Raw genomic sequence first — 115,343 nt, forward strand, 5'->3', positions numbered from 1 at the left:
ATACTTCATTTTGAGCGCCTCTTTCGTATGTGGGTTTTGTTCTTGCCGGAACGTTTCCCAGTATACAAGAGGGGCTTTTTGCGTTCAAAGCTCAAATTACTTCATTACAGGAATGGCTCCTAAAATAAATTGGAAGTATTGTTAAATGAATAGCTGAGAGGCCTGGGCAATCGAAAAGCATGTCCGCAGACCGGCAAGCAGACGGCGGTCAAGGCATCGGAGAGTTAATTCAACCCTACCGACTTAGCCAAGTCGGCGTTCATCGCCTTCTGTTCCACCAGCACCTGCGCAAGCGTTTTATTCGAGCCTTTGACTGTCGCTCTCAGCGTCTCGACCGTGGCCGTCGCCAGCTCCGATAAGGTGAACTTGGACGCTTCGGCCGCTTTGCCCAACCCTTTCGAGCCCGCAAAGGCGATCGTCTGCTCCCATGTGAAGTCGGTGCCGTATTGGTACCCCAGCGACTGCAGCATAATCTTGTAGTACGCCTGCGCCGTTATGGCCGCATTCGGATCAAACTGGTTATCGCCGACTCCTTCCATCCCGAGCTCCGGATGGGCTTTGATGTACGCCAAGATCGGAGCGGCCCATTCGGCCGACGAGGCGTCGCTGAATGGGTTGTCGCCCTTGAAGCCGGCAGCTTCCGTTTCCAGCCCTTTCAGGCGGAGGAACATAACCGCTGATTGAATCCGTGTCGGGGTCTTGGCCAAATATTCCGCCGTAACGCCGCTCCCCTCTCCCGTCAGCATACCCAGCTTGGTTGCAATCTCTACCGCGCTGAACGCCGGCTTCGGCTCGGCCTTGACCGGCGCCGGAGGAATTTGCTCGGCGCTGAGCTTGCCGGGCGTCGATAAGGAATCTTTGCCGGATTGAAATTTACGAAGCTGAATGCTGCCATCGGTAGGATACGAATAATGAATCGCCCGGTCGTCGACCGTCGGGTCGGCCGTGCTTCCTTCGTAAGCGATCGCGCTGATTTTCGTGCCGTCTGCCTTCGTAACGAAAAGCATACGTTTTCCCGTATTATACAGCCCTATCCCCGAAGCGACGGCGACTTGTCCTGGCTCGAGATCGGGATTTTTGCTTCGGTAAAACTTGTAAAAATCGTCCAGCGTAAACGGGTTATTGGCCTGTTTAATCCATACAATCATCACGCCGTGAGGAGGAATCGTTCTTCCCGCGTCCTCTCCCCAATTCCACGGAGCATTTTCTTTATCCTTTTCGTCAAAGCCGTCTTTTACGACGATGCGAATATCCGACAGCTTGAGCGCTTGATCGCTATTGTTATACAGCTCGATCATCTCGTAGGCCTCGTCAAAGTTATCCTTAGCGCCGGTCGGCTTTACGTTTTTGGCGTTAGGGATCAGTTCCGTAATCATAACGGACGGAATGGCGTTCGTCTCGGCGGCCTTGACAGGCTCGGCAGCGATCGCAGCCCCCGTCGATAAGAAGGATAAAACCAAAGCGCATGTTACCTTTTGTCGTTGTTTCGCAGTGAGCATAAGCATCCTCCTAGAGTGGCAAATGAGTGGATATCAAGGTTGGGCGGTCTGCTGATCTAAGATGGGAGAAAAACGATGAATAAATGAAATGAGGTAAAAAAATGAAGCGTTGTTTCGATGATTGGTTCCCCGGAATTCCCCCTTTCAATACGTTAAAAGTTAAAATTATTTTACTATTATTATCTTTTATGCATAATTTTTCCTAACAAGGGCAGACAAGAGCATAGGCCGCCGGCCACCGACCGAGAACCACTGTTTTTGAGCAAGGCTGCATACGCGTGTCGTTTGGTTCATATTAGGATTAACTTCCAAAATATCCGTTTGTTACCAGTCTATTACCTATTCCAAAATAGTTAATTTTTCTTGACATTTGCTTATGCATGGACATTATTTTGTAATAATCGATCGAATTATAGCATGGCGCCTTCTTTTTTGTAAACGTTTTCTTTAACGAATGGCTGACGCTGAGGAACGTGCTTTTTCTTTAACTTTAAGGGTTCAACCCCGCTTCATACGTATGCATTCCGTTGTTATAAAACGAGTCCCCCGGCTTAACGAAAAGCAGGAGGACTCTAGTTTACATTCGTTTGGGCGTCGGCAATCCGAGCACTTGCAGCCCGTCCTGGAGCGTTTCCCGGAAACGCTCGGTCAACCACAGGCGGAACCGCATCGTCTGTTCCTCGGCCTTCAGAATCGGGCAGCTGGCATAAAAATGACTAAACAGCGTTGCCAGTTCATACACGTAGGCGCATAGGATGCCGGGCGCCAGTTCGTCGGCAGCCGCCTGCAGCGTCTCCGGCCAGTATGCTATATGGCGCATCAGGCTGTATTCCTGAGGTTCCAATTGCTCGTTCTCCTTCATTGCGGCTTGCTTCGAATCATCGGACGCTTTATCCAATATGCTGCATGCCCGGGCGTATGCGTACAGCATATAGACGCCCGTATTGCCGGATACTTCGGTCGCCTGGTTTAAATCGAACACGACTTCCGTTTGCAGATGGAATCTCAGCAGGTAGTACCGGATTGACGCTGCGGCTATCGCTCTGCTGGACAAGCCGGCTTTGCGGGAACGCTTCGCCTCGATGACTTGCTCCATACGGCTCAAAAAATCGTCGACCTTGATGCCAATGCCCTGTCGGCCAGACATCGGGTATGAATGCTTCGCCTCCGATGTGTCCACGCCAAGCCCGGCGGCCGACTCCCGGCTGAGCGATACGACGCCGTAACTGACATGGCGCAGCTGCTCCGCCTGCTCATGAAATCCAAGCGCTTGCAGCGCCTGTTTGACCATCGCCTGCGGGTATTCCTGCCGATAATCGATCACGTTGATGACCTGATCGGCATGACCGATCTTCCTGGACATGCCGTCCGGATGGGTGGACCACAGCTTGTCGGCGAATTTCTTGTAACGAAAATCGGTGCCGAGCAGGCCGAACTTCCACAAGTGGTACGCGATGTCTTTGGCCGTATAGGTCAAAATCCCGCTCGATCTCACCAGCACTTTGTCCGCTTGGTAATCCGCGCCTTCTTCCGTCTCTTGTTCCCCTTCTCCAATCGGCTGCCGAAGCACCCAACAGCCTGCAAGCTTGCCATCCGTCTCCTGCCGAAACCTCGGTGTCGCTTGCAGCATCTCAAACGCGCGCGACCAGAGCCCTTCCCGGACGATACTGCTTTCCCACACGAGTACGTCGTACTCGATGCCGAATTGCTGCATTTCCTCCAGATGCTCCCGGACGATGCGTTCTGCGACAAGCAATCCCATCCAGGCCATATTGGTATTCCCTTTTTCCAGCTCATGAAGCACGGCCGTCCGTTCGTTTTGCAGCGCCGGATTTTCTTTATACTGCCTGTTTACTTTCGCATACGTCTCCCAGCAAAAATCGCCAAAGCGCATAAAGTGTTGCTCTGTTGACGTATGCAGCATGCCGACAACCGTATCGGCCAGCTGATTCCCCAAGTCGTCGATGTAGTTATGCACCTCTACCTGGCAGCCGGTTCGCCTGAGCAGCCTTGCAAGCGTATCTCCGATGCACGAGTTCCGCAAATGCCCGATATGCGCGGACTTGTTCGGATTGATCGAAGTATGCTCGATCAGTACCTTCTTGCGGGGCTTCTCTGAAGCTTGCGCGGCCGTACGGCCGTATCCTTCCGCCCATTTCTTCCAGTCCACATACACATTAATGAACCCCGGCGGAGCGACCTCGATGCGGCCAAACAGCGCCTTCATCGCGGAATCCCGCTCCAGCCGCTCTTTCAACTCGCCGGCGATCGCAATCGGCGGCTTTTTTAACGTTTTGGCCAGCAGCATTGCGATATTGGTGCTGTAATCCCCATGGGTGCTGTGGGTCGGCTGCTCGATCCCGATCCGGAACCCTTCGGGTCGCTCGATGCCAGCGTCTTGCAACCACTCGCTTAATGCGGATTGTACCGCTGATTCCATCACATCGCTCATCTTCATCATCTTGGCAGCCCTCCAGTAAGTAGCATGGAACAGCTTCTGTCCGAAGCCTGTTCGGTGGAAATACGCTTGCGAACATCGTTAGAATGGAACAAAAAATAGCCCCCATCTCCAAATAAATAGAGACGAGAGCTATATAGATCCCGCGGTACCACTCTGCGTGTCAAGCCGCATACGGGCCCGACCACTCCATGTTGTAACGGTCCATGACCGGATTTGCCTACTGCTTCTCGGGTTCGGCAAACCATTTCCCGGGCCCGTTTCATCCTGGACAACCGTACCGGCTCACACCAACCCGGCTCGCTGCGACTGCTTGTCACGGACTACTTTTCCCGTTCACCAATGTTCTGTTATACGCATCATGTCAATATTAGAACTATTTATACAGGATGAATCGCCAAATGTCAAGCGTCTGAGTTAAAGGTGTCTGAGTCAAAGGATGTCGTTCTGATTCAAAGGGTCTCCCGCTGAAATGATCCGCTGCTGCCCATACTGCTGCTAACCTAACTACGCCGGAGATGCATTCCGTTACTTTGCGGCGGCATGGATCGCATCCCAATCCGACGCAGTTGCATTGCCCATATGCCATATGGATACGCCTTTGAGCCCGTAATATTGGGCCAGCCACAGCTTTTTGGCGATGCTCTCCGCATCCTCGTAATAGATCAAGTGGCTGCCGCGCTCATCCTGAAACGTGATTTGCTTCAAATGATACGGCAAACTCCATGATTGCCCTTCCGGCTGTGCAGCCAGCCGCCGTTCCACCGCATCGATCTCCGGTTCGTAATAAGACGTGCCGCCTTGCGAAGTAATCCACTGGTTTGCTTGCTTGGAAATGCCGAGCACAAGCTTTTCTTTCGGGATCGCGACCAGCGCTTGCCGAACCGTGTCATTCACAAGCGGCAGCGGAGCCGAAGGCAGCTTGCCCCCTTGATCGGTAAAATCGTACGCCATCAAGATGACCGTATCGGCGATATCGCCAATTTTTTTCAAATCGTACCCTTTGTAGTAATAAACAGGCGGCACGGCAACCGTTAGCGACCGGTGACCGAGCTTCGCCTTCAGCGCCGACAAGAAGGCAACATAATCGGCCGCGCCGGCTTCCTCCTTCAAGCCTTCAAAATCGATGCACACGCCGGTAAACGGATACTGCGGGTCGTCCAGCGTTTGCAGCAGCGAGTCGATAAAGGCCGCTTGCGCCGCCTTATCTTTGACGAAATCGCGCAGCGAGGCCCCACCGGAATACACCATCAACTCGCTGTGAATATTCGCTGCCTTGGCCGCCTCTACCGCCTGCTCCCAGCCATCCGGAATGCGGTATTCGGTAGCTTCCGTCTGTAAGCTCGCCTGTCCGGCCTTATCGTATTGCAGATGCGACCAGCCGAAGATGACGTTAGATAGCGAGGAGATCCGGCCGATCGCCGGATAAGACCGAATCGCATAAAAACCGGTAACGTCCAGCGCTTGCCCGGTTGCCGCTAGGTCCACGCAGCGGTATATAATCGCGGCCGCTTCTTTGCGGGGCAGTAGATCGCCTGGCCTGAAGCCTCGCTCGTCGCCCTCCAGGATGCCTTGATGAACGGCATAATACACATAAGGCGCGATCGCCTCGGCGATGGGGCGGCTATCCTTGAACGGGTTCGCTTCCTTTTCGCCGATCCAGCCGGACTGCAGCCACTGACTGCGCGACGGTTCGTCCAGCGATTCGAGCAGCATTTTTCCGATCAAGGCCGCAACCTCTTCCCTTGTGATCGGCTGCGCCGGATGAAACTGACCGGAAGCGTCAAGCATGAAGTTAATCCAATGGCGTTCAGCCGCATAAGCGATATACGGGTAAGACCATCGGTCCGCCGGTACATCCGGCAGAGACGAAGCGGAACTTTGTTGTGTCTCCTCCCGCGAAGCAGCGACGATCAGCTTCACGAAGGCTTCCCGCGAAAGAAGCCCGTCCGGATGAAATATCGCTGCGGATTCACCGTTAATCATACCCAGTGCAGCAAGCGAGTACACGTTGTCATAAAACCAGTCCGTCGGTCCCACGTCCTGAAACGGCTTCAACTGCACATCGTATGCAAAAGCCTTTCCCGTTATTGCCGCGAAAAGCAGTAACGACAGCATGGTTATTTTTCTCATTTGTTTTTTGACTCCTCTCCCATTCCGCCTATTAGACGACATGGAGAAGAAAATAGTTTCATAGGGAGCCATAACCGCCATACTTTGTCTCCTTTTGCACAAAAAAAGCAGGCACGATAGCGCATCGTACCTGCTTTTACATAAATATGAGTTCGGAGTAGCACTAAGGCGTCTTGGTCACCTTTACTTCATAATTGGCGTGGCTCGAACTAATAATATGCTCTGGCTTCGGCTTACCCCGGCTTTGCCTGTGACCCTCCAGATGGACCTCGCTCGTCTCCCATTTTTTCCAGGCTTCTTCCGATTCCCAGCGGATCATGACAATGACTTCCTCGTCGCCTCTTCTTGCTTTTTTCACCATAACGCTGAGATCGATAAAGCCTTCCTGCTGCTCAACGACACCTGGCTGACCGAATCGGTTGACAACAAGCTCGGAAGTTCCCTCTTGGACGATAATCGTTTTCATTTCGATAAACATACCATTCCACTCCTTAAACGGTTGTACTGCCCTCCCTTCATCTTATTGATAAAGATTATCATTGTCAATTGAAACTTGAGTTTGCAGCACACTACGGCGCTGCGAAGACAGCCGTCAGACGCCCCATCCCCATCGAGATTTTCTGATAACCAGGCGTTCGACGCGTCTGTGAACCTCTTCCTTACAACTTGTACTGTTCGGTAAACTCGAGCAGCCGTTTCGTCAACACGCCTTTGCCCCATCGCAGCGGGCCGGACGAACCTCTCTCTTCTTGCAGCGAAGCCAGAAAAATAATCATAACCTCTCTTCGCTCCGTAATCGATATCATCCCTTTGCGATACATCCAGTCGTCTATCGTATTGTATACACCTTTGTTCAAGCCATATCGTTCCAAGCAATGCGACACGAACCGATGATCGGGCAAGTTCGTCAAATGTTCGTCCACAAGCGCATCGAGCTCCATTAAAGAAACCATCATGCCCTCTCCCTCCTTTGTTGAAACAGCCATGATGCGTACAAAAAAGAGACCTGTCGCGAACGAGGCAGGTCTCCGGTCGATCCGGTAGATATCCTTATATTCCGATGTATTAAGTGTGTTTTTAGTATAGCAGCGATCTCTAATTGTGTCAATCGGCAGCAAATCGCCGAAATTCTTCACTCATCAAACACTCGCTCGCTTACTCACAAGTCCGACAAACACAACATGGAGCGCCTTCCGCATCGTTCTGCACAGAAAACGCTCGTATGTTTCTTTACACTTGCAGCCCGAACCGGCTCTTCAAATGCTCCGCAACGGAAGTAAATTCAAAGCTGGTCATGATGTGCTGCAGCTTCTTTTTCGTCCCGCTCACATTGTAATAGTGGATAAAATGCTCCTTGGAAGGCAAGCTCAGCTTTTGCTCCGCCGCGTCGATCTCCCTCGGGTGCAAATAGACGATTGTATTGCGGCCCTGACGATTAGCGGAACGGATGGCCTGCTTAATAAAAAATGTCGGAAAAAAGCGGAAATAGAAGCCGCCCGAATAGCCCATATTGCGCCCGCCCAGCTTCATGACCGACATCGGCACCTCAAAGAGATCCAACTCCTGGCCGTTAACCTGCGGCCTATGAATTTCGGTCGGCGCGGTCGGGATGCCGTATAGAAATGTTTTCACAGGAAAGATGCTGGCGTCGTATTTTAACCCGAGCTCCACGAGCGCTTGCAAATAGTGCAGGTTGCTCTCGACGATCGACCAGGAAGGCGCCCGGTATCCGAGTACTTTACTCCCCGTCAAGTCTTCCAAAATATCGACCGATTTTTTCACATCGGCCTTGAATTCATCATAGGTTTGCTTGTACGCAAGCTGATGCCCATAACCGTGAGAGGCGACGTCATGCCCTTCCCGCGCGATCGCTTTCACGACGTCGGGGTAGTCCTCGCCGATGCAGCCAAGGGTGAAGAACGTCGCTTTGGAGCCTGTATCGCTGCATATTTGCAGCAGCGCATCCATATGCGCCCTGAATTTGGAGCCCTTGCCTCTATAATCGTCGGGATTTATATGGTCGTAATTGGCGTGAAACCATTCCTCGATATCAAAGGTTAGCATATTGTCCGTTTGGTTTACAGCAGCCGACCTGATCAATGTTTCTTACTCCCTTTTATCGCAAACGAAGTGCAGAACGCATCGGATACGTTACCGCCTGTACGGCTGCTCGCTACGAACTTGAACGGATGATACATCTTCAAAAATTCGATATGCTCAAAGCCATGCTTCGCGAACACGTCCCTTAATTCATCCATCGCATACATTTTGTCAAACTTCTTGCTCTTCTCGAACAATTTGAGCAGCTTCCGCTGGACTGAACCCTGATGCAGCGTCTGGATCAGCAGCGTTCCGCCCGGTTTGGTAACCCGAGCCAGTTCCTGGATGACCGCCTGGTACTGCTCGATCAGCTGGATCACGCCGATGCACATGACCACGTCAAATTTGCCGCTCTCGAAGTTCATAGCCGTCAAGTCCTGCGACGATGTAACCAGACCGCGCTGCGCGGCAAATTCCAAACTTTTTACGGAAAAGTCGACGCCATATACCGTATTTTCCTTCACCAGCGGCTCGCTGAAAGCGCCGACGCCGCACCCGGCATCAAGCACTTCTTTGCCTTTCATCTCACCAAGCCACCGCAAAGTGTTGTTTCGTTGCATAAAAAAGCTTTCGTCATCGAAATAATCGGATGACTTGACAGACGCTCCATGCGTCTCAGCCTTTTGGTCAAAATACTGCTTCCAGTTATTCGGGTTACTCATTGAATTTGCATCCTCCGATGGCGAAACATGTAATAGGGTACAGCTGATGTGCGGCGCCAAGCCTTTCCGCGGAATAAGACGCTCGAATTGCTTCATGCGCGTCTTTCATTCTATTTCGTAATGTAACATCCCTAGGGCAAAATATACTTAATCAACTTCTTACCCACCGGATCGGTAATGAACCGGGGCGTCTTTTTCCACAGCTCGATAAAAAAGCTCAAGCTCTGCTTGTCCGGAGGACCGGAGCTCGTCTCTCCTCCGTCATACATCATATAATGCAGCTGAACGGGGACGGCCCCCCACTGTTCCTTGTACTTATACGTACCCGATCCTTTGGGCGACCGCCCCAAATCCAGATAACGCAATCCGCTGCGTATTCCGAACTTCACGGCTTCCCAGTACATGAAGTTGTTCAAATATTTGTTATTATATTCCGTCAGATTGGCGCCGTAAGGATAATACAGCGTCCCGTCGCTCGGACTCACAACGAGCAGCATGCCCCCGACGACGTCACCATTCTGCTTGTCCAGCACAGTCAGCAACGTCGAATGCTCCGGCAAATGCTCGAAGAAGCTTCGAAAAAAACGGATATCCGGTGATGGAGAGCCGAGCTGCTTCATCCGCCTGACGTATACATTATAGAAATCTTCCAGCCGGTCCCGGTCAAAGGAAACGTCGAACCAGCCATTCTTGTATGCTTTGCGCACATGATTGCGGTTGCTGCCGCTGGAGAGCGATAATACTTGATCCTCATCATCCGTAAGAGGCAGCATAAAAGTATAATTATGCGAATTCGCTGTCCAGTCGGAGCGCTGCAAGCTTTGCTCCTTCAGCCGCAGCTCGATATAACTCAAACCAAGCTTTGTTTTCAGTTGCATGACCGCTTCCACGGCAAAACGAAGTGCTTCATCGCTTTCTGCGCATATATTGGTATAGTTGACAAATGGAAGCGAGACCGCCGCCTTTTTCAGCCCGAGATTTCGTCCGATCACAAGCGGAATGATGCCGCACATGCGGCCTTGATCATCCAGAACGGCATGGTAGCTGCATGTATATCCGAATGAGCCGATCAATATTTGTCTGAAGGCCGTCGTATGAAACACCGTGCCCCGGGTCCTTGCCAATTGATCCCATTCGTCTTTCATTGACTCCGTATAGGCGACACACCTGAACATGAACGTTTATCCTTTCAGCCAAAAAATGACGCCGATCATAATAAAACCGGTCCCCGCCCATTTCATAACGCTAATATGCTCTTGGAAAATGAGCAGCGATACCAAGATGAGCAGCACGTACTGTATGCTGGATACAAACGTAACGTAGCTGAGATCAAACGCGGACAAGCAGTATACCCAGATGATCGCGGCCAGGGCGTAAGCCGCGAATCCGCCGACAATTAACGGCGAAGTCATGTAGCCTAGCAATATGTTAATCATGGAACCTTCGAAATTCACGTTGCGGCTGCCGAATTTGAGCAGCGTTTGCGCGGCCACGGTCATGGATACGCTAAGTAATAGCATTAAGTAATTAATTACGTCCACCTTCGTTCATTTTCTTCTCAAGCTCTTCCAGCCTGAGTTTCGTAAGTCCCAGCTCCTGCGTCAGCGCTTTGTTGTGCATCTTCAGGCTTGAAATGCTGACGCTCGTATTCAGCAGCAGCAAATAGGCGCAGGCGATCAGGATGGAAAAGAAAGCCGACGGCGCATAATCGATGCCGATCAGATTCGAAAACCAGTCCATCATACCTTTAAAAACCGACATCACGAGCGTAAACAAACCGATCAGAAACCAGACAAGCGAATATTTTTCCTTAATCATTCGGGCTCTGACCATTAAAAATACGGATATAATGATGATCAGGCTGAATGCAACGCCCATAATCTGAACGCTATACATATGTTCACCATCCATTGCCCATTCACCACCTTGTTCTTGTGTAGGAGAAGAAGATCGATAAAATGACCTTCACCATGTAGTACGGACTTTTGATCGGTGTGATGGAAGATGATCCGTGCTCGCGCTCTCTCATCTCTACGCCAACTTCGCTGATGGTGAGCCCGTGCTTTTTCAAGAGAATGATTGCATCCGGCTCGGGATAATCATCGGGATAATGACGGCATAACAGCTCGATACTCTTTTTGTTGTAGATCCGGAATCCCGATGTGCTATCGGTTACTTTCGTTTGAATGAGCAGCCGGAACAACAAATAAAACACTTTAATGCCGAGCCTGCGGGTCCACGTCGTACGGTACGACTGAATATCGAGAAACCTCGACCCGATAACCATATCACAGCCGCTCCGCGACATCGCGTCCAGCAGCTTGTCGACCTCTTTTGGAATGTGCTGGCCGTCGCCGTCGATCTGAACCATATAATCGTAATCATTTGCATAGGCGTATTTGAAACCGGTCTGCACCGCGCCGCCAATGCCCAAATTGTATGGAAGATCCACGACCTTCACGCCATCCGCCTTTCTTGCGTTGGCCGACGTTTTGTCCAGAGAGCAATCGTTGATCACGAGAATATCGAAGTCCGGTATGCTTCCTCTAATATCGCCGATGACTTTCAAAATGTTATGTTGTTCATTAAATGCCGGAACTACAATCAGTACTTTTTCTTCTCCCATAGCGGCTCAGCTTCCCCATCATTTTTTTGGCAATGATCAATACCAAACGAATCCCTCTGTCAGCTCCGTAAGCGGTTACCATGATCATAAACGGTATCGCTGGCGCGCGGTATCTGTACAGTCCATCAATAAAAAAGATAATGCAAAATACGAAAACGGCGAATATGGTCAGCCACACAACGGAAGCCTTGCGAAACTTTCCGTCGATGATCGCGGCGATGGTTCCCAGCATGAACAACGCAGTCGGAAGCGCCTGCTTTGCAAATTTAATGATACCGTTTACACTTTGCAGATCTGACTGCCACACCCATCTTCCGAGGAAGGCTATGGTTCTCTTCGCGTATATGATCAACACATGATCCCAGTTGTTAATGATAAAACTGAGAATTAGGCTGTTGAACACGTTAATGGTATAATCAGGTCTAAATTTGTAATCGTGTGGCGACGGCCTATCGTATATCCAGCCGTTGGCGTATATATTGTACAATACCTTCTTCGCGTTAAACTGCATCGATTCGATCAGCGAGTCCAGCTTGTGCGTCGCAAAGAGAATGATTAGAACAGCAACCGCGGCGGTCGCGGCACCTCCGATGGCAAGCCTGTACTTTACGATAAAAGCCATCATCGTTTTCCGGTGAATGATCGCGATATAGAGCATAATAAAAGCGACGGACATGATGCCTGCGGGCCGGAATACTAGCATGAGCAGCGATATAAGTACGAATATTACGGTATACTTCTTTTTCTTCGTGTCTATGGCCTTCAGCAGACAATAGATGCTAAGAAGCAGGAGCGTTATAAAGAAGCTGTCGGATAAAATATAAGTAGACCAAAGGGTAATATCCCAGGAATAGGCATAAAAGTAGGACGCAATGATGGCCGTTACTCTATTGAAGAGCATCCGTGCAATCTTGTAGACCAGTATAACGCTTGATCCGGCGACGATGACCTGAATGAAAATGATCGCGACAGGGTCCTTAAAAATGGCCAGCAGCAAAGTCAGCAGCAGATTGTAGCCGATATATAATATATCGTCCATATGCGAGCCGATCTCGAAACGGGTCATCAAAGCGTGTGCATAATCGAGGTACCACTGTGAGTCCGGAGACTGGGGAAAGCCTGTATCTGTCGACTTCAAATAAAAAAAATAATCTAATCTCACTTTCAGAGACAGATATAAAAATGGAATGATATATAGAAACTCTATATCCTTGATTTTCATGTAAAACGGATAACCGACATTCATGCATTTTCGGTATATTTGGTGCACGTACCTTAAGTATTCTTTATATCGTTCGTACACTTTGCTCAACAGCTCCAAACGGCTTATGTGGTTAAATGTGATGTAATAATTATGACATATTTGTCTGCTTTTGAGCAAGATATATTTAAGGATTTTAATAAAAAACAACTCGAAAATTGTCGAGGAAACAGAAGGCCGGAACGCGCCTTCACATGTGAAAAATAAATGTATAAGGATACGAATATTTATTCCGTATTTTTACACATTAATATCTTCCCTGATTCCGTGAAACTACTGGGTTCAAGGTAGAAGAATGGTTTCGCTCACATCCCAAAATCGTGAAGTAGTGGCGACATCCGAAAACAGACACAAGAAACTAGAGCCTGCTTTTTGCGGCTCTTGCTTCAAACATTTGTTTGCATCCATCAACTCGACAATACGGTATAAATACGGTGGAAGACGGGGAACCATGGGCTATGAATACCAAAGCGAAGCTTCGTTTGCCGCGCATGCTCCACCATCCGTGTAGCGAGCCACATGAGATTCTCGATCACGGTCTTCACACGCCGACGATTCACTTTCGTCTTCACCGGTGCATCGGGTTCCTGAAGCGAAATTTGTCCAATGATCTGCAACAAGTTGTAAGCAACCAGACCCGCACAAAGCACCAAGTCGTTGGTCGCAAATTTACCCGAAGGGAGTCGCTCCAAATTCAAATCCGTCTTCAACTCGCTATGAAACTGCTCGCTCGTGGCGTGATCACGGTACAACTGAATGACCTGCCAAGGTGAGCACGTCAGCGTCGTAAAGAAAACCTGTACGTCGATTTCTGGCACGAGCAATAGTTGGCCACCGGCTTCGATCGTGCGCTCGATGACCTGATATACCACGCGAATCGGGCGCTTCAGTTTTTTGTCGTTCCATGTGATGGAGCCGAGATAAACCTTCTTACCCTCTCGCTCCTCGCAGCACATGCCGTCTTGCTTGGGCGATGAGCAGCCATTCTTCGGGCGATTCCCGGCGCAGGTTGCGCTTGACAATGAAGTCGACGTTTTGCTCCAGGCACACGTTCAAATTGACTAGCGCATCATTGCCGGCATCCATCCGTACCAGTAGCGGTTTGTCGGTCGCACGCCGAGCGAGTTCCAAACTTTGGGTTAGGAATGCGTCGGCTTCTTTCTGCACATGGGTTTTGCCCTCGCGCAGATTGACATTGATCCCATAGCCTTCCTGATCCCTTTTCTTTATTTTACGCCACCAGAGTCTATTTTTCTAACATTTTATGAATGTAGTTTCACGGAATCAGGATCTTACAAAAAAGCAAGAGGAAAGTTAAACAACCCCAAATGCCATCGGGCACTGGGGTTGGTCTTTCAGGCAGTTTACAATTATAAAGTTCCGGTTCGATACTACTTAACGGTAACTTCAGTTGTAGCAGAAAGCCCGTTGGTTGATGTTGCTGATAAATCGAATTGCTTCACGTTGCTACCAATTTTTACTTTATACACATTGGCAACCTGGCTCGCTGTAGATCCCTGAGACTCACCTACTTGAACTACTTCCACAATATCTCGCTCATCGCCCATTGCAGCACCTTTGAGCACAACATGATCAGCTGTGAATTGCAAGCCAAAGATATGATTGTAGTCATTGACAACGGTTCCGTCATATGTACCGTATTGATCTGTTACTTGAAGATTCATCAACCCGTTAGATACTTCGCCTATGTAAGCATCAGCAACGTTATAGGCGCGATACTTATCGCTGGAGCCGGCTAAAACACCTTCCACTTGAATCTTCTTGTTGCGCGCAACTACATCTATAAGTTTCTTCCGTTCACTTTTTAGCGTTACCGTTGCGGTAGCAACTTTATTCTCACCTTTACGATTCTCATAATTTACTGAGATCGTGGATGAACCCGTTTTGTACCCGAAAACATACCACTTATCGTCTTTTGGATCCCGACCTACAAACGCCGAGATTTGGTCAGAACTTGTCGCACGCTTAACAAAATTTTTCGGAACAGCTACTTTATCGCCGGACGCCGTCGTAACGTTCATTTTTATTTCTTTATTAAACGGACTATAAACCGCAGAGTAAAGTGTGTCGCTTACCTTTTGCTTTTGTTGATGTCCTCCAAGCATATTATACAAGGTTGCGCTGGCAATTGTTTTGCCGTTAATATCAGGCAGAACTGGAGGATAGTACGTGCTCAAACCACTGTCACGTGTATTATGCATAGTACCGAGATCAGCAATAGCATAATTCAAATCAGCGTTTTCAGATACAATTTTCAGTGATTTTTCCACTGAAGACATCGTTTGCTGGGCTCCGCCGTTTTCACTCTTTCTAATTTCAAAGCGAAGTCTTGCTTGCGCATCAGCAGCGGCTCCCTCTGCAGCAACCACTCTCAAACCGTCGTTAATAGTTTTAAACGAATTTTCATTCCACTCATCTGCATGATTAAACTCTTTAGCAGCAGACTTGGAAACAATAGGCGTTCCTTCTTGGCTATCATCATCTTTCGTAACCGTAAAGTAATTGCTGCTGTCAGCTGTAAAGCCAACGTAAACACTATATGTTACATTTTTACCGTCTTTTGAGACAGGCAAGTTATAGTTCATAGACTTTCCATATTGGTCATATACTTGGAATTTGAAACTTGAAGAAGCATTTGGATAGTATTCCTTCGCCGGTACTTCAACTTCCTTAATACGATCCGGATAACGGGTATCGGATACCGTATACGTTCTTGTTGCAGTGCTTGTTGCATTCGGACTAGCAATAACGGCTGTCACGGCAACCGAACTCTTTGCAGGTGCAGAAACCTTTCTGATATGAACGGACCCTCTGTGTGCACCCGAGTTCGTAATCTTACCGTCCCATCCTTCATCTTTGTTGCCTGCCCCCGAGACGGAAATTTGGATACGGTCGCGGTTGGCATCGCTTGTCAAATCATCGACACTTAATTGGTTGCCTAGAGCGTCATAAGCAACGAGCGGGATATATACATCCTGATCTCCGTTCGCGATCACATCGTTGAAATCACCGAGCTCTACTTTCGTTGCAATTTTGCTTGATTGAATTTTCAGCTTAGAAGTCGCCGTTGCGGCTTGAGTCGTTACCGTAAACGTATACTCTCCGGACTTATCCACATTTTCGTTCAAGGAAAGCTTCAAGCGCGGAATGTTATTTCCGTTGTCTTCAACGGTTTTCCCAATGATTGTGGCACCGCTCGAAGTCGAACCAATGTAATCGTTCCAAATTACGTTGACGCTTTTCTCCCAATCGGTGTTCGGATCTCCGAAAATGTCTTTCATATTGGAATCATACGAAATGTTGCCGCCGTATTGATCATAAAGATTCAATTCGAGTGTGGCATAATCGCCTTTGGCGTTAATGGCTTTTTCCGTTTCGTTAGAGTATTGTACATCCCCAAGTTCGAGCTTCGTCAAAATTGGAGCTACGCCCAGTTTGAAGCTTTTAGAAACCGTCACATGCTGATCATTGTTTACTACGGTTACCGGAATGACAGTTGCACCAGGAGAAAGGCCTTCAACATCCGTTCTCATGGAGAGCAACAATGTGCCGTCGTCGTTTTTTGTGATTTTTGCATCTTGTGCGCCAGATGTGTATACGTCATAACCACCTGCCGAGAAAGAAGCTTTCTCACCGTATTGGTTCTTCGCAGCAAGCTTAAGAATGACTTTGCTTGCTTTCGCTACTGTGTCGTTGGCACTCAAGAAATCGATACTTTTCAGCACTTCATCTTCCGCTGTGAACTTCGCAACAGTCTTATCCAGATCTTTTGCATCCAAACCGCTCAGGGTTACGGAGTATTCACCTGCGGAAATCCTAACATCCGTCAACGTCAGTGTCGCAGAATTCTTGTCATCCGCCCACTTCACAGTCGTCTCGATGTCGGCCGAGCCCTTTTTCAAGGTCAACTTCGCTTTTTTCGTATCGACTTCTCGATCTAATTTTACTTGTACTGTGTATACGCCGGTTGGCTTGGCTTCAGTTACCGAAGCTTTTGCCGGCTTGTTCAAGTTTTTGTATTGATTTTGAGCCTCGTATGCGGAGGTTACCAGCATATCGCGAGTCGCTGCCGAAGTACCGCCGAACGTTCCGTCCGCACCGCTGCTCATGATTTTCAATTGAATAGCCAGCGCAACATAACCTTTCGCCCAATCGGAAACGGTTTTGTCGGCTACGCCAGGAGTCGCTTGAGCGTCCTTATCCTTTTTCAAACCGCGAATCAGGAAAGTCGCGAGCTGCTCCTTCGTCACTTCACCCGCCGGATTGAATTGACCTGGAGCATAACCGTCGGTAATGCCAGCCGCTTTAACGGCTTCGATATAAGGAAGAGCGTATCCGTTGGCCGGATCGTCAGCTTTCACATCCGTAAAGCTGGACGTTTTCAAGGAAGAATCAACTTTCAGACCGAAAATGAGCGCTGCAACCTTGGCAAATTGGGCACGATTCATTTTTTCTTTCAGGCCGAATGTGCCTTCTTTGACACCGTCGAAGACACCTGCGGAAATCAATGCATCAAATTTTGCTTTCGTGGCTGCGTCGAGATCTTTCAGGTCGCTGAAGTTCGCGGATGTTTTCGCTGCATCAGCATCCCCTTCACCTTCGGCACCAAATGCTACGGACGAAAACATCGAGAACGCCATAGCCAGGGATAAAATAGCGGGCAAACTTTTCTTCATATTCTTTTTTTCTCCTCCTCATGCGTGCTTCGAATGTTGGATTCTGGTTATGAATCGATCCATGCTAATTCATAGGTCCACTCCCATCCGTCACGTTTTTCATGACACTATGCTCAGTTTAACGAAATCAGTAGTTTTATGTTATGTACGGACTGAACGTAAATATGGTGAAAAAGAACAAAAGCATATTTTTCGGTCATACGATTGGAGACGCATTCAGAATAACCAGATACCATATTTCTTTTGAACATGTTTTTTCCATTCAGCCTAATCTATAATTCATGGTGTAAGGTCTTTCATTTATTATTGGTTTTTCAGCGCCTCCCTCCTCGGATCGCGCTTTAATATCTCTTGGTTCCCATTGCTGGGAACCTTTTTTTATTCTCTCCTACGGTATAAAAACGAAAAAAATCCCCACCGGCATTTCGCCGATCGAGATCTCTCGTATAGTCAGCTTGGCGTTTTTTGTTTCATCAGCTTCCGGAACTCGCCGGGCGACGCTTCATACTTCCGCTGAAACAGCCTGTAGAAGGAACGCCATTCCATTCCCACTTCATCGGCGACCTGCTCTACGGTCAGCTCTTCGTTGCCCAGCATATCCGCCGCCTGCTCCAGCTGTACTTTCAATATGTATTGGTAAATCGAATAGCCTGATTCTTTCTTGAATATACGGTTTAAATGCTGCGGCGTATAACCGAACACTCTCGAGAATTCATCAAGATTCAATTTACGGGCGTAATTTTTATGGATATAATCCATGACCCTTTGCGTCGTGAGCACCGGATAAGACGCTTTTTGCTGCAAGCTTTCGGATTGCAATTTAATTTCCAGCAGCAGCGAGTATACCATCTCCGACAGCTTTAACGCCGTGCCTTCTTCCGAGCGCGTTTGTCGCTGCAACCGTTCGATCAGCTCCATCACCCGGTTTGAAGAGTGCAGATCCAGCGGTTTGTGGGCCCGTAAACGAAACTGTGACAGTACGAACGGGTTGCAGTCAAAACGTACAGCCGCCGTCTCCCAACCAATGTCCTGTTGTTCGAACTCATGAGTAATACCAGGCTTTAAGATAACCGCCTGCCCCGGCTTCAGCACAAACTCCTTTTCTCCGTGAAGGCGAAGGACCCCTTTGCCTTTCATGCCGACAATGACCTGACAAACGTGAAAGCTATATGGACTCGTCACAGGGGAGTCTCTGTGGTAATCGATGGAGCATAGCCGGAGCGGAAGAGAAAGATGCTCACTACCTTGGGCAGCAAACGCTTTGTAGGGTAACAAGGGCCTTAACTCCTCTCTGTGCTTTTCAACATCTTGACGCTTCAAGGAACCAAGCGAGGGCCTATCCAATTTCGATGTAAATACAGCAGCCAAGAACATGGCATCGCTTTCATGGAAAATTATATATCTCGAGGCTGGGAACGAAAATAGACAGATCACAGGTGTTTATGGACGATCTGCAATTCTATTTTTTTCAATTTGACAACACATTCAAGCCCTCCCTGCTCAGCCGCACACGCAAAAGCGCCAGCATGCAGCTGGCGCTTCGGTTCAACAACGATTGGACGTGGCATCCGTCAGCCCGACTGGGCCTTGTTCAGTTCTGCAGAATGATTGTGAATGACTGGAGAAGGGTCTTTGGCTCCTAACCGTCTCCATACGTATTTCATAACGAGAAGCGCTGTCTGCAGCACCCGGTCTCCTCCATATCCAATCGCGATCGCAATAAAGGGGATGGCCGGCGCCTTGTATCTGTACATTCCGTCGATGAAAAAAATGATGCAAAAAATAAATACATTCACAACCATCAACCATAAGATAGACGACTTTCGAAACAGCCGGTTCCGCAATGATGCTATAAGCCCTATAAAAAATAAAAACGTAGGGAACACTTGTTCCGAAAGTTTGAAAATCCCTTTCAAGCTCGTCAAATCCAAGGTCCATACCCATCTACCGATAAAAGCAAGGGCTCTTTTCCCGTAGATCACCGCAATGTGATCCCAATTGTTGACGAAAAAGCTAATAATTAAACTGTTCATAATATTCATACGGTAATCGGGCTTATAATAATGATCATAAGGCGAGGGACCATCATAAATCCAACCGAAGGCGTAAATGTTGTACAATACTTTCTTGGCATTAAACTGCATAGACGCCATTAACGGGTCCAGCTTTCCGCTCGTCAAGAGCACTACGGAAGCAACAGCAATGGCCGCAAGAATCCCTCCGATCGCCAGCTTGTGCTTTCTCAAAAAAGCAAGCCAAGTTTCTTTGCCGACTAGGATTAAGAGATACATCGCGATAAACAATACAGTGATGATGCCCGCCGGACGAAAAACAAACAAATACAATGCCGTAGCGATAAAACATACTTTATAGCTATTCTTTTTCGTGTCCGTCCATTTCAGCAAAAAGTACACGCACAGCAGCTGAAAACTGATGAAAAAGCTGTCCGAAAGAATGTAGGAGGACCAAAGCGTAATCGGCCACGTGTGATAGCAGTATAAATAGGAAGCGATCAGTGCGGTTGTGCGATTGAACAGCATCTGTGCGATTTTATAGACGAGAACGACGCATAGGGCTGCCGTAACGGTCTGAATGAATATGACGTATACGGGATCTTTGCATATTGCCAGCAGCAGCGCAAGCAACACGTTATACCCGATATATAGGATGTCATTCATATCCTGACCGATCGTATGGTTTGCAATCAAGGATTGCGCGTAGTGGATATACCACCGGGTATCGTCCGACTGGGGGAAGCCTTGTTCCGAGGACAGCAGAAAGTAGAAATATTGCAGTCTTACTTTCAGCGAAAGGAGAACAAACGGTATTAAATACACAAAGTCTTGATACTTCTGAAACAAACGCCACACCGGTTCTTTATATTTATGAAACCATTGAAACAGCTTGCCTTTCCATCGACCTATCCGGTCATCCATTCATCAACACCCCGCATCTGCCCATAACTCGCTGCTTTTTGTCTATTTCTCATTCTGATAACGCTTTCAATTATATGAAGCATCCTTCGCAATGGAAATAGACAAATTGCAGAACTATATGGACAAATTACCGTTGGCGGGATTGAACGTATTCCGAAGGAGAAAGGCCGGTCCGCTTCTTGAACACCCGGCTGAAGTACAGCTGGTCGGCATACCCGACTTCGCTTGCTACTTGTTTCAGCAGCAAGTGAGGCTGACCGTCCATAATCCGTTTGGCTTCGTTCATGCGGTAATCCATCAAATACTCCAGCGGGGTCAGCCCGATTTCTTTTTTGAAAAGAACGCTCAAATAGTTGGGGACAAGCCCAAATTCGCGCGAAAGGCTTTGCATGGAAATCGCTTCGCGGTAGTTCGCCTTTAAATATTGCTCCACCAGTTCAACGACGCTGTACGCCGAAGCAGGCTTGTGCTCCAAGCCCGCGGACTGGAACAACCCGTTAAAAAACAGTGCGAGCTTGCCGTTCAAATCTTCGTAGCTTAACGACTGGGAGACGAGCATTTCCAGATCCAGCTGCCGGTTGAGACCATGCTGGCCAAGCCCCGCCAACACGCGGAACAACGTCTGCATAATCACATACTGCGTAGCCTGTCCCGCTTCCCAGCTCGCCGTTAGCCTCTGCCATTCTTCCGCGAGCAGCTCGTATTTTTTGTACTCCACAGCCTCCATCACTCTTGCCGTTTCTTCCGCGAACGACCGCTGAGCGCCGTCCTTATCTTTGAGCGCATGATCGTTCAAATACAACAAGGATGATTTTACGAAAATCAAGGACTGAAGCAGCTCTCTACGCAGTTGCTTACTGCTGGCCGACAGTTGATTCACCGACAGACCGGAATCGATCGCAACGGTCACAGGCACGGGACTGGACGCAGCTTGTCCGATCAATTCGTCCATTGCCTTGCGCAGAAGTGCTTCTGCGTCATCCCGATTGGCAGCAAGCACGATGAGCCGTTCGTTCGACCGCTCGCCCTGTGCGATCCAATGACGAATCGCATAGGACTCCAGCGAGCCCAGGCAGTTTGAGACCAAGCCGGACTGCCAGAACGACTCGCCCGGGCTCATGTCGACAACGCCATTGCTGTAAGGACCTGCGCATACAAGAAGCAGCGTATAGTAAGCGTAGTTTAGTACCGGTAGACAATATTCCGATGGCGCACCCTGCAGCAGCATCTCGACGGTTTCCTGCTCCTTCGAGCGCAGAAGCTGCTCATGCTTCTGCTTCAGCTTGCCCAGTAATTCTCGCAGCGCATCGGCCGTAATCGGCTTAAGCAAATAATCCGATGCGTGCATCAGCATCGCTTCCCGAATATAATCGTAATCGGAGTAGGCGCTGATGACGGCCGTCAGCAGGTCAGGCTTACGCAGCCTTGCTTCGCGCAATAGCTGCATCCCGTCCATACGCGGCATGCGCATATCCGTAAGCAATACATCGGGATCGAATTCATCGATCATATCGAGCGCCTCGGCTCCGTCGTAAGCTTCCGCTACGCAGAAGCTGTCGCCGTCCAATTTGGCGATCAGCTTTTTCATGCCGCTGCTGATTGCTACCTCGTCATCCACAAGCAATATTTTGATCAATCCAGTCTTCCTCCTCTGTCAACCTGCAGCCCAAGTAAATAAATGCCCCGCCCGCTTCATTGTTGCCGATGTCGAATTGCAGCGCGCTGCCGAACGTATGATGCAATCGGATGTACGTGTTCATGATGCCTACGCTGCCTTGATCGCTAAACAATCCGGTTCGTTTGAAATCATTCTGTTTGTCGGTAAACGTTCTCAAATATTCACTATCGAACCCGTCGCCGTCATCGCGAATATGAACGCTCCAGCCCGCATCGGTAACGGAAATGTGCAGCTCGATGCGCCATGGGTATTTTTTGCCTTCGAAGCCATGCTTCACGCAGTTTTCCAAAAACGGCTGTACGGTTAGCTTCGGCACGCATACTTTGCCAAGATCCCCTTCAATCCGAACATCAACAAACAGATGCCCGCGATAACGTGTCTCCATAATGTCAAGATAACGAAGCGTATGATCGATTTCTTCTTTTAGCGAAACGAGCTCGCGACTTTCATAAGATATGTAGCGAAGCATTTGTACCAGCTCGCTCGTAATTTTCATAATCTCTTCGTTCCCGTCCTCCATGCCGAGCATGCCGATGAGCGTTAACGTATTGTACAGAAAATGCGGGTTCATTTGAGCTTGCAGCGCCAAAAACTGAGCCTGGAGCTCGCGCGAATGCGCATCGACCGCCTGCTGCTTTGATTCCTCAAGCCGCTGCAGCATATCCTTGAAGGCGCGGTGCAAGTGTACGATTTCGTTGTGCGTCTCCCGGTCGTCCCACCGGGCGAACAACTTCTCCAGCTCTGCATTCGCGCGCGCATCCCCGGGAAGCCGGGCCATCGCCTGGCTTAGCTGCACAAGCGGCCTTGTCGTTTTTGTCGTAAAAAAATAAAACATCGCCAGCGAAATCAGCGACAGCCCCGCCGCAATGGCCGCCATCCAGTAACCGGTCTCCCTCGCGGACTTCAGCAGCAAATCAATAGGCTGCGTCACGACAAGCCTCCAGCCGGAATTGCGCAAATTTTGCTCGGCCGTCACTTCCTGGACCGACGGGGCCGGAAGCGGGGTGAGCGGGTGTATGACCTGGCGGTCTCCCCCGTATAAAATCACTTGCTTGCCGTTCGTTATGTATTTGCCTTTGGACAAGATGGCATCCAAATAGGAATACGGAATTTGAATTTCGATCAGCGTGCCCAGCGCTCCCTTGCGAACAACGGAAACGACCATTTTCCCCTTCGAATCCCAGTCGTCCCGGTGAGGTGCGAGCACAAGACGGTCGGTCCGCGTCAGATCGTCAAACCAGGTAAGGCTCGTAATTTTTTTCTTCACCTGATCCCTGTTGTAGTTGGCGCCAAACGTTAAAAAGGTGCCGGACTCTTTTATAATCGAGATGCGGTTAAATCCGTCGGGATCAATATTAAGGCCCAAAATCATTTTATTAAACACGTTGAGCACTGGTTTATTGTTCAAATCCGACGTTTCTTTCATCCAGTTTTCGATTGAGGGGTTATACAGCGCGTTAATCGCGAGCAAATCCGCCGAATCGATAATGGTGCTGAGCTGCTCGGCGAGGATCGTCGCTTCCCGCCGTAGGGATCCGTTCAGCGTCTGGTATGCCATACTTTTGTAATAATGGTAAAATATTGCGTAAGAGAGAGGAATAATCAAAAACACGATCAGCGAGTAAATCGCAAACAGCCGGGTCCGTAGACTCCATTTCTGCAGCATGGCGACGGCTCCTTTAATCAAGCGAGTGGAGAAAAGAACGATAATTCAATGTGCGGACAAGCAGATTACGTAAATTCTATCATTGACGAGCGGAAAATGTAAAATAAAAATAAAATATAAAAAAAACGCCGAGCTTGTCGTTCGCCGGCGTCGTGCCAAAATCACTATTATTATAGAAGACTCGGGTGCGAAGTGATGCGTGAACCGCGACCGATGCAGAGGAGTGGCGAGTTGAACAACCGAATCGTTTGTGCTGTGACATTTGGTTTATGTATCGTTTTCATAGCGCTGGTAAAGGTATGTACGATCCCGCCTGGCCGCATATCCGGCAATGGCAATCCCGGCTTACTCATCCTCTTGGCTGCATTGTTCCCGTATGCGGTATTGGTGGCGTCTGTCTGCATCGAATCCGTCAAGCTTCTCTCCAGAGCGGGTATGAGCAATGGAAAATTGGCGATTTCAACGATCGTCTTGTCGCTGTCGATCGCCTTTTGCGCTGACGCTCAGGTTGAGGCGTATCACCGACTGCTGCACGAGCTTGGCGGAGATGCCGCTAACCCGGACTCGAAAATATACCGTCTTTTTATTGTTAACCAATATACGAATACAATATTCTTTAACGCGAACATCGTTTGCATCGGGATAGGGAGTGCCATGCTGCTTGGCATGTTTCTCTATGCTTTGAAGAAGAAACGATAATTCAAGCCGTTTTCTCGCTGGCTCGCGGTTCAGCGCTTTGCTGGATAACATATACCTGCTTTACTCCTGTTAAGCATGTGAGAAAAATCACAGGATCCCGCGACGTCCGCGAATGGCCGCAGGGTTTTCCCTGAGCTTGTTTTAAGGGAATTCCCCGAATTACAAATGCGAATAGAACGATTACAATAAGATCAGACGATACTTACGCATTTTACACTCATGAACGGAGGCGCCTAGCATGACCGTGACCGCGCTGCAAATCACGAACGAACTGGATCGCTTATGCCACCTTACGGCAAGCGATTTCGCTTCTTTGTCGCTGGCCGGGCCGAACGGGCAGCGGCTGCAGTGGCAATATGCTTATGGCAACCGGAACGACCGCTATCGAAGAATGGTCGTAAAACCGGGGGCCGGCCTCGACGGTCTGGCGCTGCGCACAGGAAAGCCGGTCATTTGGCACGAGCAGGATAAACGAAGCGGCAACCTGCCAGGCGAATGTCCGCTGCTTTCGGCAGAGCAGCTTCAAAGCGCGGCGGTGGTTCCCCTGCTGCAGGGCCATGCGGTGATCGGCTTGCTGCTGGCAGCCAGGCGTTCGCTGACGCCGTATACAGGCGATGATCTGTCAATCATCCAACAGGGGCTGCCGGCCATGATCCTGCTGCTCAATAATGTAACCTGAATTCCGGAAAACATGGTTTCCGGAATGTTTGTTTGTCTGCTATAGTGGTTATAACAACATCATCGGCAGCGCGCCGTTTAAAGAAAGGAGTCCCTCATGATAAAGCTATTATTGGTCGACGACCATGCCGTAGTCCGGTCGGGACTGAAGATGCTGCTGAACGGTAAAGAACAAATCGAGATCGTCGGTGAGGCCGCGGATGGAGACGAGGCCATTCAAGCCGCGAGCGTACTGCATCCTAACGTCGTGCTGATGGATCTGAACATGCCTCACGGCAAGGACGGACTAACGGCGACAGCCGAAATGAAACAGCAGTTTCCCGATATTGCCGTCCTCATCCTGACCATGCACGACGATGAGGAGTATTTATTCCGCGGCATTCAGGCGGGCGCCTCAGGCTACATATTGAAAAGCGCACCGCACGAGGAGCTGTTAGCGGCGATCCGGCTTGTCGCCGCGGGCCAGGCTTATTTGTACCCGACGGCGACCAAGCGGCTGATGGGCGAATATTTGGAGAAGTTGAAGCATGGCGAAAACACCGGCACGTATGAAACGCTCTCCGAACGGGAAAAAGAAATTTTGTCGCTGATCGCCAAAGGATACAGCAACAAAGAAATTGCCGAGCAGCTGGTCATCAGCGTCAAGACGGTGGAGACCCATAAAAGCAATGTCATGGAAAAGCTCGGACTGAAGACAAGACCGGAACTGGTCAAATATGCGCTAAAGAAAGGACTGCTCCAGTTTGAATAACGAGGCGAATCAGGGGAATTCGATGCTGATTGGACAAGACGCCGATCGTTTGATCAGCCTGCTCGACACGCATATCGCCGACCCGGCGTTTCGCGAAGGCTTGAAACAATCGTTAAAGCAGCTGACCGACATCAAGTTCGCGCTGGACGAATCGTCGATCGTCGCCATGACCAATCATCGCGGCATCATCCAATATGTAAACGATAAATTTTGCCAAATTTCCAAGTATGCATACGACGAGCTGATCGGGCAAGATCACCGAATCATCAATTCGGGGTATCACGATAAAGGGTTCATGATGGAATTATGGCAAACGATTTCGTCCGGGCGCGTATGGCACGGCGATATTAAGAACAAAGCGAAGGACGGCACATTTTATTGGGTCAACACGACCATTGTTCCGTTCCTGGACGACAAAGGCCGGCCTTATCAATATCTTGCGATTCGCAACGAAGTGACGCAGTTGAAGAAAGTCGAAGCCGAGCTGAAGCATATGATGACGCACGTGATGGAGGTGCAGGAGCAGGAGCGAAGACGATTTTCCCGCGAGCTGCACGACGGTATCGGGCAAAGTCTGTTCTCGCTGCTGATCCAGATGGACATGGTCATCGCGCAGACCAAGTCGGAAGAACTCGAAGCGCTTCGCCGCAACGTCGCGGCCATTATCGAGGAAGTGCGCGGACTCGCCTGGGAATTGCGCCCTTCCGTATTGGATGACTTGGGCGTCGTGCCCGCGATCCGAACGTATATTGAAAATTATGGAAGACATTACGGAATCAACGTCCATTTCGACTGCAACTTGCGGAAACGGCTCGATCCGAACAAAGAAACGACGATGTATCGCGTCATACAGGAAGCGCTCACGAACATCGGCAAGTACGCCGACGTCTCGGAAGCCCGCGTCAGCATTCTCGAAGCCGACGATTATGTCGAAGTCCGGGTCGAAGACGAAGGCCGCGGCTTCACAAGGGAGACGGCTTCCAAAGGTGTCGGCCTGTTCAGCATGGAAGAACGAGCCCGCAGCGCAGGCGGACAGCTGTCGATCCGTTCCGAAGAGGGGCAAGGGACGCAGCTGACGCTGATCGTGCCGAAGTAACGGTTACGAGCCGTCCGCCTTACGGTCCGTTTCGGGCGAAGCTGACAACAAAGCGCATTCCCGGAAAGCAAAGTGCCGGCATCCGGCGCATTTCCTTGGATCGATGCGGCTTAAGGCATCGGTGATCGCTTCGCCCGTCCGCTCGAAATATCGCTCGCTCCCGATCCGGCTTTCCAGTCCTGTTCTTTGCAGCAGCGCCCTGGGCTGCGGCCGGATCCCGGAGATCATGACCGCTCCTCCCGCGCCTTCGATTTCCTTGACCACCTTCGACAAGCTCGATTCCCCGGATGTATCCAGCATCGGAACCCGGCCTAGGCGGAACAGCACAATATTCGGACGGTTACGCACCGCGTGCCGAACGGATTGCTCGAATTTGGCTGACGTGCCGAAGAATAACGCCCCCTCCACGGTAAAAATACTGATTTGCGGACAATCATGCTCCTCCTTCACGATGTACTCCGCCACCTTCTCATTTCTGGTTTGCGGGTCCGGCAGCACCTTGGCAACGGTCAAGCTCTCGCTCATACGCTTCATGAACCAGACGGCCGCCGCCAGCAGTCCCACTTCTACGGCAATCGTCAAATCCGTCAGAACGGTAAGCAGGAACGTAATGAGCATAACCAGGGAATCGCCGCTCCTTGTTCGCAAAATATGAACAAATTCCTTGCGTTCGCTCATATTCCACGCCACAACCATCAGAATGGGCGCCATGCTTGCAAGCGGGATGCGCGAGGCCCACGGAGCGAATGCGAGCAGGACAAGCAGCACCGTTAAGCTGTGAATCATGCCCGAGATCGGGCTCGCCGCGCCGCTGCGGATGTTCGTCGCGGTCCGGGCGATCGCTCCGGTCGCCGGAATGCCGCCGAACAACGGAGTCACGATGTTCGCAATGCCTTGGCCGATCAGCTCGCGATTGCTGTGGTGGCGCGTGCCCGACATGCCGTCGGCGACCACCGCGGACAACAGCGATTCGATCCCTCCGAGCATCGCAATGACAAACGCAGGCCCGATTAGCTGCGACATGCGTTCCAGCGTGATCGCCGGCCAATGAAAGGCAGGCAGCGTGCTTGGAATGGCCCCGTAGGCCGATCCGATCGTCGCGGTTTGACCGTCCATCCACCAGGCGGCGATAATGCTGGAGCAGACAAGCCCGACCAGCGATCCGGGGATCTTGGGAAAAAACCTCGGCGTCAGAAGCATCACCGTGAGTGAAATAACAGCGGCCGTAATGCTGTACGGATTCGCGGAAGACAGATGGATAACGATCTCTTGCATATTGGGAATAAAATATTCATGCTTTTGAATGTTAGACAGACCGAGGAAGCTCGCGATTTGACCCGTAAATATAATGACGGCAATGCCCGCGGTAAATCCGACGGTAACCGGACGGGGGATGAACTGAATGAGCGCCCCTAGCTTGAAACCCCCCATTAACACGAGCAGCACGCCGGCCATCAGTCCCGCAACCAGCAAGTTTTCATAACCGTGCTGCAGCGTGATCGCCAGCAAAACCGGGATAAATGCCCCCGTAGGTCCTCCAATCTGAAATTTGGAGCCGCCGAGCAGCGAAATCAGAAATCCCGCGATCACCGTCGTGTAAATGCCGTACTGCGGACTCACGCCGGAAGCAATGGCAAAAGCCATGCCGAGCGGAATGGCTATGATCCCGACAATCAGTCCCGATACGAGGTCTCGACGAAAATTCCCCGCATGATACCCTTCAAATCTCCCGGTCCACTTCATCGCTACGCCTTCTTCTTCTTTATATTTGATTATTTGAATATAAAGATAATAATTGTCCCAACCGTTTTTCGTCAAACCACAAAAACGACCTGCTCTCCCCGTATCGTACCGATAAACAAATAAAAACAAGGTCATCTTATGCGGCAGTAAGATTCCCTTGTTTTTTCGCAGGTTACTCGTTTCTTATGTTTTCTAGCAGCGAGATCGCATCGACCAGATGGTTGTCGAAGATTTGCTTCGCGACCTTCAGCAGCTCCCTGATCAGCGGATCGCGAAGCGTATAGATAACAGAGGTACCCTCTTTCGTCCCGATGACGACGTTCTTATTCCTCAAGATGGCCAGCTGTTGCGAGACAGCGGAGCCCTCGGTTCCTAATATAGCCTGCAGTTCATTGACGTTGCGGTCTCCCTCGCACAGCACCTCGAGGATGCGAATGCGCAGCGGATGAGCCAATGCCTTGAAAAACTCTGCCTTGAATTGTTGAATTTCACGATTCATCGATCTGATCCTCTCGAAAATTATGAATATTCATAATCATACCATAGGAACAGATCAAGTTACATTTTTTGACGAAATGCGAGTTGAACCGACGAGCATGCCGCAGAGCTTGATCAGCCGCGCTCCCGATGGCCTCCTGCAGCCAACGCCCGCTCCAGCTCGCTGACCTGGGCTGAAAGCTCCTGCACCGCTTTGATGAGCGGAGCCACGAACTCTTCGTACCGCAAGCCTTGTCTCGACGTTGCCCGGTCCTCGGTCCAGCCTGCAAAATCGCCGGCGTCCAGCGCGGTCAGCGCCGCCTTCACCTCCTGTGCGATCAGTCCGTAATGAGGACGTTGAAAACGGCGTGCCGGCATGCGTTCGCTTTCATCTTCGGTCATTTCCACATCTTTGTATTTGTACGATACCGGGCGCAGCGCCTTAATAAAAGCCAACCCCAAATCGCTGTCGCGGATTTGCTCCTTATCCCGCGCATCCGACGTGACGATCGTCGGCGTCGCCGCGTAGATGTCACTCCACCGACTGCTCATCGAGCCTAAAGAATGCGCATTGTCGCTGGCGGGAACCATCTGCTTGGCCCGTGTGACGGCACCGTTCAAGTAAAGGGTACCGGCGCGCCACTCCATTTGCGTCACGCTCATGCCGGATCGGGTGACCAGCTCATAGTTGACGGTGCCGCCATCGGCGTCATTTTGAATTTGCCGGTTCAGCGATCCGCCGTTCACGGTCCATTTCCAGTTTTTCTGGTCTGCTGCGCCATCGGTTTCCCGCATCGTAAGAAACGGCTGCTTGCTTTCGAGCTGCAGGTCTTTTTGCCATATGGAGATGCGGCTTCGGTCCACGGCTCCGTATTCGTAAGACGTCCATCCGGCGGAGAACACATGCGTCCCGATGACGCAGTCCCGTGTATTATTCTGAAAGCTGAAGCCGACGCCGGAAACGCCCTGGAATTGAATTCCGTCATAACTATGCTGCGGACAGTTATCCAAATAAATGCCATACGATAGTCCGAGTCCCGCGATGAGTCCGTCGCAGCTCATTCCTCCGCAATTCGTAAAGTGGAAGCCGTACGACGTGCCGGTAAACGGCGTGACGCTGGTATCGGCTTGCACCCGAATATTGCTGATCCACGACTTGTTCACCTGCTCCAGCTTCATGCCGTACCAGTCCCCGCCATGATCGAATCCCGACTTGTGGCGGCTGACCGCCACATTGGATATAGCTGTCCACGAGCGATTGTTCAAATGCAGCGCCACCCGCTGCGCGTTAATCAGCGTATCGTGGATACGCCCCTCCGAAAAGACGGTCGTCCCCGTCGAAACAATGCCTTCATAAGCATGCGCAATATCGACGCCCGCGATAAAGAAGAACGCGCGATCGCCAATCTCGATCCCCCGCTTCACGCCATGCGTCGTTATACCGGATATGCGAGCGGATAGGATGCCCCCGGCGGCGGCCAGCTTTAAAAACGTATGGTCGGGCTGTGCCAGCGGATCGGTATCCGTCCGGTACGTACCGACGGCGTCGATGTTGTCGATGTACGCTCCCCAGCAATCCCCGAGCCGAATGCAAGTCTCCCAGCCGTAGTCGTAGACGAATCCCGATCCTGCGCTCTGAAGCTGGTTCCCGCGAAACTCCAGGCTGCTGAAGCTGTAACGAGTCCGGTACGTATAATACAGACTGCCGACGGCAGGCGTCACGATCGCGTGCCGGCTGTGCGCTCCCCGGCACAACAGCGTCATGCGCTCGACGCCGCCTTCTTGTCCGGGAGCGGTCGCAGCCTGGAAAGCAAAACCGTCCAAGCCGGTCATCTGATCGAAGATGACGGTCGTTCTTCCGCTTCCTTCGCCGATCAACCGAATCACCGGCACGGTAAGCGTCGCCGTGATCCTGTAATTTCCAGCCGGGAAACACACTTGGCGGCCGTCCGCCGCGTTCAGCGCCGCTTGAATCGCTGCCGTATCGTCCGTCGTTCCGTCTCCCGTCGCGCCAAAGTCGCGAACATCGATCGGGCAGGCGTGCATCCATCGAGGTGACGAATACCCGGGATGTGCATCCCCGTTGTAGACCGATTCAGTCACATCGTGGGCCCGGGCGCCCTTCACCCCGCTACCGCCCAATAAGTCCCCCGCCGCCAGCGCCGCCCCGGCAAGTCCGATACCGGCCAGGAACGCTCTTCGGTCCATTCGCGAGCCATCCGGGCGCGTTCCTTCCGCCGCTTCCGTCTCGCGGCTGGCCGGTTCCACATGTTCCCGATTTTCCCTTTCCTCATTCAAGATCATTCGCCTCCCTTATTTCATGCTCGACGATGCCTTCATCGCACGAATTTCCCGGTACAAGTCCCCGAAGATGCGGTCGCGGCTGACCGCAGTCGCGCAGCGAATGAAATGCCGGCCCGGATCGAAGCTCCAGCGGTACACCGCATCGGAGCTCGTGATGACAGGACTATGTACGAGCGAGCTCGGAACGGATGCCGGGGCTACGAGCCATGCTACGGCCGACAAATCCCAAATGACGCGCGAATAAGCGAAATGATCCTTGCGGCATTGCTCGAACGTATCGCACAAGTAGTTTCCGATTGGCCCTTGATCCTTCAAAAATTGATTCGTCTCCGCTAGCGTCGTTATTAAATGCGAGGCAACGCCTGAGCAGGGGACGAGCATCAGGGGAACGCCGCTATCCAGCACGGTTCGGGAAGCATGAACGTCCTGGCGCAGGTTGAATTCTTGGCAGTTCGGCCAATGCAGCGCATGCCCGCCTAACCACACGACGACGATTTTATCAATAATCCGGGGCTCGAGCCTGATGGCCGACGCCACATTCGTAATCGCGCCGATCGCAACCACATAGAGCGGGTCCTCATCTGAAGAGGCACGCGCACGCGCGATAAGATCCGACACCGCTTCGCTTTGCACCGGCGTCGCCGCGTCCGGCATGAACTGATCGGAGCCCTTATACACAAAGCCGTCCGGCAGACGGCCGAACAGACCGCAAATCTTGACGATTTCGTGGTAGCTCTTCTCCATTCCGTCTCCAGGGCTGCTGGAGAGCGCATTGAGGAACGGCGCAGCGTAGAGCGCTTCAACCTGCAGCCGCTCCGGAGAAGCGAGCGCGTAAGCCACAGCAAACTGATCGTCGATTTCATTAAACGTATCGGTATCCAGCACCATGCGAACTTTGCCCTCCGGCGGAGCAAGTCGGCGTATCCGTTTCTCATCGGTCATTGCGGTCACTTTCATAGTTATCCCTCCGTCAATTCGTAATCATCGTCGTCTTGACCGCGCATGGCGCCGTTTCGGTAGCTCTGCAGCGACATGCCCTCGGTCTTTTTGAATACACGCAGAAACGTCGTTCGGTTGCCGATGCCGACCTTATCCGCGATTTCCCCGATCGGCAGCCGGGTAGAGGCAAGCAGCCGCTTGGCCTGATCGACGCGAACGATGTTCAAATATTGCGTAATATTCATTCCCGTTTTTTCCTTGAAGATCCGCGATACATATTTGGGGGAAACGCCCAATCGGTCCGAAATGCTTTCCAAATACAAATCGCGGTCGTACTCGTTCTCGATCATGTCCATGATGGCGGAAATATGCGCATTCGTCTTGAATGTTTGCTGCCGGGCCTCGAGTTCGTCCGCCAATCGATCATAGAACACAAATAACGACGCTTTCTTAAGCTCGACGCGAGGCGGCCATGCCTCGGAGTCGTTGAGCAGCCGGTGCCGTTCCTCATCGAGCAGCTCTCTTGGCTCCAATCCCTGCTCCATGGCAAACCGCAGCCCTGTGCGGTACACATCGGTAATAAACATCCCGACCATGGGAGAAGACAGGCCGTCCTGTTCCTGCTGCGCGATAATTTGCCTTATTTTCGCCTTCAAGGCTGGATCTCCCGCCTTTAGCAAATTCAGCAGCCTCATTTCGTCGGTAAACGTATACATGACGCTCGGCCGGACGGGAAGCCGGTCATACGGCACAATCTCGCAATCGCGGCGGCCGTCGCAGTGCTGCAAGGCCACCATCGCTTCCTTGTACGAATCGGCAACGCCTCCGATCCCCTGATGGACCTTGCCGATCCCGGCACGGACAGTACAAAACTGAAGATCGAATTGAAACGTCTGCATGAAGCTTTCCAGCGCTTGACGCAGCCCGGCTTCATCCTTGCCGGCATCGTCCGGCTCCATGACGCAAAGATACAAATGGCGCGTCATCTCCAGCACATGAAGCCGGAAATGCCGGCTCAGAAAACCCCGGATCAATTTCTTCAGCTTGCTCCAGACGATGAGCCGCTCTTCATCAGGAATATGCGCGTAGAAAGCTTCCTTGAACTCGAAATGAATGCCGATGCAGCGGTATCGGTCTTTCGTAAAGCCGAAGCGCTCACGGAACCATTGCTCCAGCTGTACGGCATCCGCCGTTTCCCGATCTTTCAGCAGAAGCAGCAGCGCCTGATCCGCATACTCGACGCGGACGCTGTCCAGCTGCCGCTCGAACGTAAGGTTATGCCGGATTAACCGGTTGATGCCGAGTCCGATTTCGTCGAAATCATTGGCAGGCGCTCCCGGCGCGTCGACCGGTTCCTTGTGATCGGACAGGACATCCTTGATCCGCTGGATCGGCGTATACAGCTTGAACGTGAAAATAAAAGAAAACAGCACACCGATCACAACCAATACGATGCAGATGACGACAATCATGCCCCATATCCCGCTCGCTTGACGGTTGAACTCGCTGACCGGCGTCAAAGCGTACAGCTTCCAACCGTACAAATCCGACTGCACATACGAAGCGATGTACGAGGTATCGCCCATCGTCAGCTCCGTGCTGCCCGGCTCGCCGGAAGGAAACGATTCGGCCAGCTTGCCGAGCAGCGCAGGCACGGCGGCGGCTTGCTGCTCCGGTCCGAAGACGAGACGGTTATACGCATCCAACGCGACGAACTGCGTGGAATCGAACGGTGCGTAGCCTTTCAGCTTACGCTGCAGGTCATTCACCGAAATGTTGGTGACCAGCACCGCGCGATATCCCCGCACCAGGCGGCTTACGACGACCGGGACGACGCGTTCCCCCGTCTGCTCAGTGTGCAGGAGCGACGGCTTCAATAATTCGATGTCGCGGCCGGATTCGCTCGACCGCTTCCAGTAGTCAACCGCGAACTCATCATACCGGGCCGCCCGCTGGAAGAAAGCGTCGAAGTCCTCGATCCCTGAAGTCGTATATACTTTGTCATGGTCAATGTACATGAACACAAGTCCGGCAAATTCGGTCAATATCGCCGAAGTGCGTTTCAAGCTTTGCAAAATATCGACCAGGCTGGCCCGGTCCTCCAGCGTGTATTCCCGATCCGGCTTCAGCAGCCGGCTGACGGCGATATCGCTGAAAAAGCTAATGCCCGCTTCTTGCACGGTTCGCAGATGCGCGTCGAGCTGGCCTGCGGAGATTTCCAAGCCTTTCGTCGCATTTTCGATAAAATCATGCTTATATTTGGCGACGAAGTTGGCATACGTCACGACGCCGATCACGGCGATCGGAATGAGGAGGGATAAGAAATAGAGCAAAATTTGATAAAAAAGCTTATTGGCAGGCATGATCCGGTTCCTTTGCATTCCTGTCTCCCTCCTTCTCCGGCGTCAGATCGTTTCGATGGGCACGCGTATAGCCGACACGCTCTCCTTGCATACCGAGTAAATCACATGCAAGCACCCGTCATGAAGCAAGGTATGCGGGTATCCGTAATCGCCGCCCTTGTACATGCCGGGAAACCGGCGCTCGCACGGCTCATCCTTCAAAATAAAGTGGCGGTCGAACCGCATCCCGTCCCGGGAAAGCGACAGCACCAACGGATTCCGCTTCCCTCGCGGCTCCCGGTCGGGCGTGCCTACATAGTAGATCGTTCCGTCCGGCAGCTTGCCGAAATGAAATTTGCTGTTGTTGTCGGTAAAGCCGGTCGGTCTCGGATTCGACCAGGTCTCTCCGTCATCCGAGCTTCTCGTCACCCACAGCCGGTTCGCGCTGCTTCGGAGCAGCATATGAAGGATGCCGTCATCCGTTTGATAGAATGATCCTTCGCATAAGCCGGCCGGCCAGCCGCGCCGCTCCTTCACGAGCCAGAACGACTCCGAGTCGTCGCAGAGCGTATCCGACATATCCGGCGGGTAAATGCCCGACGGATTCCATCCGGTCAGCCCGGCCGGATCGTCCGAGTACGGGAACATAATGTTGCCGCTGATCAGGAGTCTGCCCGATTGCGTACGCTGCGGTCCGTGATTCGAGATGATCGGCAGCCGCATGTCAGCGGGTTCGCTCCAGCGGCTTCCGTCGTCCGTAGCCATGGCAAATAGCGACGTATTCATATGCCCTTGATCGCCGGCCTTGCGCGCTCCGTTCTCAAGCTGCTCCGGCTTATATTCGTATTGGCCGTAGTAGGCGACGAGCGTATCTCCGTGCTGGTGGAAGCCTGCCGCCGTCAAGACCAGGTCGGAATGAAGTCCCCTCCTGGAGTCGACGAGCGGCTGCGGTTCCGACCAATGAAGGAAATCCTCGGAGACGGCCATAAGCACCCGCTGGCCGACGTCGTCTTCGTTTATTTTGCCGTTCGACCAGATGGCATAATATTTTCCCTTGAAAAACGCCAAATGCGGATGATGCGAATAAGCCCAGGCCGAAGGACCCGCCGGTTTATATATGGAAACGGTTTCAACAAACAGCTTCGGGCGCTTCTTCTCGTTGAACGGATTGGATATCGGTATTTCCATGCATTCGTCCCCGCTTTCCAGGTCTATTTGCCAGCCTTGAGCTCCGCAATCTTTTGATTGATTTTTTCGTCAATCGTTCTTAATGCCGTATTGGCATCCATTTGGCCCATAATGTATTTGCCGTGCTCTTCGAACAAAATCGTTTGCGCCGCCGTATGATATACGCTTAAAGGGGCATTCGGCAAGTTCTTGCTTTTAAACACAGCCTGCAAATGCTTCCCCTGCAGGAAGCCGAGCTCCGCGCCGTATTGCTCCTGCAGCTTCGGATGAACCAGCGGCGACACATAGCCGAGCGCTCTTGCCGCATACAGCTGCACTTCGTCGGAAGTGAACACTTCGATCACCTTGAAGGCGTCGCTCTTGTGCGCGCTTGTTTTGGCGATGCCGATCATAAAAGCGTCGACCACGCTCCCGATGTTCGGCCGATCCGGATAAAAGGGCGCTTGCGCCAAATCCCAGTTCACATCGGAGCTTTTCAGAGTGGAGAACCGATTGACCGAGTGATACATCGCGAGCACTTTATCCTTCGTAAACTTATTCGTCGGATTCGTGTTCACTTCCTTTGCGTTCGCCGGCCGATTCCCCGGAAGCGCGAAAATTTGCTGCGATAATTCGAATACCCGTTTGAATTGTTCATTGTTGACGCTGGCCCGGTCCGTTGCGGTATCGACCGGCATCAAGCCGAACGGGGCTGCCAGCCGGCCGACCTGATCCGTGCGAATGCCCAAATACTGAACCCCGTCCCGAGAGAAGCTTACCTTCCTCCCCAGCTCGACGGCTTCCTCCCACGTCATCCCGTCCTTCGGATACGGAACCCCGGCGGCATTAAATATATCTTTATTGTAATACAGCGCCGTAAATTGCAAATAAAAGGGCAGGCCGAACAATTCCTTGCTTCCTGCAGAGCGGCCCCGGATCGTCTGAATGACGACCGGATCGAACCGGTTCGAATCCATCTTATGCGCCTGCATATAAGGCTCGATGTTATCGGTGTAGCCCGCTTGAATATAATCGCCCAGATCGACCTCCGCCGTAATATACGCATCGATGGCGGTTCCTGAGGCGATGACTTCATTCAGTTTGCCCTTAACCTCTTGTATCGTGATATGGGGGTATTTTTTCTTCAAAGGCTCGACGAGCAGTTGTTCCCAGTTGCTGCTCACTTCCGGCCTCGTATTAAAAATATTCAGCGTGACCGGTTTTACGCTTTCCTCCGGCTGCTTCCCGCCTCCTTCGGCGCCGCTGCCGGCCGGCGGACCGGCGCTTCCGTTACTGCATCCCGCGGCGATACATCCGCATATGGCGGAAACCGCAGCAAGCCGGTGCAGCTTGTTATTGGCCTGTACCCATGTTCTCATGGTCTCAACCTTCCTTCTCATCGGGAGTCGGCGAGTGCCGTTCATTTCTTCACCCGTGCCAGAGCCGCATTGTGGATGCGTTCCAGTTCCGGTACGCCGTTATCGTTTAGCGATTTGGCGAAGGCGTCGAATTCGGACAGCGGCTTCGCCCCCATAATGAATTTGACGACGTCAGCCGTAATCGGGCTAAGCTTGGACTGGATCTCCTTGATCTTCTCGTTTTCTGCTTCCGTAAAAGCCGGTTTCAGCGAGGGCGCCCGCACCTTGGAGCCGGGATCGCTGTCAATCCGTTCGCCCCACCGCACCAAATCCGGATTCGACACCTGGATAATCGGCGTTTCGTCCACATGAGGCGCGAAGCTCAAATACCCTGCGCCAAGCTCGGACAGCATTGCGCGAGCCGGGTCGGCAGCCGCTTTATATTTATCCAGCACCGCGGAGAGCATCTTCGGCTTGCCGCCGGCCAGCTCGTAGGTTTGCCCCAGCACTCCGAAATTGGCAGCCATCGCGCCTTCGTCGCTATAAAGCCAGTCGTAAAATTTCACGACAGCGGCAGGATCCTTCACCTTCGAGCTGACGGCGTACAATTCCGAGATCCATCCGGCTTTCGGATAGGCGAATCCTCTCACTTCGCCCCGGTTGTTGCTTGGATAAGGGATCAAGTCCAGCATCGCTTCTTTATTTTGCTGCTGCAGCGCCTGATTAAAATTGACGGCAAACGTGTTGTTGTCAAAATAAAAGAACGATTTGCCGGTGCTCAGCTTCTCCGCCCACTTTTGCTGCGTATTGACGGCGAAGTCGGGGTCGAGCAGCTTTTCGCTGTACAGCTTGTTCAAATAGGCGAGCACCTCTTTGAACGCCGGCTTGTTCGTCCCGTATACGTAAGCTCCGCCCTGCACATCCGGGTCGAAATACATCCCGTACCCGCTTCCCATCCCGTACGCGACGACATCGAGAATGGAACCCATCCCGCGGGCCGTCCACGGGGTCGAATCAGGGTAAGCCTCCTTCAGCTTTTTTAACGTTTGGTACAGCTCATCGTACGATGATGGCGTTTTCAGCTGATGCTTTTTCAGCAGATCGGTCCGGATCATCGGAGCTTTTCCGGCCGAGAGCTGATTTTGCGATGTAATCGGAAATCCGTACAGCTTGCCGTCAATAAGCAGCTTATTCGTTTCCGGATGTTCCCCCAGACGCTTCCTCACATTCGGAGCCTGGTCCATATAGTCGGAAATATTCAGGAAAATACCGGTTTTGGCATATTGATTGAGATCGCTCTGATTAATAAGAATGATGTCGGGAATGTTGTTCGTGCCGATCAGCACCTTTTTTTTCTCGTTATAGTTGCTTTGCGGCACGCCCTCCACTTGAAGCTTGATCCCCGTTTGCCGGGCCACCTCCTTGAGCACAAGCGTATCCTGCTTCAGCGCCTGGGAAGGATGCTCGTAACGAATCAGCTTGAGCGTGCGGCTGTACGTGCCGGCAGCGGGTGGATCCTTCTCCTGCCCCGAGCATCCCGCCATAACGGCAATCGTCAAGACTCCCGCGGCCTTGAGCCCGGCTTGCCAATGTTTGTGCTGCATCGTACCCCTCCTTTTTCGTTCATTGTAACACTTGCCGCGCATCAAGAAACGTTCCTTCGCGCACCTTTTCAAGGACTATCCTTTCCACAGCTAGCCTTTCAAGGAGCCAATCATCACCCCCTTGATAAAATATTTCTGGATAAACGGATAAACGGCCACGATCGGAGCAACGACAACGATGATAACGGCGTATTTGATGTTCGTGGAAGTGACGGCCGCATAAGGTCCGCTCAGCTCCTGGCTCTGCTCCGACATTTGCCCCATGACCACAATATTGCGAAGCAAAATTTGCACGGGGTACTTCGCCTTCTCGTTCAAGTAAATCAAGGCCGGGAAAAAGCTGTTCCAATGGCCGACGGCGTAAAACATCGAGATCGTCGCCACGATCGGCAGCGACAAAGGCAGCGCGATTCTCCACAGCACCATCCATTCGCCCGCGCCGTCCATCCGCGCCGATTCGAACAGTTCGCCGGGGATGCCCTGGAAAAAAGTACGCATCACGAACATGTTCCAGGCGCTGATTGCTCCCGGCACAATAAGCGCCCACATCGTGTCGATCATATGCAGCTTCTGAACAAGCAGGTAGGTCGGAATAAGACCGCCGCTGAAAAACATCGTCAATACGATCATGAGCGTAAAGAAGCTTCTCCCGTAAAATTCTCGCTTGGACAACGGATACGCGCAAAGTATCGTGCAAATCAGGTTGACCGCTGTGCCGACGGCCGTATACAAAACCGTATTCCCGTAAGACCGGAGGATGGAGGTATCCTGCAGCAGCAGACGGTACGTATCCAGATTGGGACCGACCGGCCAGAAGCTCACTTCGCCCCGCAAGACGGCATGGCCGTTGCTGACGGACACGATAAATAGATGATACAGCGGGTAAAACGTAACCATCACAAGTGCGAGCATAAAGAGCAGGTTGCAAGCGTCAAATGCCCAGGACCCGATGCTTCGGCGCATGTTCATTCGCGTGTTCCTCCTCCTTTACCATAAGCTCGTTTCAGTCACTTTTCGGCTGAGCCGATTGGCGATGGTCAGCAGCGTTACGGCGACGACCGAATGAAATAAACCGACAGCCGTCGCATAGCTGAAATCATTCGAGACGAGCCCGCGCTGATACACATGCAGCGAAATGACATCGGACGCCGGATGGTTGGAGCCGTTGTGCAGCAGCAGCACTTTCTCGAACGATACCCCCATGATCGCTCCGATCTGGAACAGCAGCATTAGAATGACGGTCGGGGCGATGCCCGGCAGCGTCACGTGCAGCGTCTGCTTCCAGCGGCCGGCGCCGTCGATGACAGCAGCCTCGTACAACTGCGGATCTACAGCCGTCAAGGCAGCCAAGTAGATGATCGAGCCCCAGCCAACGCCCTGCCATATTTCCGAGCCGATATAAATCGTACGGAACCATTCCGGCATCATGAGAAAATGAGTCGGCTCTACGCCCATCAGACCGAGAAATCGGTTGACGATGCCGTCATAGGCAAGAAAGTTAACGAGGATGCCGACAACCACGACCGTAGACAAAAAATGCGGCAAGTAGCTGACTGTCTGCACGAACCGCTTGAACGCGCGATGCTTCAGCTCGTTGAGCAGCAGCGCCAGCACAATCGGCGCCGGAAACGAAAACACGATATGATACAAACCCAGCAGCAGCGTATTTTGCAGCAGCTTATAAAAATACGGATCGCCCAGAAACTGGCGAAAATACCGGGTGCCTACCCAGGGACTGTCGAGCACGCCTTGAAATACGTCGTATTGCTTAAAGGCGATGACGATGCCAAGCAGCGGGATGTAATGAAACACCGCAAAGTATACGAATGGAATCAAAAACATGGCGTAATACGGTTTGCTTCTTGCCATCAATGGTGCGGTCATGACTGCCTCCTCCTCGTCGAGCTGCCGGGCGGCGCTTCCGACACGTTCAGTATAAGCGCCTCCCTTCTTCCCTGCCTACGAGCAATCCCCGCCTCGATGCGGCAATTATCCGCTTGGACGGCATGATGCAATCTTCCGCCATGATGCAGTTTTCCGCATGATGTTCATCGCGGGCGCGGCGGAAGGCCGGCTGGCAGGCGAACGCCTCGATGCAAGCCGTCACGACGAAAAAGCCTGCAGTCGGTTTCGGTACGAAACCTGGACTGCAGGCTGCTGGCAGCTATTCGTGTTATCGGCCGTTCCTCTCTTGCAATTCTTTGAAGACGGCGGTCTAATCCAATTCGCCTTTCCCGTTCCTTAGCGATTGCCGGTACGATTGCCCGGCGGTCTCCAAATATTTTTTTGTGTTATGTCTTCGTTGAATATTATCCGCAGGCAAAAAACAGGCCTCATCGAAATGAAGACCTGTCCCCTTTTCATGACATACTATTTATCTTCCCGTAACCCACTCCGCCTCTGTTCTCTCGTTTCCATGCGGGGAGCGTTACTTTTTCTTCGCCGCCTCGATGTCTTTGGCCGCCTGTTCTTCCGCCTTGCGGAAAGCGGTGTTGACGTCGCTAACCTGCTGCGCGACTTCCCGGAGCGCCGTGACCGCATGCTTCGACGCGAGGTCGTCGTAGATGGTGCGCGGCGACACCGGAGCCGGCTTCGCCGGATAAAACGCCTTGATGTTTTTGCCCTTCAGCTGCGGCAAATCTTGACCGAACGCATCGAGCAGCTTCGTGTTTTTCACGATCGGCATGCCGGTTCCGTCTTTGGCGAATTTCACCTGCATCTCATCCGAAGTCAGGTAAGCCAATATTTCGAAGGCGACGTCTTTATGCTTGCTGTTGCTGTACACGCTGGCGAACGTCGAATACATTTGCGAGCCGACGCCCGGCATTTCTTTGAACGACGGAAGCGGTACCGCGTCGATATTCATATCTTTGGCCGCATTGACCATCGTGCTGTTAAAGTAGGCGTACATGGCCAAATTTTTCTCTTTGGTGAACAGATCCGCTTCTTTGCCGTACTTCGCCGTAGGGAGCTCCGCTCCGGGAATGTTGTAGAAGCGCGCGAAATTTTCGGCCAGCTTCTTGTACTTGTCTGTATTGATGGCCGGCTGCATCGTCTTCGTGTCGACGAACGGGAGCGACATCTGGTTCGTATTGAGCATATGGCTGATTGAGGTCATAAATCCGTAATACTGAACGCCGCCGTCAGTACGCGACAGCTTCTTCGACAGCTCGTACAAGTCATCCCACGTCATTCCATCCGTCGGGTAAGGCACGGCGAACTTGTCGAAAATATCTTTGTTGTACATCAGCACTTCCGCCGTCGTAAAAATCGGGAGCGAGTCGATTCGGCCCCCGCTGCCGAATTGCTTGATGAAGTCAAAGTTGGTCGTCTCCAGACGACTCGTATCGTAATTATACTTTTTGATCATCTCGCTCAGGTCGGTCGACAGGTTCAAATTTTGAAACTGCGGGTAGTAACCGATGGATAGAAGAATGATATCCAGATCCAGTCCGGCCGAGATTACGTCCTCCGTCTTCGTTCCGGTACCCCATGGAATAAATTTCGGCGTGACGAATGGAAACTTCTCCTTGATCGCATTGCCCATCAAATCCATGAACTGCTCTTCCGTCGTCGCGTTGTTCGGGCGGTAGAACGTGATTTCCACCGGCTCCCGCTTGACATTCCCTTGACCGTTATCCGCTGCAGCTCCCTTCGGACCGCCTCCGCCGCCGCACGCCGACATCGTAAGCAGCGCCGCAAGCGCCGATAGCAGCAATCGCTTTCTTGTATACATCTTCTGCTCCCCCTTGTACTCGTAGCTCATCGAATGCTCTCCGTATCGGGTTCGGACCATCGTCCGATGTCCGGCTGCGCACTCGACTTTTATTTATCATAAGGGCAAGCAGATAGCAGATTGCGATCCGAAAATATCACAATTCTACTCTTTTCGTGAAAGCGGTGTCACATTGGTCAGAGCATCATGCCTTCTCGCTGCGCTTCCAGCTGTTCGCGGTACCGGTGAGGCGTCAATCCATACCTTTTCTTGAATATTTGGATAAAATAGGACGGATATTTGAAGCCCGCTTCTCTGCAAATCTCTTCGACGGAATGGGTGCGCCGCTGCAGCAGCATCCTCGCCTCTTCCAGTCTTTTTTCGTTTGTGTATTCGATAATCGTTTTGCCGATTTGTTCCTTGAATAGCTTCGACAAGTAGTTGGGTGAGAAATGAAGCGCCGAAGCCATGAACGAGATCGTAAACGTCGATTTGTAATGCTCGTCGATCCATTTCAGGATCGCATTAATATGCTTCGTCGTGCGGGAAGCGGCCCAGGACGACGACGCGTTCTCGCCCGGCGTGTAAATATGGGTTTGAAAATACATGAAAAAATGAAGAAAAAACAGCATGACCGCTTCTTTGCGAAGCGTTTGCGGTCCCAGCTTGAGCTGTTCGTGCAGTTGAAGCAACTGACTCTCGACTTGCGCCCCATGCTTGCCGGACAAATGAAACACTTGCATCGTCATCGGCTGTTCCATCATTTGCGCGAATAACGCGGTGAATTGAGGGAATAAACCGGTAAATTGCTCAATGAACGAAATTTTGATCTTCAACAGACTGCGAATGTAATTCGGCGGCACGATCATGCGGATGTAATGTACTTGGAACGGCTTAATGACAATCAGCGTGCCCGGCTGCAGCGAATAGACGTGATCGTCGATAATATATTTGCCGGTCCCCTCGTGAATGTACAGCAGCTCCAGCCCTTCATGCGCGTGAAAATATTCTACGGGCTCCGTATACGTACGGCGGTAATTAAACAGGTATAAGTGGTCTTCCCATCTTTTGAACTTCATGATTTCCACACCTTGTACCTCCTGTCGCTCAGCTGACGCGTATGGCATTCTCTCTTCAGATACAATACCCCAATGCCGCTTCCTATTTCAACGCGTCGTGATCGCACCGGTCTGGCGGCGGGATCGGCGATAAAGCAGATTCGCACCTGTACGCCATATCGAACGCCATATATAATGAAATGATAGGAAGAACCAGCAACGTGAATTCATCCATATTATCGTTTGAGGAGAACTGACCATGTTAACTGAATTGAAGGATATCAAGTACGCGTTGTCCGCCCTGGAAGCGTCGTCCATCATTTCGATTACAGATGATAAAGGAATCATCACTTATGTAAATAATCATTTTTGCGGCATCTCCGGGTATGAGCAGGAAGAGCTCGTCGGATTCACCCACAAGGTCGTCAACTCGGGATATCATTCCATGGCGCATTTCCAGGCATTATGGGAAACGATTAGCCGGGGGCAAGTATGGAAGGGCGAGATGAACAATCGGGCCAAGGACGGCAGCCCGTATTGGGTTCAACTGACCGTCATTCCGTTCGTAAACGATGCCGGCGACGTATATCAATACGTATCCTTCGGAACCGATATTACGGCGCGCAAGCAGTATGAAGACCAGTTAATCCAAACGATGGAAAATTTGCGCGATATCGAGAACGCGCTGGATGCGTCCTCCATTGTGGCGATCACGGACGACAAAGGGGTCATCACCTACGTTAACGAAAAGTTTTGCGAAATTTCCAAGTACGATCGCGAAGAACTGATCGGAAAAACGCACCGGATCATCAACTCGGGATACCACCCCAAATCATTCTTCAAAACGATGTGGGAGACGATCAAGCAAGGGAACGTATGGCGGGGAGAGGTGAAGAACCGGGCCAAAGACGGCAGCGAGTACTGGATGAACACGACGATCGTGCCGTTTCTCGACAATCGGAGCATCCCTCATCAGTTCATTTCGATCCGATCGGATATTACGGACCGGGTCAAGGCGGAAGCCGCCCTCGCCGAACGGACCAAGCAGCTGGCCAAGGCGCATGACGAAGCGATCAAGGCGAACCTGATCAAAAGCCAGTTTCTTGCCAATATGAGTCACGAGCTCCGGACGCCGCTCAATGCCATCATCGGCTACAGCGAAATGCTGCTGGAAGAAGCGGAGGAACTCGGCGAAACGGTTTTCATCGAGGATTTGACCAAAATCAGCAAAGCCGGCAACCATCTGCTCGCTTTGATCAACGACATATTGGATATCTCGAAAATCGAGGCCGGCAAAATGGAGCTTCACCACGAAACATGCCGCATCGCGGATTTGGTTCAAGATGTCATGACAACGATTCGTCCGCTCGCCGAAGGAAAAGGGAATACGCTTCAAACGACATGCGAAGAAGACGGCGAGATGACCACCGATGTGACGAAGCTGCGGCAAATCCTAATTAATTTGCTGAGCAATGCCAACAAGTTCACGGAGCGCGGCTCCATCCGGTTCGAAGTGTTCCGGGAGACCAGAAACCGCCAATCCGGCTACGGCTTCCGGGTTCAAGACACGGGTATCGGCATGACGCCGGAGCAGATGGACAAGCTGTTTCAGCCTTTTACACAGGCCGACGCTTCCACCACGCGCAAATACGGCGGAACGGGTCTTGGACTGGCGATAAGCCAAAGGTTCAGCCAAATTATGGGCGGGAACATCCGGGTAGCGAGCGAGTTCGGTATCGGCACGACGTTCACCTGCTGGCTTCCCGCGTCTCCTGACGACGATCCCAAAGATGAAGAACAGCCCGCGGCGGACCTGCCCGCTCAAGCGGAGGACGATGCCGGAGAGACCAGCATTCTGCTGATCGACGATGAAGCATTGAACCAGGAATTGATGGAGCGTTATATTGCCAAGACAGGCTGGACGATGGCCTTCGCCCAGAGCGGACCGGAAGGGCTGCGGCTGGCCAAGAAACTGAAGCCCAAAGTCATCTGTCTCGACATCCTGATGCCGACCATGGATGGCTGGAGCGTACTTTCGGCGCTGAAGAGCGATCCGGAGCTCTCCGAGATCCCCGTCGTCATTTGGTCCATGACCAGCGACAAGCAGCTCGGCTACACGCTCGGCGCGGCGGAATTTCTGATGAAGCCGGTGCAGCGGGAGCAGTTGATCAAAGTGATGGACAAATATTTGGTTCAGCGCGCCGACCATACGATTCTGGTCATCGAAGACGATCAGCCCGCCAGCGAGCTGGTCACCAAGCTGCTCCGCAGCGAAGGATACGATGTAACCGAGGCCGGCAACGGCGTCAAAGCGCTGGAATGGTTGTCGCAAAACACGCCGGCGCTTATCCTGCTCGACTTGTTGATGCCGGAAATGGACGGCTTTGAGTTGATTGGGGAGCTGCGCAAGCAGGAGCTGTGGAGAACGATCCCGGTCGTCGTCATGACTGCCAAGACGATTACGGCCGAAGACCGCCTCAAATTAAACGGAGCGGTGAAAAGCATCATTCAGAAGGGAACGTTCGACCCGCAATCGCTGCTGGCCGAAATCCAGGCTTGCTTGTAGCCCGTTCAAGCCGGTTAGCTAGATCAGCTGCCCCCTCTTCCGCAAGTAGCGGAATAACAGGCCACTGAATACGGCGCAGATAGCCGCGCATAATCCGATGAAACCGTAGCCTGCCTGGAGACCTGCCAGCAGGCCGGCTCGCGTTTCCGCCCCGATCATCGTTTTGACCCCTTCCATGATGCCGCCAATCGCATAATTCCCGATGACGCTGCCCACCCCCATGAGGGTGACGGTAAACGTAATGGCCGTATCGCTGCCATGCGGATAACGCTTAGCGATAAGGGCCATAACCGTCGGATAAATCATAGCGATTCCAATGCCCGAAGCCGCGAACAAGAAGGCCAGGCCTTCTCCGCCGAGCATCGCCCCGAACGTGCAGGCGGCCGAAAGGGCCGGCGCAATCATCAGCGACCGCACGAAGCCGATTTTATCTGTTAACGGTCCGAGCAGCAGCCGCGCCAGCGTAAAGCAGAGGAAGAAGGCGGACAGCATACCGGAGGCGGTAACGGTGCTCCACGCGTACGTTTTCTCCAAATAATTGACCAGCCAGCCGCCCACCGCCAATTCCGATACGACGCCGAAGGTGAGGATGAGCACCGTGAGCCACAGCACCGGGTCCTTCATCAGCACGTTCAGCGGCACCCGATCCTCATGCGCCACATCGTCGCCGGAGAAGGAGCTGCGCCATGCGCTTACCATCGGCACAAGGCACAAGGAGAGCATGACGAGATACATTCCGCGCCAGTCGAGCGTATAGCTGAATATCGTTACGGACATAAGACCTGTCGCCACGAGCGGAGCGACCGTCGAACTGATGCCATAAAAGCCGTGCGATAAGTTCATCATCGTGCCCGTATTTTTCACGAAGACGCGCGCTCCCAGAATGGCCAGCGCAATCTCCAGCATCCCGTTGCCGATGTACATGAAGAAATACGACGAGGCGAACATCGGGTAGCTGCGGGACAAGCAGATCAGCACGCCGGAAGCAACCATCGCCCCGAAGGCGGCCATACTCACGATCTTGACCCCCAGCAGCCGTGTCAAGAAGGCGGTAAACGAGCACGCGATCAAGTATCCGAGCGCATTGAGCGCCAGCAGCGTGCCGAGCTGCGATTCGTTCAGCATGTAATCGAACTGGATCCGCGGAATGGCCGGTCCTTTGACATTCTCCGAAAAGCCGAAAACAATGAAGCCTAAAAATATGGTAGCCAGCTGCATGGCATACCTTTTGTCTGTATGCGTTAATCGTTTCTCCACTCGGTCATCCTCCAGGTTTCCGTCTCTCCGCTTTAGCTACGAAAGACGAGCTGTCATATCTCGGCATCCATGTCACGATGCCCATTATACACTTTAGACGGAGGGATCGAGTACACCTTTTTGAACGCTCTTGTAAATGAAAACAAATTCGGATACCCAAGCGACAAGGCGATTTCCGTTATCGTGGCGTCCGTCTCCCGCAGCAGCTGCCTCGCCTTGCTCATGCGGATGTTCTGCAAATATTTCAGGGGCGACATGCCGACCTGCCGGGCAAAAACGCTTGAAAAATACGAGCGGTGCACCCCTGCAAAGACCGCCACCTGCTGCACCGACACGCCCTCCGATGCGTGCAGCTCCATAAAATCGATGCAATCGCGAATCCACGCGGACGGCTCGCCCTCCCGTACCGGCACCGCGTCAGGCGTCAGCGCGGCGAACAGCCCGTACAGTTGACTCTGCAGCTCCAGAGAGACGGCCGGCTTCCAGCCCGCCGCATCGCGCATCAGCCGTTGAATGCCGCTCATCGTTCCCTCGATGCCTCGGGCATCGGATAGCTGAACGCTGGGGGATTCCGGCGTCAAGCCGGCCAGCTCCAGCAGCGTCCGGGTCCGGGGCCCGTCGATCGCGATCCAGCACAGCGCAAGCGGAGAGTCCGCGGCATCGAGCGTATAATGATACGTCACACCCGGGAATAAACAGAACAACTGGTTATCGCCCAGATGAAGCCTTCTGCCCTCAAACTCCAATCGAAGCGAACCGGCCTGAACAATATGAAGGCTGTAGCACTCGATCCGCTTCGGCCCGACGCGATAATTCGGCTTCGCTACGCTGCGTCCTCCCCGGACCGGCCACAGCTGGCTTTGCTTGTCCAGCTCCTTCGGTGTATAGTACAGAAACTCCGCGTATTCGTACTCGTATTCCTGCATCGTCTTTCCCCCTGGCGCCACATTGTCTAACAAAATGATAAATATAATATAACATGCTGCCATTGGATTTAACCCTACATTCTAATATTATCATAGAAGGAGGCGATAGTTGACTTATGTCCAAACCTAACATTTTGTTAATTACCAGCGATCAGCAGCACTGGAATACGATCGGAGCCTTTAACAGCGAGGTGCATACGCCCAATCTGGATCGTCTGGTCCGTGAAGGCACCACGTTCACGCGGGCTTATTGCCCCAACCCGACTTGTACACCCAGCAGATCCTCGATCATAACCGGTATGTATCCGAGCCAGCACGGCGCCTGGACGCTCGGTACGAAGCTGCTTGAAGACCGGCATACCGTCGGCGAAGATCTTCAGACGGCCGGATACCGTACGGCGTTGGTTGGCAAGGCGCATTTTCAGCCTTTGAAGTCGACAGACGAGTACGTATCCCTTGAAGCTTATCCGACACTGCAAGATCTGGAATTTTGGAAAACGTTCCACGGGCCGTTTTATGGCTTTGATCATGTGGAGCTGGCGCGCAACCATACGAATGAAGCGCATGTCGGGCAGCATTATGCGTTATGGATGGAAGAGAAGGGCTGCGCCAATTGGCGTGATTACTTCCTGCCGCCGACCGGAACGATGGACCCTTCGCAAACATATAAATGGCCGATTCCCGAGCCGTATCATTACAACACGTGGATTGCCGAACGCACGAATGCATTGATGAGCGAATATAAGGACGCCGATCAGCCGTTCTTCATGTGGGCGAGTTTCTTCGACCCGCATCCGGAATATTTGGCGCCGGAGCCTTGGGATACGATGTACGATCCGGATACGCTCACTATACCGGAGATGGTGCCTGGGGAACATGACCAGAATCCGCCGCATTTCGGCAAAACGCAGGAGGAGCAGCCGGATTTTAGCGATTTGGCCGAAACGGGCTACGGCATTCACGGCTATCGTTCTCACCATTATTACGAATACGGCACAAAGTTCCGGCTGACCGAGGACGACAAGAAGAAGCTGGTCGCCGTTTATTACGGCATGATCAGCATGATGGACAAATATATCGGCAAAATCCTCGACAAGCTCGAAGAGCTGGGATTGGCGGAAAATACGATCATCGTGTTTACGACGGATCACGGGCATTTTTACGGCCAGCACGGCTTGCAGGCCAAAGGCGGCTTCCACTACGAAGACTTGATCAAGCTGCCGTTCATCGTGAAATACCCCGGGCACGTGCCGGCGGGACATCAATCCGGTGCGATCCAATCGCTTGTCGACCTCGCGCCGACCTTCTTGTCGATGAGCGGCATCCCCGTTCCCCGCACCATGACCGGCGTCGATCAAAGCGACGTATGGACGGGACGCAAGCAAAGCGCCAGAGATCACGCCATCTGCGAGTTCCGTCATGAGCCGACGACAATTCATCAGAAAACGTATGTCGACGAAAGGTACAAAATTACCGTATATTACAACCGCACGTACGGCGAAATCTTCGATCTGCAGGAGGACCCGGGCGAGCTGAGCAACTTGTGGGACGACCCCGCGGCCGCGTCGCTCAAATCCGAGCTCCTGCTCAAGTACGCTTGGGCCGAGCTGGGCAAAGAACCGATGCCCATGCCGCGCATCCATCACGCCTAAGCGCGGGATACGGGAAGCGTCTGAAGCCATGACGTCTCACCGGGCAGCAATTTGACGATTGCCACAATATCCTGCCACCACTGGAACTAACGAAGGAGCTTGCCGCGCGGCAAGCTCCTTTCTATCGTACCCGGAGAGTTCAACAGGCACATATCAACGTTAAATATCGAAACTACTGCCACTACAATATTTCAATATACCCTTCTGTTCCATGCACGCGAATTCGCTGCCCGTCTTTGATCAGCTTGGTCGCATGCTCCACCCCGACAACCGCCGGTAAGCCATACTCGCGCGCGATCACCGCTCCATGCGTCATCAGTCCGCCCACTTCGGTGACTAGACCTTTTATGGATACGAACAATGGTGTCCAGCCCGGGTCCGTAAAGGAGGTGACCAATATATCCCCCTCTTCCAGATCGGCATCTTCCATATTGAAGATGACACGCGCGCGTCCTTCGATAACGCCGGAAGAAACAGGCAGGCCTACAATCGCATTCACCGGCATATGTTCCCGTTTGTACGCACCTGTAACGATTTCACCATCGGATGTGATGACACGCGGGGGAGTGAGCTTTTCGAAAAATTTGTAATCGTCTTTTCGCTTGTTGATGATCTGATCATCAAGTTGGTTCGTGCGCACGACCTCATGAAGTTCTTCAAACGTGAGATAGTATATGTCTTCTTTGTCATGAATAACGCCCGTTTGTACAAGCTGCTCGGCTTCTTTCAGCAATGCCAGCTTGTAAATGAAATAGCGGTTAACCATTCCGTATTTGGGATATTCCCGGTAGCCGATGAAATTCCGGATGAGGTCGATCATTCGTTTGGTTTCTTCGGCTTTTTGCTCGCCATCCGGTAATTGCTTCAATCGATCTATTAACTCTTGTTCTTTTTCCAAAGCTTCCCGGCGCCCTTGCTCAAATTTTCGATGACCGGCTTGAGGCTCAAAGTTTTTGATATTGCCAACAATCATGGGGACAAGCGTCATTGGTTTTTCACTCCAACGCGTTCGGGTCACATCGATTTCTCCGGCACATCGCATTCCGTATTTGCTGAGAAAATCATAAATCGCTTCTCGTGCTTCCGGTCCGCCTTCAAATTTAACGAGTTCATCCAAAAAATGATCATCGTTTACATGCTGCAAAAAGTCGATGACTTCCGGGTACGGACGAATGACATCGGCAACATCCAATAGCGCCAGACCCATTTCCGAAGTAATATTGTTCGGTACCGATTGAGAAAGCGTGTCTGCTGCGTTTTTTTCGCCCAGCCACTCGTTCATTTTTTCATTGATCCATGATGTAGCATTTATAGCTGACATAAACACAGCCGAACTTTGTGGGTCAAATAAAATCTTCTTTAATTGCTGCTGGATATCTTCGCGAATAAAATCAAACAAATCCGATCCCGATTTCGTTTGTATGTTTTGTTTTAACTCTTCTATCGATGTTTGACTGCGCTTAATCAAATCAGAAACGATCGTCGGGTCGTTTTCGATTGGAGCCGGCAGATCCGTATTGCTTCTGCTGGGACTTGGTGCTGTTTGATCATTTGGTAACGATTTTATAAAATCTCCACGCTCAATGATGTTCATAAGGGCATCTTTCATGAGCGGATCATGTTGTCCCATTGCATTTAACATATTGTTTCTACTGACAGGTGAAGCAAGCTGATGTGTAACATCCACAAACAACCTCCCTCCGGCTTTACGCATAGGTGCAGGAGTAACTAACAGGAAAAAAGACAATCCCAATGGTTTTATGGGATCTGTCATCATTTGTTGATGACCAACGGACAGATAGACGTGATTTTCTTGGTCATTCGCTTCAGGGATCGGGTATAATGTCGTGATCGGCCGACTTTGGACAATATAAAATGTATCATCAGCCAAACACCATTCGATATCTTGCGGCTGGCCAAAATAAGCTTCGATCTGTCTTCCGATGTGTGCCAGCTGTAACATTTGCTGCTCCGTAAGCGTTTGAGCCTTTTGCTGATCGGGATCGAGCTGCCGCGTTTCGGTTCCGCCTTCTTTTCGTCCATAGATAGCCAATTGTTTGGTTGCGATCCGCTTCTCGACGATTTCCCCATCGCGAACTTTATAACAATCCGCAGAGACCAAGCCGGAGACCAGCGCTTCTCCGAGTCCGAAACTGGCATCGATGGAGAGCAGCTTTCGGTTGGAAGTCATCGGATCGGCGGTAAATAAAATCCCTGAAGCCTGCGGGAAAACCATCCTTTGAACGATAACAGATAAGTATACTTGGCTGTGATCAAATCCATTTTGCATACGGTAGATTACCGCGCGATCTGTAAATAAGGATGCCCAACATTTGCTGATATGCTGCAAAATCGCATCTTTGCCGATGATATTTAAATAGGTGTCTTGTTGACCGGCAAAAGAGGCATGCGGCAAATCTTCCGCCGTCGCGCTGGAACGCACCGCATAAGCATGCTCCTCCCCAAATCGGGAGAGGTATTCGGTAACTGCCTTCACCACATCGGAAGGAATTTCTACGTCCATAAGAATTTGTCGAATCTTCCTGCTGATTTCACCAATTTGAGCACGATCTTCCGCTGTTAACATGGTTAGTTGATTGAGCAAAGCATGATACGTTTCGTTTGGTTCGATGGCTTTTTGAAATCCTACGGTTGTAACACAAAATCCCTCCGGCACTTGGATGTCTTGAATTTTTGATAATTCCCCCAGATGCAACCCTTTACCGCCAACGAGCGAAAGCTGCGTTTTTTCGATTTCCTGAAAGCCGAGAACCAAAGAACTCATTCCACATCTCTCCTAACCATTAAATTGAGAAACCATTTGACAAGAGCTTAACGGGCATGATACAATGAAATTGTAAGATGCATCAACTATGTTCTTTCGACATAAAACAGTCGTGTTCTGATTATATCATCGTATTTGCTCATGTGCAATATAGAAGAACCTGGTGAAGATTTCCAGGTTCTTTTTTGATTTTCCATTACGATGAGTCACATGAATAAACATTGTTCAAACCGTCCCCCCCGTCCTTTCAATAAACCTCACCCTCTATATCTGTCTTCCCAAACATCTTCCTAAATATAAGCAAGAGCAGAAGCGATCGTACGACTCTAACCATTAGCGCAGCCAAAGCTGCCGACTGCAATTTATAAACGATGCCCCTTAAAAAACTTCAAGTAGAGATATACCACCATCCCTCTGGAAGCAGCACTTTGGGATAAGCTCTATAATTTTTCGTGAACCAGGAATAAACCAGGACGACTGAGGCATATGTTTTTTTAAATAGCAGTACTCGCGAATCCTATGCCGATCCAGTAAAACGGCGCAGGAACGGGACAACTAGACGCATTATAAATTAATTACGGTTGTATGCGCTTACAAAAACAAGGGGATGCAAGTCAGCCGGCAGAGAGATTTGAAAAAAACGAAAAGGACGTGATCGTATGGTTGGAAGGAAAAGTGCATTGGCGTTAGCGGGTCTGATGATCGTATCGGCGCTTTCCGGATGTGCCGCTGGAAGCGGCGGTAGCTCGAGCGGAGGAAATGGCCAGGCTGTTGAGAATTCGGGCAAAGCGGAGCTGCCGAAAAGTGCGGAGCCGGTTGAACTGGTCGTCGCCGACGGACTAGGCGATTTTCCGCTCGAACGGTTTAATAAAGTATTTGCCGAGCCGGTCAAGAAAAAGTATCCGCATATTACGTTAAAATGGATTGCCGCAGGCGACATTTCCAAACGGATTACGGCTGGAGAGCCGATTGACCTGGTTATCTCTTCCAGTGGGCTTCTTCAAGCTAGGGTGGTCGATTTTGGCCTTCAATACGATGTTACTCCGCTCATCAAAAAATACAATTATGATTTGAACAAAGTGGAGCCTGCCGCACTGGACATGTTCAAGAAATTCGGCAATGGCGCTGTATGGGGCATTCCGTCCTTTATGTCGCCGTCACCTTTGTACTATAACAAGGACGTGTTCGATAAATTCGGCGTCCCGTATCCGAAAGACGGGACGACCTGGGATGACTTGAACGAGCTGTCCAAAAAATTGACACGCCTCGACGGAAACGAGCAGTACTATGGTTTGTTTCTATCGTTTGCCCATGTCATCCGCAGAAATCAATATTCGTTGAATGTCGTCGATCCGGCCACTTCCAAGGCCGCTTTCAACACGGATGCCTGGAAGTCGGTGTTCGAGCAATCCGGGCAATTTTATCGAAACCCGAATATGAATATGACAACCGCTTCAGCTGCACTAGCGTTCCAGCGCGATGCCTTTATTAAAAAACGCAGCGTCGCCATGTGGCTGCCGGTCAGTACGCTGCATACAGAAGCGGAGCTGCAAGGGATGAACTGGGATATGGCGAGCTTCCCGACCTATAAAGACAAACCGAATGTTGGGCCGCAGCCGTATCCGGTCGCATTTTTCGTTACCACCTCCAGCAAATATAAGGACGATGCCTTCCAGGTGGCCTCCTTCATGGCGACGGAAGAGTATCAGATGGAATGGGTGAAAAAAGGCGAATTTTTAACCGCGCTTAAAAACGACACGCTGCGTAAATCGTTCGGTGCCGATACCGCACTTTACAAAGGAAAAAATATTAAAGCGATGCTGCCGGACACATACGCTCCCGCCTCTGCTTTGACGAAATACAACGGCGCTGCTGAGACGATTATGAACAGCACCTTTACGAAATATATTTTGAACCAAACCGACTTGAATACAGCGCTGCGAGGTGCGGAAGAAGAGACGAACAAAAAAATAGTGGAGCTGCAGGCGGCGGAAAAGAAGTAGGTTCCGGAATTTCGAGGTATGATTTGTCCGATGATGCTCATAAAAAAAGTACTGGATCGTTAAGATCTCAGTACTTTTTTTATGTGCTGCACAGCTTCAGTTTGTGCTCGGGGTTTATTTTCGGCGCTTATTTGCCCCGGGTCATCATCGCGATATCCGCTTCCTGCAGCGGAACCGAATACAGCTTGACCTGGCGGATGACACCGTCAAAGGCATCCGTACCCGCCGCATCGCCGAACGCGTCGCTGCCGAAGCGCCCGCCATATCCTCCCGCGCCCGTATGCAGACCGACGAGGCCGAATTCGGCGCGAACGCTGTCCGCCAGCTTCCCGTCGAGGTATAAGGACACCACCCCCTCAGCAAAACTGAGCGCTGCATGGCGCCATTTGACATCGGTTGCCTCGATCCGGGTTTTGAGCGTCACCCGCTCCCCATCCGACACGACCGCCGCTTCGAGCAGCCCGTCACGAATGCGCAGCGCCATGCCGTTCTTACGGTCGCCTTCGTCATACAGCAGCTGCGTACCGGTCAAGCGGTTCGGACAAAACTGCATGACGACCGTGCGCAGGTTGAAGCCGTCGTGCAAAAATCCGGCCGGCTCTTCGGCCGCCAGACGTACGGGAGCATTCGTCGGCGTCCCGTACCGGGCCAATACCGCGTACGTATCGAGTAGACGGGCCAGCTCCGTTTCCGATACCGGGAACACTGTGTTATGTCTGGCGTGGTACGGAATGCGGAACTCGCTGCTGTCCAGCTCGCGCCACTCCTGGAAATCGGTCGTCTCCATCATGCCGAACTTGCCGTAAGACCAATAATCGTAGAACAGCAGCCAGCGGTTCGTCCCTTCCAGCTTCAAAAACTCCGGCCCTTCCGTGTAATCGGGCGTCCGGAAGCCCGGCACGAGCGTGTACGGTCCTTCCAGCCGGTCGGCGACGGCCAGTACGTTGCGGCAAGGATGCTTGACGTTCGGATCGTACACAACGCTTTCATCCTTCACTCCCATGTAATATTTGCCTTCATGCTCCGCCAGCGAAGCGTCGATCGTCTGGTAGCCGGGATCAAAGAACAGATCCGGCGCCGTCAACGTTTGCCAATCCGACGTCCATGCGGAATAATGTTTGCTGCTGCCCAAATCCGGCCCGCAGCTCGATGCCCAATAAATCAAATATTGGTTGCGCTGGCGGTCGTACGTAAATTCAGGCGCCCAGCTGTTCCTCGTGTTGTCCTTGCCTTCCATGACCGGGAGCTTCCGCTCGTCTTCCCAAGTGATCAGGTCGCTCGAACGGCAGTACCCGATATCCTCTCCCCTTGGACGGATCGTGAACACCATGTGCCAGTTGCCGTCCGCACCTTTGGCAATGAACGGGTCCCGCAGGATGCCTTCTCCCAGCGATGACGCGAACACCGGGCGATTTTCATTGAGCTCAAACCAGTGAAGCCCGTCCCGGCTGTACGCGTAGTGAAGCTTCTCGTCCGTATGCGTCTGGTTCGGCCCGGACCGGAAGTAGCCCATAACGTAAGCGGGCGCTCCTCCTGCAGTTTCCTGTTGGTGAGATTGTGACATGTGGGGAAGTCTCCTATCCTTGTTCTATTTTAGATGAATCCGTATTTTCGCGTTACTGATGACAAACGCCATGACCTTGAACGCTTCTTCCTTATGCTTGCTATTGACGGACATCAACAGGCCCGATACGTCCGGCCGATAATGTCCTTGTTGTTGTTTTACATACTGATCATACATGGCGGCACCTTGCGTTTGAATACAATTATGGGCCGCAAAAGTGAGCATTACGGACATCACATCGAACTAATTTTTACGGATGACGTTGGAGAAGGTAACGCTTTCCCCTTGCTCGTTCACCGCCTGGACTTTGTAATAATACCGCTGCCCTTCCGGCAGCCCGCTGTCGGTATACGCCGTCTCCGCAACCCCTTCGGCAATCGCTTCGAACCCGGCATCTGGCTTCGTGCTGCGGTACACGGTGTATGACTTCGTATTGGGCGCATACATGCGGGCCGTATCGAACCACGCGCCTGGGCCGCTGCTGTACAGCGCGAACTTGCCGGACGGCAGCGAGCTGTCCGTAGCGCGCAGAATCGTCCCTTCGTTGTTCAGCTTGGCGTAAATATTGTTGCCGTCCACGGTAATAAACAGATAGAGCCGCTTCGGATTGCCGCTTTCTTTTTTCGAGGCGAGCACTTGTTCTTTGCCTTCCGTAACCTTGATCAGCTTGTACTGCTTATCTGCCCGGTCGTATACGAACCGGATATGGTTGTCCCGGTCGACGTAGCGCGCAGCGACGCCCGCTTGCCCGGCTGTTCCGTCCGTCCATTCCACGAGGGCTTCCCCTTCGTACTGGCCTTGCGGCGTATCCGTCCACACGGCAAATGCGCCGCCGCCCGCTTGGGCACGGTACCCGCTGACCTTCCGGTTGCGGTCGGGATGCGGCTCCACCTTCCAACCCTCCGCGCGAAACGGCCCAGCCGTTCCGTCTTCGAAGTTATGCTCCGCCACCTCGGTGCGAGCCGGCTTCCACTGCATGGTGATGGATGGACCGCTCTCCTGCTTGATCGCCAGATCGCGGGGAGCGAGCGGCAGCAGGCGCCGCGGAACCGCATCCAGCTCGGCCGAATTCCGACTCTCTCCAAGCGCGTTATAGGCGCGCACGGCAAAATAATAGCGCGTATCGTTATCCAGTCCGCTCACCAGCCACCCGGCATTGTTGCCGGCCTCGATCGTTCCCGTGTATTGTCCCGGCGCTTTGCCGTAGGCAATCCGGTAGCCGTCCGCTCCCGCGACAGGCTGCCACTCCAGCACGACCTTGCCCGAACGTTCCGCGTAGGCATGACGCAGCACGGGGATGCCCGGTACGGACAACGCAGCGACAGTCTCATTGGAAGCCGGGCTTTCGCCGCTTCCGTTATAGGCCGCGACAGCGAAATAATATGTCCGACCTTCCGTCAGGCCGGAAACTTTATATTCCAGCGCTTGCCCGGCGTCAATCGTTTGCGTATACGTCTTGGACGCCGTACCGTACTTGATCTTGTAGCCTGTCGCGTTCGTGGTGGAATACCACCGCAGGTCAACCGTTCCGCCGCTGCCCGGCTCCGCCGCGTACAGCCAAGCTTCGCGGGGGGCATCGGGCGCGGCCCCGCTCCACTCCAGACGCGTGACGCTGTACGGAGCGACCGTCACGGGATTGGCCGTGCTTTCGCTGCGAATGGCGACCTGCTCTTTCTGCATGGCCGTATTGCGCGCCGCCGGATCGTTAGCCGTCGTGTACGTTTTCCTCATCTCCGCTTGCACCGGCTTGCCGTCCATTCGCACCGAGATTTGCTGCGATTGAGCCGACTTGTTCGTCACGACGAGGTAACGCGTCCCGTTCTCACCCTTGTAGGCAGCGGCGTAGAGCGCCGGCATGCTGCCTCCCGTCTTCGTCGATTCCGCCCCGCCCGTCACCTGCGCCGGCCATACGGCCGAGCTGTAATTCACCGCGCCGTCGACTACCCGCAAGCTGGCGGATGACGCATGGTAATAGCTGTCATACGATAAGAGGGCGGGATCGACGGTCTCTCCCCGTTGATACGCATCCTCCATGAGCAGGGAAACGTTCGTTCCGCCTCGGACCGCGTTCGTATTGAATATGCCGTTATGCAGCCGGTATCCGGCCAGGTACGTAATATTCGGCTGGGCGGACAGGCGCAGGATCGACTCCGCGACATAGATGCCGTGGTATTGCGTGCTTTCCAGAATGCCGCCCAGCGCCACCCCCTGCTCGCCCAAATAAATCGGCGTATTGCGGTTTTGGAACTTTGGAACGTAGTTCGTATCGATCAGCGGCACCAGCTTCTCCAGGGCGCTGTTGGCGCTTTTCATCGCCTCCGGGACCGTCTTGCCGTCGCCCTCGAAGCGGTGGAACGTAATGCCGTCCCAGTACGGGTCCGGGTAGGCGAATACATCCTTATCAAACGCATTGGCCATCTCCGGCTTATTGCTGTTAGCCATCGAAATGATCACCTTGGCTCCCGGATAATTGCGCTTGATCGCCTCGTAATGGCCCCGGACTTTGTCCAAATAATCCGCCGCCGTCTTGTAGTACGGCGTGCTTTTGCCGCTGCTGGACGTAAAGAACATAATTTCGTTGCCCAGCTCGAAATAAATGACCGGAACGCGGTTATCGTACAAATATTTGGCCAAATCTCCCGCCTGCTCGGCCGTCTGGCGCGTCGTATTGACCGTGATCATCGCCTTCGTATTTGTTTTGCGCAGCAGCTCGATGTAATCGGCGATATGCTCCCCGCCTTTAACTTGACCTAGCCGGAATGTCGTATGCGGTCCATGCGTCGTTCCGTCAGGCCCGAAGGCAAAAGCGCCGTAATCGATATCCGGCATGCCCGTTCGCCAGTTGAACACATCGGAGTTCGTGCCCCCCGGCCAGCGAATGAAGCCGAGACGCCCGTACCGGTTCACCTCATCAATCATTTGGCTATGATTAATGAAGGCTTCCTTATTGCTGGTCTCGTTGTTTACGCCTCTCATGCCGTAAGGGATCGACTTCTCGCGCTTCGTATCGATATCGATAACAGCATGGGCTTCGTCCGTTTGGAATGGCGCTGCTGTGATCTCCGCTTCGCCTCCTTTATTCATACTCCCGCCCCAAGTGCGCCACAGGCCGAACGACACGGCCGCCAGCACCGCTATCGATAGCATGACCGCTTTTCCTCTCAATGGATATGCGCCTTCTTCCTCATCCTATTATTGTGGTACAATACATTCATTCGTTACTCTTAACATACGGGCAAACGGCTTTTGCAGGAAATAGAACTTTCAGATGAAATGGTGAGGATAATGGACAAATACGGGCCTATTTATCATTTTCCGTCGACCGGAGACATCCCTCCCCCTATCAGCGTGCCGTTCATCGGCATTAATTACTGTTCTCCCCATTACCGCAATGTGAGAAGAATGTCCAAAATTACCGTCATCGGATGCGTCCTGTCGGGCCGCGGCAAAATTCGAGTGAATGCGCAAACATGCTCCGTTCAGCGAGGCGACGTCTTTCTCATGCGAAGCGGCTGCTATCACGAGGTCATCTCGGAAGCAGACCCGGAAGAGCCGTGGGTCTTTATATGGTATAACGTTCACAGCCAATGGGCGCTTAACGTGCTGGAAGCTTACCGGCTGCTCTCGACCGTCGTCGTCCCGGACGCCTCCTTGGAGCCGGTGTTCAAGCAGGGCATCGAATGGGCCGAGAGCAAGACGATCGAGGAAATGCAAGGCGCACTGCAGGAGCTGTTCATGCGAATCGTCATCGGCCTGTCGGAGCTTCAACGCAAACGGCAAGACCTGCTGTCGCTGCTCGTACGGCAAATCAAGCTGCATCTGGACAATCAGCTGCTGCAGCCTTTTCATACGGAACAACTGGTTGAGGAGATGGGCATGTCGGCCAAGCATTTGAACCGGGTATTCAAGAAAGAGATGGGAACGACCATATACAATTATGTGCTGACCAAAAAAATGGAATCGGCCAAGCTGATGCTAATCGAGACGCATTTGACGGTGGTCGAAATTTCCGAGCAGTTGGGCTATTCCGACGCTCATTACTTCTCCAATCTGTTCAAGCAGAAAAACGGCATGCGCCCCACGGCCTTCCGAAGTCAATTCAGCGACCAGGAGCAACATTAGCGCATGACCGCAAACGTTTACATTCGAACGAAACATGCGGCCTTTCTCGCCGCCGCAGCAAAAAGCCTCCCGTCACAATGAAGGGAGGCTTTATTCTGTTACAGTCAGTCGTTCGGCTGCAGCTCTGCTTGCTCAATCGCCGCCGGCTTCAGATTGATGCGGCGGATAATCTCTCTCGAAAACTTCAGCTTGCGGTCGTACGTATACAGACCGTTCACCTCTTGCTCCACGTCGTACAGCTGGGTATAGCACAAGCCGCTGATGTTCGGATTATCGAGGATGGCCGTCATCAGCCCTTCATACCGGACCAGGAACTCTTCCTCGCTCTTCGGCCGGTCGCCGTATCCCCAGCCTTCCTCATGCGATTGGGCAGGGTCCCACCAGATGCCCCCGTATTCCGCCACCTGATACGGCTGTCCCTCGTACTTTTGCCGCTTCGGATGCTTCACGTATACTTCGCCGCCATTCTTCATCGGCTCCAGCCGAGCTGCGAACGATTCTGGGTTCTGATCGTAGTCATGCACGCTGAATATATCCGTCTTCACGTGGTAATGACCGCTCGTATCTTTCACCGGACGGGTTGGATCGACGCTCTTGCTCACTTCATACGTAATGCGCAGCACTTCGTTGTCCTGCTTCCTGCCGTCGCGGTCCCATGTCTCGTTGAACGGGCACCAGCCGATAATGGACGGATGGTTGAAGTCGCGCTCCATCCCTTCCAGCCATTCCGGCAAAAAGCTGCGCAGCCCCATCGGCGTCGTAATGTCGAGCCCCCAGTTGGCGTGCTCCGCCCACACCAGATAGCCGAGCTTATCGGCCCAATATAAGAAGCGGGGCTCGAAAATTTTCTCATGCAGCCGCGCGCCGTTGAAGCCCAGATCCATCGCCAGCTCGATATCCCGGCGCAGCGCCTCGTCAGTCGGCGCGGTATAGATGCCGTCGGGATAAAAGCCTTGGTCGAGCACCAGGCGCTGGAAGACGGTCCGACCGTTAATCAGCACCGCCTTATCGGTCAGCGCAATCTCCCGCATGCCGAAATAACTTGTCACCGTATCGACCGCTTGACCGTCCGCTTCCAATATGAAGCGCAGATCGTACAATCTTCCGTGCCCCGGCTCCCACAGATGCACTTCATTCAGCGACACCTGTGTGTGAAGCTGGTGGCTGCTGATTTGCGCCGTTCGGCTGCCGACCGGCTTTCCGTCGTAAAACGCGTCGATCTTGAGCGCTAGCCCCTTCCGGTAGCTTCCCTTAAACCGAATCGCCAAATTCGCCTGACCGTTGGCCGGGTCCGTCACGATGCGATACGAGTCGATATGGAAATCCGATACGCATTCCAGCCATACGGTTTGCCAAATGCCGGTTGTGCGCGTGTAATAGCAGTTATACGAATGGTATTTCCCGCTCTGCTTGCCCCCCGGCTGCAGCCCGGTCCGCACATCGTCTTCCGCATACACGGTAATGACGTTTTCGCCTTCGCGAACGAGCTTCGTAATGTCGAATTGGAACGAGCTGTAGCCGCCGCGGTGCGTGCCCGCCGATACGCCGTTCACCCATACTTCCGCCTCATAATCGACGGCGCCGAAATGCAGCACAATCCGCTTGCCCGCCCAATCTTGCGGCAGCGTAAACGTCTTGCGGTACCAGACGGCAGGCATAAAATCGGTATATCCGATACCGGATAATTCGCTTTCCGGACAAAAGGGAACGATGATCGACTGCTGCAGCCCTTCCGACTGATGGAGCTCCCGTTCGCGGCCGGTCCGGCCAAAGTCCATTTCAAACTCCCAGGTTCCGTTCAAATTAATCCAGTCCTCGCGAACAAGCTGCGGACGCGGGTACTCAGGTCTTGGCAGATGATTAGTATTCATTACTGTACTTCCTTTCAACAACGTATTATTGGACCTTGAAAATCAAGCCCCTATTCCACGCGAATCCAAATACAGCTTAATAGTAAACGTTGCCCAATCGAGTAGTAAATATGGTAAACGGAACAAAACGTGAGGAATATGGACATGAGCTCGTATAAGCGAACATGCGTCTGCCTTTTCGATCAATAAAAAAACGGAACCCGCGCTACATGGGATTCCGGGACGATGCAAGATCTCGACTCACCTCTCTCGTCTCATTTCAGACCTCTCCGGCTTAATAAGATGCCGTTCTTCGCTAGGTCTACGCTATATTTTCTTTACCGTTTCCTTCAATGTCACTTTTTCCACTTGATCGTATACTCCATAAATTTCGAACGTGCCTTCTTCGAAAAATAAAGGGAATCTGCGCTTGAACCATGGCTGCATCGGATAATTCATCGCTTCCCGTATAGGGAACCATCGCAGTTCGCCCTCAGGAGGGTTTTGCAATAATTCGCCTTCGAATGAATCAGCCACATAGTTGAAGACCATATACCTGAAGTTTTGGTTCGGATCCACGAACTCGTCCAGCCCTTTGTAGACAAGGTCTTTTACTCTCAGTCCCGTTTCCTCCCACACTTCGCGAGCAGCCCCTTCCGTCAAGCTCTCGGGAAAATCCACCTTGCCGCCTGGACCGATCCATCCGGGAAAACCGAGCTTGCTGGGTCGATTGACCAGCAGCACATGATCGTCCTGCTTCACCAGGCACATCGTATACAGTGCAATCTTGATATCCTTTGCGTCTTTCGCTGTCATCGAAACCATTCTCCTATAATTATGAAATCATAACACTGCTCGGGTTACCCCTTTTTCCTTGCTTCGCGATAGGATTGGATGAAACAAGCCGGATCCTCTTTCACCATATACGGAAAGACGCCCTGATTCGTATGCAAATACAGGAATCCTTCGGATGCCCCTACATGCCGATACGACATGTCGAACACGTCTTCAAGACGAAATGTCCTCGCGAAAGTCACAACCTGATCGGGATACAAATACATGACTCTCGCATGGACAACCGCGCTTTGCCCGCCGCTATGAAGCTCCCTCTCGATCTTATAATAGGGCTGACTGATGATCCAGCTCATTGCAGCCTCCTCTGGCCGCAGCTCTCAGCCTTTCGCCGCAACGATGCAAACGGCACCCGGGCTGCGCCTCCACGACCGGTTCCTATGAACAAGTTTCATTTCCATTTTACACCATGGGATATCAAAAGAAAAAAGGAAGATCCTCTGCATCCATTGATCATGAAAAAGCCAAGCGCGAGCTCCGGGCAGGGCTTCCACGCTTGGCTTTTATTTTAGGGCAGCTTAGCCGGCCTTCTGCATCGATATCGACATCATCCTCTAGATCGACAAGCCCGCCCTCGCACCTTGCGGCATATCCGGAAGTTCATTCACGGACACAATTTGATCCGTCCTTTTCTTCGGACGCTTCCAGTATTCCTCGCTGCCTGGCAAATCGTCAAACCAGGCCGCCTCATCGGGACAATCCAATATCATGAACTTGCCGTATTGATTATCGCGGGATTGATGGTATTTCAAATAGGCTTTGCCGTTCTCGATCGCCAAAATTTCGATTTTGCCGGACGTATGACTCATCGATAAGCGGATGCGCTTGCCAAGACCGGAAGTGCGGGCCTTCGCTTCCTCTACCAGCCGGTACGCCTCAGCAAGCGGAAGTACGAATTCCCGGTTGCCCGCGACAGGGCGATTGATAAAGAAATAGTACGGCGTAACGCCTGCCCAGGAAAGCCGGTCGAGCAATTCGGCCAACACGGCGGGATCGTCATTGATCCCTTTTAACACAGGCGTCTGGTTCACAACGATGGCTCCCGCCCGATGCAGCGCCTCCAGGCCGCGCTTGGCTTCTGGCGTCATTTCGCGGGGATGGTTAATGTGGGCCATTACATAAATGCGTTTGTCAGCGGATGAATAATTGCGGATGGTTTCGAGCAAAGCCTCGTCTTCATAAATTCGCATCGGATTAAATACGGGGATTTTCGAGCCCAGCCGAATGATCTTCACGTGCTCGATCGCACGCAGCCGTTCAATAATAGTACGCAGCTTGGCTGTCGCGAGAATCAGACTGTCCCCGCCGGTCAACAGCACATTGTTAATTTCCGGATGCTCCGCAATATACTGAAGTCCAGGATTGACGTCCGCCATCGCTTCCTTGACATCGTTGCGAAACAAGCGCTTGCGGAAGCAGTACCGGCAGTAGGCACCGCAAACTTCCGATACGATGAGGAGTGCCGTCGTCCGATACTTATGCTGGCACCCCGGCACGACATAATTCGTATCTTCGTCCGATGCGTCCCACCGCCCGTATTCGGACAATTCGCCCTCGTTCGGAATCACGAGCTTCTTGATCGGATCCGCCGGATCGTTCCAATCGATCAGATTCAAGTAATAATCGTTGACCCGAAACACGAACTTCTCCGTAATTTGCTTCAGCCTGCTTCTTTCATGCTCCGGTATTTCCTTGATTTTATCGATATCGGTAATATATTTCGGTTGCGGCATTCATGATCCTCCCTGACATGACAGATTTTCAATACGGCGCTTCTCCTCCACGTCTATCTAGCCTCCTCCTGTACGCATGCATCCCTCCTTATTCTTGCTCTATACTTTTTCTTGATGATGCGCGAAATGCAGGCCTGCCATCGCGAGCATGCAGCAAGTCGATAAGAATTGTGGATGCGGACGCCAAAAAGACCCGTTTTCCCCATAACGGCTCGCGGCAGCTGCAATAGCTGCGCGGCATTATCGGTAAAATGACGGGCCTTTTTGAACGCGAAAAGACCCGATCAACGGGTCATAGAATGCAAGTATACGCATATGTGAGGCTGACCCATCCACTGCTGACGAGGTTAGCTGACGGGCTCGGGAAAGATGGTTCCCTACATAAAACTGCTATGATTCGCCCCTAAGATTGGTTCCCCCGCTTTCCGATACGAATATCGGAAATTAAGCGTACATTCACTATAAACGAAGGATGGGTCGGAGTCAATAATAAATATGCTAATTAATGGAATTATGATTACCTGATGGAATTCTGGCATCAAGTAAGGCACAAATACGGTCCTTATGATGACAACAGGCCAGAGCTGTCGACAGCCCTGGCCTGTTTGTTACGATGGATATCGTTTCATTCGGATGTTTCCATCTCTGTAGCCGACGCGATATCGCTTGCGGCCCAATGTGTGGCAGGCACATCCTTCCACAGCTTCGATACGTGAGCGCTCGCAGGAGCGCGATTCAGCAGCCGATTGATCATCTTCGCCGCCTCGGCACGTGTCACCTGCGCGTTCGGATGGAATAAGCCGTCTTCGTAGCCGCTCACGATGCCAACCTGCGCAAGCGCCATGATACTTGACTCCGCCCAGTGGCCCTTGATGTCGGTCAGGCTTGCCGCACTCCCTTTAGCCGACAGCCCCTTCCAACGAGCCGCTATCGCCGCGAATTCCGCGCGAGTCAGCGGACGGTCAGGCTCGAACATCCCCTCGCCTGTCCCCGTCATCAACTGAAGCGAACGCAAGCCCTCGATGGCAGCGGAAGCCCAGTGGCTCGCCTCTACGTCCTTGTAGCTCGAACCCGATGTCCTGACCGGTGTTGCCGCATCATGCGCGCTTTGCACCAGCCGCCACAGCATCGCCGCAGCTTCCGCACGCGTCATCGACTGTTCCGGCCGGAAGGTTCCGTCAGGATAACCGTTCATATAAGGCTGCCGTTTGGCCGCCGCATTGCCTTGCCCCTCCGTTCCCGCTTTCTCCTCTGGAGATGCAGGCTGTTGCGGTGAAGACTGCTGCGGTGAAGGCTCGGTGACCGTCGATGTCTCCGTAGACACGGGGGCACTTCCCATTTTGTATACGGAAAATGTACTGAATTTATAAATCGTCACGGATAGCCCGATGATTTTGCCGGAAGCGTCGCGCGCGATTTCGCCTTGCTTGAACTCTTTCTCTCCATCATGATGCTCAATGTAGACATAGAGCGTGTTCAAGTACGCGGCCCACAGCGTTTCATCAGCCGGCATGTTCAGCTTGGATACCGGAAAAATCAGCTTGGTCTCATAACTTTGCGTATAGTTCGTCTCAATGGTCATCGGCGTGCCGATTTCTTCCACTTGCCGGTCGGCGGCTTGCTGAAGGACCAGCGGACTGCTCACCGCCTGCTGCTTGACTTGAGCGGCTTCACTGGCATCCCGGATCGGAATAAACCGGAAAAACAAGTTGGCGCCATTCAGTTTGAGCTGCTCCAACGTCTGTTTAGAAAGAACGACGCTCGCTTCCCCGGTCTCGACCGACAGGTCCGCCTGATTCGCCATATTGGACAAAGCTGCTAGCGGCATTCGGAACAGCACTTCCGACGCCGGTTCGTTCTGCATATCCTCGATCACGACGCGAATGACGGATTGATTGGTTTGCAAGGCTTCCGTTACAGCCAGCTGCGCTTTGTCCGCATCGACGGTGACCGAATCGATGTTGGCGCCGTCGGACATGCGCGTTCTTGTAATATCCGTTTGCGTGACGTTCGTTTGGCCTTCGCCGACTCGCACCGGAACGGTCCGCGTTTGAGAAACTTCCTCCCCGACCACTTGAGTGCCGTTCTTGCGAACGATCAGCTCCCATGTTTTGACCGCTCTTTCGTTGCCGCTGATAATGACTGCCGTCAACAAGACGATCGCATCCTTAGAAGCTGGCCGGTTTACTTGCCCCGCTGCACTGACGACAGCCGGATCACTGGAGACCCATGCCACTGGAAGTCCGCCGCCAGCTGTCTGCGGCAGTTGAACGTTCTGCGTCACACTGAAAGCTGAATCATTCGGAGCATAAGTAACGACAACCGGAATCAACAGCTCTGCCAGCGGCGCGCGGAGCACCGTCAGCTTGTAAACTGTACTCGATTGGCCGTCTTGGGCTGTAACGATCAGCTTCATCGTGTTCTCCCCGACTTGAAGCGGCATCGCATAGACGCCCTTGGCCGGATCGTAGGTCGCCCCCGTCACGGATACCGAAGACTGCTTGTCATAGACGGCAGCAGCCACCGTCACATTCGCGTGTAGGTAATCCACTGCAGCGCGATAGCTTGTCTGGCTCATATCGAATGCAGGCTGCAGCTGCACATCATTCACCTTCAGCTGCGAGAGGCGTGAATCGCCGCTCAATCCCCGATGGATCGTGACCGTATACGTACGGGTCGCCTGTCCGTTCGGCGCCGTTACAATGACCTCCAGCGTATTGCGGCCATACGACAGCGGAATCGGCAAGGAACCTTGACCGCTGGCTGTCATGACGCCATTGACCTTCAGCGTGGCGCCGATCTCGTACACGCTTGCAGTGACGGTCACTTGCTGCACTTCAGAAGACACGGTAACACTGTAGCTCGTAAGAGTGGAGACGAACGCCGGATTAAGCACCCCGTTCGAGACGGCAAGCGAAGCCAGATCCGCGTTCGCGCTGATGGCCGCATTCACCGTCACGCTAACCGTCACTGTCCGGTTTTGCGTATTCGTCATGCTTCCCGGCAAACGGACCAGTTGGCCGATGACGGGGAACGTCTGCGCCGTTTTCAACGACTCGTCGTACAACGAGCCTGCTACGTCCCAGTCTACATCTACGCTCGCTGTCGTTCCGCCTTCCAGCGTCACCTGCACTTGCGACGGCAAGCCGAGCGCCGATGCGTTCTTCGCCGTCCCGTTCGCCAAGCCGGTAATGGCCGTTGGTGTCGTCACCGACGTGATGTCTTTAGGCGCCTCGGCATTCACCGTTACACTAACGGTCACCGTCCGGTTTTGCGTATTCGTCATGCTTCCCGGCAAACGGACCAGTTGGCCGATGACGGGGAACGTCTGCGCCGTTTTCAATGACTCGTCGTACAACGAGCCCGCTACGTCCCAATCTACATCCACGCTCGCTGTCGTTCCGCCTTCCAGCGTCACCTGCACTTGCGACGGCAAGCTGAGCGCCGATGCGTTCTTCGCCGTCCCGTTCGCCAAACCGGTAATGGCCGTTGGTGTCGTCACCGACGTGATGTCTTTAGGCGCCTCGGCATTCACCGTCACGCTAACGGTCACCGTCCGGTTTTGCGTATTCGTTATGCTTCCCGGCAAACGGACCGGTTGGCCAATGACAGGGAACGTCTGCGCCGTTTTCAATGACTCGTCGTACAACGAGCCTGCTACGTCCCAGTCTACATCTACGCTCGCTGTCGTTCCGCCTTCCAGCGTCACCTGCACCTGCGACGGCAAGCCGAGCGCCGATGCGTTCTTCGCCGTCCCGTTTGCCAAGCCTGTAATGGCCGTTGGTGTCGTCACCGACGTGATGTCTTTGCTCGTCGGACCCGGCTTAATATCCGTATCCTGCACGGCGATATCGGCCCATGCCAGAATCCGGTTATCGGCATCCACCTTCACGACATACAAGTGCTGCTGGGGGCCGACAGCGATATCGGTATTCGCCGCAAGCACATTGGTATAGTCGGTCGCGATGTCTCCGAAATTAGGCTTCGTTCTGCTGCCTGCCGCCCCGACGGCATATTTCAGCGTCCCGCTTGGAACGGCCGTCGCCTTCGTGGTACCTGCGGCATTGCCCGCGCTCCATGTCAAACCTGTGAGGACCTCGGCTTTATAAGCGAGAATCGTGCCGTTATCCCCCACAGCTATATATTTCCCGGCGGCAAATATCACTTTGCGCAGCGTCGCCGAAACGGAAGGTTCTTTCCATTCGGTCAGCAGACTCCCGACGCCATCCAGAACATACAATTGATCATCGGAGTCATAACTGATTGTAAATTCGACATAAGTGCCGTTATCGCCTACAGCCATATATTTCCCGTTGGCGTACGCCATGCTGTACAGACCGATATTAGACTCTCTAAACCAAGAACTACCTGTATTGTGATTAAATAGCGAAACGATTCCCGTAGTGCTTCCGAATGAAATGCCGATCGCTACGCTTTGATTCGTATCTTCCAAATACCGCCCTTGATAAAAATCGCTAATATCATTCGTTAAACCAACCCAATCGGTTCCGTTGTCAGATATGTAGGTCGCGCCAATCATACCCATCGCCATAAAGCGAGTTCCATCAAAATCAACATCATAGAACGGAGTAGAAATTAGAACTGCGGAATGATCGGTCCACGTTACCAGACTCAGCGAACCGGCGCCGCTGAATGCCGACTCTGGCAGGGAATACAGCCGTCCGTCATCATTGCCTCCGTCCCCAACGGCCACAAATACGCCATGACCATAGCTCACCGATGTTAACGTAGGCGTATCCAAAGCGATCGTGCCCGTAACCCACTGCACGCCGTTGATCGAATAAGCCACTAGGCCGTTCATACCAACAGCAACGAATTTCCCGTTGCCATAGGTAACAGCGTTAAACTGTTCCATCACGCCGCTGTTCTGCTTCATCCAGCTTGAGCCGTTCGTTGAGGTGAGTATCGTCCCCCCAGCGCCGACAGCTACGAAGAGGGACTGATCCTCCGCGTAGACGAGACCTCGCAGGTCTTCGGTAACTTGCGGATTGCCGACATTGCTCCAATGAAGCTCGGCTGAACCGGCGTGCGCATGACCGCTCCATGCGATAGGGTAACATGCGATGAGGAAGGTGAACACAATGAACCGTCTAAACCATGATGCAAATCCCATACAGCACCTCTGTCGTTGTTTTTCTCTTTTCTTGACCATCATTCGCCGTTAAATGCTCCACTTCGAAGCTGAAAGCCATAAAGCGAGCATCTATGAGCACATGTAACCCTCACAACATCTCCCCTTCAGTTCCGCTTCCCTATCCGGTCGCAATATATAGGCTGCAATTATATAGTACTATAGACCTATCATTCCGTTCTACTATTATTTTTGAAAAAAATGGCGTTCCTCCCCTCCAAATTATGGTTACATTCGTCACAAAACCATCGGCTGGATCGTTCTATACCAAAACAAAATTACCTAAGGAGTGCGATAATTCAGAATGAATACCATGATCCTATTTCGTCACGCTGCGCGGCTGTTACTCGGAATAACCTTTTTCATCGGCGCTTGCAACGGGTTTCTGTATGGATCGGGTATGCAGCCGATCATGCCCGCGAATCCTGAGATCATCGCCGTTTTTCAAGGCTCGAATGCATGGCTGCTTATGCTTAAAACCGTGGAGCTGGCTTGCTCCTTGCTGCTCTTGAGCAGCCGCTTGGTACTGCCCGCACTGATCGCGCTCGCGCCCATCGTCCTTGGCATCGCGGTCGTGCATGCCACCCTCGATCCAGGCTTCCTGCCAGCGGCAGGATTGATCTTCGGGCTCGAAAGTTATTTACTTTATATATACGGAAAACGAGGAATCGAGGAGCGACAATGGAAACGGGAAGCGCGGAAGCACAGTGGGAAGCGTGGTATTCGCAATATCGGCCCTTTTTGATCGCCTTATGTTATCAGATGCTCGGCTCACTGCACGATGCGGAGGACATCGTACAAGAAACGTTTCTGTTGGCACGCGCATATGCGGGATGCACAATCGAGCATCCGAAAGCATTATTGGCCAAAATCGCAAAGAACCGCTGCCTGGACGTTATGAAATCCGGGCGGCGGCGTAAAGAGCGGTATGCAGGAACACCGCTTCCTGAGCCGTTGCCTACTGGCGAAGGGATTGCTGCGATGGATGAGCGAATGATAAGGAACGACATGCTGTCGATCGCCTCATTCATGTTAATGGAGCGTCTGAATCCGATCGATCGCGCCGTTTATGTACTGCGGGAAGCGTTCGAATGGGGATATGAAGACATTGCGCGCGTCGTCGATCGAACGGAAGCGGCATGCCGGAAAATGTACAGCCGCGTCAGGGGCAAAATCGCCCTGGATGCCGATTCGGCATCGGTATCTCAGCCGACCGGACCATTCACCGCTTGTTTGTACAACGCGCTGACCGAAGGAAATATGGAGCCGTTTGTTCGTTTATTATCGCAAGACGTCATCTTATACACGGATCGGGGACCGGGTGTGCAAACGGCGGCCAAACCGATCGTGTCGGCCGAATTCGTCGCCGTGTACCTCCGGGGACTGCTGAACATTACTTCGAGAACGCTAGGTCCTCTGCGGTTCGAGCTTATCCGCATTAACGGAGCCCCCGCCATATTGGCGGAAGCCAAAGGAGAACTGCAAGGCGTCGTCGCGCTGGATGCGAAAGGGCCGGAGGTTTCCCGCATCTATGTATTCAGAAATCCAAGCACATTGGGAGCCGTAGCAAAGGCGTACGGATTAAGACCGTTCCGCGCTTAAGGCACACCTCCATGAAATCTCGGCACGGCTGGGCTGCCTTTCTGCAGTAAACCTTAGAGTTCTGGTAAAAACCTCGGGCATCCGTCAGTAGACATGCAGTGAGCCGCTAATCTGCTATCGATCAGCGGCTTATGATTCTGGGAAGATGAGGGATCATCGGTTAATTCGAACTCGTTTGCTCGCCCTTCGTCGCGCAAGTTGACGGCAGACACGGCATAACAGTGGCCTCTTCCCGCTCGATCGCAGCCAACATTTCCATAAGCATAACCCCGCTCAGCTGGGTGCTTAGAGGTACCGTTTCCCGAGCGGGCTCGTTCCAAGCCGGGCCAAAAAGCGGCGCTTCATTTAACAGCAACTGTTATTGACTTGATTGCAGTTATCTTTTATACTGTGCTTAGAAATGCGCAGTTAACGCATCGATCGTCAAAACGCCGGTCCGTTGATACAAGAGCGCATCATACAATTCGGAAGGATGGATGAATGATATGTCTATTCAAGTTGGGCAAGCGGCTTTATTCACCGATGTGGTTCAGGAGCGTCATTCGGTAAGAAAATACGATCCGAGCTGGACGATTTCCCGGGAAGAAATGGCAGAGCTATTGCAGGAAGCAACCCTTGCGCCTTCGGGAGCGAATTTGCAGCCTTGGCGCTTCCTTGTGATCGATGAAGCGGAACTGAAGCAGAAGCTGCTGCCGATCGCCTTCAATCAGGAGCAAGTGGTTCAAGCTTCGGCCATTGTCGCCGTTCTTGGCGATCTGAAGGCCATCGACAAAGCCGAGCAAATATACAGCGCAGCGGTGGAAGCCGGGTATATGAACGAACAGGTCAAAGCGCAAGTATTGAACAATTTGCGCCGATTTTACGCGGATCCCGCTTCGGAGGCTGTCAAGCGTTCCGTGCTCATCGACGGCGGCCTCGTCTCGATGCAGCTGATGCTTTCGGCCAAGGCCAGAGGCTACGATACGGTGCCGATGGCGGGATACGATGAACAAGCGCTTAGAAACGCGTTGCAAATTTCCGATCGCTATGCTGTCGTCATGTTGATTGCCGTGGGCAAAGCGGCCCAACAAGCCCATAAGACGGTGCGTTTGCCCGTAGAGGAAGTGATTTTCCGGAATGCCATGCCGGAAGAAGCGTAAGCCAGGACGGCGAATCGACAACGGCAGTCCGCCTTGTTGTTGAACTCCCCGAAAACCATTATAATGAGCTTACGAATGAGACGATAGGGTACGTCAAGCAATCGTAAAGCGATTTATAATAAGGAGTGACCCGAGATGGGAATGACGAATCGGGGGATACCGGCAGGGCCCCGCCGTTTCGTAATTGCTGTACACGCATTGGTGTGGCTGGCCCGCAGCGAGAAGATGCTGCCCAGCTCGGCGATCGCATGCGAGGTCAATTCGCATGCGACTTTTTTGCGAAGAGTGCTGCAGGCGCTGACGCCGTCGGGGATGGTCGAGGCAAGAGAAGGCAGAGACGGCGGCTACGCCCTCGGTAAACCGGCTTGCGATATTACGCTGGCTGACGTCTACATCGCGCTCCGGGCCGAATGCGCGGAGACCGAAGAAAGCGGTATGTGCGGCGAGGCCGGCAAGCCGCTGGATACGCTGCTCGTTGCCATCCTGTTCGATGCAGAGCAGCAGTCGATCGAACATCTTCGCCGGTTTACGATCGCCGATATGGCTTCGCGACTCCCCGTCTGCGATCTTCGTTAAGAGATCTTTCATGAACAATCCGTGTGCTGCGCGGATTGTTTTTTTATTGCGGCACAGGCGGCAGCAGGCCGCCCCGAATCCGCCGCAGCCCTTGTAGCCCTCCTCCTCCCGCGCTTCCTGCTGCAGCCTTTCCAGAACACGATCCGGGAATAACCGAGCCATTTCCCGGTCCTCGATTATCCGATTTGGACGATATTGGAAGGATTTTCTCCAACGATGTCGAATTCCGTAATGAAGAAAACGGATATGATCGACATAAGGAGAGGAATTATTTGCTGCGTTTCAATCTAGGGGGAGCCGCCGTCGGCATGCTGCTGTTGTTCGGCGCAGCCGATAGCGCACATGCGTCCGAATCGGACAAAGCGCAGAAAGCCGGCACAGTGATCGCCGCCGGCGCCGCTGCCAAGACCGTTTCCGTCGAATACGTGAGAAGCACGGTAGAGCGGCTGAACGTTCGTACTGAGCCGAAGCTGTCCGCAGCTTCCATCCAATTGATCGGTAAGGACCCTGCGTTTCAAGTGCTGGACCGACAAGACGAGTGGGTAAAGATCAAGCTGGCGAGCGGCGAAGGCTGGGTTTTTAACGAGTATATCGAATATGTGAGAACCGGATCTGCAGACGTAAAGCCGCAACAAGCCGTGTCAAAGCCGAAGCCTCTGCCCGAACCGCCAACGCGTGCCAAAACCGAGGGTAAGGCAGTACCTGGCGCTTCTGCGAATACCAGCGCCGCACCGGATCCACCGCCGGAACGGCAACCTGCCCAGTCTGCCGTCGTCTCGATCGTCGATATTACGAATCTGCGAAGCGGGCCGGGAACCGATTACGATATTGTGGGAAAAGCGAAGCCCGGCGACACGTTTCCGATCGTGATGGCCGAAGGAGACTGGTACCGCGTCACGCGTCAGGACGGGAGCCTCGCGTATGTGGCCAGTTGGGTCGTGCAGAGCGACTTGGGCGCCAAGCCACCAGGCGCGACTGTACAAGCGAGCGCAGCTTCTCAAGCGGATAGCCGCGTGTTCATTTATCATACGCATAACCGGGAGTCTTGGAAGAACGTGGCCCGCCAGACGGCCGGCTCTTCCATCGACGACCCGGAGACGAATATTTCGCTGGTCGGCAAGCAGTTAGGCCATCTTCTGCAGCAAAAAGGCGTCCCGACCTTAGCCAGCAACGACGACATCGCCCAAAAATTGCAGGAGCAAAAGCGAAGCTATTCCGAGTCGTACGCGGAATCCCGTAAATCGGTCGATGTCGCCGTGAAAGCGAACCCTTCGCTCGCCTATTTTATCGACATTCATCGTGACAGCGATGTCCCGAGAAGCACGACGACGGCCGCGGTCGGCGGCAAGTCTTACGCGCGCATATTGTTCGTGGTCGGAACCAACCACCCGGATTATATGAAAAACAAGAAGCTTGCCGAAGCGCTAAGCGCGCGGCTGGACAAAAAATACCCCGGCTTATCGCGCGGGGTACTGCTCAAAGGCGCCAAAGAAGGCAACGGCGAATACAATCAGTCCGTCTCCCCCGGCAGCCTGCTGCTGGAGGTCGGCGGCGCGAACAATACGCTGCAGGAAAGCTTGCTTGCGGCGGATGCCTTCGCAGACGTATTCGCAGATTACTTGCAATCGACCCCGTGAACGGTCCGGTGAACGGGTAACGCAAGCCCCTCCCCCGCTCTTGCCGGATTCGGCCGCAACGAAGCACGGAACCGCTGCAAGTACGCGCCATCCGGCCGGCATTCGCTTACTCGCAGCGGTACGGAGCCGCATAATTGCGCGGGTCCTTCTTGTACGAGTAGCCTGCGGGGTAAGGGAGGGGGTCTTCGCTTCGCATCATCCACACCGCCAGCTCGCTAAGCAAGTCCAGCTCGGTCTCGAGCGTCTCGGATTGGCCGGCCCGGTTGTTTAATTCAAGCGGGTCGTCGGATATGCGGTACAGCTCCCGCTTCCCTCGCATACTCATGTTTAACTTCCAGTCCTCTTTGCGGACGGTCCGCATAAACCCGCTCTGCGTTACCGTATTCAATTCATCGAACCGGACGATACGTTCTCCGTCTTTTTCGCTTGAGCTTCCGAAATGGCTTATATCCAGCCCGTCCTCATCGGTAAACTCCAGTCCGCCGAATCCGTGCTCGCCGTATACGCTGGCAAATTCTTGAGCCGGGTACTCCTTGCCCGTAAGCAGCGGCCACAAGCTTCGGCCCTGAACGCCCGCCGGGATGTCGGCGCCGATCGCTTCGCATAGCGTGGGCAGCAGATCGACGATGGAGACATGCGCGGGGTGCGGTTGTTCCTGCGATACAATGCCCGGCCCGGCAAAGAACAGCGGTATCCGCAGCAAAATGTCCGGCAGCTCCGGCCCCTTCTTAATGAGCCCGTATTCCCCGACGAAATCCCCATGATCCGACAAATAGACCAGTATCGTATTGTCCAGCCGGCCTGAGGCTTCCAGCGTATGAACCAGACGCTGAACTTCGTCGTCGATCAAGCGCAGCATGCCGAAATAATTGGCGCGCACGCGCGGTATCTCCGCCTCGTAATCCGGATTGAAATAGTCGCCCTGCTGCCGGCACCACTGCCACTTGAAGCCTTTGCGTTCCCGATCTTCGGCCGTCGCCCGGACGGGCGGCAAAGTGTCCGGAGGAAACATGGAGAAGTACGGTTCAGGCGCCTGATAAGGATTATGCGGCTCCGGGAAGCTCAGCCATAGAAAGAACGGTTCCTCGTCCAGCGATTCCACCCATTCCAACGCTGACGTTACGCCGCGTGCCGGATTTTGGCAGTCGGCGGGAAACGGCGCCGGCTCCATGCAGCATTGAGAGCGCCGGCTCAGCCACTCCGTGAACGATTTCTCCTGCTCGCTGCGGAACGGCCCCTGGTCGCCGAAATGATTCAGCGCGACAAAGCGATCGACGGAAGGGCTGTTCGCTTTGAGATATGTATGATTTTTCCCGATAAGGGCCGTGGCGTACCCTTGTTCCTTCATCACGTCGAATACGTCGTGAGTATACGATACATGCCGTATGCCGCCATTCTCCCGAACGCGGTGCGCGCCCGGGTAACGCCCTGTCAGCATGCTGCATCGGGCCGCCACGCAGATCGGCGAAGCCGTGTAAGCCTTATCGAACCATACGCCCTTCCGGGCGAGGCTGTCCAGAAAAGGAGTCGTGTCCAGCGGAAATCCTTCCCTCGCCGAGACGTCCGCCCGCTGCTGATCAGTCATGATGACAATAATATTCGGTCTGTTCGTTTGTTTCGGCATGCCGTTGCAGCCTCCTTGTCCATGTAGTCGGATCATTGTGAATCCCGATCCCGATGTTGAATCCCGCATTCCATGCGATGCCTTAAAGAGGAACCCGCTTCCCTTCCACAATCTCCCGTACTCGCTCCACCGGTACTTTCGGCACGCGCTCATATGTCAATAGACCATTTATCTCTTGCTCGACATCGGTAAGCTGCGTGTAGCAGAAGCCTTGGACGACGGGCGACGTCAGCATCGGCCCGACGACAGCCTTCAGCTTCTCCAGAAATTCCTCCTCGTTCTCGGCGCCCGAATAGCCCCAGCCGGCGCGATCGCTCTTCTTGAAGGAGATGCCTCCGAACTCACTGACCATAATGGGCTGGCCCTCATATTTCATGCCGCCGACAAACGACGGTTTATTGTGTTTGCGGATGGCGTTCACCGCCTTGTCGACCGTACTGTAGCGTGTCTCCAGCACTTCCTGCGACGGCTCGTAATCGTGAAGCGTCAGCAGATCGGTGCGCATATGCTCCCAGCCGTCGTTCGACACGACCAGGCGGGTATCGTCGAGCGACTTGGTCAAATGATACAGGGCGAGGGAATGCTGCTGCTGAACCGCATCGTCCTTGACGTCAGGAACGCCCCAGCTCTCATTAAGCGGCACCCAGGCGACGATGCAGGGATGGTTATAGTCGCGGTCGATAGCTTCCTCCCACTCCTTCATAAACCGGCGCACATACTCCTTGGAGTACAAATAAGCGTTAGCCGCTTCCCCCCACACGAGAAGCCCCAGACGATCGCACCAGTACAAATAGCGCGGATCTTCGATCTTCTGATGCTTGCGCGCGCCGTTGAAGCCCATCGCCTTCGTCAGCTCTACATCCTTCCTGATCGCTTCGTCGGAAGGCGGCGTCAGGTTGCCGTCGGGATAATAGCCTTGATCGAGCACAAGCCGCATATAGCACACGCGGTTGTTCAGCCTCACGATGCCGTCCTCGATCGTAATTTTCCGCATGCCGAAATAGCTCGAAGTCTCGTCGGCCGGCTGACCGTCCACGAGCAGCTTGAATTGAATGTCGTACAAATGCGGTGTTTCAGGCGTCCATAGATGGCAGCGCCGGAAATGCTGAAAGCCTCGTTTGCGGTAATCCTGCAGCACAACCGTGCGCGTCTCCTCCGCCTCCTTGAGCGAATAAGTATCCTCGCAGATCATGCTCCCTTTGAACGAGACGCGTACTTGCAGGCGAAGCTCGGTCTCCCGGGTGTGGCCTTTAACGAAAGCGCGAATTTCCACAGCGCCCCGGTCCACATCCGGCGTCAACTGCACCTTCTCCAGATAGGTAGGATATACCGCCTCCATCCACACCGTTTGCCAAATGCCGGTAGTCCGCGTATAGAAGATGCCATGCGACTCAGGCTGCCAATATTGCTTGCCCCGGGGCAGCGATAAATTTTCGCTGAAGTCTTCCGCCCGGACGACCAGCACGTTATCGCCCGTCGGGCTCAGCGCATCGGTAATGTCCGCATAGAACGGCGTGTGGCCGCCTTCATGTACAGCCACCTGCTCGCCATTAACCCATACCGCCGCCATGTAATCCACCGCTCCGAAGTGCAGCAGCACGCGCTTGCCATGCCATGGCTCGGGGATACTCAGACGGCGGCGGTACCAGACGCAATCGTGGAACGCGGGATCGCCGATGCCGCTTAGACTGCTCTGGAACGCAAACGGCACTTGAATGGTTCGGCTGAACGCCGCATTTCCTTGCTGCCACTTCTCCTTCAGGCCGATTCGCCGATCGTCGAATTCAAATTCCCATTCCCCATTCAAATTGAACCATGCTTCGCGAACGAATTGCGGCCGGGGATATTCGCTTCTGTACATCTCTGTCATCTGCGTTTGCCTCTTTTCCATAAAAGTCATCGGAACCGTTTCATTCTCTTTCGCCGACCTCCGTCTCTTTTTTATTGTAGAGTCTTCCTCGCAACATTTGAATATATAAATTGGCAAATAATATGTAATATAAGGACATATCACGATACAAGCTTGATCGGCTTCACTCCTCTATCCAATGATTTGCGTTTCTTCCATCTTGAATGTTTCAACGCAATAAATTTATACTTTAGAGAATGCGGCACTTCAGAGAAAGGAAAAATCCTATGCAAATTACGGACCAAATCCTGTTCAAGCATAAGCAGTTGGGCCTCGGAACGACCGGCAAACGGTACGGCGATATATATGTCCTTCCGCGGGAAGAAGAACTTCCCGTTAATGTCGTTTCGCTCGGCATCGATTACTGCCAGCCAGCGTACCGCAACGAACGGCTCAACAGCCGCGTCTCGGTACTGGCCTTCGTGTTAAGCGGTCAAGGGATACTTCGGATCGGAAGCGAATCTTTTGTATGCAAGCCCGGGGACGTCTTCATTCTCAGGAAGGGTACGCAGCATAGCGTTGTCGTCGACGACTCGGCGGATGAATTTACATACTTATGGTATAACCTTGGCGGCAGCTGCCTTGCTCTGCTGGATTCGTTCCGAATCCCCTTCCCCCCCTATATCGCTCAAGCTAACATGGAAGGCTTGTTCCGCAAAGGCATTCGCGTCATCGAGCAGGAGAAGCAGCTGGAATCCATCCAGATTACGATGATGCTCGTGTGCACCGAAATTGTTATGACATTGAGCAAGCTGCTGATTCAACGAAACTCGAAGCTGTCCGCTCAAGCGTTAAAATTTATGAATTATCTCGACATGATCGGAAACGGAACGTTCCAAGCGCAAAAAATGTCCCGGCACTTCAATATGTCCATCCGGCATATGAACCGCATCTTCAAAGCGGAGACCGGATCGACCCCTTATCAATATGTGTTACGGCGAAAAGTGGAAACGGCAAAAGTGCTGCTAAAGGATACAAGCATCTCGATACGGGACATTGCCGAGCAGCTTGGTTTCACCGACCAGTATCATCTATCCAACTTTTTCAAGCAACGGACCGGGCTCTCCCCTATGGAATTCCGGAAAAAAGAACATTGACCGCCCGCTCCGACTGTACAGCGCTTACTTCATACGGTCGCTTATGTAAGAAGACTGCTTCGCCACAATGGCTCCGCAGTCTTCGTTTGTATGGTTAGATACCGATTACCAGTGGTGGCACCGAACTACAAGCTTATCTCCCGGGTATAGAACGATGGTTTTCGTACGGCCGGGCTGGTTGCGCTGATTACGGCAGCGAATATCCAGTCTGTCATTAGGCTTTAACGTAATGCTGCGGCGACGCGATTGTGACACGTTGACGTTCTTCTTCATTCACTTCCTCACACTCCTTTGTGGAATACTTAATTGTATGAATCCGCCAGTGGGATGAACTGTTCCGTTGCCACGGGTATAATGCACATTTCCAGTGATGAAGGTCATCGCTGTTCATGAGGCGCCTTATGACGATACGCTGCCCGTAGATGCACAATGCGGCCAGGAATATGCAAGATACGGACGAGTTGCGATTTTCGTCTTGAGGACTCTTATCGAACGAATCTATAATGTATCTGCATCCCGGTAGTTCGCAGGCATCAAGATATGTAATTTTCGGACTCTACTGCACAGAGGAGCGCGGTTCATGATGAATAGGAAAACTGCTATCATCGGTTTTGCAATCGTTGTCGTGGCGGCAGCCGCAGCGTTAGCTGCGCAGCTGAGTCCGGGAACCGATCAGGGCCGGCATTTGTCTGCTTATTCCCAGCCCTCGGAAGCACAAGCCCGGCAGCCGGAGCTGCCTGTCCGTTCCGCTGGAGACGAGCTGCTGTTCAACAATCCGCTGCAAGAGAATGCGGCGGACCCCGGCGTGTTCCGGGCAAGCGATGGCCTATATTACGCCTATGTGACGGGCATGGGCTTTAAGACGTACGCTTCCCCCGATCTCGTTCACTGGAAGTCCGAGGGGCCGTCGCTGCCGGTCGCCGAAGTTTCTTCTTGGGCCAAACAAGATTTTTGGGCGCCTTATGCCTTGGAGTATAAAGGGAAATACTACCTGTTCTTCTCCGCCTCCGCCGGGAAAGGAACGCCGAAGCGGTTATCTGTCGCCGTCAGCGACAGCCCCAAGGGACCGTTCAAGCATCCGGAGAAGACGCCGGTATTCCGCTTTGGGCCGGATATCGATCCCGCCGGCGTGATCGACCCGTATGTCTTTATGGATGACGACGGCAAAATATACTTGTATTTCACCAAAGCGCTGCACAACGTAGGCGACCATAAAGAGAGTCATATTTATGCCGTTGAACTAAACGAAGATTTGCATTCGTACAAGGGGAAGCCCGTACGGTTAACGCAGCCGGAGCAGGACTGGGAAAATAAAGGGAAGACGCTTATCAACGAAGGCAGCTGGATGCTGAAACACAACGGCATCTACTACCTGATGTATTCGGCAAACTGCGCCTGCAATAAACAATATTCCGTCGGCTTCGCCACTTCGAAGAGCCCGACCGGCCCTTTCGTGAAATGGGAACATAATCCGATTCTGCAAGCCGATTATGACGGAGTATCGGGTACGGGCCATCACAGCGTAGTCCCTTCTCCCGATGGCTCGGAGCTCTGGATGGTCTACCACAGCCGGATGAATCAGCAGGATAACGAAAAAGCCGGCCAAGGCAATCCGCGCCAGCTGAACATTGACAAGATGGGCTTCCGTGAGGACGGCTCGATCTACGTGAACGGCCCGACGCTCACCAAGCAAGCCGCTCCGTCAGGCTCTACGGCGTGGCGCAATATTGCCGCAGACGCCAAACTGACGGTCAGCTCCGTCTCCGGCAAGGAAGGGTCAGAGAAACTGCTCACCGATGGCGAGATCGGCCTCTACGCCGCATTCGCGCAAAACGAATGGGCTCCATCGAACGAGGAACGCTCATGGGTCAAGCTGGAATGGAAGGAAGCGCATGAAGTATCGACCGTGCTCTTGCATGACAGCGGCGATCCGAAGAGAGCGATCCATTCCGGAAAACTGCTGCTCGATGACGGCACATCGATTCCGATCGTCTTTCCGAAGGAGCCGGGAGCCGCCGCAATAGCGGCAATCGGCGGCACGAAGATCACATCATTGACCTTCGTGCTGGACAAGGAACGACCTGACGGCACGTATGGATTATCCGAAATGACCGTGCTCGGCAAATGAACGCGTAACGACGCATTCGAATATACAAAAACACACTGTCGCAGCCACAGCCGCAAACAATGTGTTTTTTTGCTTTTTAACCGTTATTGCTTGTCGGATGGTTGTTCGTTCGGCCCGGTTCTTCGCTGCGGACCGCCCGCGGGATCCATGCTTCCCGGGAACCCGCCCGGACCGCCGAAACCCTCACCGCCCGGACCCCCTTTGCCAAATCCCCCCATCTTCGTAAGATCAATCGAAGAGGCGTCTACCCGCTTGCTTGTATCTGCTTTTTGCCCTTCGGTCGTCGAAGGGATCTCGCCCTTCAGCTGTTTATCGATGCTTTCCGCGCGAAGCGTCCCGATCTTCGTTAATTCGGCAACCGACGCCTCATACTCCTCGAAGGTGCAGAACGCGCTGGGGTCATTTTTCACATCATCCGAGATGAGATGGTTCAGGTTCGCCACCGTCTGTTCGAACTGCCCGTCAGCAAAATAACCGTCTACAATTTCTTGCAAATATTGATGATACTTTTGTTTATACTCGGGAACTTCTAACAATTTCCCAAGAAGCGGACGCTGCTCAAGGCTTACGCCGGATAGCGGCGTGTCGATCGCAAGGTTGACGATATCCGACGCTGTGCCAGACTGGAACCCGCCAAACGATAAGTTATAATCCCAAGGCAGTATACTGATCTGACCGTTATTCTCGTACAAGTAATAATTATGCCCCATGCTGGACGTGTAGCTGTCCATATTCACCACAACCGTGTGCGCGGCGAAGTATCGAAGAACCGCATCGACATCGACATAGGTTTCCAGATCGGTGCCCTCATTCAAATGCTGCAAAGCCGTAATGACTCGCTGCTCATCTTCTTCCTTGGTCTTGGTTTCGGCGTTATCGAAGATGGCCGAATAGCTGCTGACGGCATTATCGGTATACTCCAGGGAAACGCCGTTCTGGGCGCCATTCATGCCTCTGCCTCCGCCGCGATTTCCGTCCGGCGGCTGCATTCCCGTCGGTGCCGCGTTGCCGGCCGGTCTTTGCGGAGGAGCAGCGCCCTCGCCTTGCGCAGCCGGCGGATTCGCAGTCATCTCCTTGTCCTTCATCGGGTCGCCTTTCATTGCGCCCATCTCGTTCATGCCCTTGTCATCATTGTTTGGCTTATACAGCTCACCCTCGCCGTCCTTGGTTCTGTCGAGGTAACCGCTATCGATCACTTCGACTGCCAAGTAGAACCCCCACGCCTTCCCGTTAACGTCGATATTGGCAAAAGAAACCAGCGGCGCGTCCACCCCAATATAGCTCATGAGGTCGTAGCTGATATATTCCTTCAAATAACTGTTATCGGAATACATATTATTCAAGGCGAGTTTATCAAGCCCCATCCACGTTTGACCGTCTACATATTCGTCGAATTTGATTTTAAAACTATACCGGTCCGTTGTTTCGTCATTGACGATCTGCCTTAAGCTGGAATTTCCTTTGGGCCGAATCCCTACGTTTTTGATCGTCGTCCCGTTAATCGTCACATCCGCAGGGATGTACTCCTCCTCGCTGGCATGATCCAGCATGTCCTGCCATTTGGCTTCATCCGCGTTAATCGAAAAGCTCATGATTTGGGTTTTGTTCATTTCATCGGCATAACCGAGCGTCTTCTCTTTCGTATCCGCTGCTGCCGATACCGTCGATGCAGACGATGCGGACGCTGATGCGTTTGTCGGTGCCTTCTCTTGGCCGCATGCCGTCAGCATCGCTGCACAAAGCAGAACACATCCGCCCTGTTTGATCCATGGTTGTATTTTCATCCATCATCTCTCCTCGCAAGCTCTATTTTATGAACAAGTCATGGTTCAGGGACAGCGTTCAAGACCTGTCATCCTCGGCTCTGGTTCACAAAATGCTGTATTGGATGTCCTGGTTCTATCGTAGTACGCAAACCTTTAATGAAACTTAAACATCGTTAGCCATCGTAATGAAACGACGACGGCGATGCAGTCAATGCAAAAAGACTGCCTGCCGGCAGTCTCGTTGCGATGGTATATATGGCGATTCCGAAAGAGTGGAACAAGTGTCCAGTACAATCAATCGGGGGAGCTTGTCTTCGACTCCTCTTTCTCCGCGCGACGCGCAAACCAAGTGGCCAACAGGGAACCGGAGATGTTGTGCCATACGCTGAAGATCGCGCTCGGAACCGCAGCGACCGGATTGAAATGAGCCGATGCAAGCGCAGCGCCAAGACCTGAATTTTGCATCCCCGTTTCAAACAAAACCGCCTTGCGTTTGCTGTAGCTCATGCCGAACAGCTTGGAGAACCAGTACCCGAGCAAATACCCGAGGCCGTTATGCAAGATGACGACGGCAAAAATAAGCAAGCCGCTCTCAATAATTTTGGCTTTGCTGCCGGCAACGACAATCGCTACAATAATGACAATCGCGAGGGTAGATACTAGCGGAAGCGCCTGCACGCTTGCTTCAGCTTGTTTCTTAAACAGGCCCCGGACGATCACGCCGAGAATAATGGGAAAAATCACGACCATTACAATGTCCTTAATGAGCGCGCCGCCATCGATCGGCATCCAACGTCCGGCAAGCAGGCTGATTAAGGCCGGCGTAGCCAGCGGCGCGATCAGCGTGGAAACGGATGCGATGGATACCCCAAGCGCCACGTCGCCTTTGGCAAGCAGCGCCATCACATTGGAGGCCGTCCCGCTCGGACAGCAGCCGACCAGAATGACGCCAACGGCGATATCCGGCGGGAGCTTGAGCACTAGCGCCAGAACATAGGCGAGCAGCGGCATTATGATATAATGGCCGACTACACCGATGAACACTTCAAGCGGACGGCGGAACACTTCGCGGAAGTCGGCAGAGGACAGCGTAAGCCCCATGCCGAACATGACAATGCCCAGAAAAAAGGAAATATAGTTTTTTAACGGCTTGAAGACCTCAGGCCAAAAAAATCCAAGACAAGCAAAAGCGATGACCCATACAGAAAATGTTCCCCCAACAAACCGGCTTACTTTGGCAACAGGCCTCATCGATCCAAACCTCGCTTCTTCTATAATCGTGCCAGACAATCGCGAATTTTATACACAAAGAAGCGAAGATGAGCCTGTCCGGTCATCTCCGCTGATCTATTCCATTAGCGCTTCGGCGCCAACTCGATCGCTTGGCGAATCGCTTCCTTCATGCTTTGCTCGTCTGCGATGCCTTTACCGGCAATGTCAAACGCCGTTCCGTGATCCACGCTCGTCCGGATAATCGGGAGGCCGACTGTAATGTTAACGCCCGCTTCGAGTCCCAGTACTTTCACCGGTCCGTGGCCCTGGTCGTGGTACATTGCCACAACGATATCGAAATCCCCCCGTGTCGTGCGGAAAAACAAAGTGTCCGCCGGCAGCGGGCCGACCACTTGAACGCCTTCCTTCTGCGCGCGCTCGACCGCCGGGATGACCTTTTCCTCTTCTTCCCCGTAGCCGAACAAGCCGTTCTCCCCTGCATGGGGGTTAATGCCGCATACGGCGATCCGCGGCTGATCGTAGCCCGCCTTTTGCAGCGTCTCATGTGCAAGCCGAATCACCTTGTACACCCGTTCCGGATTGATCATCTTCACGGCATCGATGATGCCGACATGCGTCGTCACATGAATGACTTTCAGCTTCGGCGCGGACAGCATCATGGAGAAATCCTTCGTGCCCGTCAGCTCGGCCAAAATTTCCGTATGTCCTGGATACATGTGCCCGCCTTTATGAAGTGCTTCTTTGTTTAACGGTGCCGTACAGATCGCATCAATTTCTCCGGCGTTCGCAAGCTCGATCGCTTTTTTCAAATACATGAACGCGGCATGCCCAGCCTCCGCCGAAACTTTTCCGAAAGGCAGATCCGCAGGCAGCAGATTCAGATCCAGGCAGTCTACAACTCCATGAACATACTGCGCTTCATTCGGTGAAGAGATGCTTCGAACCGTAAGCTTGCTCTGCAGGACGCTGCCGGCTCTCTCCAATATTTTGGCGTCGCCGATCACAAACGGACGGCAGTTGTCATATACGGCTTGATCGTCCATGGCCTTCATTATAATTTCCGGGCCGACTCCTGCGCCGTCCCCCATTGTCATGCCTATGATCGGTCTACTCATCGTCATTTTCCCCTTTCAAGCTTTGCATTGCATGCCACAGTGACGATTGGCCGCCGAAAGCGCCCGCTTTCGTCACTACCATCAAATTACCCGCGCCCAGCAGCTTCCCCAGCGGAATACCGGGCTCCAGCTCGCGGATCAGCTCGACCCCGTGAACGCCCATATGCCGGCATACAGCCTTGGCCGTGTCGCCGCCGGTCAGGACTAGCCCCTGCAAGGGATGCTTCGCCGCGATGCTCGCCGCGACAGCGCCCAGCGCGTCCGCAATACGGTTCGACACGCCGGAGGAATCGAGCCCTATGCTAGCGCCCAGCTCTTTGGCGGAAGCGACCTGCTCCGGCGATGAGCCCGCGTGGAACGATACGCCCGCTCCGCGCTCCAGTGCCGCTGAAATCGCGGAGAGGCAGCGTTCCTTCTCAAGTCTTTGCCGCTCCGGAGAAGTGAGCAGCGCGATCGGATCCAATTCAATATCGACCACATCGCTCTGCGCGTTGACGTAACCGACTTGCTCCCGCGTTACCTTGGAAATGCTGCCGGCTACAAGCATGACGGGACGGTCGTCCCGATCCGTCTTCGCCGGCGGCGCGGCCGCTTGCCGTTCTACCGGCAAATGCTCGGCCAATCCGGCGGAGCCGGCCCACAGCACACGGTTAGAGAGCAAAGGCACCAACTCGGCAATTCGTCTCATATCGTCGTCCGTCTCCGCATCGAACACCAGTAATTGCAGATCTTGAGCGATTGATGCTTCTACTTCCCGGATCAAATTCGCAGCCCCGCTTCGAACGGCCGCAAGGCTCAAGTGCCCGGCTTGCAGCCGCGATTGGGAAGCGAGCAGCTTGCATACATCCGACTCCGGGACAGGCGTCTTCGGGTCTCTTGCGATTTCCGTCTCGTGGATCGGAACGCCATTCAAATAATGAATGCCTTTAACCGTCGTTCGCCCGATTCGGGGAAATGCCGGAACGACCATCGCCGTCTTAAAATTGTACGCATCCATCACCGCGTCGATTTCTTGGCCCACATTTCCGCGGAGGGTGGAGTCCATCTTTTTATATATAAAATCAAAGCCGGTATCTTTTAAAGCCTCGGTCGCGCTGCGTACGCGCCGGTACGCCTCTTCCCCAGGCACGGCTCTGCTGTCCGTATCGATTACGATCGATTGTAAAGCGCCGGCATCGGACGAAAGCCCTTGCCAGTCAAAAATCACTTGCGTATGAAGTCCTTTTCCGGCGAGCTGAACGCCGGAATCGGACGCCCCTGTCAAATCATCCGCAATAATGGCTAACCTCTTCAAAGCGATTTCCTCCCCAGGAATGAATAAAAAAAACGGGCCGCCGCACAAAAGCGGCATGTCCCGGCAGCGATCTGCCGGGACATGCTGTGCTTCCCTGCGGATCAGCGGACCGCGCCGACCCGCTTGGCCCACCATGCGGTAACGATCGGCACCAGAATGGCCGTCACAATAACGCAGGAGGCGACAAGCGCCGTCGCTGTCGGCACGACAGGCGCATAAGCGGCGTTAGCGGCCGCAACCGCTGCGGGAACCCCGGCAGCATTGCCCGCAGTGGAGGCAGCCGACAGTCCGGCAACTCCATTGCCGCCCGTCAGCTTGTCCATAAACAGCAGCGCGATGCCTGTAATCACAACGACGGAAATGCCGAGCAGCACGCCGAGCAGGCCCGCCTTCCATACATTTTGCAAATTCAGCCCTGCGCCAAGAGCAAACGCGAAGAACGGAACGAGCACTGGAACCGCTTTACTCAAAAACTCGCGCATCTCTTTATCCAAGTTACCGAGAATCATGCCCACCACCAGCGGCAAAATCGCACCGACCAATGTCTGCCACGGAAAAGCGGCCAGACCGGCCACACCAAGCGAGATCATCGTCAGGAACGGACCCGACTCCAAGCTCATAATCGAATACGCGCCGACATCTTCTTTTTTGCCGAACTGTCCCATCAGCGCCATGTACAAGCCGCCGTTCGTATCGTTCATGGCCGCTACAATCGCCACAACGGACAACCCGGCGAACAGACCGCTCTCGATCATCCCTTCACCAATAAATTGCGCGGCAATCAAACCGACAATCATCGCGATCGCTACTTTCGTAATCAGAAGCGTGCCGCCTTTTTTCAAAATGTAAGGCGTCGCTTTAAAGTCGATCGTCGAACCCATGCACACGTAAAAGACGGCCAGGATCGGCAGCGAACCCGTAAGGAGCGCTCCGGTAAACGACCCGAAGGTTTTGGAGGCGGCCGGGAATAACGTATTGACGATGGCGCCGATCAATAGCGGCACAATCATCATTCCGCCCGGAATCCTCTCGATGGACGATTTAATTTTCATAACAGTATGCCTCCCCAATATATATCGTTCATTTATGCAACAATAAACAATGAAAGCGTTGCAATACGTATTATACTCGGAGGAACCCTCTTTTAACAATGTCGTTTATGTTTCATTTTTAAACATTTTATTTGTTTTTCGCCATAAGGTTGTGCGATTCATCCCCAGTCTTTTACATGCCTTCGATTGGTTCAGCCCTTCTTCCTGAAGCACATGCCATAAGATCCGCGCTTCGATCTCTTCAAAGGTTCCGCTCAAATCAATTTGGGCATACGACTCGATCTTCGTTCGGTTGCCGTCCGGCTCTTGCAAACGTTCCAGCACCTCGGCCGCTTCACCGTATTCGGTATAATGCCCTTTGGTTAAAATTAGCATCTCCCGAACCGTATGTTCCAATTCGATTATATTGCCCGGCCACCCGTACTGAGCCAGCCGCTCCAATACTTGATCCCGAATGCCCACAATTTGCTTCCCCGATTCTGAATTGTAATCGGCGATCATGACTCTGACGATTTCTTCCAAATCTTCGGGCCGCTCCCGCAAGGACGGAACGTTCAGTTGCAGCTCTCCGAGCAGCAGCAGCAGCTCGCTGTTGTATTCCGTGCGCTGCTGCAGTTTGCTCAGCGGGACGAGCGAGGATGTGATAAGCCGGACACCGCCGCTGCGCCGAAGCGCATACAGCCATTGGGTCTGTGCATATCGCGTCAGCCGGTCGGCATTTTTCAAATACAGCGTGCCGCCGAATCCGCCGTCGAATAAACCGGGGGCATGGGCTGTGCCCGACAGCAGCAAATCCGTCTGCTCATCTGTCATTTCGTCGCAGGATACAATATAGAAGCTTTGATCCCCTCTCCTGCTTGCCGAATGGAGGGCCTGAGCGAATAACGATTTTCCGGTGCCCTTCTCCCCGCATACCCATATGCTGCGATCGGATGCGGCAAATTTTTTGGCCCGGTTCACCGCCTTTTGCAGCGCGTCGCTGGAACCGATCAGTTGATCGAAGGAGACCACTCGAGACGGAATGCGCACCGGGTTCAACTGCTCGATCCGCCATTGCTCCAGCGCCTCCAACTGCAGCAGCCACCCCGACTTCCCGTCGACGGGATGTCTCGTCATTTTTACCCGAAACTGCCTGTCTTGAATGTGCACATATTGCTCCAGCTCCGAATGCATGCCCTCCTCGGCTTGCTTAACCAAAGCCGCCAGCGGAGGCGATGACAGAATGAGGCCGCTTCCTTGCAGCTGCCCGGACATCGTCCCGAGAAACTGGCATACGGCTTCATTCGCGTAACGAATCGTTCGGGTTTCGTCCAGAACGAGGGTGCCGCGGGCGTCCGCATCCAATATTTGCTCCAAAAAGTGCATTTGCTCGCGGCCCCTGCGGTATACCTCATACACCCTTCGAACCAGGTCCAGCGCTTCCAAAACCGACTCCCGGCCTGAGGTGATCAGCATCCCATGATACCCCATCTCCTGCGCAGTCCGTACGGTGACAACGTCGCCGAGCACGATTTTTACCCCGGAACGAAACGCTCTCCGCAGCGCATCCATTACCTGAGATTCATGATCCACTGCGTATGCCGGAATATCGATATCGAGCAAGCTCGAGACGGCCGCCGCGCCATGGCATATGTTCGGAAAACCGATGATCGCCACTTTGGAGTTGGCGTTCTTCACAAGCGTCAGCAGACGCAGTATATCGTAGCCGGACACCGGGATATCGACAACCGGCAGCGTGACCAGCTTGCGGATCAACGTCGCGGTGCCTCCCCTGCTGACAATAATGTCGTAGCCTTGGCGCTCGGCTTGTTCTACTAAAGGAACCGCTTCTTGAAGATCCGCCGTTTCCACATGCAGCTCGATCGAGTCGTCATCGCCTGCAATTTCCGACAGCAAATCTTTCAGACCGGGATAAGGCGCTATGGCCAGTACGCGAATGCTCATATGTAAATCCCCCTTGTTGTTGCAAAATGAATCATACTCGGACATATTATACTACAACATGGGCTGTATCTCGAAGAAACAGGGAGATTTAGGGTGCATTTATATCCACTCCGCAGACTTTGCAATTCCGTTACCGGACGGGTTAGCCGCGGCATGAACATAAATAAGGGAAGGTCTCTCGACCTTCCCCCTTTTTTAACGAGAAGCAATTTGAATTTGTTCATACGCCCAATAAGTAGAAGGAACGTCCTTCCATATCACTGGAACGGAATGTGGGGAGTCTGTGATCCCCATCATACGATTTACGATCGTTACTGCTTCAGCTCGTGTTAATGACTGATCCGGATGGAACATACCATCGGGATAACCACTCATTAATCCTGCTGCTTGAGCCGCACCAATGGATGCTTCTGCCCAGTGATTTGTCGTGTCGCTAAAGGTAGTCTGCTTGGTTTCAAGGTGCTTGACACGGCTTGCAATACTTGCCATTTCCGCTCGGGTAATGGGTGAGTCGGGATGGAATGTACCGTCTGAATACCCTTCTATTACCTGATGCCCTGTCATTTCTTGAATTGCTTCCATCGCCCAATGGGTCGAAGCCACGTCTGGATAATCTTTTTTATGCTCTACGCCTGTCGATGGGAGAATACGGGAAAGAATGGATGCCAACTCTGCACGGGTAATCGGATGATCTGGACGGAACGTATCATCTGGATATCCATCCATATATCCTCCAGTGCTGCTAGTCTCGATAGGGTTGTTGATCATATCGAAGTTCAATTCAACGATCGTCTGTCCAACGTGAATCAATCCATTTCGGATATAACTTGTATCCCCTTGCTGTTCATCCCTCTCATCCTTACGGCTATCGTACGTTTGATATCCATCTCTCTGCGCAATCACATAGTAGTCCCCGTCGGGAAATACCATCCAGCCGTAACGTCCATCCGTTGTACTGATTTGCGGATTGTGATTTTGATTTGGAGCGAAACTCGGAAGTTCCGGCAGTGTAACAAGTGTATCCGGTGTTCTTCCTTCGCTGCGGTTCAATTCCGTATCTGCCCAGTAGAGCTGTGCATCCACATCAGGAATGGGTTGTTTCGTTACATGGTCGGTAATCACTCCATACGGATCGATCAAATCGATTTCCATTGAAGCCGCTCCATTGGAATTCACCGTTAAAGTCCCCGGCTGGCCTGCTAATTGTTGTCCATTTGGAGCAGTAACATGAATAACAACCGGATATTGCCCTGCTGCAACGTTGCTGCCAATGATGAACTGACCATCTGGACCTATCGTAAGAACACTGCCTTCCCTCCCCGCCGTCAAAACCCTAGCTGTCAAGGACACATCAGATCCTAGCATCTTTGATAGAGCAGCCGGACTGTTGGATTCCGCTGCCGCAGTTCCGGATAGAGTGTTAACAATAACTTGTCCAACGATCGGATTTGAATTTTGAGGACTGCTTCTTGAAGTGTCTTCAGATCGCTTTATTAAGGCAATCGCTTGATCTAACTGATATTGAGCATCAAGGGCCGTTCCATAGCCAGAGATTGGTTTGTTCGTTATCAATTGTTGACACACGCTATCTTGTTCTTCTTCAGTTAATGTATTATACAGATCATAATTAATATGCGGCTGCTCTTGGTCTTCATCACCGACCAGCAATGTCCACAATGCAAATGAATCAGCCGCGCTGTTCAAATTTATCATAAAAGATCTTTGCGTCATCCCAATGGCAAAAGTATCGCGTAAATCCTTAATACTGGAATACCCCGTAGTAGGTCGATTTGCAATTAACCAATGGGCTAAAAAGTCTTTATCCATCTTACTAAAGGTCGAGTAATCATCATATCCTGCAGTAACGTAAAAAAGTGTAGTCCTATACGTTTCCATGGTAGATTCCATGGCTGCTTTGTCCGTCGGGAGATTAAATTGATTTAGATTTGAATCTATTTGGTTTGCAAAAGCGGATGCAGGAAAGATCAAGATCACGATCATGGCTATGATCATGATCAATCGTTTTTGTAAATATTTAATGTTATTCACCTTCCTAAAAAAAATAAAAAGCATCACATATAAATCGTGATATGGAGTAAGTAGCCCTGTATGAAAAAACTGTATTTTTCATACAGGGTTCTAACGATTACGGTGTGTGTTGCCCAATCAAAGCATAAGTTAGCGGAAGTTTGTTCCATTCGCCGGCTTCCGAATATGCTTTTGATCCACTCCAGATCCCAGATTTTCGGATGATGGTCCCTCCACTTGGCATAAACTGATTATGCGAGGTTGGGTCGCCCAGCACGTCAACGATTTGCCCGTTCTTCTTTAATACGTAAGCAACCACGTTGTAATTGCTCGGATCATACAACATCGTATCAAGGTTATAATACCACGCATTAGCAAGATCAAAAAAATCGTAGAATATAGAATCGATTACGATGTAAGGGTTGATCCAATTCGGACCCACCGGATTAATAAGCTGAATTGGATTAGACTCAACAACCAGTGTATTCGCTTTTTTATTCCATTTGTAGACAGCCAACTCATAACCAGTCCCATTGTCCGGTTGATTGATAGCACCATTATAGTACATCTGAAGCGCTATTCTCCCATCACCACCGTCCAGATATTGGGAAAAATATAAACCTTTAGAACCTTGAGCATCCGCAATCACTTGAATGACTGCTGCTTTTCCATCTGCGCCAATTACCCACGTATAAAGAGGGGTTACGGTCAGCGGAAGTGTCTTACCTGCTAATGGCGTTGGACCTGTAAATGTAGAATCTGGTGTTCCCATATACGTTGTAAACGCGGTTTGCCCAGGGAATAGAGTAGATAAGTCGTACGATAAAGGATCTTTTACACCTTGCTTCGTACGAACTATAATCAGCCCGCCATTAACTGAAGGCGCATTACGCACCTTAAATTTATAAGGTGTAACACCACCATTTCCATCATCAGCCTGAACAGTTACCGTCGTGCTTCCTGCACTTGTTCCCGCAGATAAAGTAAGCGTAGAGCCATTCACAGAAACGCTTACGACTGAATTATCACCCGCTGCCGCACTAAATTGTAATGGATCGCCATCTGCATCACTAAACAATTGCGACAGGTCGTAAGATCGATCGTTAGTTATGCCAGAAGTTAAAACTTGTTCATATATGGCAGCATCGGCCGTTGGTGCATGATTATTCGAAATCGCCGGATTCACTGTGACCACGAAACTAGTGGATTTAGTTCCTCCACGCCCGTCGTCCGCTGTCACGTTGATGGTACTCGTTCCTATGGCAAGCGGCGTAAGCGTTAATGAATGACTTGAGACATTGACTGTTACCTTTTGCGTGTCCGAGGAAGTAGCAGAGAGCGTTAATGGATCTCCGTCTATATCCGTAAAGACAGGACTTAAATCAATGACGGGAATCGTAGCTCCCACTGTCGTTGTTTGGTTTGAAACCGGATTGGCTACTACCGGTGCATGATTCACTGGCGGTGCCGGGTTCACTGTGACCATGAAACTAGTAGGTACCGTTCCTCCACGCCCATCGTCCGCTGTCACGTTGATCGTACTCGTTCCTATGGCAAGCGGCGTAAGCGTCAATGAATTACCATAGACACTGGCCGTTACCTTTTGCGTGTCGGAGGAAGTAGCAGCGAACGTTAATGGGTCTCCGTCATTATCCGCAAAGACATTGCCTAAATCAATGGCGGGAATGACAGCTCCCACTGTCGTTGTTTGGTTTGAAACCGGATTGGCTACTACCGGTGCATGATTCACTGGCGGTGCCGGGTTCACTGTGACCATGAAACTAGTAGGTACCGTTCCTCCACGCCCATCGTCCGCTGTCACGTTGATCGTACTCGTTCCTACGGCAAGCGGCGTAAGCGTTAATGAATTACCATAGACATTAGCTGTTACCTTTTGCGTGTCCGAGGAAGTAGCAGAGAACGTTAATGGATCTCCGTCTATATCCATAAAGACAGGACTTAAATCAATGGCGGGAATCGTAGCTCCCACTGTCGTTGTTTGGTTTGAAACAGGATTGGCTACTACCGGTGCGTGATTCACTGGCGGTGCCGGGTTCACTGTGACCATGAAACTAGTAGATTTAGTTCCTCCACGCCCGTCGTCCGCTGTCACGTTGATCGTACTCGTTCCTATGGCAAGCGGTGTGAGCGTTAATGAATTACCATAGACATTGGCTGTTACCTTTTGCGTGTCCGAGGAAGTAGCAGAGAACGTTAATGGGTCTCCATCATTATCCGTAAAGATAGGACTTAAATCTATGGCGGGAATGACAGCTCCCACTATCGTTGTTTGGTTTGAAACTGGATTGGCTACTGTGGGTGCGTGATTCACTGGCGGTGCTGGGTTCACTGCGACCATGAAACTAGTAGATTCAGTTCCTCCACGTCCGTCATTCGCTGTCACGTTGATCGTACTCGTTCCTATGGCAAGCGGCGTAAGCGTTAATACATTACCTGAGACATTGGTTGTTACCTTTTGGGTGTCCGAGGAAGTAGCAGAGAATGTTAGTGGGTCTCCGTCTATATCCGTAAAGACAGGACTTAGATCAATGGCAGGAATGACAGCTCCCACTATCGTTGTTTGGTTTGAAACAGGATTGGCTACTGCGGGTGCATGATTCACTGGTGGTGCTGGGTTCGCTGTGACCATGAAACTAGTAGACTCAGTTCCTCCACGTCCGTCATTCGCTGTCACGTTGATCGTACTCGTTCCTATGGCAAGCGGTGTAAGCGTTAATACATTACCTGAGATATCAGCTGTTACCTTCTGTGTGTCCGAGGAAGTCGCAGAGAATGTTAATGGGTCTCCGTCATTATCTGTAAAGACATTGCCTAAATCAATGGCGGGAATGATAGCTCCGACTGTCGTTGTTTGGTTTGAAACTGGATTGACCACTGTAGGGGATTGATCTACTGTAACACTAAAACTAGCCGTTGCTCTCCCTGATTTACCATCATTTACTGCGATTTGTATTTTGCTCGTTCCAGGGGATAGAGGTAATATTGTCAATTGCGAGCTGCTTACGGCTACCGATACAACCCCTTTGTTCATGGATACCGCTGTAAAACTCAATTCATCTCCATCTGCATCCGAAAAGAAGCGGCTTAAATCGATTAGCTGAACGCTACTTTGACCTAAAATAACAGTTTGATCGGTGATTTTCTCCACTAAGGTTGGAGCATGATTGGCATTAGCTGCAAAAGCTGCGGGAACAACCCCATTTAATAACGCTAGAACAAAGCTACCGTACAATACTTTTTTAGATTTTTTTCGTGAATACAACGGATTCCCCCCTAGAGTTGTACAAATTCAATCCTACTAAAAGTTTCACACCGCGAATAAACCTTGTTTTTTAGGAGGGTTTGTAAAGGCGTTTATCTAAATGAAACTTTGGGTCTAGATGCAATGTATTTCCCCCACTACATTCTCCTTAACGAACATTAATAACAACATTATTCGACATCATTCTGCGAATCCCTTCATAATCCAACTTTAAGAATTAATGCATTTTGATCGTCAGCCGGCAATCCGTTGGCGGGGATCGAGATGGTGCGTCCGTACCCTAGAAAGGCAAATCCAGCGGTATAATAAATGACAGGAATTGTAAGCAGTCGTGGCGACATGGGAAAACAGAACATGAAAAAATAGAGCCTGCTTTTTGCGGCTCTTGATTTAGACATTCGTTCGCATTCATCAACTCGACAATACGGTATAACACGGCGGAATCGCTTAAACGTAAAGCTCCCGCTTCTGCTTCCGCCCTTCTTCATTCAACCGGGGACACGTATAGCAATAGCCATGGGACGTATCCGTCTGATAGGCGAGACAACAGGCTATCTTCTGACGCGTGAGTTCATTCGGATGCTGCAGGTGCTCAATCCAGCGGAACTCTACCTGGAACGGGTTGCGCGTTAATCCAAGCTGGTCCAGCTTCAGGCGATCCGTAACGATCGCGAAGTCCTCCAGAATGATGCGCTGCCTTTCTTCCGACTGTACCGTATTCAAGCAGTAATCCCGTTCATTATACAGTCTGGTAACGAACTGCGCCCAGAGTTGAGGCTCTTTTACACCGGTTGCTTGAGCTATACCGCGGAGGATCGGACTGATGGTCTTCGTGTAAAAGTCGTTCAGCGCCGCAGCGCGGGACATCTCTTCTTGTCCGAGGTTGAGGCAGGCTTGTTCCTTCTCTCGAAGAAGGAACATCACTTTCCTGCGCCCTTCGATCATCGCGATATGCAGGAACGTGCGCTCGGGGGTGAGACGAAGCACGGTGTCATACAACGATAAAGAAGCTTGAACGGCCGAGCATACCATCCCAAGCCAGCTCGACAGATGATAAGCCGCAATATCCGGCTTGCCGGCTCGAATAATGTGCATGACCGAGCGGATCAATGCCTCTGCCTTCGCTTCATCCAGCACATCGGACAGAGGGGCGGAAAGAACGGCGGACGGGTGTTCGTCAGTAAGGAGATTGTACTGGTTCATAAGAAAATTAAAGTCAACTTGGGCACTCATAAGACGAGACTCCTTTCTTCCCGCTCTTCCGAAGCATATGTAAATTCAGGTAAGGTCGGCGTATCCGCAAGCAAGGACCGCGTATACGGATGTCGGGGGTTGTGAATCAATGTATGTGCGTCCGCGGCTTCCACGATGACGCCTTGCTGGATCACGATAATTTTTTGACAAAGCGAAGCCACTACCGCAATATCGTGAGAAATAAACAAGTAGCTCATCTGCCGGTGTTGGTGAAGATCTCTGAGCAGCGTAATCATCTGAGCCTGAATGGAAACATCCAGGGCGGACAAGCATTCGTCCAGCACAAGCAGCTTAGGCTCTGGTACCAGCGACCGCGCCAGACAGACGCGTTGGCATTGCCCCGTACTCAACTCATGAGGGTAGCGATGCAAGCTGTCGACCGGCAAGCGGACAGAAGTGAGCAGCCCCTCCATCATATGCTCGTGGGCAGCAGCGCTCCTGGTCCCGTGAAACTGACGCATCGATTCCAGCAAACTCCTCTTCACGGTCCACGCCGGATTCAGACTATTGCGAGGATCCTGAAACACCATCTGAATGTCTCGCCGGGACTTGCGTCTAACCGACTTATCGTTCAAGGACTGGCCGTTCCAAAGCATCTTGCCCGCCTGCGGCTTCTCCAGTCCGACCACGCAGCGGGCCAGCGTGCTCTTCCCTGACCCTGACATCCCGATCAAACCGACAATCTCTCCGTCGCCTATCGAAAAATGGATGGAATCGAGCACTCGTTTGCCCTGATAATCTTTATGCAGCGCTTGTATTTCAAGCACCTTGTCCCCCTCCTCTTGCTTTGAAAATTACTCTGCTTTCCGGATCGATGCCGGAATCCGCAAGGGTGGAATCGCCTTCAATAGCTGTTGGGTATAACGCTCCCTCGGTCGGGTAAATATGTCCTGCACGTTCCCCTGCTCCACCACGCGGCCATCCTTCATTACGCAAATCCGGTCGGCTATGTTGGCGACAAGCCTCAAATCATGCGTAATAAAGATCATCGCAGCCTTCCGCTCCTTCTGAAGCTCGGTCAGCAAATCCATGATCCGTGCTTGCGTGCTGACATCCAGCGCTGTGGTTGGCTCATCCGCTATAATGATTTGCGGTTCATTCATGATCGCCATGGCAATGACGACACGCTGGCGCATCCCGCCGCTCAACTGATGCGGGTATTGATCGTAGGCGGTTTCCGGCAGTCCCGTTCGCTTCAGCATGTCGATCACTTTGCCCTTGGCCTCTGTCCGGTTCATAACCGCTCCCCGATTCGGATGCGCCGTCAAACATTCCCTGAGCTGCTCGCCGATCTTCAATACCGGATTTAACGAATCCATCGGATCTTGTGTAATATAAGCAATCGTACGGCCGCGCGCTTGACGCCAGTCGCTCCACCCCCACCGGCTCGTATCGGCGCCCGATAAACGGATCGTTCCGCCGTTTTGCTCAAGCGGGGAGCGCAGCAGCCCCATGACCGCGTGGGCCAGCGTGCTTTTGCCGGAGCCGCTTTCGCCGACAAGGCCAATACATTCCCCTGGCTTCAGCTCCAGATCGATCTGTTCAAGTATGACGTTCGAGTTTCTTCGATTCCCCTCGGCGGCCGTTACACACAAGCCCTCTATCGATAACACGCAAGACTCATTAACCTCTTTACGCTCGCTACTGGCTGCTTCACGTTCGCCTCGCCCATCTCTCTCGTTCCTTCTCTTGCTCCTGCCGAAAAGACGGGGCATATGAAGCGTCCGCGGTTCCAATGCATCCTTCAGCGTATCCCCTAGGTAATTGGTACCTAGTACCATAATAAAGATCATGAGCCCGGGCGCTAGGAATAACCACGGCGCCTCCTCAATATAAGCCCGGCCTTCGTTGAGCATGGCTCCCCATTCCGGCTGAGGCGGACGAATGCCGAGGCCAAGGAAGGACATCGAAGCAATGCTCAGAATAATACTGCCGATATCCAGCGTAATCAGCACAAGAATCGGGCCCGTGATTGAACCGAGAATATGCGTGCCGATGATTTTCCAGGCAGGGATACCGGACGTTTTGGCAGCCTGCACGAACCCGTCATTACGCACCGACAGCACGAAGCTGCGGAAGATCCGCGCAAAGGACGGCCACGCGACCGCCGCAACGGCGATCATCAGGCTCGTCAATCCCGGTCCCATCAAGGAAGCCAGCGCAATCGCAAGCACGAGCTGCGGGAAAGAGAAAAGCACATCCATCAACCGGGTAAGCGCCATATCCACCCATCCGCCAAAATATCCCGCCGCCAGCCCGATCACTAAGCTTAACGTAATAATGAGACTGACCGCGAGGAGCGAGGCTCCAAGAGAAGCGGCACCGCCATGCATCAGCCTGGAGAGCACATCTCTGCCGTAATTATCGGTTCCGAGCCAATGCTCGCTCGAAGGCGGAAGCAGCGCCTGCTTGTAATCGACTTTGACGGGATCGTAGCCGGACAACCATGATGCTCCGATAGACGCGAGGATGATCCCAACAATGGCGATCAATAAAACGACGGCCAGCGGATCTGTTTTGAGCGCTGCGACAAGACGCTGCCGAATTCTTTTATCCATGCTGGCCCTCCTGCTCCATTCTGACGCGCGGGTCCATCCACCGGTAAGTGATGTCGACCGCCAGATTTAATACGATATACACGACGGCCATCAGCAGCGCAAATGCCTGGATCACCGGATAATCTCTCCCTGTAATGGCATCGACCACATAGCGTCCAACTCCCGGCCAGGAAAATACCGTTTCAATAATGACCGTTCCCCCGATCAGCCCTCCCACCACAAGCCCGAATGAAGTAAGAACCGGTAACAGCGCGTTGGGCAGCGCGTGCTTGAAGAGGATCGTCCTGCGATGCAGTCCCTTGGCCTCGGCTAATATCATGTAGCGTTGAGAGAACACCTGCAGCAGACTGGTTCGAAGCAGACGCGCAGTGACTGACGAGAGACCGATGCCCAGCGTCAAAGCGGGCAAAATCAAGTGTTTTCCCCCGCCGCGTCCCATCGTTGGCAGCCATCCCAGCTTCACGGACAGGACATACATCAAGACCAGGCCAAGGAAAAAGCTGGGGACGGATACGCCGATCAGTGCGATGATCCGGGTGGTATGATCCACCGTTCTCCGGTGGTAGACCGCACCAGCGATCCCCGAAGGGATCGCGATCAGGACCATTACGAGCAGCGCAGCGCCGGCTAGCTCCAGTGTTGCCGGCAGCCGCTGCAGCAGCTCGTCGAGAATCGGCGTCTTGCTGCGGAACGATACGCCCAAATCGCCATGTGCGATTTTCCAAAGCCAGGTTGCATATTGCACGGGAAACGGCTGATCAAGTCCCAGCTGCTTATGAAGCACTTCCGCGTCTTTCTCCAAATCGCTTAAGTTCGTGCTGGGATCAAACATCGTGAGTAATATCGCTCTTGCCGGATCGCCCGGTATAAAACGAATCAAGGCAAAGATGAGCAGCGTTACGCCCAATAAAGCAGGCAAAGTAAGCATCGCCCGTTTCATTACATACCGAATCAGTTTCATTGAGAGATATACATCCCGGGGACAATTTTGGTTTGCAGGTTTTTATCAATGCCTTTCACTTTCTTGTTATAAGCTGCGCCCCAGCGAGTGTTATTGAATAAGTAAATAATCGGAACGTCCTCTTGAACGAGTGTCTGGATTTCTTTGGCCAATCCCAGCTGCTTGTTCGCATCGAACTCTGAAATCAACTGATCAATCAACCGATCCACCTTTGGGTTGCTGTAGCCGCCATAGTTGGATGCGACGCCCGTATAATAGTAGGAATACAGCTGACCGCCAATATCGCCGGTCGCCGTTCCGCAAGAGCAGTAGGTGGCCGTGTCGAAAGTGCCATCAAGCATCATTTGGTTGGAAGCGGTGGTTTCAACCGGATTCAGCTCGATCTCGATGCCTACGCCCTTGAGCTGCGATTGCAAGGCGATGGCCAAAGGCTGGAATACGGTATAGGTTAGCATCTTAAGCTTTAGCTTTTGCCCGTCTTTGGCGCGAATTCCGTCCGGTCCTTTCTTCCAGCCTGCTTCATCCAATATTTTCTCTGCCTTGGAACGGTCCGTTTCCGTGCTTGTCGTAATCGCGTAAGGAAGCCCAGCCGGAAAATGGCCGGTTGCTTTGGATGCAAATCCCCGGCTTACCCCCTCAATAAGCTCCTTGCGGTCTACAGCCAAATTGATCGCCATACGAACATTTTTATCTTGCAGTGCGGGTACTTTTTTCATATTTAACCAAAGATTCGTCGTTTGGCCGATAGGGAAATACGTTTCGAATTTGGAGTCTTTTTCATACGATACCCGTTGTTCGACCTCTACGTTCATGTCTGCATCCGCATCGCCATTCTTCAATGCCAGCAGACGTGCTTGTGCATCGGCGCCCAGTCTCGCTTCGAGCCGCTGCAGCTTCGGCTTCTCCCCCCAGTAGCCCGGGAATGCTTCGGCTATCATTAGCTCCCCCGGTGTAAACTGAACCGGCTTCATGAATCCGGTCAAATCCGCCTGCGTATTGAATTTATCCCCCAGGCGGTTCGCTTCCTCCGCATTATGTATAGCAAACCCGCTCAGCTTAAAAATAAAGTTAGGGTCCGGCTTCGGTGTTTTCATCAGAAGATGCAGACTGTCTTTTACAATGAATTCCACTCCGCCGATCTGGGACGGGCCCCGTTTATTCAGCTTCTGATGGCGCTCCAAAGCCGCTTTGACCGCAGCGGCATCCATAACTGCTCCGCTCCAGAACTTTACGTTAGGGCGCAGCTCCACTTCCCACAGCGTAGGCTCCAGATTTTTCCACGAGGCAGCAAGCCAAGGCCGGATCGAGCCGTCATCATTCAGCATGACCAGCGGCTCCGCAATACCGTCGGAAGTGATACGCTGCGCATCGATATGGACAGGGTCCAAAGAGCGCGGCATGTTCAATGTTACATATTTCAATGTTTGCTCCGCAGCGGGTGCACCGGACGAAGATGAAGCCGGTTGAGCGCTGCCGCCCGGCTTCGATGAGCAGGCCGACAGCACGAGAAGCAGAAGCGCTAACGTAAGGGCTGCGCATCCCTTTAACTTTCGATTGGCAATGTTCATGATTCAGAATCCTCCATTATACGATTTCGTTCTAGACGTGGTCATAGGACTAGCAGGTACACCGATTGACGACGAAGCCCCCCTCTCTCTCACCAGCAAATCCGCCTACAGGAAATAGAGATAAAAAAAGACATCTTTACCCATGGAAACTAAGGTAAAGATGCCCGTGTTATTATCATCGCCAGATAACGGTTCTCTTAACACTTCCCTATCTTCCGTAGGTTAAAGCAGTGTTGTCAGAACAGGCAGGTCTCCTGGCTCCGGAATTCACATCAGCAGCGGCCTTCCCGATCTTGGTTCAAGATCAGTGGCATTGTCGCTGCGACTCCTCCGTTACAGTGGCGGGACCGCGTCGGTTTTACACCGAACTTCCCTTTTAAGCTCTGGCGCCGTAAATATACGGGCAAGAGCACCTATTCCCACAATATGAAATTGTACACTGCATAATCATACACTAAATTCATAGATTTGCAATCGGTTTTTCTGCGGCCAGCACGGACAGCGTGTCGCGATTACGAGTCAATTATAACAGCAGTGTTTTTAGTACGGGTTCAAGTGCATCTGCCATCCGCAGAAAACCAAGATCCGTCGGATGCGAGCCGTCTACTGTGCATTCGAAGAAATCTTCATTACCGAGCGATCCAGAGCCGTCGAAGAAATAAATATTCAAGTCACCTTGGTCTCGCAGCTCATTAACGAGGGAGTGTTCGAAATGCTTACGTTCCATTCTGGTCTCGTACAAGTGTGGAGTCAGCTCCTCACGCGCGTAACGAATTCGCGAGACAACCAAGATTGGTGTTACCGGATGAGCTTCCCTATAGATTCTAATAAATTCCGGAAGTGTTTTACGGAACAGCTCGGTGCTCACGCAGTTGCCTTCATAATCAATGACCATACACGCAGGGTTATCGATTTGCGAAATAATCTCGGCAACTTCCGGCTCTCCCTTACCGCTTCCCGAGAAACCAAGATTAATAAATTCCAGCGGAATTCTGCGGCTCAAAATGTTCGTATAAGCCATGCCTGGCCGTGACGCGCAGCCGCCTTGCGTAATCGAGGTTCCGTAGATGATCACTTTCTTCCCGGAAGCGTAGCTGGGGGGAGCCGCAACGGCCGCCCCCTCATCCAATCCGATCCATAGCTCCTCCACCCCTTGATAGAGCGGCAAGTTTAGGACAATATTACGCATCGAGGCATTCCAATTCGTAAATAACGCACATTCATACTCAGTGGAAGTGAAGTCATATTTTGTTGTGTTGCCGTACCGCAAGGGAAGGAGGGTGTCAGGAGAACCCACGTAGCAATCAACGCCGCATTGTCCGGTTGCCGGCATATGAACCATACTGGCTTTGCCTTTCAGCTTCACCCTTACCGATAAAGAAGTAGAATCCGACTGAAACCGGATTTGTCCTCCTGCAGTATGATTGGCTAAGCGATCGACGGCTTCCGGGATGACTCCGGATGGCAAAGCCGGCAATCTGCGATACATTCTTTCCTGCGCAAACCAAGCCAATCCGGAAATATGGAAAGGCTGCACCATAGGAGAAAACCAACGAATCGAGCCGTCGAACGTTTCATTGGGACGCATTCCGGGATCGTATAACTCTATCGGATCCTTCTCTTTTTTTGCCATATTACCCATCCTTCCATATACATAAATATGTCATTTTGAACCACATGACGTTAAGGGTGCATCCACCTCAATCTATGAATGATTAATTATTTCGAGACCGCTCGGATTGAATGTATTTCTCCGATTTCTCCTGCGCCGTACGAAGAACGGTGTTCACGTCTCTTTTGTTCAAGATCATATCGAGCAGCGACTCTCTCAAAAACTTATAGTTCTCCTCATCGTACTCCGGAGATGGAATCGGAGCCTGTGCCGGCTTCACCTTGAATACGCCCGGAAGGTTCTTACCTTTATAAATATCGGTGCTGGAGGCAAACTGCTTCTTCATTTCTTCATTGTTCAGAATGGTCAGGTTGTTGCCTCTGTTCATCTCCGCTTGCGACTCGTCACTGATCATCGTCAAAATGACCCGATACGCCGCTTCCTTATTTTTGGAAGTAGGCGGCACCATAAAGGACTGGAACGTGAGCTCTCTGCCGAGCCCCGGCTTATCGTTAAATACGGGATGGCCGGCAACGTCCCAGTTAAAGCCTTTGCCCGGCTCGTTCAGCTGCGGCAGACGGCTTGTCAGAGCAGCGAGCCATGTTTGCATCATCGCAAGCTTCTGATCCTTCAGGAAATAGTCGATGCCATACTGCCATTTATTTCCCGGCCCGATATATCCCGGAATGTTATACATCTTTTCCAATAGACTGAATACTTTGCGGTAGCCGTCCGAATCCATAGCAGGCTTGCCGTTCTTGTCGATCGTGCCGAGCGAATAGCCGCGGGCAAACGTCCGCTCGGAGCCCGGATCAAGTCCGATGTACTGGTTGCCGTTATCCATGCGGGTGACTTTGGCAGCTAGGTCGACAGTCTCTTCCCACGTCATGCCGTCTTTCGGGTAAGGCACGCCGAACCGGTCAAAGATGTCCTTGTTGTAGGCCAGTACACCGTAGTTCAGCGTATAAGGAATGCCGAAGAGCTCGCCTTTTTTGCCGTACATCTTAATCGCGTTAATGGCCTGCGGCTCGAAGCGATTCAGATCGACGCCGTATTTTTTCACGAAATCATTCATGTCGCTGCCCACTTCAAGCGGTAGCAGCCCGCCCATATAAAAATGTGACGTCGCGATCAAATCCGGCACTTCGCCGGCGGAAATCATTTTGTCCAGCGTGGTGCCTTTAATAAGCTCGATCGTAATGTTCGGATGCTTTTTCTTGACGGTGCCAAACAGCGCATCCACATCAGCCGGCGTATTGATGGCCGCATAGTGAGAGTAAAGCTTGACCGTCACCGGCTCCGTAATCACAAGGTCTTCCGCTTTGCCCGGTATGGCCCCGGGATCGGCTGCTTTCGGCTGATCCGCCTTGCTGCAGCCCGCTGCCGTAATCGCAACAGCGAGCGTGGCGGTCAGGGTCATCGTGAAACGTTTCTTGTTCATCATGAAATTCTCCCCTTTTGATTAATAATGATTGCATATTAATAAATCAAATTGATTTACTAATATATTACGATAAACTTCATTCCTCTTCAATACATTTGTCATCATTTTTGCAGTATATCTGGGGAGCCTTCTACTTCCGGTTTGCTTTCAGGAGGGATTACCTTTGGGTTTCCTAAAGAGTGCGACCACATATAATATTAGCGGAAAAATCAACCCGAACGTCAAATTAAAGAACGGGAGAATTTTGACATCCAGAACTCTCAGGTAGCTTGGATTCGGTACGGCCAGCAAAGAGAAGACAACGACAAGGATCGCGATGGGAGCGGCCAGCATTCGATACTCTTTCAACTGGAGAGCTTGAGCGATGCCGTAGGCAGTACAATACAAATACAAGCATACCCGAAAAAAGCTGGTAATGAACCATGCGATTGCAACTGTGATTTCCACTCGTTCGAAAAAACGGCCGACATTAATTTTTTTCGCCAAATCATAGGTTGGAAATATGTTTGTTAAAGTGGATTCGCTGGTACCGAGAACTAAAATAATAAGAACCGTTAAGATAAATAATATCGCCCAACCAATAGCGACACCGGTTACATATGCCTTCCCTGCCTTCGCCTGCTGGTTCGTCTGTGGCAAAATCATTAAGAAGAGCAGGCCTTCCATAAACGGAAAACTGAAGAACGGGATCGCAGCTCTGAAGACGGGCTTAAACCCGTTCTCGAGCACCGGTAGTATGTTTTCATGTTTGATTTGCGGGGTGACGAAAATAAACATGACGAAGAGCATGAGAATAACAATCGGTATTAAAAGCTCGGCTGCTCGAGCAATCGGTTCCAGTCCCAATCTGACTGCGTAGAGCACAAAAGCCATAAAAACAATATGAATGACCTCAATGGGCGTCTCCGGCATAATTTGACTTGTCATAAAATCCCCGATGTTCCGCAGCGTCAAGGAAAACAAGTAGATCGGGTAAACGATCAAGCATAACAAGGACACGGCGTTCCCGATCCGCTTGCCAAACACTTCTCCTAACATCTCCACGATTGTCATCGTCGGATAACGGCTGTGCAGAGCTAAAAATAGTAGCATTAGCGGTACTGAAGCCACGAGCGCAATCAAGGCGGCTAGCCATGCATCTTGTTTTGCCTCCGCCAGAAGAATGGAAGGGATGACCAATATGGTTGTCCCCACGACATGCATAATGACCAATATGATTAATTGACCTGTAGAAATACATGTGCGCTCCATCGTTTCAGCTTCCCTTCCTGCATTTGCCCTAAGGTTACGAGGTTACTCGAGCGAATGGAATAAGACATCGCTCAACGGTTTGTACACGCGAATCATCCAATCCGATGGATTAGGCAATTTCAAATGCATAATTTGGGTAATACTTAAGACGGTAGCGAACAAAAGAAGCACGGAAAACACCCCAAGCTCTTTCTTCAACCCTCGCCGCCAGAGGGAAGGCGCATCTATCCAAACGATCATAGCGGCCGCCATGATCATACATGCGGCAAGCAGCAATTTGAATCACTCCTTATCGTATACTTTGGGATATCGAATTGCTCGACGCACCCAACTGGCGTATCTTCGCATCCACGATTATATTCGGCTCTATCTCCGCAAACGGCTGCGGCCAATTCTCCTTGAGCTTACTCCATGCCTTCGGATCTGAGCGGCGAATGACTTCCCCGAATCCGAAAATGTCCGCTTTGTACTTGCCCTGTACGGAGTCAATCGTCTTCATGAGCGATTCACGGATTTGGGAGGAGGCGGTTTTCCCAAGATCGTCAATAATTTCGGGATTTCTGAGATCGAGCGGGCAGGTCACATCCCCCGCCTTCAATTCGGTACGAACCAAGATGTCAATCTTGGGAATGCCTTGTACAACTTTCCCTTTGATCCTGGTTTTGGATCGAATCACATCAAGCGTTATTCTCCCCGATCCTCCCGGGCATTCCATTACAAACGATGCAGTATCCACACGATCCGTAATGAAACTATAACTACTGCTTTCCTTCTCGGTCAGCCAACCGATCAGCTTGTCATACTTGAATACGGATAATCCAAGGATCCGAAACTTACTAGGAGGATTGGCCATCTTCAGGTTTTCCGTTCCCTTGCCCGAATCTGGGCTTCCGACGATCCCTAATCCGGGAAGCACCAGACTTTTTCCTTCGGTCGTCAAGTCGGCCAAAAGCACGTCCATCGAAACCCTCATAATTCGAGCCAGTTGTTTATCCGATGTTTCCAGAGATTCGAACATTTGGGCCGCTGGAATCCTCTCGATAGGCGTCAATATCTTCAAGGCCTCTTCCGCCTTACGGTCTTTTATAATCACGATATCGAAATCGGTGCGCAATGCATTGTTTCGTTTAAAATAATCGAGGATTTCCTTAAGGCCTTCCCTTGCTGTCGATTCTCCAATCGCAAGGATGCGGAGGTGGCCTAAATAAATTTTTCTTGGGCTTGTTCTTGTCATATCCCTCAGCGCTTCCGCAACGGAATCCCCGCTCGCTTTATAGAGCACAACCGGTGAGCCTCCTCCTCCCCCTCCTTGTTTGGGGGATAATTCACTCGGGTCAACGGTTTGTACGGATACATCATACTTCCCACCCGTCTTATCGACAGCAACCCCCATACCGATCGCATATTCATTTAATTCGACTCGGCTCCAACAACCGGTCAACAGTATAACGGAAAGCAGAGTCACGCCGGCCCAATACGGCTTACTTTTCATGGGCAAGCTCCTCTCTTTCCGACCCTTGCTCACCCTTGTCCCGCCCATATTCCGGAGAATGCACCCGCTGCCTTATTAAATTACGCCGTGAAATCAACCGCGGCCGCGTAAGCATGGCCCAAATCGGCAAACGAACGATGACGTCTTTCTGGCCTGACCCGTTAAATGGCGCAAGCGGAGATAAATAAGGAACGCCAAAGGAGCGCAAGCTGCTCAGATGCAGCGCAAGCCCGATGACCCCCAGGATAATTCCGAACAACCCGAACGAGGCGGCTAAAAACATAAATGGAAACCGCAGCATACGAATTGGAACGGTCATATCATTCGAAGGAATAAGGAATGCCGCTAATGCCGTGATGGCGACGATGATCACCATGGCCGCGGATACGAATCCTGCTTCTACCGCCGCAGTACCGAGAACTACCGAACCAACGATGGACATCGCCGATCCGATCGGCCTTGGCATTCGTATACCCGCTTCGCGCAATATTTCGAATGTGACTTCCATTAATAGCGCTTCGATAAACGCTGGGAAAGGCACTGCTTCCCGTTGAGCAGCAAGGCTGACGAGAAGACGTGCGGGGATCATCTCCCGGTGGAACGTTGTGATCGCTACATACAAGGACGGCCCGAATAGCCCAATGGCAATTCCGATCGTACGAAGTATACGGATCAGCGTGCTAATATCCGCACGGTGGTAATAATCCTCCACAGAATGAAGAAACGAGACGAACACAGCAGGGACGACAAGAACGACCGGTGTTCCGTCCACCATAATCGCCACTTTGCCTTCAAGCAGCTCCGCTGCAATCGCATCGGGTCTTTCCGAGTTATATACCGTAGGAAACGGGGTATATACTTCGTCTTGAATCAGTTCCTCGATATAACCGCTCTCAAGAATCCCGTCGATATCGATCCTCCCAAGCCGAGCTCTTACTTCCTCCACGATTTTCTCGTCGGCGATTCCTTTCATGTACATGATCCCGACGTCGGTCTGTGTCCTTGTGCCGATGGTGGACGTTTCCAACCACAGATCCGGACTTCTTATCTTTTTTCGAACCAGCGCTGTATTGGTGCGCAAGCTTTCCGAAAAACCTTCTCTTGGCCCGCGTATGACCGTTTCAGCTTCAGGCTCGGAAATGGAGCGCTGCTTTCCCCCGCTCATTTCGATCGCGAATCCGGCGGTATAACCGTCGATCAGCAGGATGGCACTACCTGACAACAATGATCTGAACAAGAGTTTGAAATCCGTAACGTCATCCTTTACGGCCCCTGCGGTCAAAACATATTCTTTCAAGTAAGCGCCGACGTCGGAATCTATTGGAGTGATGCAAGGCACCCCATGACCTTCAACCATCAGCGATTCCATAACAAAGTTGTTCACAGCGTTGGTGTCGACGATGCCGTCAATGTAAAAAACACAAGCCTTTTTATTGTCAAGGATCCCAATTCGGATTTCCCTGACAACGAGATCTTTGCTTCCTCCCATCCGCTCCTTGACCTTGCGGATGTTTTCCTGAAGTTCGGCATATATTGAAGGCTCCCGTTTGGGACAGGCTTGTTCTGAGCAGCCTCAGCTTCGCTTTTACTGCTTATCCGTTGTTTAAAACGAAGGAATTTCAACAGCAATCCCCCTTGCTATTTCCATTCCATATCATGTGCGGGTTTCCATATTTTATACTCTCTACCCAGTATCTTATAATCAAAAAGCCCTAAGCGGAACTTGAAATGATGTCAAAAGGACTTGTTTCAGGTTCCATTTATTTACTAAATTTGTTACAATTACGTAGTTCCAAAAAACTATATATATTTCCTACTTTAACACTACTATCAACAAGGAGATGAGGATTTGAAAAAATGGCTGGTGGGTATGAGTGCAGCGCTTTTGCTGCTGCCGCAAGGCAGCATCTTTGCTGAACCATCGAAGAGCATTCCGGTTTCATTTAACAAAGTCAATATTGTCGTGAATGGACAAGCGGCAGCCAGTAATAATATTTTGTATGACGGCAGCACTTTTGTTCCGATCCGAAATATCGCGGAAATGATGGCAGATTTACCGGTAACCTTTTATCCCAAAGAAAATATAGTCAATATTGGCTTTGTCCCTGCGGGTACAGAAGAGCCGGGCGTCCCTTCGGAGCAATCGGACAACTCCAAGGATGATGTATTGGAGGAAAAAAGGGATACTGCGATCGATGCGGCTTTTGACGCGATAACCATCATGGTTAATCTCGAAAAGGTAGAGGCCAGCAACCTGTTATATAACGGACGGACCTATGTCCCGCTTCGAGCGGTTTCCAATATCCTGGGATTAAAAGTGGCTTATGATGCAGCAACGGATACAGCCTATATTGGCACGCTTCCTGAAGGCGTAACGATCCAAACTTCAGATTCCCCGAAGTCCTCTGCCTCTGCTGTGAGCGGCTTGTCCCACGTGCCCGGGCAAGGTGAGATGGCCGGCTGGATGATGCTGACGGGACATCCTTATGAGGATATAGCGGAGATTTATTACAAAGTCAACGGCAGCATGATTACCTCAACGGCTGTGGACATCCGCAACATAGACTTGAACGAAGTGATCACATGGGTTGATGACGACGGAAGGACAATTAAAAATAAAAGAGGAGACCTTCATTTCTTTTTCGGAAAATTCAGCAACGAGTATACGGGAGACTGGTTTTATTCCAAGTTTGGCGATGTTTATGCCGATTATTTTAAAGTAGCCTCCTTGCCGACAGAGCAGCTCGTTGAACAATATGTGATGGAAACAGGGCAGGTCAAGCCTCCCGAAAGCAAAGTTACCCTGAAACCGGATACGGTTGTAACCGTGGAAACTCCACAGTCAGGATACTCTAAACATCCAAATGATGCCACCTTTTACGCGTATGATCGGTCCGGTACGTATAAAGGAGAATTCATTGACCGGGATGATGGAAACTACGTCAGCTTCCTTTGGTACAACACACCGGAGCCTCCCAAGCTGTCTGACAAATGGATGTCTCTCAGCATATTGCGGAAAATTTACAATGTGAGCTACCAAGATACCCAGGTCGTCATCAAACAGGGAGACGAAGAAGTATTACGTCTGCCTCTCCCGTCCAATTGGAATCAGATTGACGTGAAGGAGACCACATCGGGCAATATCCGGATCAAGAAATTCGATACCGGGGATAACCAGATTACCGAAACCTGGATTGACGAAGATACTTTGAAGAAAAAGACCGGGGTGAAGTTCACTTTCTCTGGCAGAACGGGTGTTGATGATTATGCCTTTTACGGTCCTCCTCAAGAAAATTCCACACAAGGTCCATTGTTGCTTGAATTGAAGCTTCCGAGCTCATGGAACAAAAGCCACGCGGATGATGCCGCGGAAATTAACGGGCTGCATGTGAAAAAAGAAAACGGGATACGCTACTTTCTGGTAGAAGATTTAATAAAATTGAAACTCATCACCATCAGTAAGGAGAGCAAAGATTTCACCATCTATTTTAATGTGGATGATCTGATCGCCGCCGGACTTATCAAATAACATCTTCGTTTAAGCAAAGAGTCTCTCCCAGAGAGACTCTTTGTGCTGCCAGTATAGGTTCGCGTGCTCACCGAGCAAAATTTATTTTTTTAATTTCTCCTCAATCGCTTTGTTCGCCTTTTCCTCCGCTTCCCGTAAAGCGGTATTCACATCTTTCCCCGCCGCCAATTCTTTGGCAGCAGCATCGATGGCGGAGCGGACCAAGGCGTCATATTCCGTAAGGGGGTCGTTTATTTTGCGCGGCTTTGACTTGAATATACCGGCTATGTTCTTTCCTTTAAGGTAAGCTACATTTGCGCCATACTGCGTTTGAAAATCCCCTTTGGTCAAAACCGAAACTTTTCCGCTTTTGCTCAGTTCGGATTGTACCTCATCGGAAGTGAAGATCTTCATCACTTCAAAAACTTCATTCTTATATTTGCTTTGCTTATTCAGCAGGATCGTATGCGGGGAAATGACGCGGCCTGTACCGATAGCTTCAGCGTAGTTGGGAAGCGAGACAAAATCCCATGGCACTCTATCCGAGATCGTCGCATCAATACCCGCTACCATGTCGGGAACCCATTGGGTAAACATGGCTACGGTCCCGTCCTTAAAGAATTCATTGGTACCATAAGTAATTTTTTTATCCTCTCCCAGAAATTCTGGAACATCGATGATCTCCTTCATCGTGGTAAAAGCTTTTCTCCAATGATCGTTATTAATTGAAGCTTTGTTCGTAGCCGGATTAACGTAAGGTAAAGAAAGTCCATAACCTAACCGGGAAATCGAATCCCCACTCAATCCAATGTATCGGATCCCGTTATCTGTTCTGGTTACCTTGCGGGCTAACTGGAGGATCTCATCCCAGTTCATCCCGTCTTTCGGATACGGGACTGCAAATTTATCAAAGATCGCTTTATTATAGAGAAGAGCTGCGATGTTTTGCATGACCGGTAACTGGTACATTGCACCTTTTCCACCGCTGTACACTTTAATGGAGTCTATGGCAGCAGGATCGAAACGATTCAGGTCGAAGTTGTTGCTCTTCATCAGAGTGGTTAGATCCTCAGGTACATCAAGTTCTCGCCAAAGAGGCGTATTCGCGTCTGTCGTATAGATCAGATCCGGAACGATGCCAGCGGCCACTAAGTCCTCCGGATTGGTGCCTGTCCCTTTACGTACAATATGAAACGAAATATTAGGATATTTTTTGTGTACAGGCTGAACGATAAATTTGTCAATTTCCTCATTGCTGATCGCCGCGTGCTGGTAGAGAGTAAGGGTAATCGGTTCGTTAGTTATTGAACTTCTCGTTTGAACATTCCCGGTGTTATCCTTTGTGCCTGTTCCTTGGCTGCAACCTGCAAGCGCCGTCATCAATACAACTGAAGATACAATGCTAATCCCCTTCATCTTTTTCCCCTCCTTATGGACTCACTAACGGGTGGAAACTTACGTAAGCGGTTTCAACTGTTGTGATCCATGGTGAATGCACTGCGGCACCACCACTTGAGAAAAAGCATATATGATATTTTTTTAAAATTCATTGAGTATTTTGATCATTATTTATCCATTTCTTGATTTTTTTGCTATATCGACTTGAAATATGTGTTAAATCATTATTTAATGAAAGCATAGATGGAAGGGTGAATAATGATGCCGAATACGATGGATTGCCCTTTACAAGAAATTCAATTCGGTTATTCGAATTCTGTTATTATTAATACCAGCTATCATTATCATGACAACTATGAAATTTATTTTCTTATTTCCGGCAGCAGCGAATTTTTTGTAAAAGATCGAACGTATTCTGTTTCTAATCTCGATATCCTTTTTATTCCGAAAGGAACGTTACATAAAAATAATTATATTTCGCGAAGTTATGAGCGGACCGTAATTAACTTTACAGAAGAATACATAGGTTCACATTTCATAGCAAAAATGACAAAGCTTTTTGAACAGTGTATTTACAAACCACAAGACCCTGAGCTGATAAAAAAACTATTTAGTATGATTGGGAAGGAGATTGATAAAAATGATGATCTGTCTTCCGCTCTTATTAAAAGTTATTTCATCCAATTAATTTCCTACTTCATTAGAAATCAATCGGAATTCGTATATCACTGCAACAACAATGCAAACCCCACTATAGAACGACTCATTCGGTTCATTAACGCAAATTATCATGTACCTATAACGTTAGACTCTGCGTCTGCCATGTTTAATTTAAGCAAATCTCATCTTTCTAGGCTTTTTCTTAAAACGACAGGATTTGGCTTTAAAGAATATGTGCAGATCATCCGAATATACAACGCAAAAAATATGTTAAAAATTACAAACCATTCGATCAGGCAAATTGCTTTTGATTGCGGGTTTAATGACAGCAATTATTTTTCAAAAACTTTTAAAGAATCGACAGGGCTGTCCCCTCTGCAGTATAGGAAACATCAAAAACGAAAAGGTCCATGATATTCACGGACCTTCTCCATCCTCTCTAGCTAGTCTCCCCGCTCACGATAATCTCGTTCGTATCGAAGCCGACTATTGTTCTTTTCTTCTCGTAAAATCGGGGCGCATTCGCCATCATCCCGCTGCTGGTGTAGAAGGGACTGTTCGGCTGCAGCGGGAGTGTAACGGTTGTGCGCGTACTGGCCGACTGATATATCGCCGTAATAAGCTCCAGCGTCTTTCGACCTTCCTGCCCTGTAACCAAAACTTTTCCAGTACCGTTCTCGATGGCCGTCAGCACATCGTCAAGCTGACCTTTATGGCCGGTATACGGAAGCGGTGGAACCTGCTCGGCAAGAAGATTGATTTCTTCCTTCAACTCCGAGTTGTCCTGCGGGAACCCGTTTTCCCTGGATGTAGATGCGGTCACCCGCCATGGCATCGATATCCGCGCCTTTTCCCCTTGAAAAATAAGCTGCTGCTCCTGTCCGTGATGCACAACGGAGCTTGTAATCTGCGCCAAAGCCCGCGAATAAGTGAGAATGGCAATCGACAAATCCTCGACTTCCGCATTATCATGTGATGTGTTACGCATGACGGCCGTTACCTGTTCCGGCATGCCCATGAGCCATTGGAACATGTCGATATGATGGACGGCGTGATTCAGTGTGCAGCCACCGCCTTCTTTCTCCCAGGTGCCGCGCCACCACAGATCATAATATTCGTAGCCTCTCCACCAATGCGAATCGACCTGGGCATGCACAATGGTTCCGGCCAGTCCCGAATCAAGTACCCGCTTTAGTTTCATGATCGCATCGCCGAATCGGTTTTGACTGATGACCGAAAGTATTTTTCCCGATTTATGTGCTGCATCGTTCATCCGATCACATTCTTCGAGCGAAGAAGCCATTGGCTTCTCGACAACAACGTGCTTGCCGGATTTTAAAGCGTTTACCGCAATTTCGGCATGTGTGTAAGGCGGTGTGCATACCGATATAAGGTCGATATCGTCCTGTCCCAGAAGCTCGTGGTAATCATGATACACTGCACAATCCAACTGGTATTTCTGCTTGCACTTTTCTGCCTTTTCCACATAGAAGTCGCACACAGCAACGATCTGACAGCGGCCTTTAAACGTAAGATATGCTTCGATATGAGCCGACGAAATAGCGCCGGATCCAATGACAGCAACTCGAATCATTTTCCCCATTCCTTTCGTTGTCACTTCACCGCCGGGTTAAACGCCCGAATACGCCATAAATCCGCCATCCACCGGGACAGTGATGCCGGTTACGAAGCCCGACGTCGTCTCGTCGACCAGCCATAACAAGGTGACAAGCAGATCGTCAGGCGTACCGAATCTTCGCATCGGGGTATGGGTCATAATTTTATACGATCTTTCCGTTAGCGAACCGTCTTCACGGGTTAGCAAATTGCGGTTTTGCTCCGTCAGGAAGAAACCAGGCGCGATTGCATTGACTCGGATTCCGGAATCCGCCATGTGGACGGCAAGCCACTTTGTAAAATTTTCGATCCCTGCTTTAGCCGCACTGTAGATCGGCACCTTGGTCATCGGGCTTGGAGCGCTCATCGATGACATATTGATCACGACGGCCCCCGGGCGATTGATCATCTTCCTCGTGAACATTTGCGTCGGGATGAGCGTGCCGAGAAAATTCAAATTAAACACATATTCGACGCCTTCCGC

Annotated in this window: 81 protein-coding genes, 2 riboswitches and 1 other annotated feature (1 of these 84 running past the window's edge); of the genes, 17 read left to right on the forward strand and 64 right to left on the reverse strand. The window is 51.8% G+C overall.

Features of this window, described 5'->3' with window-relative positions:
- Positions 1-224: 224 nt before the first annotated feature.
- The 19 genes from KXG62_RS18480 to KXG62_RS18570 all read right to left on the reverse strand — a co-directional run bounded on the left by KXG62_RS18480 (position 225) and on the right by KXG62_RS18570 (position 23,716).
- Positions 225-1,499 carry a lamin tail domain-containing protein gene (locus tag KXG62_RS18480; protein ID WP_218093483.1) on the reverse strand — a complete coding sequence of 425 codons (1,275 nt, stop codon included), beginning with the start codon at positions 1,497-1,499 and terminating at the stop codon, positions 225-227.
- A 577-nt stretch (positions 1,500-2,076) separates the two neighbouring features.
- Positions 2,077-3,957, reverse strand: coding sequence for an arginine--tRNA ligase (locus tag KXG62_RS18485; RefSeq protein ID WP_425517358.1), 1,881 nt, complete (start codon positions 3,955-3,957; stop codon positions 2,077-2,079).
- Between the two features lie 118 nt (positions 3,958-4,075).
- Positions 4,076-4,306 (reverse strand) — a binding site (T-box leader).
- Between the two features lie 179 nt (positions 4,307-4,485).
- Positions 4,486-6,090, reverse strand: coding sequence for a glycosyl hydrolase family 18 protein (locus KXG62_RS18490; protein WP_218093484.1), 1,605 nt, complete (start codon positions 6,088-6,090; stop codon positions 4,486-4,488).
- A gap of 163 nt (positions 6,091-6,253) precedes the next feature.
- Positions 6,254-6,568 carry an antibiotic biosynthesis monooxygenase family protein gene (locus tag KXG62_RS18495; protein ID WP_218093485.1) on the reverse strand — a complete coding sequence of 105 codons (315 nt, stop codon included), beginning with the start codon at positions 6,566-6,568 and terminating at the stop codon, positions 6,254-6,256.
- Between the two features lie 181 nt (positions 6,569-6,749).
- Positions 6,750-7,046: an RNA-binding protein gene (locus KXG62_RS18500; RefSeq protein ID WP_218093486.1), complete on the reverse strand. Its 297-nt coding sequence runs from the start codon at positions 7,044-7,046 to the stop codon at positions 6,750-6,752.
- Positions 7,047-7,320: 274 nt separating this feature from the next.
- Entirely contained in the window at positions 7,321-8,190 is an 870-nt protein-coding gene (locus KXG62_RS18505; RefSeq protein WP_218093487.1) for a DUF3473 domain-containing protein, read from the reverse strand.
- Positions 8,187-8,852, reverse strand: coding sequence for a class I SAM-dependent methyltransferase (locus KXG62_RS18510; RefSeq protein ID WP_218093488.1), 666 nt, complete (start codon positions 8,850-8,852; stop codon positions 8,187-8,189). The genes KXG62_RS18505 and KXG62_RS18510 overlap by 4 nt, the downstream gene beginning before the upstream one ends.
- A 131-nt stretch (positions 8,853-8,983) precedes the next feature.
- On the reverse strand, positions 8,984-10,027 hold the full coding sequence (locus KXG62_RS18515; protein WP_218093489.1) for a GNAT family N-acetyltransferase: 1,044 nt from the start codon (positions 10,025-10,027) through the stop codon (positions 8,984-8,986).
- A gap of 6 nt (positions 10,028-10,033) precedes the next feature.
- The gene (locus tag KXG62_RS18520; protein WP_218093490.1) at positions 10,034-10,393 is read right to left on the reverse strand and encodes a DMT family transporter; all 360 of its coding nucleotides are present in this window, start codon (positions 10,391-10,393) and stop codon (positions 10,034-10,036) included.
- Positions 10,380-10,763 (reverse strand): DUF2304 domain-containing protein, encoded by a 384-nt coding sequence (locus KXG62_RS18525; RefSeq protein ID WP_218093491.1) that lies wholly within the window; start codon positions 10,761-10,763, stop codon positions 10,380-10,382. The genes KXG62_RS18520 and KXG62_RS18525 overlap by 14 nt, the downstream gene beginning before the upstream one ends.
- A gap of 7 nt (positions 10,764-10,770) precedes the next feature.
- On the reverse strand, positions 10,771-11,478 hold the full coding sequence (locus tag KXG62_RS18530; protein WP_218093492.1) for a glycosyltransferase family 2 protein: 708 nt from the start codon (positions 11,476-11,478) through the stop codon (positions 10,771-10,773).
- Positions 11,438-12,517, reverse strand: a complete 1,080-nt coding sequence (locus KXG62_RS18535; protein ID WP_218093493.1) for a glycosyltransferase family 39 protein — start codon at positions 12,515-12,517, stop codon at positions 11,438-11,440. Before KXG62_RS18535 ends, KXG62_RS18530 begins: the two co-directional genes overlap by 41 nt.
- A gap of 629 nt (positions 12,518-13,146) precedes the next feature.
- Complete coding sequence (locus KXG62_RS18540) at positions 13,147-13,695, reverse strand: transposase (protein WP_218093494.1); 549 nt, start codon at positions 13,693-13,695, stop codon at positions 13,147-13,149.
- Positions 13,670-13,906 carry a hypothetical protein gene (locus tag KXG62_RS18545; RefSeq protein ID WP_218093495.1) on the reverse strand — a complete coding sequence of 79 codons (237 nt, stop codon included), beginning with the start codon at positions 13,904-13,906 and terminating at the stop codon, positions 13,670-13,672. The genes KXG62_RS18540 and KXG62_RS18545 overlap by 26 nt, the downstream gene beginning before the upstream one ends.
- Positions 13,907-14,130: 224 nt before the next feature.
- The gene (locus KXG62_RS18550; protein ID WP_218093496.1) at positions 14,131-17,436 is read right to left on the reverse strand and encodes an S-layer homology domain-containing protein; all 3,306 of its coding nucleotides are present in this window, start codon (positions 17,434-17,436) and stop codon (positions 14,131-14,133) included.
- Between the two features lie 450 nt (positions 17,437-17,886).
- On the reverse strand, positions 17,887-18,618 hold the full coding sequence (locus tag KXG62_RS18555) for an AraC family transcriptional regulator (protein WP_218093497.1): 732 nt from the start codon (positions 18,616-18,618) through the stop codon (positions 17,887-17,889).
- Between the two features lie 389 nt (positions 18,619-19,007).
- A complete protein-coding gene (locus tag KXG62_RS18560; protein WP_218093498.1) occupies positions 19,008-20,372 on the reverse strand; it encodes a glycosyltransferase family 39 protein in 1,365 nt (454 codons plus the stop codon).
- Positions 20,373-20,499: 127 nt separating this feature from the next.
- Complete coding sequence (locus KXG62_RS18565) at positions 20,500-22,008, reverse strand: response regulator transcription factor (RefSeq protein WP_218093499.1); 1,509 nt, start codon at positions 22,006-22,008, stop codon at positions 20,500-20,502.
- On the reverse strand, positions 21,983-23,716 hold the full coding sequence (locus tag KXG62_RS18570; protein WP_218093500.1) for a sensor histidine kinase: 1,734 nt from the start codon (positions 23,714-23,716) through the stop codon (positions 21,983-21,985). The genes KXG62_RS18565 and KXG62_RS18570 overlap by 26 nt, the downstream gene beginning before the upstream one ends.
- 231 nt (positions 23,717-23,947) lie before the next feature.
- On the opposite strand from KXG62_RS18570, the gene KXG62_RS18575 reads away from it, so the two are divergent.
- The 4 genes from KXG62_RS18575 to KXG62_RS18590 all read left to right on the forward strand — a co-directional run bounded on the left by KXG62_RS18575 (position 23,948) and on the right by KXG62_RS18590 (position 26,940).
- Positions 23,948-24,415: a hypothetical protein gene (locus KXG62_RS18575; protein WP_218093501.1), complete on the forward strand. Its 468-nt coding sequence runs from the start codon at positions 23,948-23,950 to the stop codon at positions 24,413-24,415.
- 238 nt (positions 24,416-24,653) lie between these two features.
- Positions 24,654-25,094 (forward strand): GAF domain-containing protein, encoded by a 441-nt coding sequence (locus KXG62_RS18580; RefSeq protein WP_218093502.1) that lies wholly within the window; start codon positions 24,654-24,656, stop codon positions 25,092-25,094.
- A gap of 96 nt (positions 25,095-25,190) precedes the next feature.
- Positions 25,191-25,844 (forward strand): response regulator, encoded by a 654-nt coding sequence (locus KXG62_RS18585; RefSeq protein ID WP_218093503.1) that lies wholly within the window; start codon positions 25,191-25,193, stop codon positions 25,842-25,844.
- Positions 25,837-26,940 (forward strand): PAS domain-containing sensor histidine kinase, encoded by a 1,104-nt coding sequence (locus tag KXG62_RS18590; protein ID WP_425517357.1) that lies wholly within the window; start codon positions 25,837-25,839, stop codon positions 26,938-26,940. Before KXG62_RS18585 ends, KXG62_RS18590 begins: the two co-directional genes overlap by 8 nt.
- A 3-nt stretch (positions 26,941-26,943) precedes the next feature.
- On the opposite strand, the gene KXG62_RS18595 is transcribed toward KXG62_RS18590, so the two are convergent.
- From KXG62_RS18595 to KXG62_RS18650, 12 genes are all read right to left on the reverse strand, one after another.
- Positions 26,944-28,683 carry a SulP family inorganic anion transporter gene (locus KXG62_RS18595; RefSeq protein WP_218093564.1) on the reverse strand — a complete coding sequence of 580 codons (1,740 nt, stop codon included), beginning with the start codon at positions 28,681-28,683 and terminating at the stop codon, positions 26,944-26,946.
- A gap of 172 nt (positions 28,684-28,855) precedes the next feature.
- Positions 28,856-29,182, reverse strand: a complete 327-nt coding sequence (locus KXG62_RS18600; protein WP_218093505.1) for an ArsR/SmtB family transcription factor — start codon at positions 29,180-29,182, stop codon at positions 28,856-28,858.
- 113 nt (positions 29,183-29,295) lie between these two features.
- The gene (locus tag KXG62_RS18605; RefSeq protein WP_218093506.1) at positions 29,296-31,458 is read right to left on the reverse strand and encodes a tail fiber domain-containing protein; all 2,163 of its coding nucleotides are present in this window, start codon (positions 31,456-31,458) and stop codon (positions 29,296-29,298) included.
- Between the two features lie 15 nt (positions 31,459-31,473).
- Positions 31,474-32,421, reverse strand: a complete 948-nt coding sequence (locus tag KXG62_RS18610) for a nucleoside hydrolase (protein WP_218093507.1) — start codon at positions 32,419-32,421, stop codon at positions 31,474-31,476.
- A 2-nt stretch (positions 32,422-32,423) separates the two neighbouring features.
- Entirely contained in the window at positions 32,424-34,784 is a 2,361-nt protein-coding gene (locus KXG62_RS18615; RefSeq protein ID WP_218093508.1) for a helix-turn-helix domain-containing protein, read from the reverse strand.
- A gap of 24 nt (positions 34,785-34,808) precedes the next feature.
- Entirely contained in the window at positions 34,809-35,933 is a 1,125-nt protein-coding gene (locus KXG62_RS18620) for an exo-alpha-sialidase (RefSeq protein WP_218093509.1), read from the reverse strand.
- Between the two features lie 23 nt (positions 35,934-35,956).
- A complete protein-coding gene (locus KXG62_RS18625) occupies positions 35,957-37,291 on the reverse strand; it encodes an ABC transporter substrate-binding protein (protein WP_218093510.1) in 1,335 nt (444 codons plus the stop codon).
- Between the two features lie 41 nt (positions 37,292-37,332).
- Complete coding sequence (locus KXG62_RS18630; RefSeq protein WP_218093511.1) at positions 37,333-38,874, reverse strand: extracellular solute-binding protein; 1,542 nt, start codon at positions 38,872-38,874, stop codon at positions 37,333-37,335.
- A gap of 90 nt (positions 38,875-38,964) precedes the next feature.
- Complete coding sequence (locus KXG62_RS18635; protein WP_246627518.1) at positions 38,965-39,843, reverse strand: carbohydrate ABC transporter permease; 879 nt, start codon at positions 39,841-39,843, stop codon at positions 38,965-38,967.
- An 18-nt stretch (positions 39,844-39,861) separates the two neighbouring features.
- The gene (locus KXG62_RS18640; RefSeq protein ID WP_218093512.1) at positions 39,862-40,758 is read right to left on the reverse strand and encodes an ABC transporter permease; all 897 of its coding nucleotides are present in this window, start codon (positions 40,756-40,758) and stop codon (positions 39,862-39,864) included.
- Between the two features lie 544 nt (positions 40,759-41,302).
- Positions 41,303-42,640, reverse strand: a complete 1,338-nt coding sequence (locus KXG62_RS18645; protein WP_218093513.1) for an extracellular solute-binding protein — start codon at positions 42,638-42,640, stop codon at positions 41,303-41,305.
- A 146-nt stretch (positions 42,641-42,786) separates the two neighbouring features.
- Positions 42,787-43,668 carry a helix-turn-helix domain-containing protein gene (locus tag KXG62_RS18650; RefSeq protein WP_246627522.1) on the reverse strand — a complete coding sequence of 294 codons (882 nt, stop codon included), beginning with the start codon at positions 43,666-43,668 and terminating at the stop codon, positions 42,787-42,789.
- Positions 43,669-43,906: 238 nt separating this feature from the next.
- Between KXG62_RS18650 and KXG62_RS18655 the strand changes: the two genes are divergently transcribed.
- A complete protein-coding gene (locus tag KXG62_RS18655) occupies positions 43,907-46,213 on the forward strand; it encodes a PAS domain-containing hybrid sensor histidine kinase/response regulator (protein WP_218093515.1) in 2,307 nt (768 codons plus the stop codon).
- Positions 46,214-46,231: 18 nt separating this feature from the next.
- Here KXG62_RS18655 and KXG62_RS18660 read toward each other — a convergent pair whose 3' ends face one another.
- The gene (locus KXG62_RS18660; RefSeq protein WP_218093566.1) at positions 46,232-47,431 is read right to left on the reverse strand and encodes an MFS transporter; all 1,200 of its coding nucleotides are present in this window, start codon (positions 47,429-47,431) and stop codon (positions 46,232-46,234) included.
- Positions 47,432-47,523: 92 nt separating this feature from the next.
- Positions 47,524-48,396 carry an AraC family transcriptional regulator gene (locus KXG62_RS18665; protein WP_218093516.1) on the reverse strand — a complete coding sequence of 291 codons (873 nt, stop codon included), beginning with the start codon at positions 48,394-48,396 and terminating at the stop codon, positions 47,524-47,526.
- Positions 48,397-48,512: 116 nt separating this feature from the next.
- On the opposite strand from KXG62_RS18665, the gene KXG62_RS18670 reads away from it, so the two are divergent.
- Positions 48,513-50,048 (forward strand): sulfatase family protein, encoded by a 1,536-nt coding sequence (locus tag KXG62_RS18670; protein WP_218093517.1) that lies wholly within the window; start codon positions 48,513-48,515, stop codon positions 50,046-50,048.
- Between the two features lie 181 nt (positions 50,049-50,229).
- Here KXG62_RS18670 and ppsA read toward each other — a convergent pair whose 3' ends face one another.
- A complete protein-coding gene (ppsA, locus tag KXG62_RS18675; protein WP_218093518.1) occupies positions 50,230-52,833 on the reverse strand; it encodes a phosphoenolpyruvate synthase in 2,604 nt (867 codons plus the stop codon).
- 659 nt (positions 52,834-53,492) lie between these two features.
- Between ppsA and KXG62_RS18680 the strand changes: the two genes are divergently transcribed.
- Complete coding sequence (locus KXG62_RS18680) at positions 53,493-54,836, forward strand: ABC transporter substrate-binding protein (protein ID WP_218093519.1); 1,344 nt, start codon at positions 53,493-53,495, stop codon at positions 54,834-54,836.
- A gap of 127 nt (positions 54,837-54,963) precedes the next feature.
- Here the strand turns inward: KXG62_RS18680 and KXG62_RS18685 are convergent, their stop codons facing one another.
- Together KXG62_RS18685 and KXG62_RS18690 are read right to left on the reverse strand one after the other, a co-directional pair.
- Positions 54,964-56,400, reverse strand: a complete 1,437-nt coding sequence (locus KXG62_RS18685) for a LamG-like jellyroll fold domain-containing protein (RefSeq protein ID WP_218093520.1) — start codon at positions 56,398-56,400, stop codon at positions 54,964-54,966.
- Positions 56,401-56,643: 243 nt separating this feature from the next.
- Entirely contained in the window at positions 56,644-59,547 is a 2,904-nt protein-coding gene (locus KXG62_RS18690) for a fibronectin type III domain-containing protein (protein ID WP_218093521.1), read from the reverse strand.
- 138 nt (positions 59,548-59,685) lie between these two features.
- On the opposite strand from KXG62_RS18690, the gene KXG62_RS18695 reads away from it, so the two are divergent.
- Entirely contained in the window at positions 59,686-60,522 is an 837-nt protein-coding gene (locus KXG62_RS18695; protein ID WP_218093522.1) for an AraC family transcriptional regulator, read from the forward strand.
- Between the two features lie 104 nt (positions 60,523-60,626).
- Here the strand turns inward: KXG62_RS18695 and KXG62_RS18700 are convergent, their stop codons facing one another.
- From KXG62_RS18700 to KXG62_RS18720, 5 genes are all read right to left on the reverse strand, one after another.
- Positions 60,627-62,393, reverse strand: coding sequence for a glycoside hydrolase family 2 protein (locus tag KXG62_RS18700; RefSeq protein ID WP_218093523.1), 1,767 nt, complete (start codon positions 62,391-62,393; stop codon positions 60,627-60,629).
- A 306-nt stretch (positions 62,394-62,699) separates the two neighbouring features.
- A complete protein-coding gene (locus KXG62_RS18705) occupies positions 62,700-63,188 on the reverse strand; it encodes an 8-oxo-dGTP diphosphatase (RefSeq protein WP_218093524.1) in 489 nt (162 codons plus the stop codon).
- A 44-nt stretch (positions 63,189-63,232) separates the two neighbouring features.
- A complete protein-coding gene (locus tag KXG62_RS18710; RefSeq protein ID WP_218093525.1) occupies positions 63,233-63,520 on the reverse strand; it encodes a M14 family metallopeptidase in 288 nt (95 codons plus the stop codon).
- A gap of 258 nt (positions 63,521-63,778) precedes the next feature.
- Entirely contained in the window at positions 63,779-64,957 is a 1,179-nt protein-coding gene (locus KXG62_RS18715) for a KamA family radical SAM protein (RefSeq protein ID WP_218093526.1), read from the reverse strand.
- A gap of 321 nt (positions 64,958-65,278) precedes the next feature.
- Positions 65,279-65,418, reverse strand: a riboswitch (cyclic di-AMP (ydaO/yuaA leader).
- Positions 65,419-65,582: 164 nt separating this feature from the next.
- The gene (locus KXG62_RS18720) at positions 65,583-70,091 is read right to left on the reverse strand and encodes an S-layer homology domain-containing protein (RefSeq protein ID WP_218093527.1); all 4,509 of its coding nucleotides are present in this window, start codon (positions 70,089-70,091) and stop codon (positions 65,583-65,585) included.
- A gap of 322 nt (positions 70,092-70,413) precedes the next feature.
- On the opposite strand from KXG62_RS18720, the gene KXG62_RS18725 reads away from it, so the two are divergent.
- The 5 genes from KXG62_RS18725 (at position 70,414) to spoIIP (ending at position 75,063) form a co-directional block, all read left to right on the forward strand.
- Positions 70,414-70,854, forward strand: coding sequence for a hypothetical protein (locus tag KXG62_RS18725; protein WP_218093528.1), 441 nt, complete (start codon positions 70,414-70,416; stop codon positions 70,852-70,854).
- Complete coding sequence (locus tag KXG62_RS18730) at positions 70,791-71,711, forward strand: sigma-70 family RNA polymerase sigma factor (protein ID WP_218093529.1); 921 nt, start codon at positions 70,791-70,793, stop codon at positions 71,709-71,711. The genes KXG62_RS18725 and KXG62_RS18730 overlap by 64 nt, the downstream gene beginning before the upstream one ends.
- A 485-nt stretch (positions 71,712-72,196) precedes the next feature.
- A complete protein-coding gene (locus tag KXG62_RS18735; RefSeq protein WP_218093530.1) occupies positions 72,197-72,850 on the forward strand; it encodes a nitroreductase family protein in 654 nt (217 codons plus the stop codon).
- A gap of 135 nt (positions 72,851-72,985) precedes the next feature.
- Complete coding sequence (locus tag KXG62_RS18740; RefSeq protein ID WP_218093531.1) at positions 72,986-73,426, forward strand: RrF2 family transcriptional regulator; 441 nt, start codon at positions 72,986-72,988, stop codon at positions 73,424-73,426.
- Positions 73,427-73,698: 272 nt separating this feature from the next.
- Positions 73,699-75,063, forward strand: coding sequence for a stage II sporulation protein P (gene spoIIP, locus KXG62_RS18745; protein ID WP_218093532.1), 1,365 nt, complete (start codon positions 73,699-73,701; stop codon positions 75,061-75,063).
- Positions 75,064-75,169: 106 nt separating this feature from the next.
- Here spoIIP and KXG62_RS18750 read toward each other — a convergent pair whose 3' ends face one another.
- Both KXG62_RS18750 and KXG62_RS18755 read right to left on the reverse strand, forming a co-directional pair.
- The gene (locus KXG62_RS18750; protein WP_218093533.1) at positions 75,170-76,687 is read right to left on the reverse strand and encodes a sulfatase family protein; all 1,518 of its coding nucleotides are present in this window, start codon (positions 76,685-76,687) and stop codon (positions 75,170-75,172) included.
- 82 nt (positions 76,688-76,769) lie between these two features.
- On the reverse strand, positions 76,770-78,557 hold the full coding sequence (locus KXG62_RS18755) for a glycoside hydrolase family 2 protein (RefSeq protein WP_246627519.1): 1,788 nt from the start codon (positions 78,555-78,557) through the stop codon (positions 76,770-76,772).
- Positions 78,558-78,823: 266 nt separating this feature from the next.
- On the opposite strand from KXG62_RS18755, the gene KXG62_RS18760 reads away from it, so the two are divergent.
- Positions 78,824-79,693 carry an AraC family transcriptional regulator gene (locus KXG62_RS18760; protein WP_218093534.1) on the forward strand — a complete coding sequence of 290 codons (870 nt, stop codon included), beginning with the start codon at positions 78,824-78,826 and terminating at the stop codon, positions 79,691-79,693.
- Between the two features lie 580 nt (positions 79,694-80,273).
- Positions 80,274-81,821, forward strand: a complete 1,548-nt coding sequence (locus KXG62_RS18765; protein ID WP_218093535.1) for a glycoside hydrolase family 43 protein — start codon at positions 80,274-80,276, stop codon at positions 81,819-81,821.
- An 83-nt stretch (positions 81,822-81,904) separates the two neighbouring features.
- Here KXG62_RS18765 and KXG62_RS18770 read toward each other — a convergent pair whose 3' ends face one another.
- The 18 genes from KXG62_RS18770 to KXG62_RS18855 form a co-directional block, all read right to left on the reverse strand.
- Positions 81,905-83,605, reverse strand: a complete 1,701-nt coding sequence (locus tag KXG62_RS18770; RefSeq protein WP_218093536.1) for a CotH kinase family protein — start codon at positions 83,603-83,605, stop codon at positions 81,905-81,907.
- 276 nt (positions 83,606-83,881) lie between these two features.
- Positions 83,882-84,838, reverse strand: coding sequence for a bile acid:sodium symporter family protein (locus tag KXG62_RS18775; protein ID WP_218093537.1), 957 nt, complete (start codon positions 84,836-84,838; stop codon positions 83,882-83,884).
- Between the two features lie 104 nt (positions 84,839-84,942).
- The gene (gene pdxA / locus KXG62_RS18780) at positions 84,943-85,941 is read right to left on the reverse strand and encodes a 4-hydroxythreonine-4-phosphate dehydrogenase PdxA (protein ID WP_218093538.1); all 999 of its coding nucleotides are present in this window, start codon (positions 85,939-85,941) and stop codon (positions 84,943-84,945) included.
- Entirely contained in the window at positions 85,928-87,229 is a 1,302-nt protein-coding gene (locus KXG62_RS18785) for a four-carbon acid sugar kinase family protein (protein ID WP_246627520.1), read from the reverse strand. The genes pdxA and KXG62_RS18785 overlap by 14 nt, the downstream gene beginning before the upstream one ends.
- 101 nt (positions 87,230-87,330) lie before the next feature.
- A complete protein-coding gene (locus tag KXG62_RS18790; protein WP_218093539.1) occupies positions 87,331-88,281 on the reverse strand; it encodes a 2-keto-3-deoxygluconate permease in 951 nt (316 codons plus the stop codon).
- A gap of 105 nt (positions 88,282-88,386) precedes the next feature.
- A complete protein-coding gene (locus KXG62_RS18795; protein WP_218093540.1) occupies positions 88,387-90,225 on the reverse strand; it encodes a sigma-54-dependent Fis family transcriptional regulator in 1,839 nt (612 codons plus the stop codon).
- Between the two features lie 195 nt (positions 90,226-90,420).
- Positions 90,421-92,274: an S-layer homology domain-containing protein gene (locus tag KXG62_RS18800; RefSeq protein ID WP_218093541.1), complete on the reverse strand. Its 1,854-nt coding sequence runs from the start codon at positions 92,272-92,274 to the stop codon at positions 90,421-90,423.
- A 97-nt stretch (positions 92,275-92,371) separates the two neighbouring features.
- Positions 92,372-95,536, reverse strand: coding sequence for an Ig-like domain-containing protein (locus KXG62_RS18805; RefSeq protein ID WP_218093542.1), 3,165 nt, complete (start codon positions 95,534-95,536; stop codon positions 92,372-92,374).
- Positions 95,537-95,983: 447 nt separating this feature from the next.
- Positions 95,984-96,769: a (2Fe-2S)-binding protein gene (locus KXG62_RS18810; protein WP_218093543.1), complete on the reverse strand. Its 786-nt coding sequence runs from the start codon at positions 96,767-96,769 to the stop codon at positions 95,984-95,986.
- Positions 96,766-97,557 carry an ABC transporter ATP-binding protein gene (locus KXG62_RS18815; RefSeq protein ID WP_218093544.1) on the reverse strand — a complete coding sequence of 264 codons (792 nt, stop codon included), beginning with the start codon at positions 97,555-97,557 and terminating at the stop codon, positions 96,766-96,768. Before KXG62_RS18815 ends, KXG62_RS18810 begins: the two co-directional genes overlap by 4 nt.
- Positions 97,558-97,584: 27 nt before the next feature.
- Positions 97,585-99,348 carry a nickel transporter permease gene (nikC, locus tag KXG62_RS18820; protein ID WP_218093545.1) on the reverse strand — a complete coding sequence of 588 codons (1,764 nt, stop codon included), beginning with the start codon at positions 99,346-99,348 and terminating at the stop codon, positions 97,585-97,587.
- Entirely contained in the window at positions 99,341-100,309 is a 969-nt protein-coding gene (nikB, locus tag KXG62_RS18825) for a nickel ABC transporter permease (protein WP_218093546.1), read from the reverse strand. The genes nikC and nikB overlap by 8 nt, the downstream gene beginning before the upstream one ends.
- Positions 100,306-101,877, reverse strand: coding sequence for an ABC transporter substrate-binding protein (locus KXG62_RS18830; protein WP_218093547.1), 1,572 nt, complete (start codon positions 101,875-101,877; stop codon positions 100,306-100,308). Before KXG62_RS18830 ends, nikB begins: the two co-directional genes overlap by 4 nt.
- 227 nt (positions 101,878-102,104) lie before the next feature.
- A riboswitch (cobalamin riboswitch) is annotated at positions 102,105-102,309 on the reverse strand.
- Between the two features lie 91 nt (positions 102,310-102,400).
- Positions 102,401-103,510, reverse strand: a complete 1,110-nt coding sequence (locus KXG62_RS18835; protein WP_218093548.1) for an SGNH/GDSL hydrolase family protein — start codon at positions 103,508-103,510, stop codon at positions 102,401-102,403.
- A gap of 82 nt (positions 103,511-103,592) precedes the next feature.
- A complete protein-coding gene (locus KXG62_RS18840; protein ID WP_218093549.1) occupies positions 103,593-104,933 on the reverse strand; it encodes an ABC transporter substrate-binding protein in 1,341 nt (446 codons plus the stop codon).
- 147 nt (positions 104,934-105,080) lie between these two features.
- Complete coding sequence (locus KXG62_RS18845) at positions 105,081-106,184, reverse strand: GerAB/ArcD/ProY family transporter (RefSeq protein ID WP_218093550.1); 1,104 nt, start codon at positions 106,182-106,184, stop codon at positions 105,081-105,083.
- Positions 106,185-106,473: 289 nt separating this feature from the next.
- A complete protein-coding gene (locus tag KXG62_RS18850) occupies positions 106,474-107,676 on the reverse strand; it encodes a Ger(x)C family spore germination protein (RefSeq protein WP_218093551.1) in 1,203 nt (400 codons plus the stop codon).
- Positions 107,666-109,165: a spore germination protein gene (locus tag KXG62_RS18855; RefSeq protein ID WP_218093552.1), complete on the reverse strand. Its 1,500-nt coding sequence runs from the start codon at positions 109,163-109,165 to the stop codon at positions 107,666-107,668. The genes KXG62_RS18850 and KXG62_RS18855 overlap by 11 nt, the downstream gene beginning before the upstream one ends.
- A gap of 360 nt (positions 109,166-109,525) precedes the next feature.
- On the opposite strand from KXG62_RS18855, the gene KXG62_RS18860 reads away from it, so the two are divergent.
- Positions 109,526-111,205: a stalk domain-containing protein gene (locus KXG62_RS18860; RefSeq protein ID WP_218093553.1), complete on the forward strand. Its 1,680-nt coding sequence runs from the start codon at positions 109,526-109,528 to the stop codon at positions 111,203-111,205.
- Between the two features lie 81 nt (positions 111,206-111,286).
- Here KXG62_RS18860 and KXG62_RS18865 read toward each other — a convergent pair whose 3' ends face one another.
- Positions 111,287-112,600, reverse strand: coding sequence for an ABC transporter substrate-binding protein (locus KXG62_RS18865; protein WP_218093554.1), 1,314 nt, complete (start codon positions 112,598-112,600; stop codon positions 111,287-111,289).
- Positions 112,601-112,840: 240 nt separating this feature from the next.
- Between KXG62_RS18865 and KXG62_RS18870 the strand changes: the two genes are divergently transcribed.
- Positions 112,841-113,656: an AraC family transcriptional regulator gene (locus KXG62_RS18870; protein ID WP_218093555.1), complete on the forward strand. Its 816-nt coding sequence runs from the start codon at positions 112,841-112,843 to the stop codon at positions 113,654-113,656.
- A 25-nt stretch (positions 113,657-113,681) separates the two neighbouring features.
- Here the strand turns inward: KXG62_RS18870 and KXG62_RS18875 are convergent, their stop codons facing one another.
- Complete coding sequence (locus KXG62_RS18875) at positions 113,682-114,836, reverse strand: Gfo/Idh/MocA family protein (protein WP_218093556.1); 1,155 nt, start codon at positions 114,834-114,836, stop codon at positions 113,682-113,684.
- Between the two features lie 36 nt (positions 114,837-114,872).
- Positions 114,873-115,343 carry the 3' portion of an SDR family oxidoreductase gene (locus tag KXG62_RS18880; protein ID WP_218093557.1) on the reverse strand. It continues 378 nt past the right edge of the window, so 471 of the gene's 849 nt are visible here — the last part of the coding sequence; its start codon lies beyond the right edge, outside the window; the stop codon is at positions 114,873-114,875.

Origin of the sequence: Paenibacillus solanacearum (genome assembly GCF_910593845.1) — a bacterium.
Taxonomy (GTDB): domain Bacteria; phylum Bacillota; class Bacilli; order Paenibacillales; family NBRC-103111; genus Paenibacillus_G; species Paenibacillus_G solanacearum.

What these genes read in the sequence shown, in the direction of transcription:
- KXG62_RS18480 (WP_218093483.1), bottom strand. Translation starts at nt 1,499, where the DNA reads ATGCTCACTGCGAAACAACGACAAAAGGTAACATGCGCTTTGGTTTTA.
- KXG62_RS18485 (WP_425517358.1), bottom strand. Translation starts at nt 3,957, where the DNA reads ATGAAGATGAGCGATGTGATGGAATCAGCGGTACAATCCGCATTAAGC.
- KXG62_RS18490 (WP_218093484.1), bottom strand. Translation starts at nt 6,090, where the DNA reads ATGAGAAAAATAACCATGCTGTCGTTACTGCTTTTCGCGGCAATAACG.
- KXG62_RS18495 (WP_218093485.1), bottom strand. Translation starts at nt 6,568, where the DNA reads ATGTTTATCGAAATGAAAACGATTATCGTCCAAGAGGGAACTTCCGAG.
- KXG62_RS18500 (WP_218093486.1), bottom strand. Translation starts at nt 7,046, where the DNA reads ATGATGGTTTCTTTAATGGAGCTCGATGCGCTTGTGGACGAACATTTG.
- KXG62_RS18510 (WP_218093488.1), bottom strand. Translation starts at nt 8,852, where the DNA reads ATGAGTAACCCGAATAACTGGAAGCAGTATTTTGACCAAAAGGCTGAG.
- KXG62_RS18515 (WP_218093489.1), bottom strand. Translation starts at nt 10,027, where the DNA reads ATGTTCAGGTGTGTCGCCTATACGGAGTCAATGAAAGACGAATGGGAT.
- KXG62_RS18525 (WP_218093491.1), bottom strand. Translation starts at nt 10,763, where the DNA reads ATGGATGGTGAACATATGTATAGCGTTCAGATTATGGGCGTTGCATTC.
- KXG62_RS18530 (WP_218093492.1), bottom strand. Translation starts at nt 11,478, where the DNA reads ATGGGAGAAGAAAAAGTACTGATTGTAGTTCCGGCATTTAATGAACAA.
- KXG62_RS18535 (WP_218093493.1), bottom strand. Translation starts at nt 12,517, where the DNA reads ATGGACGATATATTATATATCGGCTACAATCTGCTGCTGACTTTGCTG.
- KXG62_RS18540 (WP_218093494.1), bottom strand. Translation starts at nt 13,695, where the DNA reads ATGTGCTGCGAGGAGCGAGAGGGTAAGAAGGTTTATCTCGGCTCCATC.
- KXG62_RS18550 (WP_218093496.1), bottom strand. Translation starts at nt 17,436, where the DNA reads ATGAAGAAAAGTTTGCCCGCTATTTTATCCCTGGCTATGGCGTTCTCG.
- KXG62_RS18560 (WP_218093498.1), bottom strand. Translation starts at nt 20,372, where the DNA reads ATGGATGACCGGATAGGTCGATGGAAAGGCAAGCTGTTTCAATGGTTT.
- KXG62_RS18570 (WP_218093500.1), bottom strand. Translation starts at nt 23,716, where the DNA reads ATGCTGCAGAAATGGAGTCTACGGACCCGGCTGTTTGCGATTTACTCG.
- KXG62_RS18580 (WP_218093502.1), top strand. Translation starts at nt 24,654, where the DNA reads ATGACCGTGACCGCGCTGCAAATCACGAACGAACTGGATCGCTTATGC.
- KXG62_RS18585 (WP_218093503.1), top strand. Translation starts at nt 25,191, where the DNA reads ATGATAAAGCTATTATTGGTCGACGACCATGCCGTAGTCCGGTCGGGA.
- KXG62_RS18595 (WP_218093564.1), bottom strand. Translation starts at nt 28,683, where the DNA reads ATGAAGTGGACCGGGAGATTTGAAGGGTATCATGCGGGGAATTTTCGT.
- KXG62_RS18600 (WP_218093505.1), bottom strand. Translation starts at nt 29,182, where the DNA reads ATGAATCGTGAAATTCAACAATTCAAGGCAGAGTTTTTCAAGGCATTG.
- KXG62_RS18610 (WP_218093507.1), bottom strand. Translation starts at nt 32,421, where the DNA reads ATGAAAGTGACCGCAATGACCGATGAGAAACGGATACGCCGACTTGCT.
- KXG62_RS18615 (WP_218093508.1), bottom strand. Translation starts at nt 34,784, where the DNA reads ATGCAAAGGAACCGGATCATGCCTGCCAATAAGCTTTTTTATCAAATT.
- KXG62_RS18620 (WP_218093509.1), bottom strand. Translation starts at nt 35,933, where the DNA reads ATGGAAATACCGATATCCAATCCGTTCAACGAGAAGAAGCGCCCGAAG.
- KXG62_RS18625 (WP_218093510.1), bottom strand. Translation starts at nt 37,291, where the DNA reads ATGAGAACATGGGTACAGGCCAATAACAAGCTGCACCGGCTTGCTGCG.
- KXG62_RS18630 (WP_218093511.1), bottom strand. Translation starts at nt 38,874, where the DNA reads ATGCAGCACAAACATTGGCAAGCCGGGCTCAAGGCCGCGGGAGTCTTG.
- KXG62_RS18635 (WP_246627518.1), bottom strand. Translation starts at nt 39,843, where the DNA reads ATGAACATGCGCCGAAGCATCGGGTCCTGGGCATTTGACGCTTGCAAC.
- KXG62_RS18640 (WP_218093512.1), bottom strand. Translation starts at nt 40,758, where the DNA reads ATGACCGCACCATTGATGGCAAGAAGCAAACCGTATTACGCCATGTTT.
- KXG62_RS18645 (WP_218093513.1), bottom strand. Translation starts at nt 42,640, where the DNA reads ATGAGCTACGAGTACAAGGGGGAGCAGAAGATGTATACAAGAAAGCGA.
- KXG62_RS18650 (WP_246627522.1), bottom strand. Translation starts at nt 43,668, where the DNA reads ATGAAGTTCAAAAGATGGGAAGACCACTTATACCTGTTTAATTACCGC.
- KXG62_RS18655 (WP_218093515.1), top strand. Translation starts at nt 43,907, where the DNA reads ATGTTAACTGAATTGAAGGATATCAAGTACGCGTTGTCCGCCCTGGAA.
- KXG62_RS18660 (WP_218093566.1), bottom strand. Translation starts at nt 47,431, where the DNA reads ATGCAGCTGGCTACCATATTTTTAGGCTTCATTGTTTTCGGCTTTTCG.
- KXG62_RS18665 (WP_218093516.1), bottom strand. Translation starts at nt 48,396, where the DNA reads ATGCAGGAATACGAGTACGAATACGCGGAGTTTCTGTACTATACACCG.
- KXG62_RS18670 (WP_218093517.1), top strand. Translation starts at nt 48,513, where the DNA reads ATGTCCAAACCTAACATTTTGTTAATTACCAGCGATCAGCAGCACTGG.
- ppsA (WP_218093518.1), bottom strand. Translation starts at nt 52,833, where the DNA reads ATGAGTTCTTTGGTTCTCGGCTTTCAGGAAATCGAAAAAACGCAGCTT.
- KXG62_RS18680 (WP_218093519.1), top strand. Translation starts at nt 53,493, where the DNA reads ATGGTTGGAAGGAAAAGTGCATTGGCGTTAGCGGGTCTGATGATCGTA.
- KXG62_RS18685 (WP_218093520.1), bottom strand. Translation starts at nt 56,400, where the DNA reads ATGTCACAATCTCACCAACAGGAAACTGCAGGAGGAGCGCCCGCTTAC.
- KXG62_RS18690 (WP_218093521.1), bottom strand. Translation starts at nt 59,547, where the DNA reads ATGCTATCGATAGCGGTGCTGGCGGCCGTGTCGTTCGGCCTGTGGCGC.
- KXG62_RS18695 (WP_218093522.1), top strand. Translation starts at nt 59,686, where the DNA reads ATGGACAAATACGGGCCTATTTATCATTTTCCGTCGACCGGAGACATC.
- KXG62_RS18700 (WP_218093523.1), bottom strand. Translation starts at nt 62,393, where the DNA reads ATGAATACTAATCATCTGCCAAGACCTGAGTACCCGCGTCCGCAGCTT.
- KXG62_RS18705 (WP_218093524.1), bottom strand. Translation starts at nt 63,188, where the DNA reads ATGACAGCGAAAGACGCAAAGGATATCAAGATTGCACTGTATACGATG.
- KXG62_RS18710 (WP_218093525.1), bottom strand. Translation starts at nt 63,520, where the DNA reads ATGAGCTGGATCATCAGTCAGCCCTATTATAAGATCGAGAGGGAGCTT.
- KXG62_RS18715 (WP_218093526.1), bottom strand. Translation starts at nt 64,957, where the DNA reads ATGCCGCAACCGAAATATATTACCGATATCGATAAAATCAAGGAAATA.
- KXG62_RS18720 (WP_218093527.1), bottom strand. Translation starts at nt 70,091, where the DNA reads ATGGGATTTGCATCATGGTTTAGACGGTTCATTGTGTTCACCTTCCTC.
- KXG62_RS18725 (WP_218093528.1), top strand. Translation starts at nt 70,414, where the DNA reads ATGAATACCATGATCCTATTTCGTCACGCTGCGCGGCTGTTACTCGGA.
- KXG62_RS18730 (WP_218093529.1), top strand. Translation starts at nt 70,791, where the DNA reads ATGGAAACGGGAAGCGCGGAAGCACAGTGGGAAGCGTGGTATTCGCAA.
- KXG62_RS18735 (WP_218093530.1), top strand. Translation starts at nt 72,197, where the DNA reads ATGTCTATTCAAGTTGGGCAAGCGGCTTTATTCACCGATGTGGTTCAG.
- KXG62_RS18740 (WP_218093531.1), top strand. Translation starts at nt 72,986, where the DNA reads ATGGGAATGACGAATCGGGGGATACCGGCAGGGCCCCGCCGTTTCGTA.
- KXG62_RS18750 (WP_218093533.1), bottom strand. Translation starts at nt 76,687, where the DNA reads ATGCCGAAACAAACGAACAGACCGAATATTATTGTCATCATGACTGAT.
- KXG62_RS18755 (WP_246627519.1), bottom strand. Translation starts at nt 78,557, where the DNA reads ATGACAGAGATGTACAGAAGCGAATATCCCCGGCCGCAATTCGTTCGC.
- KXG62_RS18760 (WP_218093534.1), top strand. Translation starts at nt 78,824, where the DNA reads ATGCAAATTACGGACCAAATCCTGTTCAAGCATAAGCAGTTGGGCCTC.
- KXG62_RS18765 (WP_218093535.1), top strand. Translation starts at nt 80,274, where the DNA reads ATGATGAATAGGAAAACTGCTATCATCGGTTTTGCAATCGTTGTCGTG.
- KXG62_RS18770 (WP_218093536.1), bottom strand. Translation starts at nt 83,605, where the DNA reads ATGAAAATACAACCATGGATCAAACAGGGCGGATGTGTTCTGCTTTGT.
- KXG62_RS18775 (WP_218093537.1), bottom strand. Translation starts at nt 84,838, where the DNA reads ATGAGGCCTGTTGCCAAAGTAAGCCGGTTTGTTGGGGGAACATTTTCT.
- pdxA (WP_218093538.1), bottom strand. Translation starts at nt 85,941, where the DNA reads ATGACGATGAGTAGACCGATCATAGGCATGACAATGGGGGACGGCGCA.
- KXG62_RS18790 (WP_218093539.1), bottom strand. Translation starts at nt 88,281, where the DNA reads ATGAAAATTAAATCGTCCATCGAGAGGATTCCGGGCGGAATGATGATT.
- KXG62_RS18795 (WP_218093540.1), bottom strand. Translation starts at nt 90,225, where the DNA reads ATGAGCATTCGCGTACTGGCCATAGCGCCTTATCCCGGTCTGAAAGAT.
- KXG62_RS18810 (WP_218093543.1), bottom strand. Translation starts at nt 96,769, where the DNA reads ATGAGTGCCCAAGTTGACTTTAATTTTCTTATGAACCAGTACAATCTC.
- nikC (WP_218093545.1), bottom strand. Translation starts at nt 99,348, where the DNA reads ATGGATAAAAGAATTCGGCAGCGTCTTGTCGCAGCGCTCAAAACAGAT.
- nikB (WP_218093546.1), bottom strand. Translation starts at nt 100,309, where the DNA reads ATGAAACTGATTCGGTATGTAATGAAACGGGCGATGCTTACTTTGCCT.
- KXG62_RS18830 (WP_218093547.1), bottom strand. Translation starts at nt 101,877, where the DNA reads ATGAACATTGCCAATCGAAAGTTAAAGGGATGCGCAGCCCTTACGTTA.
- KXG62_RS18835 (WP_218093548.1), bottom strand. Translation starts at nt 103,510, where the DNA reads ATGGCAAAAAAAGAGAAGGATCCGATAGAGTTATACGATCCCGGAATG.
- KXG62_RS18840 (WP_218093549.1), bottom strand. Translation starts at nt 104,933, where the DNA reads ATGATGAACAAGAAACGTTTCACGATGACCCTGACCGCCACGCTCGCT.
- KXG62_RS18845 (WP_218093550.1), bottom strand. Translation starts at nt 106,184, where the DNA reads ATGGAGCGCACATGTATTTCTACAGGTCAATTAATCATATTGGTCATT.
- KXG62_RS18850 (WP_218093551.1), bottom strand. Translation starts at nt 107,676, where the DNA reads ATGAAAAGTAAGCCGTATTGGGCCGGCGTGACTCTGCTTTCCGTTATA.
- KXG62_RS18855 (WP_218093552.1), bottom strand. Translation starts at nt 109,165, where the DNA reads ATGGGAGGAAGCAAAGATCTCGTTGTCAGGGAAATCCGAATTGGGATC.
- KXG62_RS18865 (WP_218093554.1), bottom strand. Translation starts at nt 112,600, where the DNA reads ATGAAGGGGATTAGCATTGTATCTTCAGTTGTATTGATGACGGCGCTT.
- KXG62_RS18870 (WP_218093555.1), top strand. Translation starts at nt 112,841, where the DNA reads ATGATGCCGAATACGATGGATTGCCCTTTACAAGAAATTCAATTCGGT.
- KXG62_RS18875 (WP_218093556.1), bottom strand. Translation starts at nt 114,836, where the DNA reads ATGATTCGAGTTGCTGTCATTGGATCCGGCGCTATTTCGTCGGCTCAT.